Genomic DNA, 115,343 nt, shown 5'->3' on the forward strand with positions numbered 1-115,343 from the left:
TTCATCCAGACAGCTTAAAATGGCTAACGCGACAGCCTGCAGTAACTGGTCACCAAACATATGCCCGTAGGCATCGTTTACCTTCTTAAAATTATCGAGATCGAGATAAACCACCCCGACCTGAGAATCGCCGCGTTGTGAAATAGCGTCGCTGATTAATTCGTGGATCGCATTACGGTTTGGCAGGCCTGTAATGGTATCCGTATTCGCCAGAACCCGAAGTCGCTCCTGCGCCCGGCGTTCTTCCGTGATATCGGTGCCCGAGCAGATCAGGAAAATTTCATTTTTACCGCTGCCGCTGTGCACAAATTTATTTCGGAACAGAAACAACCGCTGGCCTTTGCGCGTTTTGATCCAGCGCTCCACTTCATAGGAGCTGCCGTTACGGAAAAAACCTGAGATATTGCGCTTAGAGGCGGCTGCTTCGCTGCGGCTCATAAACAGTTTAAAGACGTTTTGTCCGATAACCTCCTGTTCTTTTAGGCCCGTATATTCTTCGCTTAGGCGATTGAAGCGCTGAATATTGCCGTGCTGATCCAGGATAACAATAACGGAGTTCGCTTCAGAAACCACCTGTTCAGCGAAGGACAGGCTCTGCACCAGATCGCGCGCCACAGAAGGGGTGTCATTCCACGCCGAAGCGGTGCCTGCCCACTCTTTTTTATTAATTTTGCGGCCGACGAGATGCACCGGGACGTCAGTACCATACAAAGAGAGGGTCATGGTGACGCTGGAGGTAATTACCGTCAGCTGACGAACAATGTCGGCCTGCTCGTCACTGAGAGGGATCACTTGCGTGATATCCGCATTTTCGCTTGCGGCCATATGTAGAGCATTGCTGTCTACTGCCAACCGCCACCAGGGACTGTGGGTGCCCATGTAACGAAACAGCAAATTTTGCTCCATATCGTCAATCATGCTTTCTCCAGTACCTGCTTAATAGCGCAAAATTATGCATTTGCATTCGACTTTTCCGTAGTAATGCAGCGGCACAACCGAAGTGAACTTATTGTTTTTTCCCTGAATTCTTATAGTAAAACGAGAAAGGCTAAAAAGGATACATATGGATAAAAATTCCGCTCACCAAAGATGATGGTTTTCTTTTACTGTAGATAATTGTGATAGTTTTTGCGGGGTTCAGGAGGAAAATATTAAGAAATAGTGATGAGTGCGTAATTTAGGGGGGAAATAAAAATATCGGCGATCCCAAAAGGGGAACCGCCGACATTTCAAAGGTTATCAGACGACAGGGCGCGCGATAATGCTGCGGGTTTCCATACGGACTTCCGCAATGTTCACATCAATCACATCGGTGACCTTATAAACCGTTTCACCTTTAATCTGCACAGAACCGTTTTCCTGGCTACACACCAGTTCATCACGGACAGCATGCAGGAAAGGCGCAGGGATAAAGGCAACGGCACCATTATCCACCAGCCGTACGCGCATACCGCCACGGCTGACGTCGATGATTTCAGCCGCAAAACGGGTATCCGTGCCGGCTTTGTCACTCAGGAAGCGCGCATACAGCCAGTCACCGACATCACGTTCAGCCATGCGATTCAGGCGACGGCGCTCAGCCATCTGTACAGTGGCTTCATCCTGCGGACGCGCAATAGTTTCGCCTTTCACGATCGCTTTCAGCAGACGATGGTTAACCATGTCGCCATATTTACGGATCGGAGAAGTCCAAGTCGCGTATGCTTCAAGGCCTAAACCAAAGTGCGGGCCCGGCTCGGTGCTGATTTCAGCATACGACTGGAAGCGACGAATGCGGCTATCGAGGAAACCTGACGGTTGCGCGTCAAGTTCGCGACGAAGTTTGCAGAATCCTTCCAGGGTCAGCACTTCCTGCGGATCAACGTGCACATCGTGAGTTTTGAGCAAGGCAGCCAACGCTTCGGTGTTGGCGGGGTCAAAACCGGTATGCACGTTATAAATGCCGAAGCCTAATTTGTCGCGCAGAACGCGGGCGGCACAAATATTGGCAGCAATCATCGATTCTTCAACAATGCGATTGGCGATGCGGCGAGGTTCGGCAACGATGTCCAGCACTTCACCTTTTTCGCCAAGCACGAAGCGATAATCAGGGCGATCCTTGAAGACCAGCGCATGGGTTTTACGCCATTCGCCACGACTCAGACAGACGCGTTGCAGCAGCGTGATCTGTTGTGCAATGGCTTCGCTCTCTGGTTTCCAGTTGCCTGCGCCTTCCAGCCAGTCAGAAACGTCGTCGTAAGCCAGTTTGGCCTTTGACTCGATAGTCGCGGCGAAAAATTCAATGTCATCTTCAATCGTGCCATCGGCTGCGATAGTCATACGACAGGCGAGGACCGGGCGAACCTGATTTGCACGGAGCGAACAGAGATCGTCGGACAGCTCGCGGGGCAACATTGGGATATTAAAGCCCGGCAGATAGTTCGTAAACGCGCGGACTTTGGCCGAATCGTCCAGTTTGCTGCCTTCTGCAATCCACGCGGTCGGATCGGCAATCGCCACGGTCAAATGCAGTTTGCCGTTATCGCCTTCCTCAACGTACAGCGCATCATCCATATCCTGGGTGCTGGCGCTGTCGATGGTGACAAAGTGCAGGGCCGTCAGATCGCGACGTTCCAGACCTTCATCCAGCATTTCGGTCGCCACGCCGTTCGGCGCTTCTTTTTCCAGGTTATGACGCGCAAGCGTCACCCACCACGGGACGAAATGGTCGTCGCCGTAGGTAATAAAATGGGTCAGATCGGCATAGAAACCGCGATCGCCTTTCAGGGGATGGCGTCGCATCTGGGCAACGGCCCAGTCACCTTCTTTGAAATCGTGCTCGCAGTTACGATCCGCACGGCAAGGGATCGCATCTTTCAGCAGCGGATGGTCTGGAACAATAGAAAGACGGTCGTCTTTTTTGTGCACTTTCCCAACAAAACGGGTCAGGAAAGGCTCGATAAGTTCTTCTGGCTCGGCAGTTTCACGATCCTTTTGGGTGTGAATCACCGCCGTCACACGATCGCCGTGCATCACTTTCTTCATCTGCGGAGGCGGGATGAAGTAGCTTTTCTGCGCGTCGACTTCCAGGAAGCCAAAGCCTTTTTCCGTGGCTTTTACGACCCCTTCTGCACGCGGCGTCTGGGAATGCAGTTGCTGTTTAAGCTGCGCTAGCAGCGGGTTGTCCTGAAGCATAGTGTTCTATTTTCGTGGCCATTGAGCGGCTGACAGTTTTACGCGATTCTGCCTGGTACAGCAAGCGCTCTTTAGGTAATCAGTAAGGTTATTCGCCCGCGCGCAACGCGATTTTCAGGCGGTTAAGCCACCCGCAAAAAGCGGACCAGGTCAGCAAATTAATGGCATCAGCAGCCGGAATCCCATCGTCAATGAGAGGTGTCAGTTGCGCGGCGCTGAAGCGGTCGGGCGAGCGTGTAAGTAAATCCACAGCAGCCGGAAGTGACGGGTGGTTTGCGTAGTACGCCGGTAAATTGTGAATGCCGCTTGTCAAAATCTCACCCAGGCAATCCAGTAATGCGGGCTCATGGCATAGTACCGGCGTGAGATCGCCGAGACAGGTTTCTGATTGCCAGCGAGCAAGCGATTCCAGCTGCTGCGCGCTCGCGTAGCGTAACTCTACGCCTGGGATAATCGATGTCCATTCGCTCATGTTAATGTCGTCGATCGGAGCATGAGGGGGAATGTGATGACCTGGCAACCAACGCACCGGGTGCCCTAGCAACGCCTGAAACGTAGCTACCACGCGAGCCTGAAAGCCGATAAAACCGATAATTTGATTGATCAGAATAACGTCGTAGTTCGTCAGACCCACTTCATCTAGCTGCTGCTGTGCCTTTGCATCGATAACGTCAGGTGAACAGGCAAGCTGGCGAGCATACTGAGTAATTTGGGCGAGACGTTGATTGCTTTCACGCGAAGAATCCGGACCCGGAAGCGGAGCCAGCAGGGCGGCATAATGATTACATAAGCGCTGGACGCCGCACGCCTGAGCGACCGTCAGCGCGGTACTTAAGCGGTCATAAACGCTGAGCGTATGAAGACGACTCAGCGGAGCCTGCCGTGGAAAAAGCCGCTCGCGTAATACCCGCGAAGGCGCTAACCAGCGTTCACAGTGCGTCACAATCTCATTCGGTAACGCTAAATCGAGCAAAAAACGGTCGGCGACATTAGCGGCCTCGGGAACCAACGGGAGAACGTCATCCGGACAGTGATTCGTCTGGGTTTCGTGATACCAGTGGCCTTTGCCGGAAAAACGGCGTTGTTCCATGTGCGTTCCTTGATCTCAAATGGCGATCAATATCCTGGCGCATGGCTAACGAGCGGAAAAATATTGTTAGGTGATAACAAATAGCAGAACGGAATAACGAAAGGCAAAACCGAGAATTGACAGGCACACAGCAGGGGAAAACTCTCTTCCCGTGAGGGAAGAGAGTAAAAACTTATTTAATTTCCAGCTCGTTCATCGCAGCGATATTGAAACCGCCGTCAACGTGAACCACTTCGCCGGAGATGCCAGCAGAAAGGTCAGAGCACAGGAATGCCGCGGAGTTACCCACGTCTTCGATGGTGACGGTACGACGAATTGGCGTAACCGCTTCGCAATGCGCCAGCATTTTACGGAAATCTTTGATACCGGAAGCTGCCAGAGTACGGATTGGACCGGCAGAAATACCGTTAACACGCACGCCTTCTGGACCCATTGCGTTCGCCATGTAGCGCACGTTAGCTTCCAGTGACGCTTTAGCCAGACCCATAACGTTGTAGTTAGGGATAGCACGCTCAGCGCCCAGGTAGGACAGGGTCAGCAGAGCAGAGCCTGGATTCAGCATGGTACGGCAGGCTTTTGCCATGGCCACGAAGCTGTAAGAGCTGATGTCGTGAGCGATTTTGAAGCCTTCACGGGTTACCGCATTCACATAGTCGCCGTCCAGCTGATCGCCCGGTGCGAAACCGATTGAGTGAACGAAACCGTCGAATTTTGGCCATACTTTTGCCAGTTCAGCGAACATACCGTCAATGCTTTCGTCTTGAGCAACGTCGCATTCCAGAATGATGCTTGAACCTAGCTGCGCGGCGAACTCTTCAACGCGGCCTTTCAGCTTGTCGTTCTGGTAGGTGAACGCCAGTTCAGCGCCTTCGCGGTGCATAGCCTGTGCGATGCCGTAGGCGATGGACAGTTTGCTGGCGACGCCAGTTACCAGAATGCGCTTACCGGAAAGAAAACCCATAGCTTTGATCCTTATAGTCATTGCTTACTTTGGCTTTGTATTCATATAGTTAGAAATCACATCGCCAGAATAAATAAATAGCAGGGCAGAATTATAGCCCACTATGCAGATGAAATGTCACCTGAATTTCAAAAGAGCCGTCAGGTTTCAGCTTTTAAGATAACGACATAACACGGCAGGATGATACCAGTAGAAAGGATCTGAACTGATCCAACCTCCCGCGACGCGGTCAGTATTTTGCCGGAAGATGCTTAATCTCGCATAACCGCCCGTCCTTAATGACGATATATCCGCCCGTTTTTAACTCCGACAAGATTTTCATTATGCTGCTTCGGGAGAGATGCGTTTTATCGCGGATGTAGCGTTCAATCGTGACGTTTTCACGAAGGTGTGCGGGTTCGTGACTCAGTTCACGTAGCTGGTTACGAATCACTTCATACGCAGTGGGCGCACTCATTTGTTTGCTGTAGGAATAAAGTTTATTCGTGACAACAATCATATGCTGGGCCGCTATCTCCCAAAGACCATTATCAGAAATGTGCTGCTGCATGTCTGCAACGGTCAGCGTAGAGACTTTGCACGTTTCAGCCGTCACAAGAAAGGCGTCATGTACACCCAGACCAATGATTCCGGGTGCGGGCAGCGTGACAACGAGTAGGCCATCTGAAGAACGATGTACTTCAATTGATCCTGAATGAATCAAACGACATACCGGTACATCGTTCTCAATGAGCCCCAGGCGGATCCCTTTGCGATAGGATTTTATTGGCGCAAAAGGCGTTAAGGATTCGACCAATTGTTTGGCCCACGGAAATGGCTGGTTTAATGCAGGGGTTTCCAAAGGTTTTCCATCCTTAATATTAAACCTAATAAACATGTAATGATAAGAGTAGATAAATAGTTTGGAATTTACAACGTTTAAAAATAGGAAGAGTAGTTGATTTAACTCATATTTTTTCAGGCAGATAATTGATTTTTGCGAGCTTACCATTCTCTAGCTCAATGTGTCCGCCAGCACGAAGTGAAGAAAGTATCGACATAATTCCGCTGCGGGAAAGTAAGCACCTGTTTTGAATGTAATTGTAGGTTGATTCAGCATGACGGATTTTGGGTGACTCATTAATGAGCTCAATTAAAAGCGAGCGAACCGTTTCATACATTCCTGATTGTGACAGTCTTGTACAGTGCCTAAACAGACGTGCTGAGATGAAAATAAGCAACTGAGTCAACGGTTCCCAGAGTGACTCTTTTTCAACAAAATGCATGGCACTTTCGAGCGAAAGCCTGCGAAGCACAGCGTCGGGTGACGGCCGGATACACAAGCGTGGATGCAGATTGCTGTTTAAGGTAAATCCAAAGACGAAAGGGGCTGATTCGGTGTTGAGGGTAATGCCATCATCTCTGCGATTGATGATCACATGACCCTCTTCCAGCAAATAGCACTGTTTAGTATTGGTTCTGACAAAATCGAGCGTGGAGAGTTTGTCGCCGGGAACAACCTTAGCGTGCGGGGACAACGTCTTGATTAAACGTAAAATATGATCCTGTGGTTTTTCCAAAGAAGATGAAAATAATGTGGGGTGGAGTCGAGATGAATTCATTTTTGTTCGCAATTAATAAAGTTAGGCAACTTATTAATTATCTCTAAAAATATTCATGTAGCATCATTATTATGAATCCGAAAATACACAGCGAACCTGTTGAATGCGTTAATTGTGCTGTTACGGAGGTGCAACATAAACATCCCCAGAGGAGCGGGAGGGGATTAAATTCACTCTTCTTGTTATTTTGTTATCACCAGCCATCATCTTCATGATGGCACCTGGAGATAACAAAAAGGCGTTGTAATCCGCCTTTTATTATTTATCTTTCCGCCACGCGTCTGCCGTTAATGCTTCGCCAAAATGTCCGGCAATCAATCGTTTCGTCAGATCGTGAAGCGGGGAGGCCAACACATCCGCAGTACTTCCACGCTCAACCACTTCGCCGTGGTGCATCACCAGAACCTGATCGCTGATATGTTTCATCATTCCTAAATGCTGTGTCACATAGATATAGGAGATACCCTGTTTTTCCTGTAACTCCAGCATCAGGTTGATCAGTTGCGAACGCATCGACATATCCAGCGAGGCCAGCGCTTCATCGGCGATAATCACCTTCGGACGCAGGATAAGCGCACGCGCCAGCCCGAGACGCTGCTTCTGCCCTGGAGCCAGCATGTGTGGATAATAACTAACATGATCGGGCAACAAACCCACCATTCGCAGCGTTTCAATGATTCGCTTGCGGCGTGCCTCGGGTTCCAGATCCGTATTCAGGCGCAACGGGAAATCGAGAATTTGCGAAATGCGCTGCCGCGGATTCAGTGATGTCGACGGATCCTGGAAAATCATACGAATGCGCTGACTGCGGAATGAATAGTCACCAAACGACAAAAAATGATCGTCAATGAGCACATCGCCTGCGCTCGGTTCCACCATTCCTGCAAGCATTTTCGCCAGCGTCGATTTACCGGAACCGTTCTCGCCGATAATAGCCAGCGTCTGTTTTTCGCGCAGGGTAAAGCTGAGCGGTTTTACTGCCTCGACCGTCTGGCGATGAAACAGGCCAGTGCGATAGCGAAAGGTCTTACTGAGATTGCGTACTTCAAGCAATGTTTCGACCATTTCACTCTCTCTCCATGTTCAGCGGGAAATGACAGGCAAAAAGATGCGTTTTAGCGCCCGTCAACCGAGGCGTCTCAATGCATTTGCGCTGCGCATAAGGGCAGCGAGGACCCAGTCGACAGCCAATCGGCAGCGACTCCAGCAACGGAATCGCCCCCGGTAAAGTATTCAGACGGCTTTTATGCGGCATCGCGCTGCCAAAATCAGGAATAGCGCGGATCAGGGCCTGGGTATACGGATGGTGCGGCGCAGACACCAGATCTTCGCTGACGGCGGTCTCTACCGTCTGTCCGCAATACATCACGTCAATTTTATCCGCCCATTTACTCAGCATCTGCAGGTCGTGGCTGATCAGCAAAATGGTGGTGTTATTGTTCTGATTAAGGCGCGTCAGCAGGCGGAAAATTTGCGCCTGGGTGGTCGGCTCCATGGCGTTTGTCGGTTCATCGGCAATCAACATGCGTGGCTGATTGGCCAGCGCAATGGCGATCATCACCTTCTGACATTCGCCGTCGGTCAATTCATACGGGAAGCTGCGCATCGCGTCTTTATGATCTTTAATCCCGACGCGGTGCAACAGCTCAATAGCGCGGCGTTTACGCCAGCCCACGCGCTGCCACCAGCGGCCTTTATAGGTCCAGCCGGGAATATTCTGCATCAACTGTTTGCCGACACGTTCTGAAGGATCGAGACAGGATTGTGGCTCCTGGAAGATCATCGACACGTTATGACCCACCAGCTTGCGGCGCTCGCGTGGTGACAACCGTAGCAAATCGATATCGTCAAACCGCATGCGGTCGGCTGTCACGCGCCAGTTGTCCTTCGCGACGCCGCAAATGGCTTTGGCTATAAGACTTTTACCCGAGCCAGATTCGCCCACCAGTCCGCGGATTTCGCCTTCAGCCAGCGTAATACTCACGCGGTCTACGGCTTTCACCCAGCCCTCGGAGGTTTTGAATTCGATAGTGAGATTGCGGATATCCAGTAACGGCATTATTGCACCCCCGCATTAATCGCGTGGCGGATACCATCGCCCAGCAGGTTAATCAGCAGAACACTCACCATAATTGCAGCACCTGGCAGCATCACCGTCCACGGCGCAACATAAATTAATTCCAGCGCGTCGCCAAGCATTGCGCCCCATTCCGGGGAGGGGAGTTGTGCCCCAAGATCGAGAAAACCGAGCGCGGCGATATCCAGAATCGCCATTGAGAGCGCGCGCGTAATTTCCGTCACCAGGCCAGATGCAATGTTCGGCATCACCGCAAACCACAAAATATTCATGGTCGTTGCCCCGTCGAGGCGTGCCGCGACCACATACTCTTTCTCCAGCTCATCATGAACCAGACTGTAAACTGAGCGAACCATGCGCGGGAGCAGCGCCAGCCAGACGGCGAACATCGCGTGAGAAAGATGCGGTCCAGCGAAGGCAACCACAATAATGGCCAGCAGCAGCGACGGGATCGACAGCAGCGTATCCAGAATATGATTCAGAACAGCCGACCGCAGGCCGTGCGTCGCACCGGCAAAAATCCCGAGCGCCAGACCAAAAATGGTGGCGGCAAACGTCACAACAAATGCGCCGCCGACCGTCGGGGCCGCGCCGCTTAACAGGCGGCTCAACACATCTCGGCCTAAATCGTCGGTGCCGAGAAAGAAGGAAACCTCGCCATAGCGAGACCATGAAGGCGGCAGCAGCTGGTAGCCAAGGAACTGCTGATCGAGTCCGTAAGGCGCAAACCACGAACCAAAAATGCACAGTAATGCCAGACCACCGCAGCCGTAAAGGCCGATCATCGCGGTGGTGTCGCCATAGAATTTGCGCCACACGGTGCGCAGAACACCGGGAGCGCGTTTTTCCCTGTATACGCTATCGTAAGGCATACCATTCCTTATGTTTCAGCGGGTTAGCCATAGCGCCCAGAATGTCGGAAATCACGTTGACGATGATCACCAGCGAACCGATGATCATCACCCCGGCAGAAATCGCCGCGTAGTCCTGCTGGCGGATCGCATTAATCATCCAGCGCCCCAGACCAGGCCAGCTAAAGACCATCTCGGTAATCATCGCCAGCGTCAGCATGGTAGAAAATTGCAGCCCCAGTTTTGGAATCACCGGCGGGAGTGCATTATGGAGAACGTGGCGACGCAAAATAGTGAGTCGTGATAAACCGCGCGTGGCGGCCGCTTTTACATAGTTTTGATCGAAGACGTCTATTGTGCTGGTACGCATCAGGCGGATGACTTCCGTCGTAGGCGCAACGGCCAGCGTCAACACCGGTAATACCATGTGTCGCAGCGTGCTGATGATCATTTCATGACGCCAGATGGAGTCCGAAAGCCAGGCATCAATAATGGCGAAGCCCGTGATGGTTTTCACGTTATAAAGCAGATCAAAGCGTCCGGAGACCGGCAGCCAGCCTAGCGTGAGCGAGAAGAACAGAGTGAGAAGAAGCGCCAGCCAAAATACAGGAATCGAAAAGCCGAGCAGGGCGATTGCGCTGATCAATTTGTCCTGCCATTTATTGCGCGTGATCCCCGCGAGCATGCCGACTGGTATCCCCACCATCAGGGCAAAACCAAATGCCAGAATGCACAGCTCCATCGTCGCCGGGAAAACCTCTTTGAGCTGATCAGAGATAAGCTGACCGTTAATGCTGGAGACGCCAAAGTCCCAGTGCAACACGCCGTTAAACCAGAACAGCCAACCATCCCATAGCGACGAACCCTGAAGCGGTGCATGTGGCGTAAAATAGCTCAGACTGAAACCGACAAATGTCAGAAGGAACAGCGTAATCGCCAGAAGCAACAAACGACGTAAGGTAAAAATAATCATGGTTTTTTCACCTCTTCCTTTTTCTCACGCGATACGCCCGCAAACGAAGCGTTGCCGAAGGGGCTAAGCACCAGGCCTTTAATATCGTAGCGATAGGCCTGCAGGCGCAGCGAAGAGGCTAACGGCAGCACCGGTAACTCTTTGGCCAGGATATTCTGTGCTTCATCGTAAGCTTCTATTCGCGATGCCAGTTGCTGAGACGACAGCGCTTTTTGCAGAACTGCGTCAAACTCCCGGTTACACCAGTGCGCGAAGTTGGTTTGTGACCGAATTGCCGCGCAGCTCAAAAGTGGGCGGAAGAAACTGTCGGGATCGTTACTGTCCGTAGACCAGCCAGATAACGTCAGGTCATGATTCATGTCCATTAACCGCGCTTCCTGGAAACGACCTTCGACGGGAACGATCACCACTTTAACGCCCACTTGTGCCATATCCGCCTGAATCAGTTCTGCGGTTTTTAAGGGGCTAGGGTTCCATGCCTGCGAACTGGTCGGGACCCAAAGCTGCAGCGTAAGATTCTCGGCACCCAGCGCTTTGAGCTGTTCGCGTGCTTTTGCGGGATCGTACTCAGTCACTTTTGCGTCACTATCATAGGCCCAGGAGGCGCGTGGCAAAATAGACGCCGCAGTCTCCGCTGTGCCGTAATAGATCGACTGCATCAGACGCTGATTATTGATAGCGAGCGCAAGAGCGTGACGAACCGCGGGATTATTCATCGGCGGTTTATCGGTATTAAATGCCAGATAGGCGATATTCATCCCCGGTCGCAAGGTTAAACGCAGACGCGGATCGTCGCGCAGGCTGGTCAACTGGCTAGCGGCTGGCCAGGCGAGGACATCACATTCGCCGGTAAGCAGTTTAGACAGTCGACCCGTCCCACCAGACCCCAGATCAACCACCACTTGCGGCATCAACGGCGTACCGCGCCAGAAATGTTCATGGCGCTGCAGGCGGATGTATTGACCGGCACGATATTCTGCCAACTGGAAGGGACCTGTACCGACCGGCTGGCGGTCCAGTAATTCCTGATGATCCTGCTTCGTCAATTGCGCCGCATATTCAGCCGACATCACAGACGCGTAGTGCGTAGCCAGATGCCACAAAAAAGAGGCGTCAGGGCGCGTGAGGTTAAATTCAACCGTGTGATTATCCAGTTTGCGCACGCTTTTGACCGTGTCAGCAAACTGCAAACTGTCAAAGTAGGGGAAGCTTCCGCCGTTAACGTTATGCCACGGATGATTGCGATTAAAAATGCGCTGGAAGGTAAACACCACGTCATCGGCGTTCAATTTACGCGTGGGTTTAAACCAGGGTGTTGATTGAAATGCGACGTCATTGCGCAGATGGAAACGGTAAGTCGCGCCGTTATCCAGCACCTCCCAGCTGTCGGCCAGCTCAGAAACCAGACGATACGTATAGGGATCGACATCAAGCAGACGATCGTAAAGTTGTGCGGCAAGCGTATCGACGATCAGGCCGCTACCGGCTTTTTGCGGGTTGAACGTGTCGACTTGCCCGTTGACACAATAGACAAAACCACTGTCGCGAATATCAGGAGGCGTAGTCGGTTCAGGCGCAGCAAAGACCAGGCGGCTAAACAGACCGAGTGCAATCAGGGACGATGAAACCAGACGCATAATTTTCAAGATTTTTAGATTCGATCTGCAAAGTGTATCGCACTTACCCTAGCTACGTAAAAATGTCTGCGGGTAAGTGCTGATAATGTCAGCGCATTTGATGCTTTTTGAGCAATGCCCTTAATTGATGGTAGGTCAGGCCCAGCAGTTCAGCTGCCTGTTTCTGGTTATATTTTGCCGTTTTCAGGCTGTGTTCCAGCAACTGCTGTTCCTGAACATGCTGGAACTGGCGCAAATCGAGCGGCAAAGCTGGTGCATCCGTATTATGCGCAGGTTTAGGATTCACGGGAGCGTTGCGATGGAAGGGGTCGATAATAATAGTGTCCAGCTCAGTTTCGCTGCTGGCATGGCGGTAAACAGAGCGTTCAACCACGTTTTTCAGTTCACGAATATTCCCAGGCCAGGCGTAACTGAGCAGCGTTTCACGCGCGTAGTCGCTAAAACCGGCGAAAAGCGGCAGGCCTAATTCGCGGCACATCTGAATCGCAAACTGCTCTGCCAGGAGCATGATATCGCCGCTTCGCTCGCGTAGCGGCGGTAGCTGAACAACATCAAAGGCCAGCCTGTCCAGCAGGTCAGCGCGAAATTTCTCCTCCGCCACCATTTCCGGCAGGTTGGCGTTTGTCGCACAGACCAGGCGGACGTTCACCTGCAGAGGCTGGCTTCCGCCCACACGCTCCAGCTCACCGTACTCAATCACTCGCAGCAATTTTTCCTGCACCAGCATTGGGGCCGTGGCCAGTTCATCGAGGAACAGCGTCCCGCCATCCGCCCGCTCAAAACGCCCCGGATGGCGCTTTTGCGCACCTGTAAAAGCCCCCGCTTCATGGCCGAACAGTTCGGAATCCAGCAAGTTCTCGTTGAGCGCGGCGCAGTTGAGCGAAATAAACGGACCGTCCCACCGCCCAGACAGGAAGTGCAGGCGGTTGGCGATCAGCTCTTTCCCGGTCCCGCGCTCACCAATGATCAGTACCGGCTTATTGAGCGGTGCGAGCCGGGACACCTGTTCCAGCATCTCCAGAAAACTGTTGGCCTCACCAAGCAAATTATCTTTATATTCAGTCATGATGAAATTAACCACTCGTTAGCGATATTCACCAGGTGAGAGTAGGTTCTCGTTGCATTAAAATCAACCACAATCTTATAAATCAATAAGATATAAAGTTGGCATGGCATTTGTATTATCTGTTCAGCAGGGCATCGCCCGAGAACAGAAATATGAAATGTGAGGATTCGAATTATGGGTATTTTTTCTCGTTTTGCCGACATCGTGAACGCCAACATCAACTCACTGCTTGAAAAAGCAGAAGACCCGCAAAAGCTGGTGCGTTTGATGATTCAGGAAATGGAAGACACGCTGGTTGAAGTGCGCTCTACATCAGCCCGTGCGCTGGCCGAAAAGAAACAGCTGTCACGCCGTATTGAGCAGGCCACCACGCAGCAAAGTGAATGGCAAGAAAAGGCCGAGCTGGCACTGCGTAAAGAGAAAGACGATCTGGCGCGTTCGGCCCTGATCGAAAAGCAAAAGCTCACCGATATTGTTGCTACGCTTGAGCAAGAAATCACGCTGGTGGATGAAACATTGACCCGCATGAAGAAAGAGATCGCGGAGCTGGAAAACAAACTCAGCGAAACGCGCGCTCGTCAGCAGGCGCTCACGCTGCGTCATCAGGCGGCTAGCTCGTCTCGTGATGTTCGTCGTCAACTTGATAGCGGTAAAATTGATGAAGCGATGGCGCGTTTTGAATCCTTCGAACGCCGTATCGATCACATGGAAGCGGAAGCCGAAAGCCACAGCTTTGGCAAACAGAAAACGCTGGATCAGGAGTTTGCAGAACTGAAAGCGGATGACGCCATTGGCGAACAACTGGCCGCGCTCAAAGCAAAAATGAAGCAAGACAACCAATAATAATTGAAGCGGCACCCTGGCGTGCCGCAACGCATCGTAAGACAAGGAGTACATATGAGTGCGCTATTTCTGGCTATTCCCCTGACCATTTTCGTGCTTTTCGTCCTGCCGATCTGGTTATGGCTGCATTACAGCAACCGTTCAGCCCGGGGCGATCTGTCACAAAGTGAACAGCAACGCCTGATGCAGCTCACCGACGAGGCGAAAAAAATGCGTGAACGTATCCAGACACTGGAAGACATTCTCGACGCAGAGCATCCGAACTGGAGGAATGGTTAATGGCCGGACTTAATCTGAACAAAAAATTATGGCGTATTCCCCAGCAGGGGATGGTTCGCGGTGTTTGCGCAGGCCTGGCGCATTATCTGGATGTGCCGGTAAAGCTGGTTCGCGTCGTGACAGTGCTGTCGATTTTCTTTGGGCTGGCCTTCATTACCTTAGTGGCTTACATCATTTTGTCCTTTGTTTTAGATCCGATCCCGGATGGCGCGCTTTATTCAGATGAAGCGCCCACAAGCAGCGATCTGCTGGACACCGTGGATACGGAACTGGCTGCCGGGGAGAAACGCCTGCGCGAAATGGAGCGTTATGTCACTTCTGATACCTTTACGCTCAGAAGCCGTTTTCGTCAGCTCTAACTGAGAGAAATAACATGAAATCAAACTGGCAACAGGCCGGTCAGAAAATGAAGCCCGGCCTGAAATTCGCAGGGAAATTCGTTTTACTGACAGCATTACGTTATGGCCCGGCAGGCGTAGCGGGCTGGGCGGTAAAAACGGTCGCCCGTAAACCCGTCAGAATGCTGCTGGCCGTTGCGCTGGAGCCATTGTTGAAGAAAGTCGCTAATCGTTTTTCACGTCGCTATTTTTCCTGATCCCACATTTTAATTGCTGCTTTCTTTTGCGAGAGAGCAGCAATTTCGTTATGTACGGTTCAACATGAGTTTCATCCTTTCTTTGCAACAGCTCACATTATTCGTTGACGCTCTATTTTTGATCTCTTTTAACCCCTTCGATTGCATTGACATAAAAATTCCATAAGCGTAAATTGCCTTCCGTGGGACCGCTACCATGGGAATCTTAATGGACGAAAAAATAGAGCATCTTATTAAACTGGTTTATGGAGAATCATTTTCTTTAGGACACTATGACATTCTTTATGAAAAGATTCGGAACGCCAGGGGTCTTATTACTGATAACCGTAAATCGACGTGGGATGAGCAGGACGTCATATTAATAACGTATGCCGATCAGTTTCAAAAAAATGATCACAACGCATTGCCGATATTGACGCGATTCTATAATCGCTGGCTGTCATCTTACTTTTCTCATGTCCATTTATTGCCGTTTTACCCCTGGTCTTCAGATGATGGTTTTTCTGTTGTGGATTATCACCGTGTCGCGCCAAAAACAGGTGAGTGGGGAGATGTAGCCGAACTCAAAAAATCAACCCATCTCATGTTTGATTTTGTCTGCAATCATATGTCGGCAAAAAGTCAGTGGTTTGAAAACTATTTAAATCAAAAGCCGGGATTTGAGGACTTTTTTATTGCTGTCGATCCCGATACCGATTTATCCGCCGTCACTCGCCCTCGAGCCTTGCCGCTTTTAACGCCGTTTACGCTGGCGGATGGCTCAATCCGCCATTTATGGACGACGTTCAGTGATGACCAGATAGATTTGAACTTTGCCAGTCCGCAGGTCCTCATCGCGATGGTTGATGTCCTGCTGCACTATCTCATTGAAGGGGCAGATTACATCCGGCTTGATGCGGTGGGCTTTATGTGGAAAGTGCCGGGCACGACCTGTCTTCATCTGGAAAACACACACCGACTCATCCAGTTATTCCGTGCCATTACTGACATGGTCGCGCCAGGTACGGTCATCATCACGGAAACGAACGTTCCGCATAAAGACAACATTTCCTATTTTGGTGATGGGTCAAATGAAGCGCAAATGGTGTATCAGTTCTCATTGCCACCACTCGTGCTCCACAGCATTCACAGTGAAAATGTTCAGGCACTTTGCCAGTGGGCACAAACGCTTGAGTTGCCTTCGACTGAGACGACCTGGTTTAACTTTCTTGCTTCCCACGACGGTATTGGGTTAAACCCATTACGCGGTATTCTACCGGAAAAAGAGATTCTGACGCTGGTCGAAAAGCTGCAAAATGAAGGTGCGAAAGTCAACTGGAAAAATAATCCGGATGGCACACGAAGCCCCTATGAAATTAACGTCACTTATTTGGATGCGTTAAGCCCTCAACGTATTGGCGATGATGAACGTATTGCCCGGTTCGTGCTCGCTCATGCGCTGTTATTAAGTTTTCCCGGCGTACCGGCTATTTATGTTCAAAGTATTTTGGGCTCACGCAATGATTATGATGGCGTTGAAAGGTTAGGCTACAACCGCGCGATAAATCGGCGCAAGTTTCAGGAGGGCGAAATTGATGCAGAGCTGGAAGATGCATCTCAATTACGCACTAAGATCTATAACGCGTTAACCAGGATGATTGCTTTTCGACGCCAGCAAGGTGTTTTTCATCCAGACAGTAACGCTATATTCTCCATGCCAAATGAACACGTTCTTAAATTAGTGCGAACCTCCGCAGTGGGTGAGGAAATAACAGCATTTTTTAATTTTCAGAATAGGGTGCAAACTCTTTTTGACGATATACCTTCTGGAGTGGAACTCTTAACAGATTCCAATATTACTAACAGCGTATTGACGCTCAATCCATGGCAGGTGATGTGGATTAAACACCGTTAAAGGAATAATGAAAACATGAAAATCCCTAATATTGTGCTGATGTTGGCGCTGGTTTCGTGCGGCTTGTTATCCGGCTGCCGGGATGAAAATAACACCGTTGTGACCATCGAATTTATGCACTCTTCTGTTGAGCAGGAGAGGCAAGCCGTTATTTCACAATTAATAGAACGATTCGAGAAAGAGAACCCTTTAATCAGGATCAAACAGGTTCCCGTTGAAGAGGATGCGTATAACACCAAAGTCATTACGCTTGCCCGTACGGGCGCGCTGCCCGAAGTTATTGAGGTGAGTCATGACTATGCCAAAGTCATGGATAAAGAGCAGCTTCTCGATCGCGATGCTATTGCTGAAACGGTCAAAACGGTCAAAGAAAATACCTTCTACGACGGCATTCTGCGGGTGGTTCGCACTGAGGATGGTAAAGCGTGGACGGGAGTCCCTGTCAGCGCCTGGTTATCGGGTGTCTGGTATCACAAAGATGCGTTGGCTGCGGCGGGCATCCAGGAACCCCATACATGGGCAGAATTGCTGAAGGCGAGCCAGTCGCTGACTGACCCGGCAAAAAAACATTATGGAATCGCGCTCCCGACGGCAGAAAGTGTGATGACCGAGCAGGCATTTTCTCAGTTCGCACTTTCGGGTGGGGCAAACGTCTTTGACGCGAGCGGCGCAGTCGTTCTTGATACGCCGGAAATGACAAAGGCGCTGACGTTTTATCGAGCACTAGCAGCGACAACTATGCCTGGCTCAAACGATGTTATGGAAATCAAAGACGCCTTTATGAACGGCTCTGCGCCGATGGCGATCTACTCCACCTACATTCTTCCTGCGGTATACAAAGAAGGCACACCCGCCAATCTGGGGTTTGTCGTGCCGACGGAGAAATCATCGGCGGTGTACGGCATGGTGACATCGCTCACCATTACCAATGGTCAAACCGAAGATGAAACCAAAGCGGCGGAGACCTTCGTCGCCTGGATGGAACAGGCTCAAAACGCGGCAGATTGGGTCATGATGTCACCCGGTGCAGCCTTACCTGTTAATAGGCTCGTGGTGGAAACAGCGACCTGGAAGAATAATGAAGTAATAAAGGCCTTCGGTCAGTTGCCTTATGAATTGATCGCCCAGTTCCCGAATGTTCAGGTATTTGGGGCGGTAGGGGATAAAAACTTCACCCGCATGGGGGATGTGACGGGGTCAGGGATCATCAGCTCGATGGTGCATGACGTGACGGTCGGTAATAAAGATCTCACGTCAACATTGAGTGGTAGCCAGCAGCGCCTGGTCGATCTTATCTCGCAACGTTAGGCACATCGCGAAGGAAATGATGAAAATGACGTTATCTGGCCGTTCAGATATGCCTTTCGCCATGCTGCTGTTGGCTCCCAGCCTGATTTTGCTGGGGGGCCTGGTAGCCTGGCCGATGATCTCTAATATCGAAATCAGCTTTTTGCGATTACCGCTTAATCCGCGTGTCAGCGCAACGTTTGTGGGTATCAATAACTACATTCGCATACTGGGCGATCCTGCATTCTGGCATTCATTATGGATGACCGTCTGGTATACGGCGTGGGTGGTGATAGGAAGTACGGGACTCGGACTTGCCGTTGCGATTTTCTTTAACCGCGAGTTTCGGTTGCGTAAAACCGCGCGTTCGCTGGTGCTTCTTTCATACGTGACGCCGTCGATATCGCTGGTTTTTGCGTGGAAGTACATGTTCAACAATGGCTACGGCATCGTGAATTATCTCGGTGTTGACCTGTTGCATTTGTACGACCATGCCCCGTTATGGTTTGACAATCCGGGCAGCAGTTTTGTGTTGGTGGTGCTGTTCGCGATATGGCGTTATTTCCCGTACGCATTCATCTCCTTCCTGGCGATTTTGCAGACCATCGATAAGTCACTTTATGAAGCGGCAGAAATGGATGGTGCGAGCGCATGGCAGCGATTTCGGATTGTTACGCTGCCCGCCATTATGCCGGTACTGGCAACGGTGATAACGCTACGCACTATCTGGATGTTCTACATGTTTGCGGATGTCTATCTCCTGACAACCCGCGTCGATATTTTGGGTGTGTATCTCTACAAAACGGCTTTTGCCTTCAACGACCTTGGAAAAGCCGCTGCGATTTCGGTGGTGCTATTTGTGATTATCTTCGCCGTCATTCTGATGACCAGAAAAAGGGTAAATCTCCATGGCAACAAATAAACGCTTATTAAACCGTACCGGGTTTTATGTCGGGCTGGTGATCTTTCTGGTTGTGACGTTATTCCCCTTTTTCGTCATGTTGATGACGTCGTTCAAGAGCGCGAAAGAGGCTATCTCGCTACACCCGACCATTCTGCCGCAGGCATGGACCCTGCAGCATTACGTCGACATCTTTAATCCCCTTATTTTCCCCTTTGTGGATTATTTCAGAAACAGTTTAGTGGTTTCGTTGAGTTCATCAGTCATCGCCGTTTTTTTGGGCACGTTGGGTGCTTACGCACTTTCAAAGCTTCGCTTCAAAGGACGTATGACCATTAATGCCAGTTTTTATACCGTGTACATGTTCTCGGGTATTTTACTGGTTGTACCGCTGTTCAAAATCATTACCGCACTGGGTATTTACGACACGGAAATGGCGTTGATGATTACAATGGTCACGCAGACGTTACCCACTGCGGTATTCATGCTCAAAAGCTACTTCGACACCATTCCGGATGAGATCGAAGAAGCCGCGATGATGGACGGTTTAAACCGTTTCCAGATCATCTTCCGTATTACGGTTCCACTCGCCATCTCCGGGCTAGTTTCGGTGTTTGTGTACTGCTTCATGGTGGCGTGGAACGATTATCTCTTTGCATCCATTTTCCTCTCAAGTGCCAGCAACTTTACGTTGCCGGTAGGGCTTAACACGCTCTTCAGCACCCCAGACTATATCTGGGGACGGATGATGGCAGCATCGCTGGTGACGGCACTGCCGGTTGTCATCATGTATGCGCTTTCCGAACGTTTCATTAAAAGTGGTTTGACCGCCGGTGGCGTAAAGGGCTAAGGACGGTCATTTTTAACAAGGAGTCAGTGATGAAAAAGTTAGTCGCAACAGCGCCACGCGTGGCAATGCTCATGCCCTATGAGGATCGTCCAGTCGCAGCGAATGAAGTTAAAATTCGTGCTCGTTTTGGTGCGCCAAAACACGGCACGGAAGTGGTCGATTTCCGCGCTGCAAGCCCGTTTATCGATGAAGAATTTAATACCGAATGGCAAATGTTTACGCCTCGTGCTGAGGGGGCCGCTCGCGGAATAGAGTTTGGTAAATTCCAGTTGGGCAACATGATCGTCGGTGAAATCATTGAGTGCGGCGAAGAGGTCACTGAGTATCAACGCGGTGATTCAGTCTGCTGCTATGGCCCATTGCAGGAGACGGTGATTGTCAATGCCGTCAACAATTACAAATTGCGCAAAATGCCGGAAGGGGCCTCGTGGAAAAATGCGGTCTGCTACGACCCGGCACAATTCGCGATGAGCGGTGTTCGCGATGCCAATGTGCGCGTCGGTGATTTTGTCGTGGTGGTAGGATTAGGGGCGATAGGCCAAATAGCGATCCAACTGGCAAAAAGGGCCGGTGCCTCAATTGTGATTGGCGTCGATCCTATCGAACACCGTTGCTTCATTGCCCGCCGTCATGGTGCTGACTTCTGCATCAATCCCATTGGCAGAGATGTGGGGCAGGAGATTAAAGAACTGACCGGTAAGCAGGGTGCTGATGTCATTATCGAAACCAGCGGTTTCGCCGATGCGCTGCAATCGGCATTACGCGGACTCGCCTATGGTGGAACAATCTCTTATGTCGCCTTCGCAAAACCCTTCTCAGAAGGTTTCAACCTCGGGCGTGAAGCCCATTTCAACAACGCGAAAATCGTTTTTTCTCGCGCCTGTAGCGAGCCAAATCCTGACTATCCGCGTTGGAGTCGCAAGCGCATCGAAGAAACATGTTGGGAATTGCTGATGAACGGCTATCTCAACTGCGAAGAGATTATCGATCCGGTGGTCAGTTTTGAAACCAGTGCAGAAAGCTACATGAAATATGTCGATCAACACCCCGAGCTGAGCATCAAAATGGGCGTTACTTTTTAAGCTATGGAGAGCTGAAAATGAAAATTGCAACACAAAACCAGGCATTTTTTCCGACGACGATTCTTGAGAAATTCAAATACATCAAGGCCATGGGTTTTGACGGATATGAGATTGACGGCAAATTGCTGGTGGAAAATCTGGCTGAGGTGAAAGCCGCAATAAAAGCAACCGGCCTGCCGGTGACAACGGCATGTGGCGGTTACGAGGGGTGGATCGGTGATTTCATCGAAGAACGTCGCCTGAATGGCTTGCAGCAAATCGAGCAGATTCTGCAAGCGCTGAGTGAAGTTGGCGGTAAGGGGATTGTTGTCCCTGCGGCCTGGGGGATGTTTACGTTCCGATTACCTCCGATGACTTCCCCGCGCAGTCTTGAAGGCGATCGTAAAGCGGTGAGCGCTTCACTGCGTTGGCTGGATGCGGTGGCGGCTCGTACTGGAACAACCGTTTACCTTGAGCCACTTAACCGCTATCAGGATCACATGATCAATACCCTGGCGGATGCGCGCCGTTACATCGAAGAGAATGACCTTAAGCACGTTGAAATCATCGGTGATTTCTATCATATGAATATCGAAGAAGACTCATTGACCGGGGCGCTACATACCCACAGGGATCTTCTTGGACATGTGCATATTGCCGACAATCATCGTTATCAGCCAGGCAGTGGAGCCCTCGATTTCGCAGCCTTATTCGCCCAGTTACGTGCGGATAATTATCAGGGCGTCGTGGTCTATGAGTGTCGCGTTCGCGCCGAAAACCCGGCGCAGGCGTATCAAGCGTCACTGAACTATTTACGCGACTGCTAAGGATGGCGAGCGTGATGAGTGCTTTAACACCTTCGCCTCTGCGTGTCGCCATTATCGGCGCCGGGCAAGTTGCCGATAAAGTGCATGCCTCGTATTACGCCACGCGAAACGATCTGCAAATGGTGGCTGTCATGGACAGCCACCTGGATCACGCGAAGGCGTTTGCGAATCGGCACGGAATAACAAAGGCATATGAAGATCTGCATACCCTGTTACGTGAGGCGAAACCAGACATCGTCAGCGTTTGCTCACCGAATCGCTTTCATTTTGAACACGTCATGGCAGCCCTGGCGGCGGGTTGCCATGTGATGTGTGAAAAACCACCCGCCATGAGTCCACAACACGCTGACGAAATGCGCCTGGCAGCGCGAAAAGCGGGAAAAGTGCTGGCGTATGATTTTCATCATCGTTTCGCACAGGATACGCAATTACTGCGTGACGCAGTACAGAGCGGCACATTCGGTGAGATTTACGTCACCAATGCTCTGGCATTGAGACGCTGCGGTGTTCCCGGCTGGGGTGTTTTCACGAATAAAGCCTTACAGGGTGGTGGGCCGCTCATTGATATCGGTATTCACATGCTGGATGCCGCGATGTATGTCCTTGGTTTTCCGAAGGTGAAATACGTCACGGCACACAGCTTTCAACGGTTGGGAACAACTAAGAGCAGCGGTCAGTTTGGGGAATGGGATCCCAAAACCTATACCGTAGAGGATGCACTTTTCGGCACGATTGAGTTCTGCAACGGCGGGATTCTGCGCCTCGAGACCTCGTTTGCACTCAATATTCGCGAGCAATCGATCATGAATGTCTCTTTTTGTGGTGAGAAAGCGGGTGCAACGCTTTTCCCGGCACATATCTATAACGATGTTGGCGGAGAGTTGTGCACGCTTCTCCAGCGTGATGAAGCTGACGATCGGCGGCATATTCGTAGCATGGATGCGTTTGCCCGTCATGTTCAGGGGGAGCCCGTCATGATTGCCGATGCGGAGCAGGGACTGGTTATTCAACAACTTGTCGCTGCATTGTATGAATCATCGGAAAATGGGGAGCGGGTCGCATTATGCTAAATCTCTCCGTTCTTACTGAATCTTCATTTGATCCAGAAAGGCTCAACAAATACGCCTCAATTATGTGCTGCAGCAATGGGTATCTCGGTATTCGCGCCACCCATGAAGAGCATTACACGCAGCAAACGCGCGGTATGTATCTGGCGGGTTTATACCATCGTGCGGGGCGTAATGAGACCAATGAACTGGTGAATTTGCCCGATATTTTAGGTGTTGAACTCTATCTCGACGGCGAGAATTTTTCGCTGGTCAGCGGAACGATTTTGCGATGGGAGCGGGAGCTGGCATTTGCCAATGGTGAACTCCGTCGCTGCGTGATCTGGCGCTCATCGAAAGGAAAACGATATCGGATTAGCAGTCGCCGCTTTGTCTCAATGGATCAGCTGTCACTCGTTGCTTTGCAATTTTCCGTCACACCGCTTGATGGTTCTGCGCAGATGAGTCTTACGACAGGAATTGACGCGACGTAAACGAACAGTGGCAGACAGCATCTTGATGAGGTCTCGGTTCGGGTGTTCGATCAGCAATATATTCAGGGCGTATATGAAACCCAGGATCGCGCATCGGAAGTGGTCATATCGGCAAGCTGTCAGTTGGATAACCAAAGTGAAAGCTGGTTCACAGCGAAAAACAGGCGGTTAAATTGCCATCACTCGTTTGAGGCAGAAGAGGGGCAAAAGGTTACATTTGAGAAAATAGTATGGGTCACGCATCGCAGCGATAAAACGCTCTCGCAAGCGTCATTTGCGCGAAACAATCTGCGCGATCTGACTGTTTATGCGGCGAAAGGATATGACGCATTATTGGAAATGACGACCTGTGCCTGGGAAAATATCTGGCAAGTCAGTCGTGTCACGGTGCGCTCTGAGCATACAGAGGATCAGCTCGCACTGGATTACGCGGTGTGGCACCTGAATACCATGATGCCAGCGCAGGATGAACGTAGCAGCATCGGGGCTAAGGGACTCACAGGGGAAGGGTACAAAGGTCATGTTTTCTGGGACACCGAGATATTCCTGCTACCGTTCTATCTTTTTACCTCTCCACAACACGCGCGTCATTTACTGCGATACCGTTGGCTCAATCTACCCGGAGCGCGTGAAAAAGCGCGTCGTAATGGCTGGTCCGGCGCACTGTTCCCCTGGGAAAGCGCCAGCAACGGCCAGGAAGAGACACCTGAGTTTGCGGCGATCAATATCAGAACGGGTGTCAGGCAGAAAGTGGCCTCTGCTCTGGCGGAACACCACATCGCGGCGGATATTGCCTGGGCGGTAGTGGCTTACTGGCAGGCCACTCACGACAGTGCTTTCATGCGCAACGAAGGACTCACGCTTCTTATCGAAACCGCGACCTTCTGGATTGCCCGCGCGACTGAGATTAACGGTCGTCTGGAAATTCACGATGTTATTGGGCCTGATGAATATACCGAGCATGTGAATAACAATGCCTATACCAATTATTTGGCATGGCACAACGTCGCACATGCGCTGCAATTTCTGCGTCATTTTGAACGCAAAGACGAACGATTCACGCAGGCCGCACAACACTTCCTGAAAAGATTGTGGCTGCCTGAGCCAAATCAAGCCGGTGTCATTCCTCAGGACGATACGTTCATGAGCAAGCCCGCAATCGATTTGAGTCGCTATAAAAATGCGGCTGGCAAGCAAACCATTTTGCTCGATTTTTCCCGCTCGGAAGTCAATGAGATGCAAATCCTTAAACAGGCAGATGTTGTCATGCTCACCTATCTGCTGCCGGAGACGTTTACGCGTCCACAGTGTTTGGCAAACCTGACTTATTACGAGCCCCTGACTATTCACGATTCTTCACTCAGCCGATCGGTCCATGGCATTGTGGCCGCGCGTTGCGGGGAAATCGCCAGCGCTTATCAGTTCTGGCGAGAGGGCGCGGCCATTGATTTGGGCGACGAACCGCATAGCTCTGATGACGGAATACATGCTGCGGCAACAGGCGCTATCTGGTCCGGCGTTATTCAGGGGTTCGCTGGCGTAACAATCGTTGATGGAGAGCTACACCTTTCACCGCGGTTGCCAGACCCATGGCAACGGCTGCAATTTCCCCTTAAATGGCGGACGGCCACTCTGAATATCATTGTTGAAAATCAAACCCTGCTGGTTAACACAACCGAACCCATCACGCTCACCGTGTGGGGTAAAACATTGACGATTGTAGATAGCCAAACGTTCTCGATTAATAATTTTTCTTTACTTGATTATGGGACCGCTACCATAAGTGGAGAGGCATGATGCTTAAGGCAATCATTTTTGATTTGGACGGGGTGATAACCGATACGGCTTATCTTCACTTCCTCGCGTGGCGCGCGGTGGCTGCAAAAATAGGTATCACGATTGATGAAGGCTTTAACGCTGGGCTGAAGGGCATTAGCCGTATGGATTCATTAAAGCGAATTTTGCGACACGGCGGACTGGAAAATGCCTTTAGCCAGGAAGAGCGCCATCGGCTGGCGCTGGAAAAAAATGAGCGGTATGTGCAGTCGCTGCGCGGGCTAAACAGCCATTCTCTTTTGCCTGGAATTGCACAACTCCTTGCCGAGCTCCGTGCCGCCAACGTGCGCATTGGACTGGCATCCGTGTCGCTCAATGCCCCGGCGATTCTTGCATCGCTTGGCATTACCCATGCTTTTGATTTTTGTGCGGATGCTTCACTCATTCAACACTCAAAACCCCATCCAGAGATCTTTCTCGCGGCCTGTCGGGGTTTAGGTTTCAGCCCTGAGCAGGCTATGGGTATTGAAGACGCGCAGGCGGGCGTTGAGGCGATCAATGCAGCTGGAATGCTCTCTGTCGGCATTGGGGACGATCTCACCGATGCCGATTTAAAACTCTCTTCAACGGATGAATTGACCTGGCAGCGTTTGTCCGATTTCTGGGACGCGAAACGTGGCCCGCATGTGTGCTTATAAGGGGATTAAATGGCTCAGCTATCGCTAAAAAATATCCACAAAATCTATGATAACCAGGTTCATGTGGTGAAGGATTTTTGCCTCGAAATCGCGGATAAAGAATTTATCGTTTTTGTCGGGCCATCAGGCTGCGGTAAATCCACCACGCTACGCATGATTGCCGGTCTCGAAGAGATTAGCGCAGGTGAACTGGCGATCGGGGATGTGGTGATGAATGATGTTCCCGCCAAGGCGCGGGATATCGCCATGGTTTTTCAGAACTATGCGCTATACCCGCACATGACGGTTTACGACAACATGGCGTTTGGCCTCAAAATGCAAAAGATCGCGCCGAAGGTGATTGAGGAGCGGGTCAGCTGGGCCGCGCAGATACTGGGTTTACGTGACTATCTCAAGCGCAAACCGGGGGCGCTTTCTGGTGGCCAGCGCCAGCGTGTGGCACTGGGTCGCGCCATCGTGCGAGAGGCGGGTGTATTTCTGATGGATGAGCCGCTGTCAAACCTCGACGCAAAGCTACGCGTGCAGATGCGGGCTGAAATCAGCAAGCTTCATCAGAAATTGAATACCACCATGATTTACGTGACGCACGATCAGACCGAAGCCATGACAATGGCGACACGTATCGTGATTATGAAGGAGGGGATCATTCAGCAGGTAGGTGCACCAAAGGAGGTGTATAACGAACCGGCCAACATCTTTGTCGCTGGGTTTATTGGTTCACCCGCCATGAACTTTATTCGTGGTGCAATAGATGGCGGCTATTTTGTCACCGAAACGTTGCGCCTCGAAATACCAGCAGAAAAACTCGCGATACTTAATAAAAAAAATTATCAGCGTAAAGCCGTCATATTGGGTATTCGCCCTGAAAATATAATAACCGCGCAAGAGTGCACAACAGCAATAAATGCGACGGTGTGCGTGGCCGAGCTGACGGGTGCTGAGTTTATGCTGTATGTCAATGTAGGCGGTCACGAATTAGTGCTTCGGGCAGGAACAATACATGATTATCATTCTGGGGATAATCTGGCAATTCAGTTCGAAATGGATAAAAGCCATTTCTTCGATGCTGATACAGAAATTGCCATAAGATAAAAATAGTCAGTGACTGGAAAGCATTTTCCAGATTTTGTTGTTCTTATTTTATAAAGGAATATATTAATGAGTACTCTACTAAAAAGTGCTGCGCTTTTACTATGTGCGGGAGTAACGAACGTCCAGGCATCAGAGGAAGTTAAAAAATGGGATTTTAACATTGGTGCGATGTATGAAATCGAAAATGTCGAAGGACAGGGTGATGATAAAGATGGTTTATATGAACCTTCCGTATGGTTTAATGCCACCTACGATGCATGGACGGTTTCACTGGCGATGTATCAGGAAGGACCCGTTGATTACAGTAGCATGACTCGAGGGACCTATTTTGATCGCCCTGAATTCGAGTTACGTTATCGTGTTATTGGCAGTGACGACTTTACGCTGGGCTTGACGGGGGGATTTCGCAATTATGGTTATCATTTTAAAGATGAGCATGGTGCGAAAGACGGTAGTGCAAATATGCAACGCTACAAAATCCAACCAGACTGGGATCTCAAATTGAGTGATGACTGGCGCTTTAACGGCTGGTTCGCGATGTATCAATTTGCAAACGATCTCGAAAAGACAGGTTATTCCGATAGCCGTGTCGAGACTGAAACCGGTTTTACCTGGACTATTAATAAGACCTTTTCTATTAAAACAAACTACTATTTAGAACGCGGCTTTAATATTGATGGTGGTCGCAATAATGGGGAGTTCTCAACTCAGGAAATTCGTGCTTATCTGCCTATTGCGATGGGGCAAACCACATTGACGCCCTATACCCGCCTTGGGTTAGATCGCTGGTCAAATTGGGACTGGCAGGACGATCCCGAACGTGAAGGTCATGATTTCAATCGCCTGGGCATGCTGTATGCGTATGATTTCGCCAACGGTCTCTCTATGACACTGGAATACGCGTACGAATGGCAAAACCATGATGAAGGTAAAAACGATCGATTCCACTATGCTGGCGTCGGCGTGAACTACGCATTTTAGTTGTGCTATTCCAGGGGCAATATGCCCCTAGTTTCAGGCAACAGAGGCAGTTTGGTTGAAATGGGTTTCTACGATGACGCGCTGTGGCGCGGATTTGCCAGCGATCCGTTTAAATAACACATCGCAGCTTTCTTCACCAAGCTTTCGTGTAGGGATATCGAAACCACTTGGCGCGGGTGTCAAAATCAGTGACAGCATAGGATCGGTGTATCCGGCAACAACGAGCTGTTCAGGTATCATTAGATTTAACTCATCCGCTGCGCGATATAGCGCCAGTAATTTCATGCTATCTGTGGCAAAAACAGCGCGGGGGGGATGCGATGCGGAAAGTAATTTACACGCGGCGTCCAGCGCACTTTCATGCGTATAACCGCCGTCAACAACCCAATCACAATTAAGTGCAATATTATTATTTTCGAGACAGGTTTTATAACCCGACAGCCGATCAATTGAGACGAGATAGTCAAGCGGAGCATGTAGGCAGGCGATATCGCGATAGCCTTGTTTAATAAATTGCTCGGTTAACATCATGCTATCATGGAAATTATCCGTATCGACCGAGAAAATATTCGTGAAGTCACCTTCGACTTTGCCAATAACGACAACCGGAATTCCATATGCATCAAGTCTTGGGAAAAAGCCTTCATTGGCGGGTGAACTCAACATAATAATGCCTTTCACCATTTTCTGTTTAATTTTGCTTTCACATTTCTGTAAATCATCTTCACTGTTTTTGGATGTCTGTAAAATAACGTCAAAGCCTTCTTGTTCTGCTTTTGCGGTTATCGCGTGAAGAACATCTGAGAAGAATGGATTACCAGCGGTGGTCTTGGTTGAACGGGTGGAAATAACCATGATCGCATCGAAACCCGATGTCGTTAGGGCGCGGGCGAGTTTGTTAGGTTGATAATTTAATTCATCGATCGCTTTCAGCACTTTCTCTTGTGCTTCAGGAGAGATATTCGTTTGTTTGTTCAGAACGCGGGACACGGTTGATTTTGATACACCGGCAACACGTGCAATATCATAAATTGTGGGTGACATACACCTGACAACTCCATCTTAGCGGCAATTTTATTATATTACGGCAGAAAAAAGGGGAATGACAGTCAGATTGAATTGAAAATCAACGATCTGCCCCAATTTATTGTATTCTGAAGTCAATATCGACAGTCTTCGGGGCAAAACAGGATGGCGATGAAGAGATTTAAAAATGAATTGAATTCACTGGTCAACAGAGGCGTTGATCGCCATTTGCGTCTGGCGGTCACGGGCCTGAGTCGCAGCGGTAAAACCGCGTTTATTACGGCGATGGTTAATCAGTTACTCAATCTACATACCGGCGCTCGTCTGCCCTTGCTGAGTGCTGCACGCGAGGAGCGTTTACTCGGGGTAAAACGTGTCCCACAGCGCGATTTTGGCATCCCGCGTTTCACCTATGATGAAGGGCTGGCGCAGCTTTACGGCACACCGCCCTCATGGCCGACACCCACGCGTGGCGTTAGCGAGATACGTCTGGCGCTGCGGTTTCGCTCGAATGATTCTTTGCTCCGGCATTTCAAGGATACCTCGACGCTGTATCTTGAAATCGTCGATTATCCTGGCGAATGGCTGCTTGATTTACCGATGCTGGCACAGGATTACCTGAGCTGGTCTCGCCAGATGACGGGGTTGCTGCAAGGCCAACGTGCGGAATGGTCTCTAAAATGGCAGGAATTGTGCGCCGGTCTGGACCCGTTGGCTCCCGCAGATGAGAATCGGCTGGCTGCGATTGCGCAAGCCTGGACCGACTATCTCCATCAGTGCAAAAAAGAGGGTTTGCATTTCATCCAACCGGGTCGTTTTGTTCTGCCGGGTGAGATGGCAGGGGCGCCTGCGCTGCAGTTTTTCCCCTGGCCAGATGTCGATGCCTGGGGAGAATCGAAGCTGGCGATGGCCGATAAAAATACCAACGTCGGTATGCTTCGCGAGCGTTTCAACTATTACTGCGAGAAAGTAGTGAAGGGGTTTTATAAAAATCACTTCCTGAAATTTGATCGCCAGATTGTGTTAGTGGATTGCCTGCAACCGCTTAACAGCGGGCCACATGCCTTTAACGATATGCGCCTGGCTCTCACGCAGTTGATGCAAAGCTTCCACTACGGACAACGCACGTTGTTTCGCCGACTGTTTTCTCCGGTCATCGATAAGCTCCTGTTCGCTGCCACCAAGGCCGACCATGTGACTGTCGATCAACATGCCAATATGGTTTCGCTGCTGCAACAGTTGGTTCAGGACGCCTGGCAAAATGCGGCGTTTGAGGGAATCAGCATGGATTGTCTCGGTCTGGCCTCCGTTCAGGCGACGCAAAGCGGCCTGATTGACGTCAATGGCGAAAAGATCCCGGCGCTGCGCGGCAACCGTCTGAGTGACGGTGAACCGTTGACGGTTTATCCCGGTGAAGTCCCTGCGCGTTTGCCTGGGCAGGCCTTCTGGCATAATCAGGGATTTCAGTTCGAAGCGTTTCGCCCACAAACAATGAATGTTGACCAGCCGTTGCCGCACATTCGGCTGGATGCGGCGCTGGAGTTTTTGATTGGAGATAAATTGCGATGACGGAACCCTTAAAGCCACGTATTGATTTTCCCGGCACGCTGGAGCAGGAGCGTGCCGAAGCCTTTAAAGCGGCTCAGGCATTTAGCGGGCCGGAAGCCGATAATTTTGCGCCCGCCGTGACGGAAGAGTTGCTGTCTGATGAAGGGCCAGCGGAGGCCGTCGTGGAAGCAGCGCTGCGACCGAAACGCAGCTTATGGCGAAAAATGGTCACGGCAGGGCTGACGTTATTCGGTATCAGCGTTGTCGGCCAGGGCGTTCAGTGGACCATGAATGCGTGGCAAACGCAGGACTGGGTGGCGTTGGGGGGTTGTGCTGCCGGGGCGCTCATTATCGGTGCGGGTGTCGGTTCTGTCGCGACAGAATGGCGTCGCCTGTGGCGTTTACGCCAGCGAGCGCATGAGCGTGATGAGGCGCGTGATTTATTACACAGCCATGCCACCGGAAAAGGGCGCGCCTTTTGCGAAAAATTGGCGAGCCAGGCGGGCATTGATCAGTCGCACCCCGCGCTTCAGCGCTGGTATGCCGCGATCCATGAAACGCAGAGCGATCGCGAAATCGTCTCGCTGTATGCCTCTATCGTCCAGCCTGTGCTTGATTCCCAGGCGCGTCGGGAGATCAGCCGGTCTGCGGCGGAGTCCACGCTGATGATCGCCGTTAGCCCTCTGGCGCTGGTGGATATGGCTTTTATCGCGTGGCGAAATCTGCGACTGATTAACCGTATTGCCACCCTCTATGGCATTGAGCTCGGATATTACAGCCGCTTGCGCCTGTTCCGTCTGGTGCTGTTGAACATGGCTTTTGCTGGCGCCAGTGAACTGGTGCGCGAAGTCGGGATGGACTGGATGTCTCAGGATCTGGCCGCAAGGTTATCCACCCGAGCGGCGCAGGGAATTGGCGCGGGGCTGCTGACGGCGCGATTAGGCATCAAAGCGATGGAGTTGTGCCGTCCGTTACCCTGGCTAGATGATGATAAACCGCGGCTTGGGGATTTCCGCCGTGAATTGATCGGTCAGCTGAAAGAGACATTGAGCAAAAAGCCGCAGTAAACGCCTAAAAAAGCACCTCGCTGTCAATATTTGTTGACAGCGAGCTTCCAGCCAGACGATATCTGACTTATTATTTAAAGCTACTGGCTTAGAGAGTGAATTTCCCATGCGTCTGGAAGTGTTCTGTCAGGACCGTATCGGTCTGACCCGCGAGTTACTCGATCTCCTTGTTTTGCGTGACATTGATTTACGCGGCATCGACATCGATCCCATTGGACGAATTTATCTCAATTTTGCCGAAATCGAATTCAATACCTTTAGCAGCCTGATGGCGGAAATCCGCCGTATCGCTGGCGTTACGGATGTGCGTACCGTGCCGTGGATGCCATCAGAGCGCGAACATTTGGCGCTGAGCGCGCTGCTCGAAGCGATGCCAGAGCCCTTTTTATCATTGGATTTGAAAGGCAAAGTAGAGCGAACCAACCTCGCGAGTTGCCAGCTGTTTGGCCAAAGCCAGGAAAAACTCAGCAACCATCTTGCTTCACAGCTGATCGTGGGATTCAATTTTCAGCGGTGGCTCGACAGCAATCCGCAGAGCACGCTTAGCGAACATGTTGTCATTAACGGCCAAAATTTCCTGATGGAAATCACGCCGGTTCATTTGCAGGGCGAGAACGACGCGGCGGTACTCACGGGGGCGGTGATCATGCTGCGCTCCACCATTCGTATGGGCCGACAGTTGCAGAATCTTTCCAATCAGGATGTGGGTGCATTTAGCCAGATGATTGCGGTCAGTCCGAAGATGCGACACGTGGTCGATCAGGCGCGTAAACTGGCGAATCTCACCGCACCGCTGCTCATTACTGGCGAGACAGGCACCGGCAAGGATCTGCTGGCCCATGCCGTTCACACGGCCAGCCCGCGAGCGGCGAAACCCTATCTGGCGCTAAACTGCGCATCCATTCCTGAAGACGCTGTTGAAAGTGAACTGTTTGGACATGCGCCAGAGGGCAAAAAAGGTTTCTTCGAGCAGGCCAACGGCGGTTCCGTTCTTCTGGATGAAATTGGCGAAATGTCACCGCGTATGCAGGCTAAACTGCTGCGCTTCCTCAATGACGGCACGTTCCGCCGGGTGGGGGAAGATCATGAGGTACACGTTGATGTCCGTGTGATTTGCGCCACGCAGAAAAATCTTGTTGAACTGGTTCAGAAAGGGGTGTTCCGCGAAGATCTCTATTATCGCCTGAACGTGCTGACGCTGAACATTCCGCCGCTACGCGATTGTCCACAAGACGTTATGCCGCTTACTGAACTGTTCGTGGCGCGTTTCGCAGACGAACAGGGCGTACCGCGTCCGAAGCTCTCTGCCGATCTGGGTACAATGCTGACGCGCTATAACTGGCCGGGGAATATCAGGCAGCTGAAGAATGCGGTATATCGCGCACTGACCCAGCTTGAAGGGTATGAATTACGTCCTCAGGACGTCCTGCTGCCAGATTATGATGCCGGAACCCTGGCGGTTGGCGAAGAAGCGATGGAAGGATCGCTGGACGATATCACCAGCCGTTTTGAGCGCTCTGTCCTGACCCAGCTTTATCGCAACTATCCCAGCACGCGTAAACTGGCGAAACGGTTAGGTGTTTCGCATACGGCGATCGCCAATAAGCTGCGTGAATACGGTTTGAATCAGAAGAAAACAGAAGAGTCATAAAAGTAGAAAGCCTCCAGATGGAGGCTTTTTTTTCACTTACGCTTTTAACACGTCCAGCGCAGCGGCGTAATCCGGTTCGTTGGTGATTTCGTTAACCAGTTCACTGAAAACAACGGTGTCGTTTTCATCGATGACCAGTACGGCACGCGCGGTCAGGCCTTTCAGAGCGCCTTCTGCGATCCCTACGCCGTAGTTTTCGAGGAAATCCGGGCTACGCAGGGTGGAAAGGGTGATGACGTTGCTCAGACCTTCTGCACCGCAGAAACGGGACTGGGCGAACGGCAGGTCAGCGGAAATGCACAGCACCACGGTGTTGTCCATTTCAGTCGCCAGCTGGTTAAATTTGCGCACGGAGGCTGCACAAACGCCGGTATCAATGCTTGGGAAAATATTCAGAACTTTGCGTTTGCCAGCAAACTGGCCCAACGTTACATCAGACAGGTCTTTCGCTACGAGGGTAAAAGCCTGCGCTTTGCTGCCAGCCTGGGGAATAGAGCCTGCAACAGAAACTGGGTTGCCCTGAAAATGAACGAGTTGTGTCATAGATATCTTCCTGTTTACAAATAGTTAACGTCGTAGGTAGTGTATGACATCAGCAGATAACACGGCAAACCAAATTTGCCTTACAGGAGCGAGTGATGAGAAACGTCAAGGTCTATGAAGAAGCATGGCCATTGCATACCCCGTTTGTGATCTCTCGTGGCAGTCGCAGTGAAGCGAGCGTCGTGGTTGTTGAAATTGAAGAAGATGACATAAAGGGCGTCGGGGAATGCACACCCTATCCGCGCTATGGTGAGAGTCTCGCATCGGTTATGGCACAGATCATGACAATTCTGCCCGACCTCGAAAGAGGCTTGACGCGTGAGGCTTTGCAACGTCTTTTGCCCGCAGGCGCAGCGCGTAACGCCGTGGATTGCGCACTGTGGTCGCTTGAGGCGCAGAAAAATCACCAGACTATTTCCGGCGCGGTAGGTGTGGTGTTACCGCAAACCATTGTCACGGCCCAAACCGTCGTTATTGGTGAGCCCGAACAGATGGCCGCCAGTGCGAAAGCACTGTACGAGGCTGGCGCGCGTTTGCTGAAGGTGAAAATAGACGATCATTTAATCAGCGAACGCATGGTGGCGATTCGTGGTGCGGTACCCGATGCGACGCTGATTGTTGATGCCAATGAATCCTGGAAAAGTGAAGGATTGGCTGCTCGCTGCCAGCTGCTCGCGGATCTGGGGGTGGCGATGCTTGAGCAGCCATTACCGGCGCAGGATGATGCGACGCTGGCGAATTTCATTCATCCGCTGCCCATTTGCGCGGATGAAAGTTGCCATACTCGTGAAAATCTGACGAGCCTGAAAGGGCGTTATGAAATGGTTAACATCAAGCTGGATAAGACGGGCGGCTTAACCGAAGCGTTGGCGCTGGCAAAGCAGGCTCGCGCAGAGGGCTTTGCACTCATGCTGGGCTGTATGCTTTGCACCTCACGCGCCATTACGGCTGCGCTTCCGCTGGCGGAGCAGGTCAGCTTTGCCGATCTCGATGGACCCACCTGGCTCGCGGTGGATGTTTCACCGGCGTTGAATTTCACCACCGGTACGCTTCATCTCTGAGATTGCCAGCGCAGTAGGCCCGTCATAGCCTCCATGTATTTCTCGCTCGCGTCGTCAGAGGAGACGGGCGGGAATTCCGCTGTGATGCAATGGAGGCCGAGATCCGCGCACCAGCTGCCAAATGAGCCGGGCGTTTCGTATCCCACGCTCGTTACCAGCGGTAGCGAAAATGCGTCCGCCAGCCACTCGCCTAACGCCGTGTGACGCGGATCTTCAATGCAGGCTAAAGGATCGTGAAACGAAACGACCCATGCGGGATGAAGATGATGAATGAGCTGACACAACGCTTGAGTTTCCGGTTCTGAGCCGGGCTTATCGCCGGTCAACAGCACCACGTCTCGTTCTTCAGCGGCACTGTTCCAGCGGTATACCGTTTCGCCTGCTCGCCAGTTGGCCGCAGGGAAATTACGATTGAGATCGACGCCGCGCGCGTTAGCGCGCAATCCCAACTGGCAGCCATCTGGGTTGACCGTCAGCACCACATGATGACGACGTCGCTCAGGGGCCAGCGTTCGTAGCGCGCAGGAGAGCGTCACGATCGATGAATTTTCATCCCCGTGCGTACCCGCAATAATTAATCCACTGTGACGATCGGCCTGTGGGGCGGGGAACCAAATCAGTGGCGCGCCCAAAAACGAGCGGCCATAGTGTTCGGTCCCACGTGGAAATACGCCACGTTCCGTTCTGGGGCGGTTGGGTGACATAGGAAATCCTGATAAAGGGCTTATAACTGCCAGTGTTGTGTAAAACTCACGGTTAATCAAATAGTTTCAGCGTGAGGAGAATTTAGCCAGATATCACCTTTACGCGGTAAGAAGTTTGCATTTCTCTGTTTTGAAACAAATAATTACGCATCTGCTCGTCACCGATCATTTTAAAGGGGATCTTATGAAGCATCCTGTCTCGCTGCTCTGTACTGCACTTTGGTTGTGCGGACTCTCATCTTTTTCTTATGCGGCTGATGTTCCTTCGGGAACCGTGCTGGCACAAAAACAGGAGCTGGTGCGTCATATCAAAGATGAGCCAGCATCGCTCGACCCAGCAAAGGCCGTAGGTTTGCCCGAAATTCAGGTTATCCGGGATCTGTTTGAAGGCCTGGTGAATCAGAATGAAAAGGGCGCGTTGATTCCTGGGGTGGCGTCAAAATGGCAAAGTAATGACAACCGCACCTGGACGTTTACTTTGCGCGATAACGCTAAGTGGTCTGATGGCACCCCGGTGACGGCAGAAGATTTCGTTTATAGCTGGCAGCGCCTCGTCGACCCTAAAACGACCTCACCGTTCGCATGGTTTGCGGCGCTGGCGGGGATCACGAATGCGCAGAACATTATCGATGGTAAAGCACTGCCGAATTCACTGGGCGTGACGGCTGTTGATGCCAAAACGCTACGCGTACAGCTGGATAAACCGTTGCCGTGGTTTGCCAATCTGACGGCGAGTTTTGCTTTTTATCCGGTTCAGAAAGCCAACGTTGAGGGCAATAAAGACTGGACCCGACCTGGTTCGCTGGTCGGTAACGGGACATATGTTTTAAAAGACCGCGTGGTGAACGAAAAACTGGTTGTTGAGCCGAATACCCATTACTGGGACAACGGCAAGACGGTGCTGCAAAAAGTGACGTTTGTGCCGCTCAATCAGGAATCATCAGCCACGAAACGTTATCTGGCAGGGGATATTGATATCACCGAATCGTTCCCCAAAAATCTTTATCAGAAGCTGCTGAAAGACATTCCGGGGCAGGTTTATACACCGCCACAGCTTGGCACATATTATTATGCGTTTAATACCCAAAAAGGACCGACTGCGGACTCGCGCGTGCGTCTGGCGTTGAGTATGACGATTGACCGGCGGATCATGGCAGAGAAAGTCCTGGGAACCGGTGAGAAACCGGCCTGGCATTTTACCCCTGACGTGACGGCAGGTTTTACGGCTGAACTGTCACCGTTTGAGCAGATGTCACAGGCAGAGCTGAACGCGCAGGCAAAAATGCTGCTGCAGGCCGCAGGTTATGGTCCGCAGCGCCCGCTTAAACTCACGCTGCTGTACAACACGTCTGAAAACCATCAAAAAATCGCGATTGCGGTGGCCTCGATGTGGAAGAAAAATCTGGGCGTAGACGTGAAGTTGCAAAACCAGGAGTGGAAAACGTATATCGACAGCCGCAATACCGGTAATTTCGACGTGATTCGCGCCTCCTGGGTCGGCGATTACAATGAGCCTTCAACGTTCCTGTCGCTGCTCACCTCAACGCACACAGGTAACATCTCACGCTTTAACGATCCGGCTTACGATAAAATCATCAATCAGGCGACGCTGGAAACGACGGTAAAAGCACGGAATGCGGATTACAATTCAGCAGAGAAAATCCTTGCTGAAAAAGCGCCTATTGCACCCATTTATCAATATACCAACGGGCGTTTGATTAAGCCTTGGGTGAAAGGTTATCCGATAAATAATGCGGAAGATGTTGCTTATAGCCGGACGATGTATATCGAAAAGCACTAATTTATCAGCCCGAACAAATAAAAAAGCCCGTCAGAGAACGGGCAACACAAGCCAATGATTAATGCTGTGTTAACCCATCACGGAGGGTAACCATTGCTATATTATGCGGTGTTTTCTCGTGGCGGAAGCTCACAATTACACTAGTTGAAACAACGGGTTATACGTGCATCATGGCGCATCGATCGCAGGGTAAAGCCAGTTTTCCAGAAACGCTGCTAAATGCCACATCTGGCCGCTAAAAATAAACCACAAGCCAAATATAATAATCAGTAAAATAATTAGGATGAGTATGACTTCTGTTTTTTCCATAGCAAAAGCTACCCACCTGAAATCCGTTAATTTAGCGGGGCATTGTAACGAGGCTTTAATCAATACTCCAGTTCTTAGGCCGCCAAAACTTTATTGCGTCCGTCATTTTTAGCGCGATACAGCGCGTCATCAACCCGTTTAAAAAGCTCATCAATGCTTTCATCAGAATTGTGGCGCGCCACGCCAATACTCACGGTAAAGCGGGGCAGACCGGGAATCGCGATGCGTGCAACCGCCGCGCGAATGGTTTCGGCAACCTGCATTGCGACATCCAGTGGCGTGCGCGGTAACAGAATGACAAACTCTTCTCCGCCCCAGCGGAACACATAATCGTCCTTCCGGCTGCATGCTTCGAGCGTACGCGAAAGCGAAATCAAGACTTCATCGCCTTTCAGATGCCCGAAAACATCATTGATGTTTTTAAAATGGTCGGTATCAACCAACAATAAGCTGAACTGGTTCTGAACAGGTAAAAACGACGGGTTGGTTTGCTCGGTGATGCGGTAAAATTGTCGACGATTAAGCAGACCTGTCATCGAATCTCGCATCGCGGCGTGTTCCAGCTCCTGCTCTAACCGCTTCTGTTCGGTGATATCATGTACGATACACAGCATCAATTTATCGCCATAGATTTCAATCGGGCCGGCGTAAGTTTGAACATGGCGGGTTGAACCATCTGCGAGGCGGTGAACAAAATTAAGCGGTTTATGCCCGCCGGGAAGGCGCGCAACCTCATTCATGATCGGTAAAATGTCGCGGCCTAGCGTGTTTATTTCCCAGGTGTGTTTGCTGCATATCACATCATGGGTGTAGCCGTAAAAATTCAGGGCTGCCAAATTGGCGTCCACAATTTGACCATCACGCGCGGTATCAATCAGCAACATTGGGGCGCTGTTTGTCAGAAAAAAACGGGCATAAAAACCCTGTTTTTTGCGCTGATAATTCGCCGACCGGCTGGCTTTAAGTCCCGACGATATTTGAGACGCAATGCCCTCAAATATAATCACATCACCCATGTTTTCGTCATGAGCAAGTGACAGGCGACAGCTTAGCGTCGTTTCTTGCTGGTCGCGCCAGACGGTCCAGACTTCGATGATATCCAGGTCAGATTTAAGGTCCGGGACATACATAGAAAGCTGATGCTGCGCATTTGCTGAAAAAACCCCGTTACGCATATCGTTGAGCGTTTTATTCATCATCAAGGCAGTCGCCGTGACGTTGGCGAATATAACCTGCTCAGAAACGGATGAGACTATCCAAACGGGTATTTTGATAAAATTGAGTGCTTCATAGCTGGGTAGCGACATAGATTGTTCCCATTCATCAGTACCGCTGCCTGATGTCCACGACGGAATGTTCACGCGTGGGCTTATTTAAAACATACTCTACTTCATCACATCAGGCATGGTTTTTTTGTGAATTGTGGGGGAGTTCCATGTGATTTTTACCAATGGGTATAATTTGTTTATCGGACTTGTTTTGTAATACCAGCCAGGGAACTTGTTCAGCAGGAAGAGGACGAGAAAAATAATATCCTTGCAGATAATCACACCCCAGATTCGCCAGTATCTGCTGCTGTTCTGCAGTTTCAATACCTTCCGCAACCACGACCATATCCATGGTGCGGGCCACGTTAATTATTGTTTCGACAATTTTCTGGCTTTTATTGTTATCCAGCATGCTATCGATAAACGTTTTATCAATTTTCAACTCTTTAGCAGGAAGGACGTTTAACATGAGCAGGTTAGAATACCCCGTGCCGAAATCGTCGATAGAGACTGTAACGCCAGCATGACTAAAGGCATTTAACAATTCGACGCTACGTTCAAGATTTTTAAGCGCGGTACTTTCGGTGACTTCAAGGATCAGCCGTGAAGGTTCAAGATTATATTTTTGAATGGTCCCCGTGATTATCTCAAATATATCCTGTTGCTCAAATTGAACAGGGGACAAATTAAATGAAAGCGTCCACTGACCGAAGCCTTGCTCGGACCAGAATCGCAGTTGCCTGCAGGCCTGTTCTATCGCCCAAACGCCAACGGGAATGATTAAACCTGTTTTTTCTAGCGAGGATAAAAAAACCGCAGGCAGAAGCACACCTTGTTCAGGATGATGCCAGCGAATCAGGGCTTCAAAACCGTGAATCTCGTTAGCGTCGGCAAGATAGGTGGGTTGATACCAAAGCTCAAACTGTTCGCGTTCAAGCGCCTGGGTAAGATCCTGCAGGAATGCGGGTTCCGCCGTGATACTTTTCGACATCTCCGGACGGTAAACTGCCCAACCGTTACGTCCCCCTTGTTTGATGTGGTACATCGCTGCATCGGCTGTAAATTTGAGTTCATGAAGCGTTTCGCCGTGCTGAGGGTAGAGGCTGACGCCGACACTTAAGGTGACATTGATTGCATGACCACCGATCGCAAAGGGGCGTCGAATCTCATCCAGAAGTGTCATTGAAAGCGTCGTTATCTTTTCGTCATCACAGTCGGGTACAAGCAGGATGAACTCATCACCGCCCAGCCTGGCGAGGGTCATACCCGTTCCCAGCCGGGCAGTAATGCGCTGAGCAACGTTGATTAACAGCTCATCGCCCACCTGATGGCCCCAGGCGTCATTGATCAGCTTGAAATGGTCGATATCAAGAAACATAACGGCAAACTGTTTTTTATTCAGCAACGAGGTGTGAAGGCAGTCCTGGAGGCTGATATCCATTTGATGGCGATTGGCAAGCCCCGTCAGAACATCGAACCGTGCCTGCAGCGCCAGCTGCGTATTCAACTGACGCAAATTATCGGTCAGGCGCTGAGTGCGGAAATGAGAGTCCACCAGTGAAATGATGAGCATAATCCCCAGCAAAACCAACGTGGTGGACGACACCCAGATTGACAGATCCAGTTCGCCTACACCGCCTGACATGGTGTGTACGTCATGCTGAAAGTCGGCCGCGCTCATTCCGGTGTAATGCATTGCGCAGATGGCCATCCCCATCACGATAGCGGCCGCGATACGGTTGATAAACACACCTTTATGTCTGTGGCGTAAGTGGAAAGCGAGCCAGAGTGCGGCACCTGAAGCCACGATCGCAATCAACACCGAAATCAGGACGATGGTCATATTCCAGATAATTTGATCGTGGAACATTAACGCGGCCATCCCGATATAGTGCATAGCAACGACGCCTGCACTCAGTATCAGAGTGGAAAAAAACCATCGTAAAAGAGAAAGGGCATTACCGGGTACCGCAATATGGATAGCGCAGGTGGCGGCCAGTATAGCGACGCCAAGCGAGGCCGCGGTGAGCCAAAAATCATAGCTCATGGCCATCGGCATTTTCATCGACAGCATTCCGATGAAATGCATGGACCAAACGCCAATTCCCAGGGTGATACCGCCAGCCATCTGCCACCAGAACGCCGCTTTCCGGCTTGCACCCGAGATTTTCCCTGCACTGTCTAATGCCACAAATGACGCGATAAAGGCCACCAGAAAAGAGATGGCGATAAGGACAGGGTCCCAGGACACATCCAGCATTATGTCATCCCACGCAAAAAAAACGGTATGAGTTCATTCGGTGCATGAGTCAACACCGCCATGCTTACTTTAACTAATTCCAAGATTAGTTGCTTATCTAAAATCAACAACAAACAGGTTAATATTTTGCACCATTAAAAACCTGCAGAATATATCCTTCTATTTTCATTTTAGCGATGCTACATGATGTTAATGATTAGTTTCATCTGCTCTTAATAAAGCGCTTTTGATTATGAGGGAGTCTGGCTGAAGAATCTTTCGTTATCATCCTAAATAATGCTTCGGCAGCATATTTAGTTTTGATGGGGTTATTGCAAAGGTCATTATATCGACTTAACGCAAATCAATGACTTCAGCATGCAAATAACAAAAGCCACTAAAAATAGGTGGAAAAAGAAAGGGCGAATGCTATAAACATAATACCTCTCCAAAACGCTGCGTGGGATCAATTATGCTGAGAAATATTAGCGTAAGGACTTTTATTATTTACTTTTTGATGGTTGTGCTTTTAATGATTGACGGGTTGGTTTTGGTTTTATCAAAAAGCACAACACTTTTTATTGCAGTTAATATTGTTAATGTTCTTGCGGTTTTGTTGCTTTGGTCGTATATGACAAAATATCTTGTGACTCCCATCAATACGGTGAAAAAAAGTATTGAAGAAGTCACGTCAGGTAACCTCTCTGTTTCCATTCCTGAATTTGGTAATAACTGTGCCGGACGATTAATTCCGGGTATCAATAGTTTATCCAGCAATATCGCCACACTTGTTCGCGAGATCAGGGCATCGTCGCATACCGCGATGACCTTATCTGAGCAGTTGTCAGCCCGTAGCGCCCAACTCTCAGTTAAAACGGAGCAGCAGTCCGCATCACTGATCCAGACCGCCGCCAGCATGGAGCAAATGGCCGCGAGCACCCGCAACAATGCAGACAATACCCGGCTGGCCAGCGAGCGCGCCAATCTCGCGACAGTCCAGGCGCGTAAAGGCGGGGAGTTAATGGGGCAAGTTGCCCACAATATGCAATCCATCACCGAATGTGCTCAGCAAATGACGGAAATCATCACGCTGATTGACGGCATCGCTTTCCAGACGAATATTCTGGCGCTGAACGCGGCGGTAGAAGCCGCCAGAGCGGGCGATCATGGCAAAGGTTTTTCAGTGGTGGCCGGAGAGGTGCGTAATCTTGCTCACCTTAGCGCCGAAGCGGCAAAAAGCATTAAATCGCTGATTGATGTCACCAGCAATAATGTTACTCAGGGTGTGACGGTCGTGTCGGAAGCGGAAAAGAACATGCACGAAATTGTTAACGGTTCCGGGCACGTCAGCAAACTGATGGATGAGATTTCGGCGACGACCGCCGAGCAAGAAAAAGGGATCACGCAAATTACCCAGGCGCTTTCGGAGCTTGAGCGCGTTACACAGAGCAACGTGGCGATGGTCGATGAGCTATCGGGTTCATCAGATGTGCTGAAAAACCAGGTCATCGAGCTACAGACGCGCACCCGGAACTTCAGACTGGAAGAAAAAGATGAATTTACAGGCCAGGTACGGCAACGTTCTCCCTCAGCGATCTTCCCTCGACGAGCTGAACAAGTGTATTAATTAAGAAAAGCCTGGTTCGCCGGGCTTTTTTACGTTTTGAGAAACAATTTATCAGTAGATTCAGCGCTCTGGCGCGCTTAAATGTTGAATAACATTTTGTGACCGCTAGACTGACAACCATGATTGCGAAATGGTGGAGGCGCTGTGGAAGGCATTAAAGGATCCGAAGTTAACGTTCCCGACGCGGTGTTCGCGTGGCTGCTTGACGGTAAGGGTGGGGCGCGACACCTCGAAGATAACGATGTTATCGACAGTGAACATCCTTGCTGGTTACATCTGAACTATACCCATCCTGACAGTGCGCAATGGCTGGCTTCCACGCCGTTGCTTCCCAATAACGTACGTGATGCTCTGGCGGGCGATAGCGTGCGTCCTCGGGTGAGTCGTCTTGGCGAGGGCACCCTTATTACCCTGCGCTGTATTAATGGCAGTACCGACGAACGCCCCGATCAGTTGGTGGCCATGCGCCTCTATATGGACGAACGCCTGATTGTGTCTACGCGTCAGCGTAAAGTGCTTGCGCTGGATGACGTGGTCAATGATCTGAAAGAAGGTACCGGGCCTGCCGACTGCGGTGGCTGGTTGGTCGATGTGTGCGATGCGCTGACCGATCATGCGAGTGAATTTATCGAAGAGCTGCACGATAAAATTATCGATCTCGAAGATAATTTGCTCGATCAACATATTCCTCCGCGTGGATCTCTGGCGTTGCTGAGAAAACAGCTGATTGTGATGCGTCGCTATATGACGCCGCAGCGCGATGTTTATGCTCGCCTGGCCAGCGAACGTCTGAACTGGATGACCGACGATCAGCGCCGCAGAATGCAGGATATCGCCGATCGCCTGGGCCGAGGTCTGGATGAAATTGACTCCTGTATTGCCCGTACGGCGGTGATGAGCGATGAAATCGCACAGGTGATGCAAGAGTCATTGTCGCGCCGCACTTACACCATGTCGTTAATGGCAATGGTCTTTTTACCCAGCACATTTTTGACCGGACTCTTTGGCGTCAACTTAGGCGGCATTCCAGGCGGTGGTTATCAGTTCGGCTTTTCGGCTTTTTGCATCATGTTAGTTGTTTTGATCGGGGGTGTTGCGTGGTGGTTGCATCGTAGTAAATGGCTGTAAATTTACGTTTTTTTCACGCCGGGCATGCTTCAAAACGCTATTTTATTTGAGCAAAGTCAAAAAACGTTTACCCCTTTCGGTGCACTATTACTCCCGCAGGTGAATGCAACGTCAAGCGATGGGCGTTGCGCTCCATATTGTCTTACTTCCTTTTTTGAATTACTGCATAGCACAATTGATTCGTACAATGCCGACTAAATTAGTCGGCTTTTTTTTGCCTGAAGGATCTCAGCGTCTACCCTAAAAGAGTCAAGCCGATAAACTGGAGGGTAACATGAGTGCATTATTAGCCTTGCTCCACGGGCAAACGCCGCCATCCGATTCCATCCCCACTGAACCGGTGCCAATCCCCGATCCTATTCCTCGTCCGCAACCCATGCCGGACCCACCGCCAGATGAAGAACCGATTAAATTGTCGCATCGGTCACGGAGATCTGCGAGGATACGCGCCAAATGACTGTGACTTTTTACCTCGAGACTACATTGTGACCGCTTTTTCTACTCTGAACGTTCTGCCTGCCGCCCAACTCGATAATCTTAACGAGTTGGGTTACCTCGCGATGACCCCTGTACAAGCAGCCGCTCTTCCGGCGATCCTGGAAGGACGTGACGTTCGCGTGCAGGCCAAAACCGGCAGTGGGAAAACGGCCGCATTTGGTCTTGGGCTTTTACAGCAAATTGATGCGGGTTTATTCCAGACTCAATCGCTTGTGCTATGCCCGACGCGTGAGCTAGCCGATCAGGTGGCCGGTGAATTACGTCGTCTGGCGCGTTTTCTGCCGAACACTAAAATTCTGACGCTGTGCGGCGGTCAACCGTTTGGCGCTCAGCGCGATTCGCTCCAGCATCCGCCGCACATTATTGTCGCCACACCAGGGCGTTTACTCGATCATCTGCAAAAAGGCACGGTTTCGTTAGATGCGCTGCAAACGCTGGTGATGGACGAAGCCGATCGCATGCTGGATATGGGCTTTAGCGACGCGATTGACGAAGTGATCCGTTTTGCCCCGGCCACGCGCCAGACGCTGCTTTTTTCTGCCACGTGGCCAGAGGCGATTGCCGCCATCAGCGGACGCGTTCAGCAAAATCCGGTCACTATCGAAATTGATTCGGTTGATGCCTTGCCATCCATTGAACAACAATTCTATGAGACGTCGCAAAAAGGCAAAATTCCGCTGCTGCAAAAGCTGCTGAGTCAGCATCAGCCGGCATCTTGCGTCGTTTTCTGCAATACCAAAAAAGATTGTCAGGCCGTCTGTGAAGCGCTTGAAGAGGCAGGGCAGAGTGCACTGGCATTGCACGGAGACCTGGAACAGCGCGATCGCGATCAGACGTTGATTCGTTTCGCCAACGGCAGCGCGCGAGTATTGGTTGCGACGGATGTTGCCGCGCGTGGTCTGGACATCAAATCACTGGAGCTGGTGGTTAACTTCGAGCTGGCGTGGGATCCGGAAGTGCATGTTCACCGCATAGGGCGTACCGCGCGTGCGGGAAACAGCGGTCTGGCGATCAGCCTCTGCGCACCAGAAGAAGCCCAGCGTGCCAACATTCTGTCAGAAATGCTACAGCTGAAACTGAACTGGATGAGCGCGCCGAATAACGTGGGTATTGTCCCCCTCAAGGCAGAGATGGCGACGCTGTGTATCGATGGCGGCAAAAAAGCCAAAATGCGTCCAGGTGATGTATTAGGCGCGTTGACCGGGGATATGGGCTTTGATGGCGCGGATATCGGCAAAATCGCTGTGCATCCCGCGCATGTCTATGTCGCGGTGCGTCAGTCTGTGGCGAATAAAGTCTGGAAGCAGTTGCAGAACGGTAAAATCAAAGGCAAAACCTGCCGGGTTCGCTTGCTGAAATAAGCCTTAAAAAAGCGTCTCAGATGCGCTATCTGAGACGCCATATGTTACTTCACTTCTACGATATTCAGTCTCATCTCATCAAGCTGTGAATCATCTTCTTCCGGCTGCCAGCCAGCAGGCTGCATCGGGATATCTTCACGGTCAAATGCCAAATCGCCACCCGCTACAACTTCCGAGCCGTGCTGAATGCCTTTGAAATCGAACAGTTCGACATCACTAAGATGTGAAGGGACAACGTTTTGCATCGCGCTGAACATGGTCTCGATGCGTCCAGGATAACGCTTATCCCAGTCGCGAAGCATATCGCCGATCACCTGGCGCTGTAGATTTGGCTGCGAACCGCACAGGTTACAAGGAATGATCGGATACTCACGCGCTTCGGCAAAACGCTCAATATCTTTCTCACGGCAATACGCCAACGGGCGGATAACAATGTGCTTTCCATCATCGCTCATCAGCTTCGGTGGCATTCCTTTCATCTTGCCGCCGTAGAACATGTTCAGGAACAATGTCTGCAGGATATCGTCGCGGTGATGGCCCAGTGCAATTTTGGTCGCACCCAGTTCTGTCGCAGTACGATAAAGAATGCCGCGGCGCAGGCGGGAGCAGAGTGAACAGGTCGTCTTGCCTTCCGGGATTTTATCTTTGACTATCCCGTAGGTATTCTCTTCGACGATTTTATATTCCACGCCCTGTTGCTCAAGGTATTCCGGCAGAATGTGCTCAGGGAAGCCTGGCTGTTTCTGGTCCAGATTAACGGCCACCAGAGAAAATTTCACCGGTGCGCTTTGCTGCAGATTGCGCAAAATCTCCAGCATCGTGTAACTGTCTTTACCCCCTGAAAGGCAAACCATGATGCGGTCACCTTCTTCAATCATATTGAAGTCAGCAATCGCCTGGCCCACGTTGCGGCGCAGACGCTTCTGTAACTTATTCAGGTTGTACTGCTCTTTTTTTGTAATTTCTTGATTCTGTGACATTTATTCTTTACTCAAATATCAAATGGGGCACCAGTGGGACAATCCATTTTAAGCGCAAGCTTTGGGTTAAGCATTGCCACCTGTTCACTATCCAGCGTTTCAATCCTTGTAGCATAGATTTCATACACCCTCTGCGCATTTTCGTGCCCCATCGGATTGGCAATAAAAGACGGGTTAGCGCCTGCGGATAACAACCAGCATGCGAAAGTGTGCCGTGTATGGTACGGATTGCGACGACGAATGCCAGCACGTTTTACAGCAGAGTTCCACAGTGCGCCAATACTGCTCAGTGAGTAGAAAGGTTTCTAGGTATCATTTTTCATTCGTTGCATAAAACCACGTATACGCGTTGGTGTTCGGTCAGCCCTATTCGCGACGGTGATGAGCGATCTGTGGCTTTTGGACGTTTCCATAAACTTTTACTGATCGATAGGTTTCGCCATGAACACATTTGCCACCGGTCGCAGGATCAAGAGCCTCATCTGCGGGGATGACTTCATGAAAGAATGCCTGACGGTCACTGATGTCGTCGGGATTTCATGCGTGCATTCCACGCGTATGCTGAATCACATCACACTGTCTCAAAGCTACCTGTCTACGATAAGAACTGACCAGAGGCCGGAGCTAACCTGCAGAGCACTTGTACAGGGGGCCTATGAGCGAAGCTGCGGCTTATCCAGCCCAACAAGCCGACCCAGAACGGATTTATTGGGAGAGTTAGCTGACACTTCTGCGATGAGCGCCTGGATGAACACTGATTGAGCGACGTCAGTCATGCCATTAAAACCATCAGTGAATGACGCCAGGGTTATAACGAGTGCCTCCTGCACCCACGCTGAATTATTAGACTCTGTCTGAAATTGCGCGGGGTTGGAGGACCGATAATTCTGATAGTGAAGGATCCGACATGTCTAACTGAGCGTTGGATCTGATCCCGGGGCAGGTCAAGTACGTGGTACTTCTCACGCAAGTAATCCACCCGTCCTTTACAAGCTATTTTAGTAAGTAAGGAATTAACTCATATACTTTTTTATGGACATTATTGATTCATAAATCTCTCCAGTCTAATTCTGGAACGAATTTAACTGTGATAACGCCAGGCGGGTCTTTATAATTAAATCCTTTCGCTATATCAAAGAGATATCAATATATAACTTGCCCATCATTTTTTATCATGGCAAATAAATAAGTGAGTCTCTTTTTAAAATGCGAGAAAAAACACTTATGAAAAAAACATTTTTGATAAATGACCACTTGTTAAAATTAGGATTTGTATTATTTTATGCGTGAAACCAAAAAACTCAACCATCACCCGTTCAAATTAAAGAAGTTAAATAATCTGCAACTCATTTTCCCTTCATTGTTACTCGGAACAACATTATCGGTTCATGCTGAAACAATCATCCCGGACAGTTCTTCAGAAGTGAGTTATAAGGACGATAGCTCATATCTGATTGCAGCCGGAACAGAACTAACTACCTCCAATGGTACTGTAAGTGCTCTCACCATCCAGGGGCTTGCAGGTGCTGAACTTATCAATCACGGTTCAATTTATTCGCCGATTGGAGCGACAGCTGCTGGCCTCACTTTCTCAACGACAGGTTCGATTTTGAATGAAAGTGAAGGGACAATATTAGGTTCGGACATAGGACTTTACGTCGACAGCAATGGCGCCGGTGCAGTCAATCTTACTAATAAAGGTGATATCAGTGCAGCTGGCGGACTGCATTCTATCTATTATGTTGGCACAGGCGGTACCATTGATAACTATGGGACTATCGGCAAAAACAGTCCAACGAATGCAGACGGTATTTATGTGACAGGTACGGATAGCACTAAGAAATTAACTATTATTAATGAAAAAGGTGCACTGATTACCACTGGAGCCACCACTGATAACACGACCACGGCGATTGAAATTGGTGCCGGGGCATATGTCGACGTCACCAATAAGGGCGATATCTCAAGTTCTCAATGTGGAATTAGTGCTTTTAGTGGAACGGGTGCTGTAGTGAATATTGTGAATGAATCAACTGGCGTTGTAAGCAGTGGTTCAGAGAACGGTACAGGATTTAGTAATTCAGCTGTTTATTTACAGAGCGATAGCTCATTAAATAATGTTGGAAAAATAAGTAGTGCAACGGCTTCTGCTATCGACATTGAAAACTCAAATAACACTATTATTAACACGGGTACAATTTTAGGTGGCGATGATAACCATACCGCTATTTATTTGAAGGGTGACAATAATACCGTTACGCTTGGGACTGGATCGCATTTGTCGTCTGACAACGTTAAATCAGCAGCGATACAATCCACTGGAAATAACAATACATTAACGTTAACCGGCGAAGGTTCAGAGGCCGGCAGTATCAACGGCGTATCCAGGATAACGTCCGATGCCGGAAGTAAATGGTCCTGGAATGGCGATGTTGTATTGAATGGTTCAACTACTGATGCCTTAACCGTCAATGGAGAGTTAACACTCAATGGTGCACTGGACCAAACGTCTCTTGGTGGAACCGAAGTTAATAACGGTGGGACATTAATTGTTGGGGACGGCACCACGGATTCTGCTTCTCTGAAGGGTGGAGATATTGCTATATCGCAGGGGGGGACATTGAGCGGTGTTGGCAATATTGAAGGCGATATTCAAAACGCAGGCACTGTCGCTGTTCTTGATGCATTTAACACAATGTCATCTTCTTCTGTTTCGTCTAATGGAAATATCAACGCGCTGACGTTAAATGGCTCCGTGACAAATAATGGGACGCTCCAAATTGGAGGCTCTGCGCCAGGGAATACCATGACCATTACAGGTGATTATATTGGCAATGGCGGAACAGTTAATATTAACACAGTGTTAGATAACGATGATTCCTCCACAGACAAATTAATTATCCAGGGGAATTCTACCGGTAATTCTAGCGTTAAAGTTACTAATATGGGTGGCCACGGCGCTGCCACAGTTAATGGTATTGAGGTTATCAATGTCCAGGGGGATGACTCCAGCGGAGTATTCTCATTACAGGGCCGTGCTGTGGCTGGCGCATATGAATATAATCTCGTTCAGGATGCTACAGGCAATTGGTATTTGAATTCGGCGAAAAATCCAGAGCCCGTCCCTGACCCAACGCCTGAACCGACACCTGACCCGACGCCTGACCCAACACCTGATCCGACGCCTGATCCGACGCCTGACCCGAGCCCAGTGCCAGCTGAACTGCAGATCCGTCCTGAAGTAGGTTCATATCTGGCAAACCAACAGGCGGCGCAGTCCATGTTTTTGGGTACGCTCTTTGACCGTATGGGCGATCGTTTCCAAAATGGTAAAAAAGCTCCTGAGGCATCCTGGGGACACATCATCGGTAAGCACACTCACACTAAAGGAGCAAATGGCGCCCTGGATTCAGATGGAGACGGTTTTACTATGGAGCTTGGGAGCGATCTCCTGACTGGCCATTTCTCCGGTGCTGACCAGTGGACAATGGGTTTCATGGCCGGAATCGGTCAATCGACATCCTCTTCACATGCTGATGGGGTGAAGGCTGGCTCGCATTCAAGCGTTGATGGTTACAATCTTGGTGTTTATGGGACATGGTTTGCTGATGAGCAATCCCGCCTGGGAATGTATATTGACAGTTGGTATCAGTATGCCTGGTTTAATAATAAAATTAACGGCGATGATTTACCTGAAGAAAAGTATGACAGTTATAATCATACATTATCCCTGGAAGCGGGTTATGGCGCAAACCTTGGTCAATACTGGGGGCATAACTGGATAATTGAACCTCAAGCGCAGGGTATTTATATGCATTATGAACAGGATACTCATATCGAAAGTAATGGTACACGTGTTACCAATAATGGAGGTGATGGTTTTATAGGTCGTCTGGGGGCAAGGATTACGCTGACATCGCTGAAGGATGATGGTTTTGGTATACATCCTTATATTGAAACGAATCTGTGGAGTGGCAAACCTGTAGCTAATAGCGTTACTCTTGATGGCGCAACCTTCAGTAGCGATTCGCCTGATAGCCGTTATGAATTCAAGACCGGTATGCAAGGTAACCTAAACTCAAACCTCAAGGTTTGGGCTAGCCTCAACGGCTCGGTAGCCCAGAATGATTATTATGATTACGGTGGAATGGCAGGTCTCACTTATCAGTTTAAATAGCGGGTATGTTTTAATTAGATAATTATCACCTAAAACTGCATGCTGGATATGCCTTCAGCATGCAGATATCCCGTTTTATTTTAAAATCATTAATTCTTATTGAAAGCAAATAAAAACTCCGCAATAGGAATGCAGTATTTTGACACTGCTAATATTATCAATCCCTCGCATTTATTTTTTTACTGGCCTAACAGGGGGAATCATCTTGCCCTGTAGCTGTCTGGTGGGATTTCCTTCTCGCCGGGTCATCCTCTAAAAACCAGTTAACTTAGTCATATACCATCAAAGATAAAATACAGAATAATGTGAGTAATGAGATAAGATTAAAAACAAAAATGTATCTACTTTACAATATTTTAGTGGTTTTCAGACATAACGATGGTTGCGTCATAGGTCGAAGCGAAAGCGGCTCGAATAGCCTTGAGAGAGCCGTTTTTTAAACATAAGTCACTGTTCCGGTGCGCTGGTGATGTTTGTTTCACCTGCAACGACGAGTTGTACGCTACATATAATGACCACGCAGGGAGAAATGCTCCCTCGCATCGAAATTTACAGCCTTAAACAGGCCTTTTGCGATCTTACCGGAGTACGCAATTGCCACGATCGGGTTACTTCGGCAAAGAGAGTCGCGTCAAGCGATGGGGCAGCATCCTTATCGGCTAGATATGTCAAATACTCGTTATCTCATTAAGTTAGTACAAAACAACCATAAAAAACTCCACTTAGTCATACTGAAAGTATAGACCCTGCTTATCTGCAGGGCTTGCTCCGTCAGGAGCGTTAAGGCGGCAATAATGAGCTCAAAAATTGCAAAATGGATGCCGGGAAAGTCAGCACCTTTACCATGACGGCGACGTTGCACTCCGTTTGCAGACGATATATCCCTTCTACGTGTAAATTTGCGTTATGGTGGTTGCTCAATTCACTTGATTGGAGGGGATATCCCCAACATTCACTTTCAGTGCCCGGTTTGTTCGAGCAAAAAATTCTTCTTTACCTGTTTTAGCGCTGAACAGAACCAACCTCACGGAGCCGTGTGTTCATTATGCGGAACCAGAATGACATCGTCGTCTTGTATTCAGAAACTCAAGCGCAGACGATGGCCAAAACCCGTAGCGTAACCTGAGGCCTTATTGGCCTCAGGTTTTATTTATCGTAAAGAGGGCTGATGATGTCACAAAATCTGAATGCACAATGCCATTGCGGTGGGGTGAAATTTACGGTTGAACTGGCGGATGGTTTTAATACCGTTCGGCGATGTAACTGCTCTTTTTGTCGAATGCGTGGCGCGGTGGTGGTTACAGCGTCTTTATCGGGAATCAAGATTATTCAAGGCGAAGACCAACTAACGGAGTATCGTTTTAACACGCAAGAGGCCCGACACTTTTTTTGCGCGGTCTGCGGAATTTATACTTTTCATCAACGCCGTTCGAATCCCGATCAATATGGCGTGAATGTCGCCTGTATTGAAGGAGTTAGCCCTTTTGATTTTACAGAAATAGACGTAACGGATGGCGTGAATCATCCAAATGATGGGGCCAGTGATGGCATTGTGGGTGTTCTTTCGTTTCGGGCAGTGAAAAGTCCTCCTCAGCAATAAAAGCTGTCACTACACGTTAACTTCGGTAAATTTTCCTTTAACCACACCGTCGTAGAATCGCCCTTTGGACACCACCTGCAAAAAATCGTTATAGATTCGGGCTGGCACACGCTGATATTGAAGCGTCCGGCGATCGATAAAGCGAATCTCAAGCGTGGCGCTACGCTCATCGTAGGCAATAGAGGCAATACGTGACGATCTAACCGGGTGATGGACCATGATGCGTTCTCCCTTACCGCTCAAAACAGGAGATTTATCATCTATCAGGTAGGCGTATCAGCGCAAGGGTAAATTATGATCCTGAATCATTGAGCGCAGCAATAAGACAGAGTGCTCGGGCTGACTTATCGTGTTTGGCTGACATATTAATACCCGCGATTTTTTCACATTCATCCCGTATTTCATTCTGACCAGATATGAAGGACTTCTGTTTTTTATAAAGTAAATTTATAATGATTTATATATCTATTATGAATTTCTTATGCTGTTAGTCGTTTGCTATTATCTGGCGTGCGATAAATGCCGTGAATGGGTTATGCCAATGAATAATAAATAAAAATTATTCATTCGTGGCTGAGGGCGGTAGACTTCGCCTCGTTATATGCCTTTAAGATTCTTTATCCGTTTACAGGTGAGTGTGTTTTTTTTAAATACAAACACTCACTTTATTATTTGGATAAGCCCGGAGTTGATACTCCGGGCTTTTTTTATTACTCGCTTGCGGATTTTTCTGTTTTTCCGGCCATCTGTGCCAGGAAGTCGTAGCGTTTTTGCAGATCCGCCGCCGCATCTTTCCAAAGCTGCTCGGCCACCTCAGGTTGCTGAGCATTCAGTCGACGGAAACGCTGCTCCTGGAGCAAGGTTTCGGCAAGTGCATCTGATGGCGGACGTGAGTCCAGCGCCAGCGGCAGTTTGCCTTCATCCGCACGGCGCGGGTCGAAGCGATACAGCGGCCAGAAGCCTGTGGCGGTGAGCTGTCGCATCTGATCGTGGCTGAGCGCCAGATCGTAGCCGTGCTCTTCGCAAGGACTGTAGGCAATAATCAGAGAAGGGCCTGGATACGCTTCCGCTTCCTGAATGGCTTTCACGGTCTGATTAAGCTGCGCGCCCAGTGAAATCTGCGCGACATAGACATGGCCGTACATCATCATGCTTACACCCAAATCTTTGCGCGCTTTGCGTTTGCCGTGTTCGCCAAATTTGGTCACTGCGCCCAGCGGCGTTGCTTTGGACGCTTGTCCGCCCGTATTGGAATAACACTGCGTATCAAGCACCAGAATATTGACGTTTTCGGTCAGACTCAGAACATGATCCAGACCACCGAAGCCGATATCGTAGGCCCAGCCATCACCGCCAATCAGCCAGATTGATTTCTCCACCAGCGCGTCGGCGTCGGTTAAGAGCTGTTCAGCGCCCTCAACGCCAGCCAGATGTTGCCGCAGTTCGGTGACTTGCTCACGACGGACTTCTGGCGTGGCGTCGCTGTGCAGCGCGGCGTTCAGCGCCTCTGGGATCTTATCGGCAAACTGCTCCAGCAAACGCATGACGCGAGCGCGATGCTGATCGACCGTCAGACGAAAGCCTAAACCAAACTCTGCGTTATCTTCAAACAGCGAGTTCGCCCATGCCGGACCACGGCCATTGGCATCGGTGGTATATGGCGTAGAAGGTAAATTGCCGCCGTAAATAGAGGAACAGCCGGTGGCGTTAGCAATCAACATGCGGTCGCCATACAGTTGGGTGAGCAACTTAATATAAGGTGTTTCACCGCAGCCCGAGCAGGCTCCGGAATATTCAAATAACGGCGTAATGAGCTGCGACGTGCGGATATCAATACGTTCCAGCTTGCTACGATCAATTTCGGGCAGGTCGAGGAAGAAATCGTAATTCACTTTTTCTTCCTCCACATGTTCCAGGCGCGACATCATATTGATGGCTTTAATCTCTGGATTTTGACGATCTTTGGCCGGGCACACTTCGACACACAAATTACAGCCTGTGCAGTCTTCCGGTGCGACCTGCAGGACGTATTTTTGTCCACGCATATCACGAGATTTCACATCGAGTGAATGCAGGCTGGAAGGGGCGTTTTCCATCTCGTCTGGCGAAACAACTTTGGCGCGAATAGCTGAGTGCGGGCAGGCCGCAACGCAGTGGTTACACTGGGTGCAAAGTTCCTCTTTCCAGATGGGGATCGCTTCAGCGATATTGCGTTTTTCCCAGCGCGTCGTTCCAACCGGCCAGGTGCCATCTGGTGGCAGCGCAGAAACGGGCAGGGCATCGCCCAGTCCCGCCAGCATCGCCGCTGTCACCGTCTTCACAAAATCAGGTGCGGCATCGGACACGACCGGCGGTCGATTTGGACTTTCGTCATTGACTGGCTGCAGTGGGATCTCAGAAATGGATTCACGCGCCAGCGCCAGGGCTTGCCAGTTGCGCTCGACCAGGTCCTGGCCCTTACTGCTATAGCTTTTGGCAATCGCGCCCTGCAATGCCGCCAGTGCGCTATCACCCGGCAGAATATGGGTCAGATGGAAAAACGCCATCTGCATAACGGTATTAATACGTGCTGCCAGGCCACATTCGCGGGCAATTTTTGCCGCATTGATGGTGTAAAGGCGGGCTTTTTTCTGATTCAGTACCGCCTGCACTTCGCGCGGTAAACGTGACCAGACTTCATCGGCGTTGTACGGGGTGTTGATCAGGAAAATACCGCCAGGTTTCAGACGCTCTGCCATCTGGTATTTATCAATAAATTGCAGCTGATGGCAGCCGACAAAATCGGCTTGCGAAACCAGATAGGCCGAACGGATCGGCTGCTCGCTGACGCGCAGATGCGAAACGGTCAGACCGCCTGCTTTTTTGGAGTCATAAACGAAATACCCCTGCGCATACCACGGCGTCGAGTTACCAATAATCTTGATGTTGTTCTTCGTTGCCGAGACGCTACCGTCGCTACCCAGACCATAAAATAGCGCTTCGAGCTTCGCTTTCGATGGCAACGCATCTTCAGGGAGCGGCAGCGAAAGGTTTGTGACGTCGTCATAAATGCCGACGGTAAAGCGCGGTTTTGGCTTCGCGGCGTTTAGCTCGTTGAATACGGCCATCACGCAGTCGGGACCAAATTCTTTTGAGGACAGGCCATAGCGGCCGCCAATCACGCGCGGCAGCATTTCGCGTTCACCGCTGTTGAATGCCTCGGCCAGCGCCGTCATGACGTCCAGATACAGCGGTTCCGCATGCGCGCCGGGCTCTTTGGTGCGGTCAAGTACGGCAACAAAACGCACGCTTTCTGGCAAAACGGACAGCAAATGCTTCGCCGAGAATGGGCGATACAGGCGCACTTTCAACACGCCGACTTTTTCGCCGCGAGAAAGCAGTTCATCGACCACTTCTTCACACGTGCCGATCGCGGAGCCCATGAGAACGATAACGCGCTCAGCCTGCGGATGTCCGTAATACTCAAAGGGTTTGTAGTCACGTCCCGTCGCGGCGGAGAAATCATCCATCGCCTGCTCGACGTGGTCGTAAACCGCGTTATACCAGGGATTTGTTGCCTCGCGGGACTGGAAATAGGTATCCGGATTAGCTGACGTGCCGCGAATCACCGGATGCTCTGGATTGAGCGCCCGTGCGCGATGGGCATCAATTTCTGCCTGCGGCATCAGCTCAAGAATCGTGCTGTCAGCCAGCGGCACGATTTTATTGATTTCGTGCGAGGTACGGAAACCGTCAAAGAAATGAATAAACGGCACGCGGCTTTTGAGCGTTGCCACGTGAGAAATCAACGCAAAGTCCTGCGCTTCCTGCACGTTGCTGGCGCAAAGCATCGCACAGCCCGTCTGACGGATGGCCATCACATCAGAGTGATCGCCAAAAATCGACAGGGCATGGGTCGCCACGGTACGTGCGGCGACGTGCAAAACAAACGGGGTTAACTGTCCAGCCAGCTTATACAGCGTGGGGATCATCAACAGCAAACCCTGGGAAGAGGTAAACGACGTAGACAGCGCGCCGGTTTGCAACGCGCCGTGTACAGCGCCGATAGCGCCGGCTTCCGATTGCATTTCCACGACCCGAGGGACATCACCCCAGACGTTTTTAAGCCCGTTGCCCGCCCAGGCATCTGCCTGTTCCGCCATCGTCGAACTCGGTGTAATAGGGTAAATGGCGATAACTTCACTGGTGCGAAACGCGACGGACGCGGCCGCGCCATTACCGTCAATAGTGATCATGTGACACCCTTACATTGCGCAAAAAAGAGGGACCCGTGAAACGGCGATGAGTCCTGATAATTATTCCCTTATTTTAGCAAAGGTCAGCATTTGCGATTTTCGCTTTTGTGTCCTTGTTATTCACCGCAGCAATGAGCAGATCAAACTTAGGTCATAAAAAGTGACAGAAAATGTTTCAGGAGTGCATAAATGCACGCTGTTGCTCTCGACGGCGCGGCGTGTGATGCCTATGATGCATAGGTTTCGCAATTTAAATGGGGAAGAGAGAATGCGCGCAGCGTTTTGGGTTGGGTGTGCGGCGTTGTTGCTGTCAGCATGCAGCAATGAGCCGGTTCAGCAGGCGACAGCAGCACATGTTACGCCAGGAATGAAAGCAGCGATGTCCAGTTCCGGACAGGCTAATTGTGCCATGGTGGGCGGTTCGCTATCTGCCGCACGTCAGCTTGATGGTTCAGCCATTGGCATGTGCGCGCTACCCAACGGCAAACGCTGCAGTGAACAATCGCTTGCCGTAGGCACGTGTGGGGCTTACTGATTAATCAGCACGTTTGAACATCAACGTCTGTTCTGCGGTTGCCAGCGTTAACTGATCTTCTGTCAGATCAACCTGCGCGCCTTTGCGCAGCATATCGCCGATCGTACTGTCCAGTTCATTGAGTGCAGGGTCGGCGCAAAGCTTACGCGTCATCGCTAACGTTTTGACTTTGAGTTCGCCTTCCGACAATTTCCCTTCACCGGTAAAGCGGTTGCACATCACACCTGAAATCGCCATTTTATCGCCAATGCTCAATTCTGGCGGTACCGCGCTGGGCTTCACTGCAACACCGTTGACACTCTCCAGCACAAATCGGTGACCCTGAAGTTGATCCGGCTGAACGGAGGCTTTACCGGGATTCACGCAGCCAGACAGTGCCAGCGAAAACAGACCTACTGCAACGAACTTTTTCATGTTTCTTCTCAAACTATCATTACTGTGAATATTTTTTACGATAGCGCGCGGGTTGTCTTCGGTGTTTATCTGAAAGTGCGAGGAGGGTGCCGGGCAGACGTTAGGCTACCCGGTTTAGTGGAGATTAATGCGATTTAAAACCTGCGGCAGTCATCAGCACGCGGAAGATCATACCCACCGCAGCCAGAGCCAGCACGCTGCCGCCCCAGAGAATGACCAGCCACATCAGGCGTTTCCAGACAGGTTGTTGCATCAGTGATAACCCTCCCCATGTTGAACTTTGCCGCGGAACACGTAATAGCTCCAGAATGTATAGACCAGGATGATAGGAATAATCAGTAGCGCCCCGACCAACATAAAGCCCTGACTTTGCGGGGGTGCAGCGGCTTGCCACAGTGTTATCGACGGCGGAATGATATACGGCCAAATGCTGATTCCCAGCCCGCTGAACCCGAGGAAAATCAGCCCTAACGTGAGTACAAACGGTGTATTGTGGCTGTTCGCGTTGTTCAGGGTTTTCCATAATCCGCCGCTCAGAACGAGCACCAGCAGTGGAACCGGCATCAAGAAGTACAGGTTCGGCACGCTAAACCAGCGATCGGCGATACTCTGATGGGCCATCGGCGTCCACAGGCTGATGACCGCGATGATCCCTAGAAGCGCCAGCAGGAGCTGTTTTGACACTCGACGCATTCTGGCCTGCAGCGGGTTTTCACTTTTCATCACCAGCCAGGTGGCACCCAATAGGGCGTAAGCGACCGTCAATCCCACGCCGCAGAACAGGTTGAATAGCGTAAACCAGTCAAATGGCCCGCCGCTGTAAGCGCGTCCCGTGACGGAAAAACCATTAATGACTGCACCGACAACCACGCCCTGGCTAAATGTGGCGAGAATCGAGCCGCCAATAAACGCTTTATCCCAGAAGGGCCGATGCGCGGGTGTTGCCTTAAAGCGAAACTCGAAGGCGACGCCGCGGAATATCAGGCCGATCAGCATCAGGGTCAGCGGAATGGTGAGGGCGTCGATAATCACCGCATAGGCCAGCGGAAATGCGCCGAACAACGCTGCGCCGCCCAGCACCAGCCAGGTTTCGTTTCCGTCCCAGACGGGGGCGACGCTGTTGACCATCACGTCGCGATCATCCGCGTCCTGCGTAGTAGGGAACAAAATACCGATCCCTAAATCGAAACCGTCCATCACGATATACATCAGCGTGGCGAATACGATGATCACGAACCAAATAACGGAAAGGTCGATCCCCATTATGGTTTCTCCTTAGTTACAAATTCTGTACTGGCGGCAGACAGCGGACGCGCGGGACGGCCATCATGCTCAGTGGCAAACGTTTCGTCTTCCTGGGGGCCTTTCTTGATAAGACGCACCATATAGCTGTAACCCACGCCAAACACCGAGGTGTACACCACGAAAAAGGCCAGCAGGCTCACGCTCATATGCAAATCACCATGCGCAGAGACCGCGTCTTTAGTGCGTTGTAGTCCGTAAACCACCCACGGTTGGCGGCCCACTTCGGTCGTTACCCAGCCGGCCAGAATCGCGATAAGCCCAGAAGGACCCATCAGCAGGGCAAACCACAGGAACGGACGAGAGGTATAAACACGCTGTTTATAACGCAGCCATAATGCGACGGCACCCAGCAACAGCATCAACATCCCGAGCCCCGCCATGATGCGGAACGACCAGAAAACGATAGTGGAATTGGGGCGATCTTCTTTTGGGAAATCCTTGAGCGCCGGAACCTGCTTGTCCAGACTGTGCGTCAGAATCAGGCTACCAAGCGCGGGGATTTCCAGGCCATAGCGAGTGCGTTCCTGTTCCATATCAGGCCAGCCAAACAGCAGCAGCGGCGTGGGTTCGCCAGGGGGATTTTCCCAGTGGCCTTCGATAGCTGCAATTTTGGCCGGCTGGTGTTTTAAGGTATTCAGGCCGTGCATATCGCCGACCATCGCCTGAATGGGCGCGACAATCAGCGTCATCCACAAAGCCATCGAAAACATATGCCGAATGGCGGGTGTGTTGTTACCGCGTAACAAATGCCAGGCCGCCGATGCGCCAACAAACAGCGCGCTACTCAAGAACGCAGCAATGGACATGTGCAGCAGTCGATAGGGGAATGAGGGGTTGAACACCACGGCAAACCAGTCCACCGGTACCACGACACCGTTAACGATTTCATAGCCCTGCGGGGTTTGCATCCAGCTATTCGACGCCAGGATCCAGAAGGTAGAAATAATCGTTCCCAGCGCCACCATGCAGGTCGAGAAGAAATGCAGTCCCGGACCGACTTTGTTCCAGCCGAAGAGCATCACGCCCAGGAATCCTGCTTCGAGGAAGAATGCGGTTAACACTTCATAGGTAAGCAGCGGGCCGGTAATACTGCCCGCGAACTGTGAAAATCCGCTCCAGTTGGTACCGAACTGATAGGCCATCACCAGCCCGGAAACTACGCCCATCCCAAAGTTGACGGCGAAAACTTTGGACCAGAAATGGTAGAGCGATCGCCATACCGGATTTTTGGTTTTTAGCCAAAGACCTTCCAGTACGGCCAGATAGCTGGCAAGACCAATAGTGATCGCCGGGAAAATAATGTGAAACGATACGGTAAACGCAAACTGTATTCGCGCTAAATGAAAAGCATCTAAACCAAACATGCACAGCCTCAATGTCAATCGGTGTGCTGTTATGGTATAGGGCGGAAAAGGGAACTATCAGAGTCAGAAAAGCGATATTTAGGTATAACAGTTTGCGAAAGTGAGAATCTTTACTAATCTGATATAGTCGCCAGGTGGCACATAGCGAGCAGGGGAAGTGACTCATGAATTATAAAAAAAATCCTTTTTATGACGTTTATGCATAAAATGGCTTGCGTTCTTTTCTGCAACGTGCGTTAATGATTCTTCGGTTTGAATTCCAAAAAAATATCTGACGTAGCATCTAAGCATTTCTCATCACGTTGTGCCTCTCCGCAGCCTCTTGGGTCTTTCTCCTACACTCTGATTAGTTTTGTCTCAGACCTCTATTGCCATAAAGGCCCATTAGCTATTTACGTTTTTACGTACAGGAGAATCATATGATTTCTTATATCCATTTCCGTTGTCCGTGCTGTCACGGCTCGCAATACCGCACCTCAATTTTTGACGTGTCAGAAAAAAATCCACATGGCGCGAAATGCATTTTCTGCAAATCGTCTATGGTGACGCTGGATCATTTAGCTGCGGCGATGCATACCCAACAGGCGTCACTGGATTATCGCAAGTAATAAACGCTTAACGTATTCGATCATCAAGTCGTTTCAGAACCGTCTGTAGATAACTATAACAGTTCATAAAATCTGCCTTTTTTCTCCTGCTGATATACTATGGTGTGCAGCGAGGAGAGACCGATGAAAAAATACCAGCGCCTGGCGCAGCAAATCATTTCGCAAATCGAACTTGGCGTGTGGTTGCCAGGAGATAAACTACCGTCGTTGCGTGAGCAAGTTGCCAGCAGCGGCATGAGTTTCATGACCGTGGGTCATGCGTATCAAACGCTGGAAAGCCAGGGGCGAATCGTTGCTCGCCCACAGTCGGGGTACTATGTTGCCCCGCGGCCCGTTAAGCAGCAGCCTGCGCCTCCGGCGCAGGTGATGCGCGATGAAGTCGTTGACATCAACACCTATATTTTTGATGTTCTTCAGGCCAGTCGCGACCCTTCCGTCATTCCCTTTGCTTCTGCTTTTCCCGATCCGCGCCTTTTCCCGCTTCAGCAGCTTAATCGATCGCTTGCCAACGTCAGCAAAACCGCGACGGCAATGAGCGTGATTGAAAATCTGCCGCCGGGCAATGTCGATCTGCGCCATGCCATTGCGCGCCGTTACGCCCAGCAGGGCATGAACATTTCCCCGGAAGAGATCGTCATCACCGCCGGCGCACTGGAAGCGCTCAATCTGAGTTTGCAAGCGGTGACTGAGCCAGGCGACTGGGTGATCGTTGAAAACCCCTGTTTCTATGGCGCGCTTCAGGCGCTTGAACGCCTCAAGCTGAAAGCGTTGTCGATTGCCACTGACGTGCGTGAGGGGATTGATCTGAACGCCCTTGAACAGGCGCTAAACGATTATCCCGTAAAGGCCTGCTGGCTGATGACAAACTGTCAAAATCCGCTCGGTTTCACGCTCAGTGCGCAGAAAAAATCTCAGCTTGTCGCGTTGCTGACGAAGCACAACGTCACGCTTATTGAGGATGACGTCTACAGCGAACTCTACTTTGGTCGCGAAAAACCGCTTCCCGCGAAAGCGTGGGATCGCCATGACATGACGCTGCACTGCTCGTCGTTCTCCAAATGCCTGGTGGCGGGATTTCGCATTGGCTGGGTAGCAGCCGGGAAACATGCGCGTCGCATTCAGCAGTTACAGCTGATGAGCACGCTCTCGACCAGTTCACCGATGCAGCTTGCGCTGGTGGATTATCTTGCCACCAAGCGTTACGACGCCCATCTCCGTCGCTTGCGGCGCACGCTTGCCGAGCGCAAACAACAGGCGTGGCAATCGCTTTTGCGCCATATGCCTGCCGACGTCAAAATTCATCACAGCGACAGCGGCTATTTTTTGTGGCTGGAATTGCCCGCGCCGTTAGACGCCGGGAAATTAAGCGAGCAGGCGCTGGCGCACCATATCAGCATTGCGCCGGGCAAAATGTTTTCAACCTCAGATGCCTGGACACCCTTTTTCCGTTTTAATACGTCCTGGGAATGGGGCGAGCGTGAAGAACACGCCGTCATCCAGCTGGCACACTTAATTAACGGTATGCTGAAATAAATCTCGGATCGTATTTTCAAACCTCCCCGCTGAAATAAACAATTCTTATTCTGTGGCAGGCGTTGGGTTTATTCCCAAACGTCTGTCATAGGAAATCTGCATATCGCCACCCGCCGCTAACTCCTTGTCTATAATCCAGTTAACAGGGAATGCGCCCTCGGTCACAACCTGATGAAATTTCCCCAGGCCAGCAGGTGCAGCGCATTTGCGCGGTCTACGTTTATGAAGGGAGATAATTTTACGGCACGGCTGCCGCCAAATTTTCATTGCGACAGGAGTACTACGAATGAGCATAAAATTTGCCCGCAGCAGCCTGTGTGCGCTCGGCATGACGATCATGACCGTGCAAGCCGCAGAGCCACCGAAAGAGATCGGTAAAGGCGAGGGAAGACTGGATATCATCGCCTGGCCGGGATACATCGAACGTGGCCAGACGGATAAAAACTACGACTGGGTCACGCAGTTTGAAAAAGAGACCGGTTGTGCGGTGAATGTGAAAACGGCCGCGACCTCCGATGAAATGGTCAGCCTGATGGCAAAAGGCGGTTATGACCTGGTCACGGCCTCCGGCGATGCCTCATTGCGCCTGATTATGGGTAAACGCGTTCAGCCCATTAACCCCGATTTGATCCCCAACTGGAAAACGCTCGATCCCCGCCTCGTCAAAGGCGAGTGGTTTAACGTCGACGGAAAAGTCTACGGAACGCCTTATCAGTGGGGCCCGAATCTGCTGATGTACAACACCAAAACCTTCCCGACACCGCCTGATAGCTGGGCCGTTGTTTTTAAAGAGCAAAATCTTCCGGACGGAAAATCCAATAAAGGGCGCGTTCAGGCATATGACGGGCCGATTTACATCGCCGATGCCGCGCTATTTGTGAAAGCCACGCAGCCAGAATTAGGCATTACCGACCCGTACCAGCTCACTGAAGCGCAATACGCGGCGGTACTGAAAGTACTGCGCGATCAGCACGCGCTGATTCACCGCTACTGGCACGACACCACCGTGCAGATGAGCGACTTCAAAAATGAGGGTGTGGTGGCATCAAGCGCGTGGCCCTATCAGGCCAATGCCCTGAAGGCGGACAATCAGCCCGTGGCGACCGTTTTTCCGAAAGAGGGCGTAACCGGCTGGGCAGACACCACCATGCTGCATGCAGAGGCCAAACATCCGATGTGCGCTTATAAGTGGATGAACTGGTCGCTCACGCCAAAACTTCAGGGCGATCTGGCCGCCTGGTTTGGCTCTCTGCCAGTTGTGGCCGAAGGCTGCAAAGCCAGCACATTGCTGGGTGATAAAGGCTGCGAAACCAACGGCTATAACTATTTCGACAAAATCATGTTCTGGAAAACGCCGATCGCGGAAGGCGGAAAATTCGTGCCGTACAGCCGCTGGACGCAAGATTACATCGCCATTATGGGTGGACGTTAATCGCCCTGGAGCAGAACATGACGTACGCAGTAGAGTTTAGCGATGTGTCCCGTTTTTACGGTGATGTGCGGGCGGTGGATGGTGTCACCATCGGCATTCGTGACGGCGAGTTCTTCTCCATGCTGGGGCCTTCGGGCTCCGGCAAAACCACCTGTTTGCGGCTGATTGCCGGTTTTGAACAGCTCAGTGGCGGGGCGATCAAAATCTTTGGCAAAGAGGCAAGCGAGCTCCCGCCGTGGGAGCGCGACGTTAACACGGTGTTTCAGGATTACGCGCTGTTCCCGCATATGTCGATAATCGAAAACGTGGCCTACGGCTTGATGGTGAAAGGCGTCGATAAAAAGCAGCGTCAGATTCAGGCTCGCGAGGCGCTTGAAAAGGTCGGTTTAGGGTTTGCCGAAAAACGCAAACCCTCTCAGCTCTCGGGTGGTCAGCGTCAGCGCGTCGCGATTGCGCGTGCGCTGGTGAATGAACCCCGGGTGCTTTTGCTTGATGAGCCGCTTGGCGCGTTGGATCTGAAACTGCGCGAGCAAATGCAGTTTGAGCTGAAAAAGCTCCAGCAGGAGCTGGGCATCACGTTTATTTTCGTCACCCACGATCAGGGTGAAGCGCTGTCGATGTCCGATCGCGTCGCCGTGTTCAATAACGGCCGCATTGAACAGGTCGATACCCCGCGTGAACTGTATATGCGCCCGCGCACGCCCTTTGTCGCCAGTTTTGTCGGCACCTCTAACGTTTTTGATAGCGCTGTTGCGCACCAGATTTGCGGCATGGAAGGCATGTATTCGCTGCGCCCTGAACATATTCGTCTCAATGAGAGCGGTGAAGTCCAGGTACAGGGCATCGTGCAGGCGGTGCAGTACCAGGGGGCAGCAACCCGTTTTGAGCTGCGCCTGACGGATGGCGCAAAACTGCTGGTGAGTCAGGCCAACTTGAGCGGCGCTGATTTACCGGCTGGTGTTGAGCCTGGGCAACAGGTGCAGGCATCCTGGTCGCGTCAGGCGATGGTGCCGCTGCAAGAGGAACGGTGAGATGGAAATGAGCGCCTCGCACATCCGCTCCTCTCGCGGTCCAGTTAGCCGCATGACCGCGCTGCTGTGGCGCAAACCGTCGCTCGGCCTGTTTTTATTGCTGCTTGGTCCGCTAATGTGGTTCGGCATCGTGTATATGGGATCGTTGCTGACGCTGTTGTGGCAAGGATTTTATACTTTCGACGACTTCACCATGTCGGTGACGCCCGATCTCACCTTTGCGAACATCCTGGCACTTTTTAACCCTGCCAATTACGACATCATTCTGCGCACCTTGCTGATGGCGATTGCCGTCACGATTGCCAGCGCGATTCTGGCGTTCCCGATGGCGTGGTACATGGCGCGTTACACCCGTGGGAAATGGAAAGCGTTCTTTTATATCGCGGTCATGCTGCCGATGTGGGCGAGCTATATCGTTAAAGCCTACGCGTGGACATTGCTGCTGGCGAAAGATGGCGTCGCGCAGTGGTTTCTTGGCTATATGGGGCTGGAGGCGGTGCTGATGTCGGTACTGACGCTGCCGGCGATTGGTGGAAACACGCTTTCGACATCCGGTCTTGGGCGGTTTCTGGTGTTCGTCTATATCTGGCTGCCCTTTATGATCCTGCCTGTACAAGCGGCGCTGGAGCGTTTACCGCCCTCGCTCTTGCAGGCCTCCGCCGATCTGGGCGCACGGCCCCGTCAGACTTTCCGCTATGTGGTTTTGCCTCTCGCAATTCCGGGGATTGCGGCGGGCTCCATTTTTACCTTCTCGCTGACGTTGGGGGATTTTATCGTTCCGCAGCTGGTTGGCCCACCGGGGTATTTTATCGGCAACATGGTCTATTCCCAGCAGGGCGCGATTGGCAACATGCCGATGGCGGCGGCGTTCACCTTAGTGCCTATTGTGCTTATCTCACTTTATCTGGCGTTCGTGAAACGTCTGGGAGCATTCGATGCACTCTGAACGCGCGCCGTTGTTCCTGAAAATAGCCACCTGGGGCGGGGTGATATTTCTGCACTTCCCGCTGCTGATTATTGCCATCTATGCCTTTAATACCGAAGACGCCGCATTCAGTTTTCCACCGAAAGGGCTCACGCTGAAGTGGTTTAGCGTGGCGGCGTCGCGTGAAGATATCATTGAATCTGTGACGTTGTCACTTCAAATTGCGGCGTTATCCACTGCAATTGCGCTGGTGCTGGGTACGCTGGCGGCAGCAGCGCTGTGGCGCAGTGAGTTTTTTGGCAAAAACGCCATCTCGCTGCTGCTGTTATTGCCGATTGCGCTGCCGGGGATTATCACCGGGCTGGCGTTGTTGACGGCATTTAAAACCATCAATCTGGAGCCGGGATTTTTCACCATTGTCACCGGTCATGCCACCTTCTGTGTGGTCGTGGTATTCAACAACGTGATTGCACGTTTCCGGCGTACCTCCTGGAGCCTGGTGGAAGCGTCAATGGATCTGGGCGCAGACGGCTGGCAAACCTTTCGCTACGTGGTGATGCCCAATCTGCGCTCGGCGCTGCTGGCAGGAGGAATGCTGGCATTTGCGCTGTCGTTCGATGAAATCATCGTCACGACGTTTACGGCGGGACACGAACGCACGCTGCCGCTGTGGCTGCTGAATCAACTCAGCCGCCCGCGCGATGTGCCCGTCACCAATGTGGTTGCGCTTTTGGTCATGCTGGTGACAACCATTCCCATTCTGGGAGCCTGGTGGCTAACCCGCGACGGCGAAAATGTCGCCGAGAGCGGGAAATAACTTCGATTTCAACAGGACAAGACTATGCAAAATCAACTGCTGATTAATGGTGAACTGGTCAACGGAGAAGGTGAAAAACAGCCTGTCTATAATCCTGCGACGGGCGAAGTGCTACTGGAGATTGCCGAGGCGTCTGCGGCTCAGGTGGATGCCGCCGTCAGGGCTGCCGATCGTGCCTTTTACGAATGGGGGCACACAACGCCCAAGGCGCGAGCTGAATGCCTGCTGAAGCTGGCTGACGTGATTGAAGAAAATGCCGAAACCTTTGCACGTCTGGAGTCGAAAAACTGCGGCAAGCCGTTGCACTGCGTCATCAGCGACGAAATCCCGGCCGTCGTGGATGTATTCCGATTCTTTGCGGGCGCGGCGCGTTGTCTGAACGGGCTGGCGGCGGGAGAGTATCTGGAAGGGCACACCTCCATGATTCGTCGCGATCCGGTGGGGGTGGTGGCCTCTATTGCCCCCTGGAACTATCCACTGATGATGGCCGCGTGGAAACTAGCGCCCGCGCTTGCGGCGGGCAACTGTGTGGTCATTAAACCCTCTGAAATCACGCCGCTGACGGCGTTGAAGCTGGCAGAACTGGCCAAAGACATTTTCCCGGCAGGTGTGTTAAACGTGCTTTTTGGACGCGGGAAAACCGTCGGCGATCCGCTCACGGGACATGAAAAAGTGCGCATGGTTTCTCTGACCGGTTCGATCGCCACCGGTGAACACATCATTAGTCATACCGCCTCTTCCATCAAACGCACGCATATGGAGCTGGGTGGCAAAGCGCCGGTCATCGTGTTTGATGATGCCGACCTCGATGCCGTTGTCGAAGGGGTGCGTACGTTTGGGTTTTACAATGCGGGTCAGGATTGCACCGCCGCATGCCGCATTTACGCGCAAAAAGGCATTTATCCGCAGTTAGTCGAAAAACTGGGCGCAGCGGTCGCCACGCTGAAAACCGGTGCACCGGATGACGAGTCGACCGAACTGGGGCCGTTAAGCTCAGCGGCGCATCTTGAGCGCGTCTGTAAAGCCGTTGACGACGCGAAAGCGCTCGGCCATGTCAACGTGGTGACGGGCGGCAATAAAGTCGAGGGGGGGGGGTATTTCTTCGAGCCAACGCTGCTGGCCGGGGCGAAACAGGAAGATGCGATTGTCCAGCGTGAAGTGTTTGGTCCCGTTGTCAGCATGACCGAGTTCGACGATGAAGAGCAGGTCCTGGCCTGGGCGAATGACTCGCACTATGGGCTGGCGTCGTCAGTCTGGACTAAGGATGTGGGGCGCGCGCATCGCATGAGTGCTCGTCTGCAATACGGCTGCACCTGGGTGAATACCCACTTTATGTTGGTCAGCGAAATGCCGCACGGCGGGATGAAACTCTCGGGTTACGGCAAGGATATGTCGGTGTACGGCCTTGAAGATTATACCGTCGTCAGGCATGTAATGATCAAGCACTGATCCTGATGCCCGGTGGCATAGTGTCTACCGGGCATCAAAATGACGCGTCTACCAACCGCACACATCGTGCTCGTTTTCAGTATCATAGCCGCGAACGGTATTCACCAGATCCTTCACCACGTCTGCTGCGACATCCGGAATCAAAAGCTCCATCGGGGCTTGCGTCTCATAATCCACCGATACACCGTTGCTGTTATTGGTCACGGTGACGGTATACGTTGCTTTGCCCATTCTATTACCCCTTATGTGTGTTAACGACTTTGCCCAGCCCCGCGCCTTCGAGGTTTGCCTGTGGATCGGCGAAGAAATCAATACTGAAGTAGGTATCGTCGGTCAGCAGCTCAATGCGGTGCCATTTTTCGGGTGGCGAAATGCCAAATGAACCCGCTTCAATGACGAGTTCCAGATCGGGCTCCGTTGCGTCGGCATCCGGAAAGCCAAAGTATTTCACCGCACCCTGCATGACAGAGAGGCGGCCATAGACGCCCGCCTTCGTGTTGTGGTGAGTGAAAAGGGCCTTTGGCGCATAATCTTTATTCCAGAATGGCGTCGCGCGGGTGTGAACATAATTTTCAGGAATACGAAGCATAGGTGTTTCCTTATAAACGTTCAGAAGTTCAAAGAGATTTCAAAACCTCGGGTTCGACAAAGAAATCGACGCTGAAGACGGTATCGTCACTCATCATTTCAATGTGATGCCATTTTTCGGGGGGAAATACACCGAAGTGACCGGCCTCAATGATGAGTTCACTGTCAGGGTGCGGGGTGACGTTGTCAGCATAGCCCAAATAACGCACCGCGCCCTTGCTTACCGATAAGCGGGGATAAACGCCCGGACGGGTACCTTGATCAAGATGGCGCTGGAAAATGCCAGCAGGGGCGGTGTCTTTGTTCCAGAAAGGGGTGGAACGGGTATGAATACAACTCTGCGGAATGCGTAGCATATTAACTCCCTCTAAATCCTGGGACTAGTAAAGCACGACCCTGACGGCATCATTTTGCAAAAGATGCACTTATTATGCAACTTTAAGGGGGTAGAAAAAGGGGTAGTAACCCCCTCTTTATTGACGATACAAACTACCTTGACCGTTACGTGCCCGACTCCAAAGTTCGTCATCGCTAAGTTCTGTTTGTATCAGTTCCACCGGTGCACCGTTATCATTGATCACTGCCACCTGATAACCATCGATTGGTTCATAAGGGCCGAGAATAATCTCTTCACCTTCAATGGCGCGTGCCAGATTATCCACTTTCAATGCAACATGTGGCACGGTTTTGAGTAACGGATGAATCGGGGAATCGTCGGTGAAACGGTGCCATTGAATGCGGAACTTACCGGGATTATCAACGGTGTACATTCCAGCTTTCTCACTGTAAACACCCTCCGTCTTTCCATCCTGTAAAGGAATACCAACGTGGTGAAACTCATATTTAACGTCAGCTTTCATGATTATCAGACTCGCTTAAAAGTTTTTTGGTCCGGGTGAATGTGGGGAATAAACACCCTGAAGATGTAGCGCTGATTACTCTATTGTTATTATCCATAAAGTTATAGTGGATAACCCGTAACATTAAAACTTGATCTGTATCAACATATGACGCATATTGCGCGCGGTTATTTTTAGATTAGGTGCACAAAATGACGTTGTATCAAAAAATGTTGGTCTTTTACGCAGTCATGGCGGCACTGTGCGCGCTCATCACCTGGTTTTTGTCCAAAGACCGTAAGCGGATTCGCTTTCTTAGCGCCGTCCTGGTCGGTTCGACCTGGCCTATGAGTTTCCCCGTCGCGTTGCTCATCTCCCTTTTCTAAACACGCTTTCACGGTTTTGCGCCGACACTACAGCTCGACGAACGCTGGCCGGCGCAGTGTAGCGTTGCCTTGCACATGAAAAGCCGTCCAGACGATAATATATCTAATACTCTCTATCTTTAGCGATCTCTTCGAATGAACCCTTCAAGCTTGCGTTAAAATCCTTTTGCCCATGCGCAAGCCAGAGATATTAGCTCTGATCCCTCTACGTTCATTTTGTTAATTTCAGCCGTTTTTGATTTAGCGCTGAAGAAAAATCTATTTTCTCCGATATTAACGTAAGGCTTTCTAATGATTGATCGGCATTAAGCGTACCTCTTAATTTCCATGATGATCATTGGAGTTATTATAAAAGGGAGAGTTATGAAAATTAGCAACATGCGTGTTGGAACCCGCCTGAGTGTAGGTTTTTTTCTTGTACTATTTATGATGTTTATCATGGGGATGATGTCATGGCAATTAACGCAGTCTAACAGTACTAGCGTTAATGCTATGATCTATCAGGATTTACAGAAGGAAAGGCTGGTACAAGAATGGATTACCCTGGTTGACCGAAATAGCGGAAATACCATTGCCGCAATGGCAACACAGGACCCGAAATTACGAGAGCAAATTCTCAACAATATTAAAAATGACACGGCGAGAACCTCGGAAGTGCAATCCACTCTCCAGCCGCTTTTGCGATTTGAAAAGGGGAAAGCGTTTTTCCGTGCCATTCAGGAAACGCGAGGGAAATATCTTGTCTTGCGGAAAGAGGGGCTCGAGATGGCTGAGCAGGGAAAATATGAAAACATGAGTGAATTCATATCCACCCGGTTTATGCCTGTCACGCAGGAATATAATAAAACCCTGCACTCTCTTCTTGAACTGCAAAACGAGATCATCAACGACACCCACGCCAGCATAAAAAAAGCGTCGCATCTCACTGAGCTGGTGATTGTGCTGTCTGTGCTCTTCGGCATTGTGTTGGGATCGTTAATTGCCTGGTATATCACTCGCAGTATTACGCGCCCGCTGAAAGAAGCCGTGACGGTAGCCACCCGGGCAGCGCAAGGTGATCTGACGACAGACGTTAACGTCCACTCGACGGATGAGCTGGGTCAGCTGATGAGTGCGTTGAAAGAGATGGTGTCTGAGCTGGGGTCAACGGTACTTAAGGTGAGACATGGCGCGGAAAGTATCTCTGTTGCCGCGGATCAAATTGACGCAGGTAACCAGGATCTGGCTTCTCGTACGGAAGAACAGGCGGCTGGCGTGGTCGAAACGGCTGCGACGCTGGAGCAGCTAACGTCCACCATCAAAAGTACCGCTGATAACGTCCGTCGCGTAAATGAGTTGTTCACGGAAACCGGTCAGGTTGTCAAAATCAACAGCGATCGTATGCATGAAGTTTCAGCGGCCATGGAAGCGATTCATAAAGGCGCTGAAAAGATGGGCGATATTATTGCCGTTATTGAAGGTATCGCCTTCCAGACCAATATTCTGGCGTTGAATGCTGCCGTTGAGGCCGCCAGGGCCGGGGAGCAGGGGCGTGGATTTGCCGTTGTGGCCGGAGAGGTCAGAACGCTGGCCCAGAGAAGTTCGGCCTCAGCCAAAGAGATCCGCGACATTATCAGCGCCTCGGTCAGCAAAATTGCCGACGGTCGCGGGCTGGTCTCACAGGCTGATAACGGTATGCAGGAGATCGTCGATACCGTCTCGAGCGTCCATACGTTAGTGGATGAAATTGCACGCGCCAGCCACGAACAAAGCGAAGGTATCACCCAGATCAACATTACGATGGGCCAGATTGACACTACGACGCAGCAGAATGCCTCTTTGGTTGAAGAATCCTCGGCCGCCAGTGGCTCACTAAAAGAGCAGGCGCGCATCCTGATCGAGAGTATTCGCGTCTTTGTGTTGCGGGATTCAGAAATGAACACCCCACCTCTGCGTCCTCAGGTTTCGTCCGCTGTGATACAAGGCAAATCTATAGAGCCGCGCGGTTCCGAAAAGGACTGGCAGGCGTTCTAACTCAGTTGCCGTAAGTGTTAAAAAGAGTATCAGTTAGCCTGCCAATGAACTGCGGCAGGCTATTTCTTTCTACGTTATACCGTTTTGAAATGATCCAGGCTTGGACGCTACCCATTTTCCAATCGGCAGAGAAATAGCGTAGTCACAGAACCCTCCTTCATACATACGCCCAAAATTGTATCACTATTTTCAGGCAAATTAACAACATGCCGTAAACCGTGATCGTCACACTCAATAAAAAGAAACGCCGGTGCTATTTTTACAAAACTATAAACCAAAATGATGAAAGGATATCGTTATGTCCACTCGTACTCTACCTCTGTGGGTCGCGGCGGCCGCTGTCGGCATGTTACCTTTTCACCTCGCGCAGGCGGCGAGTTCAGTGAAGTTTCCAGATAAAGTTTGTAATATCACTCAATACGGTGCCGAAGGCCATCGGCTGCAAATTGCGCTGAACACCGACGCCATTCAAAAAGGCATTGATGATTGCGCTGCTGCGGGTGGGGGCACAGTTCTGGTGCCGAAGGGCAATTTCTTAACCAATCCGCTGTTTTTGAAAAATAACATTCAGCTAAAACTGGAAAAGGACGCCACGCTGGTGGCTTCAACCGAGGTCGCTGCGTATCGTGCAGATGAGAAAACCAAATATGCCGAAGCGGAAAACGGCTGGCTGCCATTCATCAGCGTCGCAGACGCGCAAAACGTCGCTATTGTCGGAGAAGGGACTATCGACGGTCAGGGCGCAGTGTGGTGGGAGCGCTGGAGAGAAAACATCCGCGCGACCGGTAAAAAAGGCGGTACCGATCGTCCGCGGCTGATTTACATTACGCGCTCACATAACGTCCTGATCGATGGCGTCACCTTAACCCATTCACCCAGCTTCCACGTCGTGACTCGCTATGCGCACGATGTTGATATTAACGGTACGCGAATTCTTTCTCCGTGGCATGCGCCAAATACGGACGCTATCGATCCTATCGACAGCCAGAATATTCGTATCACCAATAACTATATCGATTGCAATGACGATCATATCGCCATTAAAGCTGAAAAAGCCGATCCGCGCTTCCCTGATGGGGTGGTAGACAACATCTATATTGCCAATAATACCCTGAAGCAGGGGCGCGGAATTTCCATTGGCAGTGAAAGTGCGGGTGGCGTGAATAACGTACTGGTCGAAAATAATACTTTTGAAGGATCGATGTACGGTATTCGAATCAAAAGTCCGCGCGGGAAGGGCGGCGAGGTAAAAAATATTATTTACCGGAACACCAAAATGCACAACGTCGAAGTGCCGCTTGTATTTTCCGCCTATTATAAAGCCGCGCCTATTGTTGAGGCTGAGGTCGATAAATTGCTCCAGGAGGGCGGTTTTACGCTCGGCGAGCAAATTTATCCGCCGGACAGCGATCCCAAACAGCCCTTCGACAAATATAAAACGCCGCACTTCAGTAATATCACCGTGGAAAATTTAACTTCCACCGGCGATAGCAAAGCGGCCGCCTATATTATTGGAACGCCGGAAGCACCGCTCAGCGGTTTCCACTTTACGAATGTGAATATTGAGGCCGCCCAGGGTCTGCGTATTCGTCATGCCGAACTCGAGACCAAAGGACTTAATCTGACTGTAAAAGAAGAACCGAAAATTAAGAAAGATGCTGGCGCCATCGTTCAAGAATAACGTGACGTTGACGGAAGACTGCACCAATGAGACCTGCTATTGCGTGCAGTCTGTCCTGCTTAAAACCGCACCCTCACATCGTGTCAGGGCGCTGTTCCATGTCCAGTGCGCTTGCACTGGCGGGATCAAACAGTGAAAGGCTTTCAATCTGATCCAGCATTATTACCCTGCGAAACGCCATTGCGCTCCTGGGCTCTGAATCAAGCGTTATGTCATGTTCGGCGTACCACTTGCTGTAGTTGTGCTCAATGCGCATATCCATTTTCTTGCCATCACGATAGCCGCTGAGCATCGGGATCAGCACGATATTCGCCGTCTTTTCATATTCCAGCGTCGCGGTATGTATCATCCCGATGTAAATCCGGCGCGATTTAAGCGTCACCATCGCCAGCTCGCCTTCTTCCATACACTGATAAAGCAACTGTTCGATACCGCTCGAACGCGCCAGACGTTTATAGAGTTGCTTCCTGCCTTCACCGTCCAGCCTGGCGCTGCCAGCCCAGTTTGAACGATAGAGACAAAAAATGATCGCAAAGGCCAACATGAGGATCACCGGGGCCTGAATACCCAGAAAGCTCCAGTTCATAAAATCGATTTGCCAGTTGGCATAGTGTTGCGAAGTAAAATGGAACCGATTATCGGCCAACGAGAGTCCAAGCAGCAGTAACCAGAGCAGCCCGGTGGCGATCACGCCCTGCAACACGAAAATACAGCCATACAGCGCGACAAGAAAATAGACATCCCAACCGAAGGAACGCTTGATTTTAAAACGGGTCGAGAGATCGCGACTGGTGTACCAGTACCCACACACCATCAGCACCATAAATATTGCCGTGCCCATATTATGCCCTCTTCAGCGCATTCACGTGGCGCAGAAAGTCTTGCCGCACCTCATTGCTCTTGAAGTTGACCGAGGCATTACCGTCCTGGTCAATAATAATACGGTCACCGTCCTCAACGGCCTCAATTATTTCCTGCTGACTCATCACCTGCAGTAACGACTCTGGGCTGGAGAAAACCGACATGAATATGCGTTTCATCGTCTGACATCCTTATAAACAAAAAGGATAAGCCTGGTAGACTCATGTCGGTGTCGCCATAAGGTAATCCTGAAAATGCATATTTTATTGGGATATAAAGAGATATTTTTTGGTTGGTTGGTTGGTTGGAGGAGGGGAATTGTCCGCTTTTGCTTATGGTCGATAGTATTCGACACATGAACTGACAGCAAAAGCGGCCATAATTTAACGATACTGTCTCAGACGTTATTTCGTCGCCAGTTCTCTGCGGATAATTTCAGCACCGGCACTCAGTGCATTGAGCTTGCCGTTGGCAACCTGACGAGAAAGGGGCGCCATGCCGCAGTTGGTCGACGGAAAAAGTTTGTCGGCGTCAACAAACTGAAGGGCTTTTCGTAACGTGCTCGCCACTTCTTCTGGTGTCTCAATGGTATTGGTCGCCACGTCGATGGCACCGACCATCACTTTTTTACCACGAATCAGCTCAAGCAGATCCATCGGAACGTGTGAGTTATGACATTCCAGTGAAATGATATCGATAGAAGAGGTTTGCAGTTTTGGGAAGGCCTCTTCGTACTGTCGCCACTCAGACCCCAGCGTCTTTTTCCAGTCAGTATTGGCCTTAATGCCGTATCCGTAGCAGATATGGACAGCCGTTTCGCACTTGAGGCCTTCGATGGCGCGTTCTAACGCCGCAATTCCCCAGTCATTCACCTCGTCAAAGAACACGTTAAAGGCGGGTTCGTCAAACTGAATAATATCCACACCCGCGGCCTCTAACTCTCTGGCTTCCTGGTTGAGAATTTTGGCAAATTCCCAGGCCAGTTTCTCGCGACTTTTATAGTGATTATCATACAGGGTATCGATCATTGTCATCGGCCCAGGCAGCGCCCATTTAATCGGCTGCGTGGTGAGCTGACGTAAATATTTGGCATCATCAACAAACACGGGCTTTTGGCGTGCGACGGCACCGACGACCGTTGGAACGCTGGCATCATAACGATTGCGGATTTTAACGACCTCGCGTTTCTCAAAATCCACGCCGCTGAGGTGCTCGATAAAGGTCGTGACAAAATGCTGGCGGGTTTGCTCGCCATCACTGACGATATCAATCCCGGCGCGCAGCTGATCGTCCAGCGATAAACGCAAAGCATCCTGTTTGCCTGTGATTAATTCTTCATTTTGCAGTTTCCACGGAGACCACAGGGTCTCCGGTTGAGCAAGCCAGGACGGTTTGGGTAAACTGCCAGCCGTCGATGTTGGGAGCAATGTTTTCATAACAGGTGACCTTTTTATTTTTTAATAAATCAAAGCGCGCAAGGAGCAGTAAATTTCTCAAGGATATTTTTATAGGGTTTGATGAAATGTGTTTCAGTAAATTTCCCCTGCTCAATCGCTAACTGGCTGCGTTCTTCTCGATCGTAAACAATTTTAGTCAATGAATGATCCTGGTTATTCAGGTTAGGCTGATAATATTGCCCAGCGACCGAGTTAGCATTGTAAATTTCAGGGCGATAGATTTTCTGGAATGTCTCCATGGTACTGATGGTGCCAATCAGTTCAATAAACGTGTAATCATTCAGCAGATCGCCGGAGAAAAAGAAGGCCAACGGCGCGGCGCTGTTTGGCGGCATAAAATAGCGAACCTGCAGCCCCATCTTTTTGAAATACTCTTCCGTCAGCGAAGCGCCATTTTGCGTGTATTCAAAGCCCAAAACAGGATGCTCATTTCCGGTACGCTGATAGCTGTTTTTATTCGAAACACTCAGGCAGATCACCGGCGGCTTGCTGAAGTTATCTCTGTATTCACTTGAATTTGCGAAATATTTAAAGATATTGCCGTGCAAATCACCAAAGTTATCGGGGATGGTAAACTCAGCCCGATCTTTATTGTGATCTAACAGCACCACGCTAAAGTCATAATCACGCACGTAGGAGGAGAAGTTATTACCGACAATTCCTTCGATACGCTGCTGCGTTTTCTTATCCAGAATAGTGGTTTTCAGTATTTCAATCGCAGGGAAGCGGGTGTGATTACCCTCTGCATCAATATTCATCTCAACGGTGATGATGTCGAGTTCGACAGAATAACGATCGCCCCGAGGATTATCCCAATGCGCTAACGTATTAAAGCGATTATCGATCATCACCAGCGTATTGCGTAAGTTCTCCTGACGGTTTTCGCCTCGCGCCAGATTTGCAAAGTTCGTCGTAATACGCGTATTTTCTGAGGGATTATAATTCTCATCGAAGCGGCTGTGCTTAATTGTGAAGGTGAAATTTTTATTCATAGTCATCTCGCTTCCTGAGTGCTGACGTAAAAACTGACTTTATCGCTGGATGTTCCAGTATTTGGAGAATCCGTTTTCATGTTGCCAATTCGTTAACATTGCATCTTTTATGCCAGAGCCAATCAGTGAGGGGAAGCGACTAAATTTCACGACAACATGAGCTATCTTCATGATCGTGGCCATGCTCAAATTTTGTCATGTTAAAGCGATTTAAAACCACGCGGCGTACAGCGGGAATCAGTGGGCAGGCCTGTAATAAGCGGTGAAACTGAGCGCCAGAAAATTCATCCACTATCAAGATGAAAAAGTGACACACCAGACAGCAAAGAGGGGCGATGAACAAACGGAAGGAATGAGGCCCCTTACAGAGCCTCAGTCAAAGCAATTTTCGAGGGTGATCACTGCCTGACGGCAACAACCATCTCCAGCTCAATGGGCGCGCCGCGCGGCAGCTCGGCGACGCCAACGGAGGTGCGGGCATGTTGCCCCCGCGCGCCAAGCCGTTCAACAAGCCGATCGGACGCGCCATTCATCACCTGCGACTGCTGAATAAATCCAGGCGCTGACGCGATGTATCCCACCACTTTCAGTACCTGGACGATGTGTGCATCGCCCCCCACGGCCTGTGAGACCGCGTCAAGGCATAAGTCTGCGCAAAATGCGGCTGCTGCCTGAGCACTGGCGAGATCGACTTCTGCGCCGACCTTACCGGTGTACAGCAGCATTTCTCCCCGCCGCGGCAGCTGACCGCTCACGTACGCAAGACCCTCATGAATCATGACAGGGACGTAATTCCCCCCTGGCGTATTTAGCGTATCTGTCATCATTCCCCCTGCGTCAGGCGCTATTTTACAATCGCCTGTAACGCTTTACGCGCGGCAGGCGTGATGTCGTGTGGATGCTGATACCCAATATTTTCAATTGCACGCGTGTAAAGTGCGACCAGCCAGTCATAGACATAAATCGTCGCAGCATGAACCGGCTGCTCTCCCAGGCGGGTGAGTCTTGGCGTTGTGTTGCTTACCACGGGCGTCACGAAAATGGCCTGACCTTTACGCACGCGACTGGCCGGACGAGACGACTCAGGCGTTTGCGCGTAACCGAGCCAGCCGATGAAATTCCCTATAGATGCATGCAGCTGAGCGGCGCTGCTTTTGTCCGCTTCGACAATCGCCTGCAGCATCTTCGGAAGATCCAGTCGGTAGCTGCTCAGCACCAGCGTATCCGCTATCTGTGGCAGCACGTTGATCTCCAGGCCCAGTCTGCTGGCCGCTGCGTCGTTGCGACTCCACTGACGCAGGTGATTAACCCATACGCGATGCGCCAGACGCGCTTTATCTTTGGTCTGATAAACATCACCGCCTTCGCTGGCATTATCGGCAAACAGGTCGATAACGTCGGTGAACAGGCCATTAACCTGTTCTTCACGCGGCTGTTGAACAGCCAGCAGCGTTTCGAATGCTTTAAGCGGGGGCAGCAAGCCCTCCAGCAGTTCGCCATGACGTGCTGCGCTGTTCTGCAAGGCTCTCACCATCGCTTCAGCCTGGGTGCGCTGCGCTTCCGGTTTCACTGTTGAAGGCGTGAGATAGCTTTGCATCAACGCACGACGTTCACGCTGTTGTGCCGTTTTCAATGCCTGAAGCCGCGACTGACGCTGTGCAGGGAGCGTCGCCTGTGACAGCCATTCCACGACGCGCTGCATGCTGTGTGCGTCCAGAGCCTGCAAGGTCCCCCAGCGCTGGCCCGGTTTACCGAGCAGTTGCTGTACAGCTTCATCCAGATTTTGTTTAGTGGTAAAGCGCGCATCATGCGGAGTGATCGCCCAGACCAGCCCCGGCAGCGCAGACTCTTCACCCGCTTGTGTATCTTTGACCCAGTTCAGCAGGGCTTTTGCCGTTTTGGCGGTCTGCTCGTGCTGCGCAGTCGCGTTGCAAATCACCAGCACATCCGGCTGCATTTGCTGGCGATAATGCTCCAGCAGCCAGACATATTTTGCCTGCGTCAGCGGCGACAATTCGGTATCGGAAGGGGCTGGAATATCAATGATATCGACATTTTCCAGCACGCCATTTTCAGCCGGGAGGACCAGTTCACGGGTCAAAAACGCCAGGACGTCGACGGGAATACTGATGGCATTCAACATCTCGCCATCGTTGAGCGGATGCAACACCGCCTCCTGCGCTTCAGGAGAGGTGAACTCACCGCGCGTCAGGAATCCTTCGCTCGGCAGGCCAAAATTATCAACCAAAAGACTCAGCGGCGCGGCCAGTTCGCTGGCATGACCGGTTTGATGCAGAACGTGCGCCAGCTTCAGCCACTGCTGCGTCAGTTCCTGCTGCTCGCCCCATAACAGCGACCAGATGCTGGCGCGCGTGCTCAAATCGAGCGACGGAATGAGCTGTGCAAACTGGTGCCACAGGGCATCATCCATTTGCTGTTCCGATCCCGGCACAGTGCTTCGCCAGAATCGCGCAATGGCTCCCACTTCCTGCGCCGTCATTCCCGGCACAGCCTGCGGCTGGCGCAATGCGCGCCATTTTTCCACGCGCGCTTCAATGACCGCTTTCTCAACCGGACGAATCAAGCCCTGTAGGGTGGTGCGCGCAATGAAAAGTTGAACCAGCTCGGCTTCGGTGACCAGACTCAGACGGAGAGGGAAAGCGTCGTCGGTCACCGCAGGTGAGAACGGGGTAAAGCGCACGGCCATATTGGTCAGCGCATGGCCGGGATTCAGGTGTGAAAAATAGTCAAAGGTACGCAAACCGGGCGCGACATCCAGCCGTCCGCTGCCGCTTCCGCACAGCGCCACCAGAAGGTGCGCTTTGGCGGCCTGCGAGTGGCCATACAATCCGATACTGCTGTGCGCGTCGATGGCGCGGTCAAGCGCCTGTTCACGTGCTTGCACCGAGGTCAGTCGGGCCAGCAACGCGTCGGCGTCATTATCCAGCATCGGGGCGTGCAGGCGCGTCTCATTGATCCACCCGATCAAGGCCTGAGTGGTGGCAGTCTTCGCTGTCATTTCAGATATACGCTCCCGCTGTCGATCCAGTAATGACTTCCGCTATGACGGCGGTCAGCCAGGGTATTCAGTTTAAAGGTTAATGCATCAGGCGGAACCGGTGTACCGTCCTGTAACCAGGCATCGCTCAGCTCAAAGGCTTCCGGGCCTTCCTGTTTGGTTCCACCGGTCAATTTAAGACGCACGTTCAATACCCCGTCTCCTGCGATGGCTTTCGCCAGTTCCGCAGAGTTAATGCTCAGGGTATACAGCGGCGTAGCTGGCCAGCGCGCGTTTTCCAGCTGACGGAATCCCAGCGTTACGTTGCCGCGCAGCGGGAAGTGCAGTTTGGTGTCAAGTTTCGCGCCAGGTTTGTCCAGATCGATATTTTGATACCAGACGTTTTCCTCACGCAGCGTATTGACCGTATTGTCCAGCACGCCCAGATAACGCACGGTGGAGTAAGCGCCAATATCGGCCGCTTTAAAATTAAAGCGCGGCAAGCGCAGGTCGAGCGCAAGGCTGCACAGCATCGCCCCAACCGCCGCCGTTGATTTTGGATTTCCAATTCGGCCCTGCTGGCTGAACGGATACCACTCATGGACGCGGTATTTATCCAGCCAGACGATGCGGTTCACCGGCACCGGTTGCAGGTGGCGAATTAACGCCTGCACGCCAGGCAGACAGCCAGGGCGTCCGGTAATCAGCAAAATATCGCAGGTATAATGTGAAATCGCTTCGCAAACGGCGTGCAGCGGGGCGGCCAGCGTAAACTGACCCGCCAGCATCGCATCCTGCATTTCGTGGAAATTCACGTGCAGCGGGACGGCAAACAGATCAAAGGCGGCAGAGCCCGCAGGCAGCGCATGATCAATCGCCTGTTGCAGGTAATTCATGACGTTGCGCGTCGGTTTTTGCGACAGCAGATCGCCAAAGGTGGCGTGTAAACCCGCCAGCGGATTGTCGATATCGCTGCTTTCCCACGCCGCCAGAATGGCGTGGCCAATCGGCATAAACAGCTGCAACGCCGTTTGCTGGCGTAATACCGCCTGCGTATCAATGCGTCCGGAATCGCCAAACAGCGATGCCATCAGCAGGGACGCGTCCGCAATTCCGGATTTTTGTAACTGGGTTTGCAGCGCAGGCAAGACGTAGCGCTGAATGACATCCAGCAGCGTGTCATCGCCCGCCACTTTAAAGCCTTCGCGGAACAATAGCTGTGGGGTGATTTTGACGTTATTGCCGGAGCCATCATCAAGCTGATAATGGGTAATCGCCATATCGGTCGTGCCGCCGCCAATGTCAATCGAGGCAACGCGCAGCGCGCGGCCTGGCGATGAATTCGGTTCGGCCGCGCGATCCGGGCGAGCGAGGGAGGCAAAGAACGCTTCCGTCTGGCCGCCAAAATGGGAAATGGCTTCGTTATAGAGCCACACCAGCTGTCCGCAGCTCGCTTCGTCCCATTCCATCTGGATTTCCGGAACGGGAATGACGCTTTTATCCTGCTGTTTGCGGCTGGCAAAGTCTTCATCCTGCGGGTGCCAGCCCATCGCTTTCCAGACAATCGCGATAGCTTCAAACATACGGCGGCGGAATATTTCACGCTCTTGCTTTGGCATGGCTGACGGCAGGGTGAGGATCAGCGTGCGGAGCTGTCGCGGTGAGGCCGGGAAGCCCAGACGCAGGCGCGTGGCGACGCTGTTGATCTGGCCCAGCGCCTGCGCGAGTAATTCACACAGCATATGCGTCATCAGCGTGCTGCGGCTGTATTGCGGTGAAAAGACCGGTAAGCGCTCATCCTGAGGCAGGGTAAACAGCGGTTGCCCGTCATCGTTCATTAAGTTCATCAGCGGGAAGGCGGTCGCCAGCGGCTCGCGCTGGGTTTTGCTGTTCATCTGACTAAAGCGCCAGTCCTGAACCACCGGCGTTTCATCCCACAGATAGCGGCGTGGGCTGGAAATTCCGCTGTTGCCTTCCGTTCCCAGGCGTTGCATCGCCAGCTTGCGCGCTTCATCGCCCACTCGGACGATAGACGGCCAGACGAACGCATCTTCACGTCCGCTTTCGACCGAGAAATGCTGTTTGCCAAAACGCGCTTCAGAAAATTCAAGACGACTGGTAAACAGGGGCTCATTCAGGAACTGAGGTTCGCTTAACGAGCGCACCTGCAGCTCGGCTGTCTGGCGTAAACCGTCGTTGGCATCGCCATGATCTTCAATGATCACGCCGCAGGTGTGGGTGTTACCCACATCCAGAATCAAATCGACGGGGATCGCCGGTGTGCTGAGCGTGTGCGTAACAAATTTGACTTCCGGGACGGTGATTTGCTCGCCCAGCATGGTCATCAGGTTGAGCCAGTGTGCCTGGTACTCAAAGCCGCGCATGGCCTGTTGCAGATCGCGATCTGAGCGGTTTTCTACGCCCGTGGCATAGCCGGTGAACGCTTCGCGCAACCAGCCGTCAATCCAGGTCTGATCGAGGAAATTGAGCACTTCCTCATCACGCCACGCCAGCGCAAAGCGGGTGCCGTTGAGAATATCGTTCTCAACAGGCGACAATCCGTGGGTGGCGTGCTCGGCGATTTGACTGTCGAGCGCAAAGGTCACACGGTGGGTATTGCCTGCGCCGTCAGGGGTTTCCAGCTTGCGCACCTGAACGCGCGCCCAGTTGTCCGGGCCGTCCACAAAGGTACGCGGCGGGTTAAAGCGTAAAAAAGGCACCGGCAACCAGACGCCGTCGAGCACCGTCAGTGACTGGTGCAGCAGGATTGTGTTTTCCGGTTTTACGACTTCAGGATGACCGCCGCCCGCGCCTGGCAGGGTATAGCGGCCATTGACCAGATCGTAATTCAGGCGCAGCAGGGGACCGTTGGCGGTTTTACGCACAAAACGACCGTGGCTGGCCGAGTCCTGCGGCGTCAGGCCGAAATCGAGAAACTGTACGCCGCTGTTCGCAATCAGCGTGACGCTTTGTTTGTAGTCGCAAAGATTTACCAGCATAGAATCAGGCACCTGCTTTCTTGAACGTCAGCGGAACGACGGTTTTGGCATCATAACGGGCAGTACACTCTGCCACATCGTTAGTCCCTGCTTTACAGGCAATCTCTGGCATCGGGTAGCGTGAACCATCCGAGCAACGGGCGTTGCCGCGACTTTTTATCATCAGCTCGCCGTTGCTGTGCAGACCCGAGAAAATGTCCGTTCGGCAAACAACATTATCGCCGTGAACCACACGCGCCGTACCTTTATTGTTCTGAATCTGATAGCGCATTGACGGTGGTTTGCCGGTAATCGGGTCCTTCACGTCAAGCAGTGCGCGCCAGGTCCCGTTCAGGAATTTGGTCGAACCGGTTTTCACCTGCATGGCGTCCATCACCAGCGCATCTTTAGGAATGGCTGAGATGATGACTGCTTCTTCTGCTGGCGCTGGCGTCACGACAACGGGTAAAATTTCGGCCTGGTGGAGCGGCAGGTTCATGGCGATGTCGGCCACTGGCTGCACCGGTTTTGGCGCGATCGCTACGGGCGCAGGCGCAGGTGTTGGGGCAGGTTCTGCTGACGGTGCCGCTTTCGGCCACAGCAGTGGTGCCGCGACGGCGGCAACAATCACCGCTGCAACAGGCAATGTCCAGAGTGGAACGCGGCGCTTTTTGGTTACGGCTGCCGGTTCAGGCTGAGCGGGCGCAGTCGGTTCACTTGGGGCTAATTTGGCAGGCTGCGCAACGTACAAATCGTCTTCGGTGACACGAAGTACCGCCGTGGTCACTGGTGCAGGCACAACGGCTGGCGCAGGCGTTGGAGCAATCAGCGGCGCATCGGCCTCTTCAAAGGTCACTACCGGAAGCTGTTCCGGCTCTGACTCTTCTTCGACCGGAGAAGGCATCGGCTCAGGCGCGAGCGATTCGCGCAGGCAATCCAGAACATCCTCGCGCGCGTTCTCATTAAGGTTTACAAATCCCCAAAAGGCGATAACCGGCTTGCCCTCGATCAGGTAAATGAAATTTTCGCCGGGGAACTGGAACGCTTTGGAAAGCAAAGAGCCAAAGAGCTGCTGCGCCGTTTTAGGCGACTGAAGGCTCTTTTTACTCAGCGACTCGACGCTGGAGAGGGTGTTTTCCAGATAGCGCAGGGCGCGGAAACGGGCGTCTTCGTCGGCGGCGTTCCAGCCTGTGACACTACCATCCACGGGAGAGTACCAGTCAACGCGATCGCCACCGTCGTTAACTTGCGGAATAGCCAGGCAATCGACTATTGCCTGTTGTTTGCGCAGGCGAAGCGCCTCGCGGATTTGCAATGCTGATTCAAATACGGCCTGACCGCCGCCGCCAACGGCCTGAAAATCATCCAGATTGCCGCTGCGTAAAAGTGTTTTTGCCACGATTTGGTCCTGTAGACTTTTTCACGCCTCTACTTTAACGAAACTGGATGGCAAGCAAACGGGCGAAGAGACGCCAAAAGGGGCGATTTCTTCGCGCATAGAAAATGACGGTAGTGCTTGACGAACAATGGCACTTAAGGCAAATCAATCCGCGGGGGCTGGTGACAAAATCAGCGAAATTATCTGCTTTAGAATAACCTGATAGTGTTTCGTTATTTGCCACTGTTACTTCCCTGTGCTGTTATTAACCCTCTATATAATAAAATTGAAAAGGCTTATAACCATGTCTACAGGGAAAACACTGCTCGCATTAGCGTTGAGCACATTGTTACCGGCAAGTGCCGCGTGGGCGGCGACAAGCGACACCCTTATTTATTGCTCTGAAGCCTCACCGGAGTCGTTTAACCCGCAAATTGCCAGTTCAGGCCCGTCATTCGTCGCCAGCTCGCAGGTGCTTTATAACCGCTTGATTAACTTTGACCCGGTGAAAAATACGCCGGTGCCTTCTCTGGCTGAATCCTGGACAATTTCACCTGACGGTAAAACCTATACTTTTGCTCTGCGCAAAGGGGTGAAATTCAATAGCAATAAATTCTTCAAACCAACGCGTGATTTTAACGCCGATGACGTTATTTTCTCGGTGATGCGTCAGAAAGACCCTAAGCATCCGTATCATAATGTGTCGAAGGGCAACTACGAATACTTTAACGACGTCGGCCTGGATAAACTGATTCAGGAAGTGAAAAAGGTCGATGATTATCACGTTCAGTTTGTCTTAACCGAACCGAATGCGGCGTTCCTGGCGGACTGGGGAATGGACTTTGCCTCGATTCTGTCTGCGGAGTATGCGGATGTGATGCTGAAAAAAGGCACGCCGGACAACGTGGACACCTGGCCTATCGGGACCGGTCCATATGTGCTGCAACAGTATAAAGTCGATTCACTGATCCGCTATATCGCGAACCCAAATTACTGGGATGGCGACGTGCCGACTAAGCACCTGATTTTCTCCATCACGCCAAATGTCGAAACCCGTCTGGCGAAGCTGCAAACCAACGAGTGCCAGATCATTCCTGCGCCGTCACCGGTGCAATTTGATGTGATCAAGAAGAATAAAGATCTGGCGCTGCACTCTGTCGATGCGCTGAACGTCGGCTATCTGGCGTTTAACACCGAGAAAAAACCGTTCGACAACGTGCTGGTGCGGCAGGCGCTGAACTATGCCACGGACAAAAAAGCGATCGTTAATGCTGTCTTTATGGGCTCCGGTACGGTGGCGAAGTCGCCGATTCCGCCAAATATGATGGGCTATGACAAAGAGTTGAAGGACTACAGCTACGATCCAGAGAAAGCGAAAGCGCTGCTGAAGCAGGCCGGGCTGGAGCAGGGCGCGGAAGTGACGCTGTGGTCAATGCCGGTTCAGCGTCCCTATAACCCGAACTCGCGTCGTATCGCGGAGATGATCCAAAACGACTGGGCAAAAGTGGGCGTGAAAGCGAAAATTGTTTCCTATGAATGGGGAGAATATTTGTCCGGTATGCGTAAAGGCGAGCACGATTCTGCGCTGTTTGGCTGGATGTCCGACAACGGCGATCCGGATAACTTTGCGGATGTGCTGCTGGGCTGTAACAGCATCAAAACCGGTTCTAATGCCGCACGCTGGTGCGATAAGGGATACAATGACCTCGTGCAAAAAGCGAAGCTGACCAGCGATCCAGCCGCACGCGCCAAGCTCTACGGCCAGGCGCAGGAGATTTTCTATCAGCAAGCGCCGTGGATTGCGCTGGCGAACGGCAAAACGTTCTTCGCCACCCGCAGCAACGTGACGGGTTATAGCGTCAGCCTGATGGGCAGCGATTTCTCGAAAGCGAAGCTGAATTAATGTAAAAATCCTCTCCCGCAAGGGAGAGGAATGAGACAAAAGGAGTGACAATGTCACATCTGGATGAAGTGACGGCGCGTGTGGATGCCGCTGTGGAAGAAAGTGTTATTACGCATATGAATGAACTGTTGGTCGAGTTGAGCGAGGACGCGGAACTGAGCCGCGAAGATCGTTACGCGCAGCAGCAGCGCCTGCGTAACGCCATTGCTCATCACGGCAAGCATTACAAAGAAGATGCCGAAGCGCGACAGGAGCAGCTCACCAAAGGTGGCACGATCCTGTAAGGTTTAAAACTGGCGTCGGGCAACCAGCCAGGCGCCAATCACCAGCAATACCGCACCGCAAATCGGGCCGATCAGCGCACGCAGGGGGATCCCCTGGCTTTTCAATACGTCCATTACCAGCCCGCCAATCAACTGACTGGCGACCAGCACCGCAATCGTCGTGGCTGCCCCAACGTACTGGTAACCGCTGATACTGGCAAAGACAAAAAACGATCCCAACAAACCGGGAATTAGCGTCCACCAGCGAATCGTCGACACCAGTTCGCTGAATCCCGCCACGCCATTTTTAATCAACAAAATACTCACGAACAGCACAATGCCGACCAGCGAGTTCAGCAGCATCGCGATCAAAATGGTGGAGGATGACTGGGTGATGCGCACCATCAATGTGTTTTGTACCACCAGACCGATCCCGGCAGCGACCAGAAAGACCAGCGTCAGGGATTGATTCATCAGATAGCGTCCGGGTCGTTGCGCTCATCAAGCTGGAGCTGCATAAAGGTAAGATCCAGCCAGCGGCCAAATTTGGTCCCGACCTGCGGCATTTGTCCGGTAATCACAAATCCGAGCGTTTTGTGAAGGTGAATTGAGCCGTGATTTTGTGCCTCAATTCCCGCCACCATAACGTGTTTGCCGATGTTGCGTGCTTCACCGATCAGCGCTTTCATCAGCTCACGACCAATCCCTTTGCCCTGATGCTCGGGGTGAACGTAAACCGAATGTTCAACCGTATGTCGGAATCCGTCAAATGCCCGCCAGTCGCCAAATGAGGCATAGCCCGAGATGACACCCTTTTCTTCGCTCACCAGTACCGGATAGCCCATCAGCGTCCGCGCTTCAAACCACGCAATGCGGTTCTCGGTATCAACGGTAGTGTCATTCCAGATTGCGGCAGTGTGCACAACGGCATGGTTATAAATCTCGCCGATTGCGGCGCAGTCTTCTTTATTGGCGTGGCGGATGATCATGAGGACCTCGGAATAGAGTGTTTACTATAGTGGTACAGTTTTATCACAATATTATACAAACCGCGCCGTGAAACACGACGGCATAAGCCATATTTTTTTGTTATGAAAGGGGGCGTTGAAATCGATTTCATACACTATAGTATGACGTCATGAATACTATGCCAGACGATATGAATCAACGGATCAGCGCGCGCATTCGCCTTGAACGCGAATCGCGAGGCTGGTCACTTAGCGAACTCGCCGAGCGGGCGGGCGTCTCACGCGCCATGATCCACAAGATTGAACGCAGTGATAGCAGCCCGACGGCCACGCTTCTGGCCCGTCTTTCCGGCGCATTCGGGATCAGCATGTCGACGTTAATTGCCCGCGCTGAAATGCAAGAGGGCAAACTGTTACGCTTCGCCAATCAACCGGTCTGGCGCGATCCGCAAAGCCATTACCTGCGACGTCATGTTTCTCCGCGTACTGATTTGCCTATCGATCTGGTCCAGGTTGAGCTCCCGGCGGGCAGCGATGTGCCCATGCCGGCTTCTTCGTATGCGCTGGCGCGGCAGTTGATCTGGCTGCAATTGGGCGAACTGGTCTTTCAGGAGGGTGATACCCGCCATGAAATGCAGGCGGGGGATTGTCTGGAACTGGGCCCGCCTAACGACTGCCGGTTCATAAACGAAAGCCAGCAGCCGTGCGTGTATCTGGTGGTTCGGCTGAATCAATCTGGCTCGTAATGTTAAGGCAGTCGCCGCAAACAGGGTCTAGTCTTAAAGGTCATTTGTATAAGAAGGAGCGAACCATGAGTCAATCTGCAAAAACAAACCGTCGCCTTGTGTTAGCGTCACGCCCGCACGGTGCACCGGTAGCTGACAATTTTCGCTTAGAAGAACATCCAGTCCCTGCGCCTGCTGAAGGGCAACTGTTGCTGCGCACCATCTGGCTGTCACTTGATCCCTACATGCGTGGTCGTATGAGCGACGCGCCGTCTTATTCTCCACCAGTGGATATCGGCGCGGTGATGGTGGGCGGTACGGTCAGCCGCGTGGAACAGTCCAGACACCCCGATTATAAAGAAGGTGAATGGGTGCTGAGTTATAGCGGCTGGCAGGAGTTTGATCTGTCCGACGGCAAAGGGCTTGTTAAGCTTGGCGAGAATCTGGCGCATCCCTCGTGGGCGCTTGGGATTCTGGGTATGCCGGGCTTTACAGCCTATATGGGGCTGCTGGATATCGGTCAGCCTAAATCTGGCGAGACGCTGGTGGTCGCCGCAGCAACCGGGCCGGTCGGCGCAACCGTCGGGCAAATCGGCAAAATTAAAGGCTGTCACGTGGTCGGCGTTGCAGGCGGCGCGGAGAAATGCCGTCATGCCGTTGAGGTGCTTGGATTCGATCGCTGTCTCGACCATCACGCGGATGATTTTGCGCAACAGCTGGCGCAAGCCTGTCCTGACGGTATTGACGTCTATTACGAAAACGTCGGCGGCAAAGTCTTTGATGCGGTTCTGCCGTTGCTGAACACCTCTGCGCGCGTGCCCGTGTGTGGTCTTGTCAGCGGCTATAACGCCACAGAACTGCCCGCTGGACCGGATCGTTTACCGTTGCTGATGGGGACAATTCTGAAAAAACGCCTCCGGGTGCAAGGGTTTATCATCGCTCAGGACTACGGTGATCGCATTGATGAATTCCAGACCGAGATGGGGCGCTGGATTCAGGAAGGCAAAATTCACTACCGCGAGCAGGTGACAGAAGGGCTGGAAAATGCACCTGAGGCATTTATCGGGCTACTCGAAGGCAAAAACTTCGGCAAAGTGGTCATACGCGTCGCGAACGATAATTAACGATTTTGTTTGATGCTTATATGGCGGAAATATCCGCCATAATATATTCTTAATTTTTGTCTATAATGTCTTTAATAATACAAGCATAGCCATCCACTCTCTCGATAGAGTGAGCTGAGCCATGTGAATTAACATCATAATTAGTTCTTGCTTTTTTTGCGATATTCCCAACACCAGGCATGAAAATACAGGATATATCTGGCAAGCACCGTTAGGGGCAAACGGGGCGGTGAATAGCGCTTATTTTAAGCAAAAGGAAAAATACATGCTTGATTTGGAAAACCTTGAAAAAGCACAACGTCTGAGCCTCACTATGCAAGTGGAGGTCAGTCTTAAGGGAGCGCTGATAGCTGGCGCACTTAAACCCGGTGCGAGACTCATTACTAAAGAAATTGCTGATAAATTAGGAACCAGTATCACTCCGGTGCGTGAGGCGCTGTTGCGACTGGTCTCTGCAGGCGCGTTACACGCGACCCCCGCGCAGGCGTTTTTGGTGCCAGAAATCACCCTCGAACGCTATAACGAAATCAACGTCATTCGTAAACAGCTTGAAACCATGGCGGTGACGGCAGCGTGTGAGAATATGTCTGCCAGCCAGGTACAAGAGTTACGCGATCTGGCGGAGCGATTCCATGAAGCGATGCGTAACGGCAACGCGCAGCGTGCGTTGCATGCTAATCGCGTATTTCGCTTCAGGCTATACGAGTTTGCCCATATGCCGACGTTGACGTCGATGATTGAGCAACTTTGGGTGCGTATTGGTCCATGCTTTAACTATCTTCATGAAGATGAACACGACATTGCGAAATACCCTTATCGTTACGATCAGCTGCTGGACCATCTCGAACGCGGGGATGTTGTGGCCAGTCAAAAAGCGATAGATAAACTGATTGATGAGTCAACAGCGCTCTTATTACAACAATATTTTAGTTAGGGAATCATTTAATGCAGTTTTAGTTTTATATATAAATCATCTCCCCTCTTCATTATTTGCCCGGTGACGAATGTTTACCGGGAACGCTATTTCATTTCTGTGACAGATAAGACCAGATGACTATGCACTAACCGAAAATCCTGCCGATAAAGGATCAGGCACATTTGCCTTTTGAGGAGCAGGAAGATGAGTTTCAGCCAACGATTACGTAATATAAAAATGAGCAGAAAGCTCGCGGCGGGTTTTGGTCTGGTATTGCTGCTGGTGGCGGTATCCACCATCATGAGCGTATTACGCTTTAAAGAAATTCGCGATGTCTATCAACAAACCAATCTTATTTATAACATTAATATCGAAGTTTTTCAGGCCAAGATTAATCGTCTCAAATTTCTGTATAACGGAGACGAAAAATCGGGTCAATTACTGGCGAACTATGTCCAACACGCGGCGGAAATAACGGCAGAAGCGAAGAAACTAAAATGGACGCCTCAGGAAGGGGTCATTATTAACGCTATCGCCGATAATCTGGCACGTTTTGAAAGCAGCGTTGCCGAAATGAAAACCGCAATGGCCGGTCTTAAAGCGAATAAAGACGATCCCACAGTGCAGCAAGCGCTAAAAGTTGCTGAAGATAAAGTTAAAACGGCAGGTGATGACAGCAGCGCGTCTATTCGCGAAATTATCGCGCTGGTCAAAATCCATAACGATTCGCTCGCCAACAGTTCAAGCACGATTACTGCCATTGTCGGTGTCGTTGCCGTGCTGTTTGGCATCCTGGTTTCATGGTGGGTGACGCGTCAGATTACTCATCCAGTGAGACACAATTTGCAGCTGGCGGAACTGATTGCCAGTGGCGATCTGAGTTCGGATATTCGTGCTCAGGGTGATGATGAACTCGGCAAATTGACGGGTGCGATGGGGCGCATGAACGACACGCTCCGCGCAATGATTGGCGAAGTACGCACCAGCGTCGCGCAAGTATCGCTGGCCGCCAGTGAAATAGCCGAGGGAAATACCGATCTTTCGTCACGCACTGAGCAACAGGCCGCCGCCGTCGTGGAAACGGCTGCCAGTATGGAAGAGTTAACGGCAACGGTGAAAAACAATGCTGATAATGCGCGCCATGCCAGCAAACTGGCGGCGGAAGCGTCGCAAACGGCCACCCAGGGTGGACGCGTGATGCGCGATGTCGTCAGCACCATGAGTGATATCAACACCAGCTCGAAGAAAATCGCCGACATTACCGCCGTGATTAACAGCATTGCCTTCCAGACCAATATTCTGGCGCTGAACGCCGCCGTCGAAGCCGCGCGTGCCGGGGAACAGGGCCGTGGATTTGCCGTGGTGGCGAGTGAAGTTCGCAGTCTTTCCCAGCGCAGTTCGCAGGCCGCGAAAGATATCGAATTGCTTATTAGCGAATCTGTATCGCGTATTACGACGGGCAGCGATCTGGTGACAAAAGCCGGGCAAACCATGGAACAGGTGGTGCATTCTGTCACGCGCGTGAACGATATTATGGGCGAAATTTCGTCGGCGTCTGAGGAGCAGAGCCGAGGCATTGAGCAGATATCCCGGGCCGTAATGGAACTGGATAGCACGACGCAACAGAACGCCTCGTTGGTGGGGGCATCATCTTCAGCCGCGGGCGCGCTGGAAGATCAGGCGCGTTTGCTGGAATCACTGGTGGCAGCGTTCCGTTTAGAACAGAACGCCAGAGCCGCTTAATCTCTACCCGGCAACGCTGTGTTGCCGGGGTTTTATCACTCGAAGCGGTATGAAACAGACAACCCTACGCCGTAGTTTCGTCCCGGAGCCGGTTCGTAGTAGCGCCCATTAGACTCATTGACGATGACCGATCCGACATATTCTTTATCGAACAGATTATCGACCCGTCCAAAGAGGTCCATTCCCCAGTTGCCGTAATTGAATTTATACCCGGTGTTCAGGCCCACAAGAGTATAAGAGGGGGCTTTGGCGCTGTTTTCGTCATCCGCCATAATGTCACTCATATAACGGATGTCGGAACCTGCATACCAGCCTTCTTGCGGCTGCCAGCCAAATGACGCATAGCCCATATTGCGCGCGATCCCCGGCATGCGGTTACCGTTGCAATCTGCATCAGAGCAGACGTTGGTGCGATAGGTGGCATCCAGCCAGGTCCACGCCATTTTCAGCTTCCAGTTCTCGGCAAACTGCTGATCGAGAGACACTTCTACACCCTGACGTCGCGTTTTTCCGGCGTTCTTATAGCTGGTGCGCCCGCCAGAACTGGCATCAACCACGATTTCATCGTCGGTATCGGTACGGAATAAGGCTGCCGTCAGCAGACCGTTCCCCACCCGCGTTTTACTGCCCACTTCGAAGGTATTATTGGTTGACGGTTTAAGACCAAAATTCAGGCCGCTCTGGTTACCAGAACGATATGACAGTTCATTGATCGTGGGCGTTTCAAACCCGCGTCCCGCCGCGGCGTAAAGATTCCACGCGTCGGTCACCGAGTATTTTAGCGATCCCGCTGGCAACCATTTGTGATAACTCGCTTCACCGCTGTCATCACCGTTTGCGCCCTGCACGTAGCGATCGTTGGAATCGAACCACACCGAGCTGTAGCGTACGCCCGCATCAAGGGACAGTTTCTGCGTCAACTGCCAGCTCGTTTGCAGATACGGATCCACGTTCCACATCAGATTACGTTCGTCACGGCGTTTGTCGCCCTTCACGCCGTAATCCGGTACGCCATTGTTCATAACAAAGTTTTCGTATCCGCGACGATCTTCGCTCATGTTTTCGTAATTAAGACCGGTCGTGACCGTCACAGGAACGCCCAGTTCACCGCGATGCGTCCAGCGAGTATCGATACCCTGATAGTGACGCTGCATGTCGATTACGCCGCCGGAGTGGGTAGGGCGCAGCTGCGGCTGATAGGGAATCGACTGGTACTGCGTCATCTCGCGCTCGCCCGCATAGGCCATGATGCTGAGATCGTCCTGCTCGCTTAACTGCCGGTCATAGCGCAAACCCGCCTGCGTCTGTTTGATGGTTTTGCGCGTATTGTACTGATCTCCGCGCGGCGACTGACGCGGATTGTCGCGCCACTCCTGATAATCCAGACCGCCCGGATCGTTGGCTTTCATGTCCACGCTGTTGAAGATCAGCGTCAGCTTGCTGGCGTCATCAATGCGTACGCCGAGTTTTGCGTTGGCGAGATTTTTGCGCGCGCCGCTGTGGTCGCGATAGCCCTGGGTGGTGAAACGCGTTGTCGACACCGTGTAATCTACGTCGCCGGCGTGGGTGCCGTCACCCATTGCGCCCGTTGCTTTCATCCCATAACGCCAGGTGCCGTAGCTGCCGTAATAGCTGCTGGCTTCGACTGTAGGTGGTTGCTGACCCGTCTGAGTGGCGATGTTAATCACGCCGCCCGAGGCGTTTCCGTAAAGTGCCGAAAACGGACCGCGCAAGACTTCGACGCTCTCAATACTGGAAAGATCGATATTAGACGTCTGCCCCTGGCCGTCAGGCATAGTGGCCGGAATGCCGTCGACATACATGCGGATGCCGCGCACGCCAAAGGTCGAGCGCGCGCCAAACCCACGCATTGAAAGCTGTAAATCCTGGGCGTAATTCTGACGATTTTGAATTTGTAAGCCGGGCACGCTACCGAGAGATTCCGAAAGATTAATGCGCGGCGCGGCCTGGCGCATGTCGTCCCCGTTGACCACGCTAATGGCGGCCGGGGTATCCAGCTCAGAAACGGTCTGCGGAGTGGCGCTAACGATCATCGTTTGTTCTTGTGCGGCGAGCGCGACTGCGGGTGCCAGGACGATCGGAGCCCACAAAAGGGAGAGCGTTGCCTGCCGGGCGGAAATGATTTTCATGGATAAAAGCCAGTTAAGAGAGTGACGAACCAAATGGAACACATGCGCGTATGGTAAATCTTTTGTAAACATTATGAAAACTTTAACAGCACATTGCGTTAATGGGAGTGTGGATAAAAAGAGAGCGGCGTGCGAAACAGGAAACAATTACTCCACATTCAAGGGAATAATGATTACTATTCTCAACAATAAACATGACGAAGCGATGACTTCGTCTCAAGGAAGCATTGTCGGCATTACACATTTTTTATCAAAGGGAGTCGTCATGTCATTACGTCATCTGTGCTCGCCGCGTCTGCGTGGTTCACTGCTGTTAGGTTCTTTACTGATCGCGGGTTCGTTCAATGTGCATGCTGCAGAGGAGATACTACGCAAAGCGGTGGGCAAGGGCGCATACGAAATGGCCGTGAGCCAGCAGGAAAATGCCCTGTGGGTGGCCACCACGCAGAGCCGCAAAATGGACAAAGGTGGCGTGGTGTATCGTCTCGATCCCGTCACGCTCGACGTGACGCAGGCGATCCATAACGATCTGAAGCCTTTTGGTGCGACCATCAACAGCAAAACCCAAACTCTCTGGTTTGGCAATACCACCAACAGCGCCGTCACGGCGATTGATGCAAAAACGGGTGAACTGAAAGGCCGTCTGGTGCTGGACGATCGTCAGCGTACCGAAACCGTTAAACCTCTGCAGCCACGCGAGCTGGTGGCGGATGACACCAGCAATACCGTGTATATCACCGGAATCGGCAAAGAGAGCGTGATTTGGGTGGTTGATGGTGAAACGTTGACACTCAAAAACACCATCACCAATACCGGAACGTACAGTACCGGTCTGGCGCTGGATCCGCAGGCAAAACGTTTGTATACCACCAACGCCGACGGCGAACTGGTAACGATCGACACCGCCACTCACAAGGTGTTGAGCCGTAAAAAAGTACAGGACGATGGGAAAGAGCATTTCTACCTGAACCTGAGCCTGGACACGGCGGGGCAACGTGCGTTCCTCACGGATTCCAAACAGCCGGAAGTGCTGGTGGTTAACCTGAAAGATGGCAGCGTACTGGAGAAAATCGCAGCGCCAGAATCGTTGGCCGTGCTGTTTAACCCGACGCGTAACGAAGCGTACGTGACGCACCGTGAGGCGGGTAAAGTGAGCATCATCGACACCAAAACCTATAAAGTCATCAAAACGATTGATACGCCCGTATTCCCGAACAGCCTGGCGCTGTCGCCGGACGGCAAAACGCTGTACGTGACGGTGAAGCAGAAATCGACCCGTCAGCAAGAAGCCACTCAGCCTGACGAGGTGATTCGCATCGTGCTCTAATCGCGCTGTAGCGGTAAAAGAAAAGGGAAGGCATCTGCCTTCCCTTTTTTATTGGTCGTCTAACGCTTAACGCGACGTCTCTTCAACCAGTGGGCCGCCGTGTTGGTCATTTTCGGCCAAGACGGGCGCAGTACTGTGGATCTCATTCACGCGCTTACGCACGCCAAACCAGCCAATGATCAGCAGAACCGCCAGCAGCGGAATAGTCGCAATGGTGTAGGTGCCGTTGGGATAGTCAAAGGCCATCAGCACCAGAACACTGAACAGGAACAGCAGCGTCAGCCAGGACGTGACTGGCGCACCCGGCATCCTGAAGGCCACGTCAGCCGCTTTGCCTTCTTTAATGGCTTTGCGCAGACGCATCTGGCACACCACGATAAAGGCCCAGGAGGCGATAATACCGATGGCCGCCACGTTCAGGACGATTTCAAACACCTGAGAGGGAACCAGATAGTTCAGGAACACGCCGAAAACGTAAACGACCAGCGTCGCCAGAATGCCCGCGTAAGGCACCTGCTGCTTACTCATTTTCGACATAAATTTAGGCGCTGAGCCCCCCATCGACATGGAGCGCAAAATACGCCCTGTGGAATAGAGACCCGAGTTCAGGCTCGACAGCGCGGCGGTCAGCACAACAATGTTCATAATGCTGCCGACGTAGGGCACGCCAAGTTTGGAGAAGAACGTCACGAACGGGCTTTGTCCCGCCTGATAGGCATTCCACGGCAGCAGCAGAACCAGCAGCACCACGGAGCCAACGTAGAACAGGCCGATACGCCAGATCACGCTGTTGATCGCTTTTGGCACCATGGTCTGCGGATCTTTACATTCTCCCGCAGCGGTACCGACCAGTTCGATGGACGCAAAGGCAAAGACCACGCCCTGAACCAGCACCAGCGCCGGCAGCAGACCATGGGGGAAGAATCCGCCGTTATCGGTGATCAAATGGAAGCCCGTCGCATTGCCGTCGAGCGGCTTGCCGCTGCCAAGAAACACCGTACCGACCACCAGGAAAATGACAATCGCCAGCACTTTTACCAGCGCAAACCAGAACTCCATTTCGGCGAACCACTTCACGCCGATCATGTTCATGGTGCCGACAATCGCCAGCGCGCCAAGGGCAAAGACCCATTGCGGTACGTCACCAAACGCGCCCCAGTAGTGCATATAAAGGGCAACCGCCGTGATATCGACAATCCCGGTCATCGCCCAGTTGACGAAATACATCCAGCCCGCGACGTAAGCGGCTTTTTCGCCCAAAAACTCACGCGCATAGGAGACAAAACTGCCGCTGGAAGGGCGGTGTAATACCAGCTCGCCAAGCGCTCGCAGAATGAAGAAAGAGAAAATCCCGCACACCAGATAGACCAGTGCAAGAGCAGGCCCCGCCATCTGCAGACGCGCGCCTGCACCTAAAAACAACCCTGTACCGATAGCACCGCCGATGGCAATCATCTGTACCTGACGGTTGCCCATGGCTTTGTGATATCCCTCTTCGTGAGAGTTCAACCAGCGACGTTTCGCAGCGTGATGATCGGCTGCGTTTTTATTGCTTGTTTTCATTGAGTTACCTGTTTACCTGTCTGAATCATCTTAGGGATGTCCGTACCCGGCAGTGAGCGAACCAAACGATTGCTTCTGCACGGGCACATGCCGCCTTTCCAGTCATTCTGCGTATGGATAAGGCAAAACATGGCGAAGCATCCTACCCGCAATCAATAAGCGAGGCAAAATATTACCAGGCTGAAAGTGATGCAAGTCGAAGGAAATCGTGTGGTCAGAGCAGAAGAGGTAAACAACGTACTGAATTGTGAGTATTTTTTAGACGAAGCATCCGCCTGAGGGGAAATTCATTCATCAGTTGTGCTTAATAGTTGACCACTGACCATTTTGGTTACGCAGGGCTTCAACCAGCAAAGTAAACGCGGTTGTGTGCTGGCGACGGCTGGGATAGTAGAGATGATAACCCTCAAATGACGGGCACCATGATTCGAGCACACGCGTCAGTCGTCCATCGGCCAATTGAGCGGCGGCGCTCTCTTCCGGGACGTATGCCAGACCTAGCCCCGCCACGGCAGCATCGAGGCGTTGCGGCAGACTGTTTAACGTCAACTGACCGTCCACGCGCACGCGAATCTCTCGCCCGTCGTGTGTAAATTCCCATGCGTACAATCCGCCCAGGGTCGGCAAACGCATATTGATGCAGCGATGGTGTTCGAGCTGCTCGGGTGTCTCCGGCACGCCGTTTTTGGCGAAATAGGCTGCAGACCCGACGACAGCCATCTGCATATCCGGGGCGATACGTACCGCAACCATATCTTTGGCGATCTGTTCCCCTAAACGCACGCCAGCATCAAAACGGCCGTCGACGATATCCGTCAGGCCGTTATCCACCGTCACTTCGATATTGATGTCGGGATAGTGCGCCATAAAAGATTTCAGCACGGGCCACAGAACGGCAGACATCGCGTGCTCGCCAGCGCTGAGACGAATATTTCCGGCGGGGCGGTCACGTCTGTCTCGCAGCGCCGTCAGTTCCTGTTCGATTTCCAGTAAGTGCGGAGTTAAGCGCATAAGGAGCTGCTCGCCCGCCTCGGTAGGCGCGACGCTGCGGGTGGTACGCGTAAGCAACCGCACGTCCAGACGGGCTTCAAGATTACGCATAGCGTGGCTGAGCGCAGACTGCGAAACGCCAAGCTGTGCGGCGGCGCGGGTGAAACTGCGCTCCCGGGCGACCACTATAAACGACAGCAAATCGTTGAAATTGTCTTTAAGCATGTTGCCACTCCATTTATGAATTCAATTCATGTTTCCTTTCTGATTATGCTCTCTAATCCTGCGCCTGTCTTTGCGCTACTGTTAATGCACTATCCAGACAGGAGGCAGCATGAAAATTATACGTAGCGGTTCATTACCGTCAGTTCGCGGGCCCGAGGCCTGGTTTAGCGGAACGGTGCGTATCGACGCGCCTTTTCAGGCCACGGAGCCTGCGGCTGTTGGCGGAGCGACGGTGACGTTTGAGCCGGGCGCGCGCACGGCGTGGCATACCCATCCGCTGGGACAAACGCTGATCGTGACGCAAGGGCGCGGCTGGTTACAGGAATGGGGAGAAGAGGCGCAGGCGCTGAATCAGGGCGATATCGCGTGGATACCGCCTGGAGTGAAACACTGGCACGGCGCCAGTTCACAGACCGCGATGACGCACATTGCCATCGCCGAATCCGTCAACGGAAGCCCAGTGGACTGGCTGGAAAAAGTGACTGACGAGCAGTATCAGGGGCGTTAACCGCCGAAGACCGCAATCGCCTGCTGCAGACGCGTGGTGCGCTGCGTCAGGTGATTCGCTGCGTTTGTCACATTATCCACCATGCCCGTATTGTTATGGGTCATCGTGCCAATACGGGAAATCGACTCGTTAATCAGCGTCAACGCCAGCGTCTGTTCCTGCGTAGCGTGCCCGATCTCTTTAATCAGCGACGTCACTTGCAGCACGTTGCCAATCATCGCCGTGAGATGCGTTTCAGTTTGTTCCACCATGCTTACACCCGCGTTCACGCTGGCGACGTTTTTCTCGATGAGCGTCTTGATCTCTTTGGCCGCGGAGGCGGAATGCTGCGCCAGATTACGCACTTCGGCGGCGACGACGGCAAAGCCGCGCCCGGCTTCCCCAGCGCGCGCGGCTTCCACGGCCGCATTGAGGGCCAGGATATTGGTCTGGAAGGCGATACGATCAATCACCCCGATGATGTCGACAATCTGGCTGTTGTCTTTTGACACCGACTGCATCATGCCGATGGTTTGCTTCATGGCCGTTTCGCCGCTGTGCGCGCTGGCGCTGGTGCGATCCGCCATTAAAATGGCTTCACCCGCGGTTTGGGCAGTTTGCTCAACGGCGCTGGCAATCTCTTCGACGGCGGCTGCCGTCTGTTGCAGGTCATCCGCCGTCTCTTCTGAACGCGCCTGTAAAGATGCACCTTCTTTTGCGACCTGCTGACTGATCGTACTTATCCCGGCGATTTGTGTACCGACGTCATCGACAAGTGAGCGTAAATTTAAACCTGATTGATTCACCAGACGCATCATCATGCCAATTTCATCGACGCGATCAAAATGGTAATAATCAGCTTTACGCCCGGAAACGACATGTTGCATTTGCCGAACTATCGTTTTGACAGGACGACTGATCTGGGTATTAAGATAAACCCCAAGCAATATAAAGAGTGCAATAAGTCCGCCGCTTTGCATTATCCTTTCGGGGGATATAAAAATGACAAGTAACGACAAAAGGGCGGTAACCCCAATCCCAGCGTTCACTCTTTTTGCCGTGCTCAGTTTTTTAAAGAGTGAAAGGAATGAAAATAAACCCCGGCGAACAACCAACCCTTTATAGAAACGATGACCGTTTAATTCATTATTCCGTACGCGTTCGTAAAGACGTTCGCTGGCTTCTATCTCTGAACGCGGCGGGATATTTCGCACCGAAATGTATCCGGTGAGTGTTTCGTCCTGATACACCGGCGTAACGTTGGCACGAACCCAATAATGGTCGCCGTTACCCCGACGGTTCTTCACAAGCCCTGTCCAGCTCTGGCCCTGCTGCAAGGTAAACCACATGTCACCAAATGCCTCAGGCGGCATATCGGGATGGCGAATCACATTGTGCGGTTCACCAATAAGATGTTCTTCTTTATAACCGCTGGCTTCAATAAAGGCAGAATTAGCGTAGGTAATATGACTTTGTGTATTGGTAGTCGACATAAGCGTCGACTCTTCGTTAAGCAAATACTCGCTTTGTGTAACAGGAGTGTTATTTCTCATGAAAAACTCCATGGTGATGTCAAGAATATAAAAAAGCCGCCCGAAAAATGTTCAGGCAAGACAAAGGTTATTGTTGTGTTTATTACAGCCTGCGCATTCTTCCACAGAATGGGGTGAACAAGAAAGAACCTAAATTAAATATTTTTTATCTATTAAAGTTCTCTTATGTAATAAAAATGCAAACAACGGAATAACCTATTTTAAATGGCAAATGAAATACTCCACTTAAGCCAAATAAGCAGGGGTTTATGGATGCTCGCGACAAAATGGGATATCGACGTGACGTTTCATTAACATTCATAAAACGCTATGATAGTTCAGTACATTTTCTGAACACCCTCGGTCATTCTTGTGAAAATCAATCTTATCGGTACCAGCGGCAGCGGAAAAACGACGTTAGCCAGGCGGCTCGCCGCTGAATTATCACTTCCCTATATCGAAATGGACACCTTGTATTGGCGGCCAGACTGGCAGGGCACACCGGACGATCGGTTTATGATTAAACTGGAAACCGCGTTAAACGCCTCGTCCGGCTGGGTACTGGATGGCAACTATAATCGCACGCGAACCATAAAGTGGCGCGAAGTTGACCTCATTGTGTGGGTGGATTACGGTTTTGCGCGCACGCTATGGCAGGCTGTGAGCCGCGCCGCAAAACGCGCCATGACACAACAGGAGCTGTGGCCTGATACCGGTAATCGTGAAAGTTTCCGCCGCGCGTTCTTTAGCCGCGAGTCGGTGCTGCTGTGGACGATCAAAACCTGGCGCAGCAATCGCGTGCGTTATATCGCGGACATGGAAAATCCAAAGTACGCGCACATCCGTTTTGTGCGCATAACATCGCGTCAGGACGCCGAAAATCTCATCACAGAACTGAAGTCATCCCTCTAGCAGGGCGTTGTATTTCTGATTTTTGGCAAACCAAATGTAAATTAATTGTTTCTCAGAGGTGAAATCGCTCCTTAATAATGACGACATGTTAAGTCAAACGAGAACACAACATGTCCTGGCGAATCAGCATTCTGGATAAAAGCCCCGTCGCGGTGAACGAAACGCCTGCCGATGCGCTGGCGCGCACGTTAAGTCTGGCGAAACAGGCAGAGGCGCTCGGATTTCACCGCTTCTGGATTGCCGAACACCATAACACCGCCCAACTCGCCAGCCCGTCCCCTGAGCTGCTGATTGCCTGGATCCTTGGGCAAACAAAACGTATCCGCGTCGGTTCCGGCGGGGTGATGCTTCAGCACTACAGCCCGTATAAAGTCGCCGAAAATTTCAACGTGCTGGCCTCAATTGCGCCGGGACGCGTGGATTTGGGCGTTGGTAAAGCTCCCGGTGGACTGCCGCTTTCAACGCGCGCGTTGCAGCAGGGCCTTAATCAACAAGAAAAGGGCACATTTGCCGAACAACTGACGCAGCTGAATCACTGGCTTTCACCGGCTGGCGACGCGCAACAGGACGCCGTGCAGGCGACTCCGCTTCCCGCCGTCCCGGCAGAACGATTCCTGCTGGGCGCAAGTGTCGAAAGCGCGCGTCTGGCTGCTCAGCTCGACTGGGATTTTGTCTTCGCCGCGCATCTCAATGGCGATGTGAATCTTCTGCGCGATGTGCTTAAAACCTGGCGTGAAAACAGCGCTCGTCACGCGATGGTGGCTGTTCAGGCGATTGTCGCACCGTCTCAGGCGCAGGCCGATGCCCTGGCCGAAAAAGTCGAAGTGTGGGGTGTGGAGCTGGCCAATGGACAGCGCGTCACCGTCGCCAGTGAGGAGCAGGCCTATGCCTTTGCCCGCCAGGCTGGAAGTGAGCCGTTACGCATTGCCCGTCGTGCGCAATCGTTGATCAAAGGCACAGCCGATTCGGTGCTGGAGCAACTGGACGCGCTGCACCAGACCTATGGAATCGATGAGTTCATTATTGATACGCCTGTCGCAGATGGCAGCGCCCGCACGCAATCCCTGCGTTTGCTGGCGCAGGCAAAATTTGCCGGGGAGGTGTTGGTATGAGCCTCGGAAAACAGCTGATCGACTGGCGACGTGAACTGCATCGCCATCCGGAGCTTTCCGGACAAGAGGTCGACACCACCGCCCGTCTGCGCCAGTGGCTCTCGGCTGCTGATATTAAAATTCTGCCCTACGATTTGCCCACCGGAATTGTCGCTGAAATTGGCAAGGGGAATAAGCAGATTGCCCTGCGTGCGGATATCGATGCGCTCCCCATTGAGGAACGCAGCGGCGTGGCATTTAGCTCGCAAAATCCCGGCGTGATGCACGCTTGCGGGCACGACGTGCACACCAGCGTGATTCTGGGTGCCGCATTACAGCTCAAAGCCCGCGAAGCGGATCTTCAGGGACGAGTTCGGATACTTTTCCAGCCTGCTGAGGAGAACTTTGGCGGCGCGAAAAGCCTAGTGCGCGCGGGGGCGTTGCAGGATGTCAGCGCCATATTTGGGATGCACAACGAGCCCGGTTTACCGGTTGGTGCCTTTGCCACGCGCGGCGGGCCGTTCTACGCCAACGTCGACAGATTCGTTTTCCGCGTCACCGGTAAAGGTGCACATGCGGCGCGACCGCACGAAGGGTCGGACGCCATCGTGCTCGCCAGCCAGCTGGTGACGGCGCTGCAAAGCGTGGCAAGCCGTAACATCAACACCCTGGATTCGGTGGTGCTGAGCGTCACGCGTATCGAGGGCGGAAACACCTGGAACGTCCTGCCAGAAAGCGTTGAGCTGGAAGGCACATTACGCACCCATCGCACTGAAGTTCAACAGAATGTTAAAGCGCGCGTGGGCGAAATCGCCGCCGGGTTTGCCAGCGCCTTTAATGCCCAAATTGATATCACCTGGTATGCCGGGCCAACGGCGCTGGTGAATGACGAACGCTGGGCAGATTTTGCCACCTCAATTGCGCGGGAAACGGGTTACGAAACGCAGCACGCGGACCTGCACATGGGCGGCGAAGATTTTGCCGTCTATTTACAGCATATTCCCGGGGCGTTTGTCAGCATCGGCAGCGCAAGTCCTTTTGGTCTGCATCACCCGGCATTTAATCCTGACGAAGCGTTAATTGAACCCGCGGCACATTATTTCTCGCAGCTTGCAGAAAAAGCGCTACATCACATTTAATTATTAAGAGGTGAATATGTCTGCAACACGACAATTGCGGCTGGGGACCATTTTACATGGGGCGTCCGGAAATATGTCTGCCTGGCGTCATCCCGCTGCGACGGCGGATGCCAGTATTAATTTTAATTTCGTTAAAGATACGGCGTTAAAAGCTGAAGAGGGCAAGCTTGATTTCTTATTTGTCGCTGATGGCCTTTATATTAATGAAAAATCCATTCCGCATTTTCTTAATCGCTTCGAGCCGCTAACCGTATTATCTGCGCTGGCGAGTTTAACGTCGCGTCTGGGATTAGTCGGTACGTTATCGACGTCCTACAGCGAACCCTTTACCGTCGCACGTCAGTTCGCCAGCCTCGATCATTTAAGCAATGGCCGTGCGGGCTGGAACGTGGTGACGTCGCCGCTGGAGGGCTCAGCAAAGAACTTCTCACGCGACAAACATCCCGAGCACGCCCTGCGTTATCGCATTGCCGATGAGTATCTTGATGTGGTGAAGGGCCTGTGGGATTCCTGGGAAGACGACGCTTTTGTGCGTAATAAAGACAGCGGGCAGTTCTTCCACCCTGAAAAATTACATACGCTCGACCATCACGGTGATTTCTTCCAGGTGGCCGGCCCCTTAAATATTGGCCGCACGCCACAGGGACGTCCGATTGTTTTTCAGGCAGGCGCATCCGATGACGGTAAAAAATTAGCGGCGAAACACGCTGATGCCATATTTACCCATCACGAAACGTTAGACGAAGCCAAAGTATTTTATCGCGACGTGAAACAACAGCTTGAATTACACGGACGTCGTGCCGATGAATTACATATATTTCAGGGCGTCAGCGTTATTGTCGGAAAAGATGCTGACGACGTCGAGCAGCAATATCAAACCACGGCTGCGCTGGTGTCCATAAATGATGCGTTGAATTATTTAGGGCGTTATTTCGAACACCATGATTTTAGCCAGTATCCGCTGGATGAACCGTTCCCGGATATCGGAGATTTAGGGCAAAACAGTTTCCGCAGCACTACCGATGAAATCAAACGTAACGCGCGGGAGCGTAACTTAACGCTGCGACAGGTCGCGCTCGAGGCCGCTTCTCCGCGCCCGCGTTTTTCCGGTACGCCGGAAGAGGTGGCCGACGGTTTGCAGCAGTGGTTTGAAGAGTACGCCTCTGACGGGTTCATCATCCAGGGCGGAACGCCAGACACATTCCCGCGCTTTGTCGACCAGGTGGTTCCGGTATTGCAGGCGCGTGGCCTGTTTCGCACAGAATATCCCGGCACAACGCTGCGAGAGAGCCTGGGCTTAGACCAACCGAAAAATCAGTTCACACAACAATAAGAGACACCCGCTATGCAAAAATCATCGCTCGTTCTGGCGCTCGCGCTGGCCTTTACTCCTGCCGTCTGGGCAGAAAATGTGAATATTAACGGCACAGGCGTGAGTCTCGATGCCAATAAAACGCCTGTCAATACGGTGAAAAATCCCCAGGCCATCGCGCAGTTACCCGCCGGTTTACACCTTGCCGTGCCGGGCAAATTTACGGTGGCCATCGCGGGATTAAGTCAGCCGCCATTAACTGTTTTTGCCGATGACAACAAAACGTTAATCGGCAGCGAAGCCGACATCGCGCGTCTGGTGGCCGACAGCCTCGGGCTGGAACTGAATATCGTCCCAACGTCCTGGGAAGACTGGCCGCTGGGGGTAGCGTCCGGAAAATACGATGCCGCGATCAGCAATATTACTGTCACCAAAGAGCGCAAAGAGAAGTTCGACTTCGCCACTTATCGCAAAGATTCGCTCGGTTTTTACGTGAAATCGACCAGCCCGATCAAGCACCTTGAAAAGGCCGAAGACATCGCCGGTCTACGCATCATCGTCGGGTCCGGCACAAACCAGGAGGCGATCCTGCTGGCATGGGACGCCGAAAACCAGAAAAAAGGCCTCAAGCCTTTTACCCCGGTTTATACCAAAGATGATGCCGCCCAAACGCTGGCGCTGCAGTCCGGTCGCGCCGATGCGTTTTTTGGCCCGAACGTCATCGGTGCATGGAAAGCTGCGCTGACGGGTAAAACTAAGCTGGTCGGCAGCGTGGACGGCGGCTGGCCAAAAGCGGCGCATATTGCGGTGACGCTGAAAAAAGGCAGCGGGTTGGCTGAGCCAGTGCAAACGGCGCTCAATGGCGTGATCAAAAATGGTGATTACGACAAAGTGCTGAACCGCTGGGGCGAAGGTGTGGAGCGCATCCCGAGCTCAGAAGTGAACCCGGCGGGATTAGGTGATTAAGGAGTCTTTATGAACGAACTTTTTCGCGACGTTTCACCGGAGGATGGCGATCTTCAGCCCATTATTGACGGGTTATTCGGCGAGTACTCCGCCCGCTACGGCGACTATTTTTCGAAAGATGCAGAAGTGGAACTGACCGAGTGGTATCTGCCACCGCAGGGGCTCTTTATCGTCCTGGAGCGGGACGGCGAGATCGTTGCGATGGGCGCATACAAACCTTTCGATGAGCATACGGCCGAAATCAAACGCATCTAGACCGATAAATCCCTGCGTCAGCAGGGATTGGCTGCGCGAATAGTTCAGGAACTGGAGCGCAGGGCGGTGCTGGCGGGCTACAGCCAGATCTACCTCACCACCGGTTTTCGGCAGCCAGAAGCCGTGAAGCTGTATCTGAGTCAAGGTTATGCGGCCCAGTTTGATCTGAATCGCGATCCGGAAGAGTACAGCCAGCCGCCGTTTGACGGGCGGTTGCGCTTCACGAAAACACTGGTACGCGAAGCGTTCAGTAAAACCGCATGAGGAACGACGATGAACAACGTTGAAACCATCAAAGTGGTCCCGGCGCGCTATCCGTGGCGCACCGTTGGGGCAATCGCTGCGCTGTTTGTGCTGGCGATCGTCGTCCAGTCGGTGGCGTTTAATCCACGCTGGGAGTGGGGCGTGTTCGCACGCTGGTTCTTCAATCCGGTGATCCTTGAAGGCGTCGGTCAGACACTTTTACTCACGCTTATCGGCACCGCGCTGAGCGTGGTGATCGGCGGCATGCTGGCGTTGGCGAGGCTCTCGTCGTCGTGGTTGCTCAGTAGTCTGGCATGGGGATACATCTGGCTGTTTCGTTCGCTGCCGCTGATTGTGGTGCTGATTATTCTTTATAACTTCTCCTATCTGTACGACACGCTGTCGCTCGGCGTGCCGTTCACCGGGATCACCTGGGGGCGTTTCGAAACCATTAATGTTCTGGGGCAATTTTCCACGGCCGTTGTGGGACTGACGCTGGTGCAAAGTGCCTACACCGCCGAAATTATTCGCGGCGGTTTTTTAGGCGTCGACCACGGTCAGTACGAAGCCGCGGCTGCGCTGGGTTTACCCGCATGGCGTCGCACTTTGCGCATCATTCTCCCGCAGGCGCTGCGCACCATTTTACCTGCCGGATTCAACGAAATTATCAGCCTCGCGAAAGGCACGGCGATGGTTTACGTCCTGGCAATGCCGGAACTTTTCTACACCATTCAGATGATCTACAACCGCACTCAGGAGGTGATCCCGCTGCTGATGGTCGGCGCGGTCTGGTATCTGGTTATCACCACCGTGTTGTCGGCCATTCAACACATTGTTGAACGTGGGCTGGCGCGCAGCGAGCGCCGCTCGGCGGTGAATCAATCTCGTACGTCCGGCCGCACCCGTTCCGTCACCACCACACAGGAGCCTATCCATGCCAGCCTCTCCTGAAGGTCATATTTCGATAACAGGCGTCAGTAAATTCTTTGGGCGTCATAAAGCGCTCGATAACGTGTCACTCGAGATCCCACCGGGTTCAGTGACCGTCATTCTGGGGCCGTCAGGTTCCGGTAAATCGACGCTTTTACGCACCATTAACCACCTGGAACGTGTCGATGAAGGGTTTATCCAGATCGACGGTGACTACATTGGCTATCGCCGTCAGGGCGACAAGCTTTACGAGCTGAAAGAGAAAGAGATCCTCAAACAGCGCGTCAACGTCGGGTATGTATTCCAGAATTTCAACCTGTTCCCGCATCTGACGGTGCTGGAGAACCTGATTGAAGCGCCGATTGCGCATAAGCAGCTGAGTCGTAAAGCCGCCGTCGACAGGGCTTACAGCCTGTTGGATGTGGTGGGTCTACGGGATAAAGCCGATGCGTGGTCGCGTCATTTATCCGGTGGGCAACAGCAGCGAATCGCCATTGCCCGTGCGCTGGCCCTGCGACCGCGCGTCATGCTGTTTGATGAACCGACGTCTGCGCTCGATCCGGAACTGGTGGGCGAAGTTCTGGATGTGATCAAAAAACTGGCGCGTTCTGGAACCACGCTGGTCGTCGTAACGCACGAGATCGGGTTTGCGCGCGAAGTGGCAGATCAAATTGTGTTTATGGTGGATGGCAAAATCGTGGAACAGGGCAGCAGCGACGAAGTATTGAATCGACCGTCGCATGCGCGAACGCGTCAGTTCCTGTCAAAAGTGCTGTAAGGAGGGAAAATGAAATATGGATTTCTGGCGCTTTTAGGCGTTGTTTCGGTGAGCCATGCGGGCATTGATTTACAGGCAAACGAACAACCGTTGCCCGTCACCGTCGATCAACAGGCGCTATCTAAGATCCCACACAACTACAAATTTGTGGAGCCAGGGACGCTAACGGTGGCGATTTCAGCCCTCAATTCACCGCCGTTGGCGCTGCTGGCCAGCGACAACCGGACGCGCATCGGCAGCGATCCGGACATTGCGCGTCTGCTGGCGGGGAGTCTCGGCTTAAGGCTTAAGCTGGTGCCCACGGCGTGGGAAGACTGGCCGCTGGGGATCAGCTCCGGTCGGTACGATGTTGCGCTGGTGAATATTGCCGTGACCGAACAGCGTAAGCAAAAGTTTGATTTTGCGACGTATCGCGTCGATTCTCTTGCGTTTTCGGTTAAGTCGACCAGTGGCGTGAAGTCAATCAAAAGCGCCGCCGACCTGGCCGGTAAAAAAGTGATTGTCGGTTCCGGGACGAATCAGGAACGCATTCTGCTGGGCTGGAATGCAGAGAACCAAAAGGCGGGGCTAGAGCCTGCGCTTCCGGTCTATCTGACCGATGATGCCTCGGGTAATTTGTACATTCAGTCCGGCAGGGCGGATGTGTTTTTTGGCCCGCAGTCGGTATCCGCTTATAAAGCGGCGCTCACCGGTAAAACGCGGGTGGTGGGACTGGGGCCGAAAAAAGCCTATGTTGCGACGACCACCAAAAAAGGTAACGAGCTGGTGTATGCCTTGCAGGCCGCGCTTGATGGTGCAATTCAGCGAGGGGAATACCAGAAAGTATTGGCACGCTGGGGTGAACAGGGCGAAGCGGTGGAAAAATCGGAGATCAATCCGCCAGGGATCACCTATTGACGCTGCGCACTTAGTCGATGCGATGACGTACAGACTCTCGTTCGAAACTGCACAAGGTGTTAAAGGCTGATGAAATAATCTGATAACCTGGAATACTACTCATAAAGGAGCCTGAAAATGCCACATGTTGATATCAAATGTTTCCCTCGTGATCTGAATGACGAACAAAAAACGGCGTTGGCGGCGGATATTGCCGAGGTGATTATTCGCCATTTCAACAGCAAAGATGGCTCGGTGTCGGTTGCTTTACAGCAGATTCAGCAGGAAGACTGGAAAGCGAAGGTCTGGGATACGGAGATTGGCCCGAAGCTTGACGAGCTGATTAAGAAGCCGGGTTATTCGATGTAATGCTGGTGTCCTGAAGCCGCCGCCCGGCGGCTTTGTTAATTTGCGAGGCGGCTTCCAGCCATTCTTACTCCCCCTTATTGTTATCACGCGACTTAGCCATCAAACTGACTGTGTTGATGAGGGAATGCCTCCCGACTTTTCAGCGCATCATGTCATTGAGAGTGGTCTAGATATGGTCTATATTAAAACTTCGGAACGCAACAAGGTTGATCTTATGAAAGTTGAAACCATTAGCTTCGTGAAGAAGAATGCCGCGACATTAGAACTCTCAGAACCTATTTTGGTCACGCAAAATGGCGTCCCTGCGTATGTGATTGAATCTTATGAGCAACATCAGGAACGTCAAAACGCTATCGCATTGTTGAAACTGCTCACGCTGTCAGAAAAAGACAATGCCGCAGGAAACGTCTTTTCGAAAGATCAGTTACTGGATGGGCTGATTGACTGAACATCGTGTCAACCAGACAGGGAAGGGTTATGAACGGTAGCGATTTGGTTTTTGAATACACCCTCACGGCGAAATACTGCATTGAGGATATCATTGTTTTTTTGCGACGGATTGATGTCGAACCACGGCCTGCTATTGCCGATCTTCTGGAACAATTTGAAAAAACGGTAAGACAAATTCCGCACGGTTCTCAACTCTGCCCAGAGTTGTTGAAGATCGGATGCACAAAATACCGTGAATTTAACAGTCGGAGCGGTTATCGCGTTCTGTATTCTGTAGAAGGAATGACCATCACGGCGCACGCTATCTTGTCGCAGCGACAGGATATCCAACAGTTACTCTTTAGGCGTCTGGTTCAGGCCTGATTAAGACCTGTCCCTGCAACTCTGACTCCTTTTCCATCACCTTTAGCAACGTGTTCAGCAGTCCAGGAAAACGGGCGTCCAAATCCTCTTTGCGTAATGAAATCATGTTCTCGCGTCCCTGAGGGCGCTGCCAGATCACGCCGCTATCGCGCAATACACGCCAGTGATGCGTCATGGTGGATTTCGCCACTTCCTGCGGGCGTAAGGCATTGCAGCTTAACTCGCTGCCATCGGCTATCAGGCGCAAAATGGTCAGCCGTAACGGGTTGCCGAGGGCAAAAAGGACGTTTTCCAGCTGAATTTGTTCCGGTTCGGGGTGGTTCGGGATCATGGTGCTCCTGGGCGTAATGATCAGGTTGAGCTATACCAATGATAGCTCCTCCCTTAAAAAAATAGTTCGTATATACTCGTACAATAGGACTATTATAGCAAACGAACACTAAGGCGACCATCCCGGTCGTCAATCTCACGTCAAACTGACTAAGGACGCATCATGCCCCGACCCATCCCCCTCGAACGTTATCGCAACATCGGTATCTCCGCGCATATCGATGCCGGTAAAACGACCACCACCGAGCGCATCCTGTTTTACACCGGAATGAGCCACAAATTGGGTGAAGTCCACGATGGCGCGGCAACAACTGACTGGATGGCGCAGGAGCAAGAGCGCGGAATTACGATTACCTCCGCCGCCGTGAGCTGCTTCTGGCCTGGCATGGACAGAGGTTATGAGCCGCACCGGATCAATATTATCGACACCCCGGGCCACGTCGATTTCACCATCGAGGTGGAGCGATCCATGCGCGTTCTGGATGGCGCGGTCATGGTCTATGACTCTGTGGGCGGCGTACAGCCGCAGTCGGAAACCGTCTGGCGGCAGGCGAATAAATACCATGTGCCGCGCCTGGCCTTCGTCAACAAAATGGACCGTCAGGGCGCAGATTTCTTCCGCGTGGTGCAGATGATGCGCGACCGTCTGAAAGCCAATCCCGTGCCGATTGTGATTCCAGTTGGTGCGGAAGAACACTTCACCGGCGTGGTGGATCTCATCAAAATGCGCGCCATTTTGTGGGATGACGCGACTCAGGGAATGACGTTCAGCTATGCGCCTGTACCGGATGAACTACTGGCGACAGCGCAGGAGTGGCGAGAAAAAATGGTCTCTGCGGCAGCTGAAGCCAGCGACGCGCTGATGGACAAATATCTGGAAACCGGCGATCTCGATGAAGCCGAAATCATCAGCGGGCTGCGCATCCGTACCATTGCCGGGGAAATCCAGCCAATGCTGTGCGGCAGCGCGTTCAAGAATAAAGGCGTGCAGCGCATGCTCGACGCGGTGATTGAGCTGATGCCGTCACCACTCGACATTCCGGCTATTGATGGCGTGGATGAAAAAGGCGAACACGCGGAACGTCATCCAAGTGACGACGAACCGTTCTCGGCGCTGGCGTTCAAGCTGATGACGGACCCCTACGTCGGCCAGTTGACCTTTATCCGCGTCTACTCCGGCGTGCTGAAAAAAGGCGACGCGGTGTACAACCCGGTGAAAGGGAAGAAAGAGCGGATCGGTCGTATTGTGCAGATGCACGCCAACGACCGTCATGAAGTGGACGAGCTGCGTGCGGGCGATATTGCCGCCTGCGTGGGGCTGAAAGACGTTACGACGGGCGATACCCTAAGCGATCTCACGGCGGTGATTACCCTTGAACGCATGGAATTCCCGGAACCGGTGATTTCACTCGCGATCGAGCCAAAAACCAAGGCGGATCAGGAAAAAATGGGCATCGCGTTGCAGCGTCTGGCGGCAGAAGATCCGTCGTTCCGGTTGCACACGGACGAGGAGTCCGGCCAGACGATCATTTCCGGCATGGGTGAGTTGCATCTGGAAATTATCGTTGATCGTATGAAACGCGAGTTTGGCGTTGAGGCGAATATTGGCCGTCCACAGGTGACCTATCGCGAAACACTGCGCAAAGCAGTGAGCGATATTGAAGGTAAATTTGTGCGTCAGTCCGGCGGTAAAGGCCAGTATGGCCATGTGGTGCTGAGCCTCGAGCCGCTGGAACCCGGCAGTGGTTTTGTCTTTGCTGATGCCACGAAAGGGGGCGTGGTGCCGCGCGAGTATATTCCCTCGGTTGAAAAAGGGCTGCGCGAAGCCATTAACAGCGGCGTGCTGGCGGGTTATCCGGTGGTCGATGTTAAAGCAACGCTGACGTTCGGTTCTTATCATGAGGTGGACTCCTCAGAAATGGCCTTCCGCATGGCAGCCATCTTTGGCTTTAAAGAGGGCGCACGCCGGGCGGATCCGACGATTCTGGAGCCGGTGATGCATGTGGAAGTTGAAACGCCGGAAGAGTACGCCGGAAACATCATGGGCGATCTCTCGTCTCGTCGCGGGATGGTGCAGGGCATGGATGAACGTTTTGGCAGCCAAATTATTCGCGCCGACGTTCCGCTGGCAGAGATGTTCGGGTACGCCACGACATTACGTTCGATGTCGCAAGGCCGCGCCACCTATAGCATGGAGTTCCACCATTACGCCGAGGCACCACGTAACGTGGCAGACGATATTATCGCCAGCCGCGCAAAAAGTTAGAGCGATTAATCTGACCTGAATAAAACCCCACTTCGGTGGGGTTTTTCGTTTCTTACATCACAACGTCTACGTTTCACATGTAGGAACGCATGGTCTGCTGAAGGGGACTGGCGCGGAGCAGGGGAATAGCAGGCGCACACCGCATAAATTACAGGGTAAAACCGCCTTCACCCACCTGCGTCTGACAGTACCATCTCATCAGTTCAGCTGTTCCTGGCTCGCCTTCAGCGGGAGCTCATGCTGCAGAATCTTGCTCTGTGACAGGCTGATACCCCCCGTGTTTCACCTCAAAGATGACGCCACCTTTATCCATAGACAGTACGGCATGCCAGGTGCCTGCATCCATCTCCAGCACCTTGCACTCCTCGCCTAACACGACGCGATGGGTCACGGTACCGTTGTCATCAAAATTCAACACCAAAAAGCGACCGCTAAGGGGTGTCAGCAGTTCAAAAGTGTGCGGATGGCGGTGGGGGCGAACGTATGTTCCCGGTTCCATTGCAATAGCCAGGCGCTGTACCGGGTCGCTCAATTCAGGGTGGATATTACGATGAGCGCGCAAGCGCGGAGAGTTTGCAGCCTGTTCGCTTTGCTGCTGTAAGTCATTAAACGTTATCTGCTTCATATCTACCTTTATGGTTTCGGGCATCTTGCGGTCATTCTCAACTGCAAATTTACCGCGGTATTCGTCGCGTAACGCATCGGTATGAGGGTGTTACCTGATTAAACGCGCAAGAATGATGACTAAAAAATCCTGATAAACCGGATGCAAACAGCCACGGTAATATATTGCGGAATGCCCAAATTGAATTACATATTATCTTCGAGAGTTATTCACAACGAACCTTAACTTAACCTTAAGATTGGTCCCTTACAACGTTAAATATTCTCTAAGTGACAGGGATGTGACAAAAAAGAATATATTACGATTTGTCATCCTTAGACATAATTGATCGTGAATTTCTCTTTAGCGTTTTTTATGTCACGTCACGCCTCTTAATATTGCGCTAAGAAACTTCTGTTAGACTCTCTTTGATTTAATAACTGTTTAGGTTGCTGCGCCACGAATCATTCGCGTTGTCGTTCCATTTAATTTTCGTGCTTCATGATAAAACCTGTGCACATTTTATGAATGGAAAAAACATAATGTGGACGAACGTAATACGTTGCTGGTTAATTATGGGATTATTCAATGAATGAATTTCTTCCTTTCTCGCGCCCCGCTATGGGGCCGGAAGAACTCGCTGCGGTGAGTGAGGTTTTGCAGTCTGGTTGGATAACAACGGGGCCAAAAAATCAGGCACTCGAGCAGGCATTTTGCGCGTTAACGGGCAATCAGCATGCTATTGCCGTCAGCTCTGCGACGGCAGGCATGCATGTTGCGTTGATGGCGCTGGGCATTCAGGCGGGTGATGAGGTGATTACGCCCTCGCTCACCTGGGTATCTACGCTGAATATGATTGTGTTATTGGGCGCAGAGCCCGTCATGATCGATGTCGACCGCGACACGCTGATGGTGACGCCACACGCGATTGAAGCCGCTATCACGCCGCGAACGAAAGCGATTATCCCAGTCCATTACGCGGGTGCTCCCGTCGATATTGATGCCATCCGCGCGGTTGCAGACCGCCACGGGATTCCGGTAATAGAAGATGCCGCTCATGCTGCCGGCACGTACTATAAAGGCAATCATGTCGGCCATCGCGGCACAGCCATTTTTTCATTCCACGCCATTAAAAACATGACCTGCGCCGAAGGTGGGTTAATCGTGACGGATGATGAGCAACTGGCTAATCGGATGCGGAGCCTGAAGTTTCATGGGCTGGGCGTTGATGCATTTGACCGGCAAACGCACGGGCGTGCACCGCAGGCGGAAGTCATTTCCCCGGGATATAAATATAATCTCCCCGATATTAATGCCGCGATTGCGTTGGTTCAGTTGAAAAAACTTGAGCAACATAATGCGCGTCGTGCAGAAATTGCCGAGCGTTACCGCACAGAATTAGAAAATACGCCGTTTTTACCGCTGAGCCAGCCGCCGTGGGCACATAAACACGCCTGGCACCTGTTTATTCTGCGGGTAGATGAGGCTTCTTGTGGTATTTCCCGAAATGACCTTATGGAGGCTTTAAAAGCAAAAGGAATAGGCACGGGGTTGCATTTCAGAGCCGCGCACACCCAGAAATATTATCGTGAGCGCTACCCGGCGCTTGTATTACCGAATACAGAATGGAACAGCGATCGTATTTGTTCTATTCCGCTATTCCCGACGATGACGGATGACGATGTTACCCGCGTGATCGCCGCCTTGCGTGAAGTTGCAGGATATTAAAATGACCAAAGTAGAAGCCATCCACAAAGTGTCCGTGGTGATCCCGGTTTATAACGAGCAGGAAAGTTTGCCTGAGCTTATCCGGCGCACGACTGCCGCATGTGAAATGCTCGGCAAAGATTACGAAATTCTGTTGGTCGATGATGGGAGCAGCGACGAATCCGCCAGCATGCTCAGCGATGCCGCAGAAGAACCCGGTAGCCATATTGTCGCCGTGTTGCTTAACCGAAATTACGGACAACACAACGCAATTATGGCCGGTTTTAGCCACGTCACCGGGGACCTAATTGTCACGCTGGACGCCGATTTACAAAACCCGCCAGAAGAGATCCCGCGTCTGGTCGCGAAAGCCGA

Annotated in this window: 100 protein-coding genes and 6 pseudogenes (2 of these 106 cut by a window edge); 60 read left to right on the forward strand and 46 right to left on the reverse strand. The window is 51.8% G+C overall.

The window, feature by feature from the left end:
• From pdeR to pspF, 12 genes are all read right to left on the reverse strand, one after another.
• On the reverse strand, positions 1 to 918 hold the 5' portion of the coding sequence (pdeR, locus tag AC0LWE_RS01825) for a cyclic di-GMP phosphodiesterase (protein ID WP_202693326.1). Its footprint begins 1,074 nt before the window's first position; the window shows 918 of its 1,992 coding nt (coding positions 1-918); the start codon lies at positions 916 to 918; its stop codon lies off the left edge, out of view.
• Positions 919 to 1,239: 321 nt separating this feature from the next.
• Complete coding sequence (locus tag AC0LWE_RS01830; protein WP_219346498.1) at positions 1,240 to 3,174, reverse strand: exoribonuclease II; 1,935 nt, start codon at positions 3,172 to 3,174, stop codon at positions 1,240 to 1,242.
• 88 nt (positions 3,175 to 3,262) lie between these two features.
• Positions 3,263 to 4,264, reverse strand: a complete 1,002-nt coding sequence (locus tag AC0LWE_RS01835) for a CMD domain-containing protein (RefSeq protein ID WP_219346499.1) — start codon at positions 4,262 to 4,264, stop codon at positions 3,263 to 3,265.
• Between the two features lie 172 nt (positions 4,265 to 4,436).
• The gene (fabI, locus tag AC0LWE_RS01840) at positions 4,437 to 5,225 is read right to left on the reverse strand and encodes an enoyl-ACP reductase FabI (protein WP_012017568.1); all 789 of its coding nucleotides are present in this window, start codon (positions 5,223 to 5,225) and stop codon (positions 4,437 to 4,439) included.
• 229 nt (positions 5,226 to 5,454) lie between these two features.
• Complete coding sequence (locus AC0LWE_RS01845; RefSeq protein WP_219346500.1) at positions 5,455 to 6,216, reverse strand: winged helix-turn-helix transcriptional regulator; 762 nt, start codon at positions 6,214 to 6,216, stop codon at positions 5,455 to 5,457.
• Positions 6,173 to 6,826: a helix-turn-helix domain-containing protein gene (locus tag AC0LWE_RS01850; protein ID WP_202667925.1), complete on the reverse strand. Its 654-nt coding sequence runs from the start codon at positions 6,824 to 6,826 to the stop codon at positions 6,173 to 6,175. The genes AC0LWE_RS01845 and AC0LWE_RS01850 overlap by 44 nt, the downstream gene beginning before the upstream one ends.
• A 258-nt stretch (positions 6,827 to 7,084) precedes the next feature.
• The gene (gene sapF, locus AC0LWE_RS01855; protein ID WP_059179106.1) at positions 7,085 to 7,891 is read right to left on the reverse strand and encodes a putrescine export ABC transporter ATP-binding protein SapF; all 807 of its coding nucleotides are present in this window, start codon (positions 7,889 to 7,891) and stop codon (positions 7,085 to 7,087) included.
• A gap of 1 nt (position 7,892) precedes the next feature.
• Positions 7,893 to 8,885, reverse strand: a complete 993-nt coding sequence (gene sapD, locus AC0LWE_RS01860) for a putrescine export ABC transporter ATP-binding protein SapD (RefSeq protein ID WP_059179105.1) — start codon at positions 8,883 to 8,885, stop codon at positions 7,893 to 7,895.
• Positions 8,885 to 9,775 (reverse strand): putrescine export ABC transporter permease SapC, encoded by an 891-nt coding sequence (gene sapC / locus AC0LWE_RS01865; RefSeq protein WP_202667926.1) that lies wholly within the window; start codon positions 9,773 to 9,775, stop codon positions 8,885 to 8,887. The genes sapD and sapC overlap by 1 nt, the downstream gene beginning before the upstream one ends.
• Positions 9,762 to 10,727 carry a putrescine export ABC transporter permease SapB gene (gene sapB, locus AC0LWE_RS01870; protein WP_059179103.1) on the reverse strand — a complete coding sequence of 322 codons (966 nt, stop codon included), beginning with the start codon at positions 10,725 to 10,727 and terminating at the stop codon, positions 9,762 to 9,764. Before sapB ends, sapC begins: the two co-directional genes overlap by 14 nt.
• Complete coding sequence (gene sapA, locus AC0LWE_RS01875) at positions 10,724 to 12,364, reverse strand: ABC transporter substrate-binding protein SapA (protein WP_202667927.1); 1,641 nt, start codon at positions 12,362 to 12,364, stop codon at positions 10,724 to 10,726. The genes sapB and sapA overlap by 4 nt, the downstream gene beginning before the upstream one ends.
• Before the next feature lie 88 nt (positions 12,365 to 12,452).
• Positions 12,453 to 13,430, reverse strand: a complete 978-nt coding sequence (gene pspF, locus AC0LWE_RS01880; protein WP_202693331.1) for a phage shock protein operon transcriptional activator — start codon at positions 13,428 to 13,430, stop codon at positions 12,453 to 12,455.
• A 174-nt stretch (positions 13,431 to 13,604) separates the two neighbouring features.
• On the opposite strand from pspF, the gene pspA reads away from it, so the two are divergent.
• The 15 genes and pseudogenes from pspA (at position 13,605) to AC0LWE_RS01955 (ending at position 28,054) form a co-directional block, all read left to right on the forward strand.
• A complete protein-coding gene (gene pspA / locus AC0LWE_RS01885) occupies positions 13,605 to 14,273 on the forward strand; it encodes a phage shock protein PspA (protein ID WP_219346502.1) in 669 nt (222 codons plus the stop codon).
• A 54-nt stretch (positions 14,274 to 14,327) separates the two neighbouring features.
• The gene (pspB, locus tag AC0LWE_RS01890) at positions 14,328 to 14,552 is read left to right on the forward strand and encodes an envelope stress response membrane protein PspB (protein WP_012017558.1); all 225 of its coding nucleotides are present in this window, start codon (positions 14,328 to 14,330) and stop codon (positions 14,550 to 14,552) included.
• Positions 14,552 to 14,911 carry an envelope stress response membrane protein PspC gene (gene pspC, locus AC0LWE_RS01895; RefSeq protein WP_131488012.1) on the forward strand — a complete coding sequence of 120 codons (360 nt, stop codon included), beginning with the start codon at positions 14,552 to 14,554 and terminating at the stop codon, positions 14,909 to 14,911. Before pspB ends, pspC begins: the two co-directional genes overlap by 1 nt.
• A gap of 14 nt (positions 14,912 to 14,925) precedes the next feature.
• Positions 14,926 to 15,147: a phage shock protein PspD gene (pspD, locus tag AC0LWE_RS01900; protein ID WP_059179098.1), complete on the forward strand. Its 222-nt coding sequence runs from the start codon at positions 14,926 to 14,928 to the stop codon at positions 15,145 to 15,147.
• A gap of 208 nt (positions 15,148 to 15,355) precedes the next feature.
• A complete protein-coding gene (locus AC0LWE_RS01905; protein WP_219346503.1) occupies positions 15,356 to 17,041 on the forward strand; it encodes a sugar phosphorylase in 1,686 nt (561 codons plus the stop codon).
• A 15-nt stretch (positions 17,042 to 17,056) separates the two neighbouring features.
• Positions 17,057 to 18,349 (forward strand): ABC transporter substrate-binding protein, encoded by a 1,293-nt coding sequence (locus AC0LWE_RS01910; RefSeq protein WP_219346504.1) that lies wholly within the window; start codon positions 17,057 to 17,059, stop codon positions 18,347 to 18,349.
• A 19-nt stretch (positions 18,350 to 18,368) separates the two neighbouring features.
• Entirely contained in the window at positions 18,369 to 19,250 is an 882-nt protein-coding gene (locus AC0LWE_RS01915) for a carbohydrate ABC transporter permease (RefSeq protein WP_219347691.1), read from the forward strand.
• Entirely contained in the window at positions 19,237 to 20,079 is an 843-nt protein-coding gene (locus AC0LWE_RS01920) for a carbohydrate ABC transporter permease (RefSeq protein WP_219346505.1), read from the forward strand. The genes AC0LWE_RS01915 and AC0LWE_RS01920 overlap by 14 nt, the downstream gene beginning before the upstream one ends.
• A gap of 29 nt (positions 20,080 to 20,108) precedes the next feature.
• Entirely contained in the window at positions 20,109 to 21,161 is a 1,053-nt protein-coding gene (locus AC0LWE_RS01925; RefSeq protein ID WP_219346506.1) for a zinc-dependent alcohol dehydrogenase, read from the forward strand.
• A 17-nt stretch (positions 21,162 to 21,178) separates the two neighbouring features.
• Positions 21,179 to 21,967, forward strand: coding sequence for a sugar phosphate isomerase/epimerase family protein (locus tag AC0LWE_RS01930; RefSeq protein WP_202667934.1), 789 nt, complete (start codon positions 21,179 to 21,181; stop codon positions 21,965 to 21,967).
• Positions 21,968 to 21,978: 11 nt separating this feature from the next.
• Positions 21,979 to 23,037, forward strand: coding sequence for a Gfo/Idh/MocA family protein (locus AC0LWE_RS01935; RefSeq protein WP_216981318.1), 1,059 nt, complete (start codon positions 21,979 to 21,981; stop codon positions 23,035 to 23,037).
• Positions 23,031 to 25,311: pseudogene (locus AC0LWE_RS01940) on the forward strand (glycoside hydrolase family 65 protein). Before AC0LWE_RS01935 ends, AC0LWE_RS01940 begins: the two are co-directional and overlap by 7 nt.
• On the forward strand, positions 25,301 to 25,981 hold the full coding sequence (gene pgmB / locus AC0LWE_RS01945) for a beta-phosphoglucomutase (protein WP_202667937.1): 681 nt from the start codon (positions 25,301 to 25,303) through the stop codon (positions 25,979 to 25,981). The pseudogene AC0LWE_RS01940 and the gene pgmB overlap by 11 nt, the downstream one beginning before the upstream one ends.
• A 9-nt stretch (positions 25,982 to 25,990) precedes the next feature.
• On the forward strand, positions 25,991 to 27,073 hold the full coding sequence (locus tag AC0LWE_RS01950; RefSeq protein WP_219346509.1) for an ABC transporter ATP-binding protein: 1,083 nt from the start codon (positions 25,991 to 25,993) through the stop codon (positions 27,071 to 27,073).
• Between the two features lie 66 nt (positions 27,074 to 27,139).
• Positions 27,140 to 28,054, forward strand: coding sequence for an OmpG family monomeric porin (locus AC0LWE_RS01955; RefSeq protein ID WP_059179089.1), 915 nt, complete (start codon positions 27,140 to 27,142; stop codon positions 28,052 to 28,054).
• A 33-nt stretch (positions 28,055 to 28,087) separates the two neighbouring features.
• Here AC0LWE_RS01955 and AC0LWE_RS01960 read toward each other — a convergent pair whose 3' ends face one another.
• The gene (locus AC0LWE_RS01960) at positions 28,088 to 29,098 is read right to left on the reverse strand and encodes a LacI family DNA-binding transcriptional regulator (protein WP_219346510.1); all 1,011 of its coding nucleotides are present in this window, start codon (positions 29,096 to 29,098) and stop codon (positions 28,088 to 28,090) included.
• Positions 29,099 to 29,251: 153 nt separating this feature from the next.
• On the opposite strand from AC0LWE_RS01960, the gene AC0LWE_RS01965 reads away from it, so the two are divergent.
• The 3 genes from AC0LWE_RS01965 (at position 29,252) to tyrR (ending at position 33,346) form a co-directional block, all read left to right on the forward strand.
• Positions 29,252 to 30,649, forward strand: coding sequence for a YcjX family GTP-binding protein (locus AC0LWE_RS01965; protein ID WP_219346511.1), 1,398 nt, complete (start codon positions 29,252 to 29,254; stop codon positions 30,647 to 30,649).
• Positions 30,646 to 31,695: a YcjF family protein gene (locus AC0LWE_RS01970; protein WP_174343231.1), complete on the forward strand. Its 1,050-nt coding sequence runs from the start codon at positions 30,646 to 30,648 to the stop codon at positions 31,693 to 31,695. The genes AC0LWE_RS01965 and AC0LWE_RS01970 overlap by 4 nt, the downstream gene beginning before the upstream one ends.
• Positions 31,696 to 31,801: 106 nt before the next feature.
• Entirely contained in the window at positions 31,802 to 33,346 is a 1,545-nt protein-coding gene (gene tyrR / locus AC0LWE_RS01975) for a transcriptional regulator TyrR (protein WP_131488039.1), read from the forward strand.
• A 36-nt stretch (positions 33,347 to 33,382) separates the two neighbouring features.
• Here tyrR and tpx read toward each other — a convergent pair whose 3' ends face one another.
• Positions 33,383 to 33,889, reverse strand: a complete 507-nt coding sequence (tpx, locus tag AC0LWE_RS01980) for a thiol peroxidase (RefSeq protein WP_216981322.1) — start codon at positions 33,887 to 33,889, stop codon at positions 33,383 to 33,385.
• Positions 33,890 to 33,984: 95 nt separating this feature from the next.
• On the opposite strand from tpx, the gene ycjG reads away from it, so the two are divergent.
• Entirely contained in the window at positions 33,985 to 34,950 is a 966-nt protein-coding gene (gene ycjG / locus AC0LWE_RS01985; RefSeq protein WP_202713183.1) for an L-Ala-D/L-Glu epimerase, read from the forward strand.
• Here the strand turns inward: ycjG and mpaA are convergent.
• On the reverse strand, positions 34,941 to 35,654 hold the full coding sequence (mpaA, locus tag AC0LWE_RS01990) for a murein tripeptide amidase MpaA (protein WP_219346513.1): 714 nt from the start codon (positions 35,652 to 35,654) through the stop codon (positions 34,941 to 34,943). The genes ycjG and mpaA overlap by 10 nt on opposite strands.
• A gap of 184 nt (positions 35,655 to 35,838) precedes the next feature.
• Here mpaA and AC0LWE_RS01995 point away from each other — a divergent pair, with 184 nt between their 5' ends.
• Positions 35,839 to 37,455, forward strand: a complete 1,617-nt coding sequence (locus tag AC0LWE_RS01995; RefSeq protein WP_219346514.1) for a peptide ABC transporter substrate-binding protein — start codon at positions 35,839 to 35,841, stop codon at positions 37,453 to 37,455.
• Positions 37,456 to 37,623: 168 nt separating this feature from the next.
• Here the strand turns inward: AC0LWE_RS01995 and AC0LWE_RS02000 are convergent, their stop codons facing one another.
• From AC0LWE_RS02000 to AC0LWE_RS02010, 3 genes are all read right to left on the reverse strand, one after another.
• The gene (locus tag AC0LWE_RS02000) at positions 37,624 to 37,764 is read right to left on the reverse strand and encodes an Ecr family regulatory small membrane protein (protein WP_202713180.1); all 141 of its coding nucleotides are present in this window, start codon (positions 37,762 to 37,764) and stop codon (positions 37,624 to 37,626) included.
• A 74-nt stretch (positions 37,765 to 37,838) separates the two neighbouring features.
• The gene (locus tag AC0LWE_RS02005; protein WP_219346515.1) at positions 37,839 to 39,071 is read right to left on the reverse strand and encodes a GGDEF domain-containing protein; all 1,233 of its coding nucleotides are present in this window, start codon (positions 39,069 to 39,071) and stop codon (positions 37,839 to 37,841) included.
• 91 nt (positions 39,072 to 39,162) lie between these two features.
• Positions 39,163 to 41,292 carry a putative bifunctional diguanylate cyclase/phosphodiesterase gene (locus AC0LWE_RS02010; protein WP_219346516.1) on the reverse strand — a complete coding sequence of 710 codons (2,130 nt, stop codon included), beginning with the start codon at positions 41,290 to 41,292 and terminating at the stop codon, positions 39,163 to 39,165.
• Between the two features lie 451 nt (positions 41,293 to 41,743).
• Between AC0LWE_RS02010 and AC0LWE_RS02015 the strand changes: the two genes are divergently transcribed.
• The 4 genes from AC0LWE_RS02015 (at position 41,744) to dbpA (ending at position 45,885) form a co-directional block, all read left to right on the forward strand.
• Positions 41,744 to 42,898, forward strand: a complete 1,155-nt coding sequence (locus AC0LWE_RS02015) for a methyl-accepting chemotaxis protein (RefSeq protein WP_219346517.1) — start codon at positions 41,744 to 41,746, stop codon at positions 42,896 to 42,898.
• A 144-nt stretch (positions 42,899 to 43,042) separates the two neighbouring features.
• Positions 43,043 to 44,026, forward strand: coding sequence for a zinc transporter ZntB (gene zntB, locus AC0LWE_RS02020; protein ID WP_131488050.1), 984 nt, complete (start codon positions 43,043 to 43,045; stop codon positions 44,024 to 44,026).
• A gap of 274 nt (positions 44,027 to 44,300) precedes the next feature.
• Positions 44,301 to 44,483 carry a proline-rich small protein YnaL gene (gene ynaL, locus AC0LWE_RS02025; protein WP_072241849.1) on the forward strand — a complete coding sequence of 61 codons (183 nt, stop codon included), beginning with the start codon at positions 44,301 to 44,303 and terminating at the stop codon, positions 44,481 to 44,483.
• A gap of 28 nt (positions 44,484 to 44,511) precedes the next feature.
• On the forward strand, positions 44,512 to 45,885 hold the full coding sequence (gene dbpA / locus AC0LWE_RS02030; RefSeq protein WP_059179076.1) for an ATP-dependent RNA helicase DbpA: 1,374 nt from the start codon (positions 44,512 to 44,514) through the stop codon (positions 45,883 to 45,885).
• 44 nt (positions 45,886 to 45,929) lie between these two features.
• On the opposite strand, the gene ttcA is transcribed toward dbpA, so the two are convergent.
• Both ttcA and AC0LWE_RS02040 read right to left on the reverse strand, forming a co-directional pair.
• Entirely contained in the window at positions 45,930 to 46,865 is a 936-nt protein-coding gene (ttcA, locus tag AC0LWE_RS02035) for a tRNA 2-thiocytidine(32) synthetase TtcA (RefSeq protein WP_202693345.1), read from the reverse strand.
• An 11-nt stretch (positions 46,866 to 46,876) separates the two neighbouring features.
• Positions 46,877 to 47,170, reverse strand: a pseudogene (locus AC0LWE_RS02040) (tyrosine-type recombinase/integrase); the annotation flags it as partial.
• Positions 47,171 to 47,291: 121 nt separating this feature from the next.
• Between AC0LWE_RS02040 and AC0LWE_RS02045 the strand changes: the two are divergent.
• From AC0LWE_RS02045 to AC0LWE_RS02055, 3 genes and pseudogenes are all read left to right on the forward strand, one after another.
• Positions 47,292 to 47,784 (forward strand): annotated as a pseudogene (locus AC0LWE_RS02045) (integrase core domain-containing protein); the annotation flags it as partial.
• A gap of 363 nt (positions 47,785 to 48,147) precedes the next feature.
• Entirely contained in the window at positions 48,148 to 51,042 is a 2,895-nt protein-coding gene (locus tag AC0LWE_RS02050; protein WP_474264748.1) for an autotransporter family protein, read from the forward strand.
• Between the two features lie 1,171 nt (positions 51,043 to 52,213).
• Positions 52,214 to 52,642, forward strand: coding sequence for a GFA family protein (locus tag AC0LWE_RS02055; RefSeq protein WP_216981847.1), 429 nt, complete (start codon positions 52,214 to 52,216; stop codon positions 52,640 to 52,642).
• Between the two features lie 9 nt (positions 52,643 to 52,651).
• Here AC0LWE_RS02055 and AC0LWE_RS02060 read toward each other — a convergent pair whose 3' ends face one another.
• The gene (locus tag AC0LWE_RS02060) at positions 52,652 to 52,861 is read right to left on the reverse strand and encodes a KTSC domain-containing protein (protein WP_059179051.1); all 210 of its coding nucleotides are present in this window, start codon (positions 52,859 to 52,861) and stop codon (positions 52,652 to 52,654) included.
• A 491-nt stretch (positions 52,862 to 53,352) separates the two neighbouring features.
• A complete protein-coding gene (gene nifJ, locus AC0LWE_RS02065; protein WP_219346518.1) occupies positions 53,353 to 56,877 on the reverse strand; it encodes a pyruvate:ferredoxin (flavodoxin) oxidoreductase in 3,525 nt (1,174 codons plus the stop codon).
• Between the two features lie 268 nt (positions 56,878 to 57,145).
• Here nifJ and AC0LWE_RS02070 point away from each other — a divergent pair, with 268 nt between their 5' ends.
• A complete protein-coding gene (locus tag AC0LWE_RS02070) occupies positions 57,146 to 57,412 on the forward strand; it encodes a putative hemolysin (RefSeq protein ID WP_131488086.1) in 267 nt (88 codons plus the stop codon).
• On the opposite strand, the gene hslJ is transcribed toward AC0LWE_RS02070, so the two are convergent.
• The 4 genes from hslJ to AC0LWE_RS02090 form a co-directional block, all read right to left on the reverse strand.
• A complete protein-coding gene (gene hslJ, locus AC0LWE_RS02075) occupies positions 57,413 to 57,826 on the reverse strand; it encodes a heat shock protein HslJ (RefSeq protein ID WP_174341744.1) in 414 nt (137 codons plus the stop codon).
• A 124-nt stretch (positions 57,827 to 57,950) separates the two neighbouring features.
• A complete protein-coding gene (locus tag AC0LWE_RS02080; protein ID WP_072241843.1) occupies positions 57,951 to 58,079 on the reverse strand; it encodes a DUF2474 domain-containing protein in 129 nt (42 codons plus the stop codon).
• Positions 58,079 to 59,089, reverse strand: coding sequence for a cytochrome d ubiquinol oxidase subunit II (gene cydB, locus AC0LWE_RS02085; protein WP_131488090.1), 1,011 nt, complete (start codon positions 59,087 to 59,089; stop codon positions 58,079 to 58,081). Before cydB ends, AC0LWE_RS02080 begins: the two co-directional genes overlap by 1 nt.
• Positions 59,089 to 60,495 (reverse strand): cytochrome ubiquinol oxidase subunit I, encoded by a 1,407-nt coding sequence (locus AC0LWE_RS02090; RefSeq protein WP_059179046.1) that lies wholly within the window; start codon positions 60,493 to 60,495, stop codon positions 59,089 to 59,091. Before AC0LWE_RS02090 ends, cydB begins: the two co-directional genes overlap by 1 nt.
• A gap of 419 nt (positions 60,496 to 60,914) precedes the next feature.
• Between AC0LWE_RS02090 and ymcF the strand changes: the two genes are divergently transcribed.
• The 7 genes from ymcF to patD all read left to right on the forward strand — a co-directional run bounded on the left by ymcF (position 60,915) and on the right by patD (position 68,290).
• Positions 60,915 to 61,103: a cold shock small protein YmcF gene (gene ymcF, locus AC0LWE_RS02095; RefSeq protein WP_059179045.1), complete on the forward strand. Its 189-nt coding sequence runs from the start codon at positions 60,915 to 60,917 to the stop codon at positions 61,101 to 61,103.
• A gap of 123 nt (positions 61,104 to 61,226) precedes the next feature.
• The gene (locus AC0LWE_RS02100; protein ID WP_059179044.1) at positions 61,227 to 62,636 is read left to right on the forward strand and encodes an aminotransferase-like domain-containing protein; all 1,410 of its coding nucleotides are present in this window, start codon (positions 61,227 to 61,229) and stop codon (positions 62,634 to 62,636) included.
• A gap of 286 nt (positions 62,637 to 62,922) precedes the next feature.
• A complete protein-coding gene (ydcS, locus tag AC0LWE_RS02105; protein ID WP_059179043.1) occupies positions 62,923 to 64,068 on the forward strand; it encodes a putative ABC transporter substrate-binding protein YdcS in 1,146 nt (381 codons plus the stop codon).
• A gap of 17 nt (positions 64,069 to 64,085) precedes the next feature.
• On the forward strand, positions 64,086 to 65,099 hold the full coding sequence (locus AC0LWE_RS02110; RefSeq protein ID WP_202693368.1) for an ABC transporter ATP-binding protein: 1,014 nt from the start codon (positions 64,086 to 64,088) through the stop codon (positions 65,097 to 65,099).
• Between the two features lie 7 nt (positions 65,100 to 65,106).
• Positions 65,107 to 66,045, forward strand: coding sequence for an ABC transporter permease (locus tag AC0LWE_RS02115; protein WP_411909838.1), 939 nt, complete (start codon positions 65,107 to 65,109; stop codon positions 66,043 to 66,045).
• Positions 66,035 to 66,841, forward strand: coding sequence for an ABC transporter permease (locus AC0LWE_RS02120; RefSeq protein ID WP_219346520.1), 807 nt, complete (start codon positions 66,035 to 66,037; stop codon positions 66,839 to 66,841). The genes AC0LWE_RS02115 and AC0LWE_RS02120 overlap by 11 nt, the downstream gene beginning before the upstream one ends.
• Positions 66,842 to 66,865: 24 nt before the next feature.
• Complete coding sequence (gene patD / locus AC0LWE_RS02125) at positions 66,866 to 68,290, forward strand: aminobutyraldehyde dehydrogenase (RefSeq protein WP_234592810.1); 1,425 nt, start codon at positions 66,866 to 66,868, stop codon at positions 68,288 to 68,290.
• Between the two features lie 48 nt (positions 68,291 to 68,338).
• On the opposite strand, the gene AC0LWE_RS02130 is transcribed toward patD, so the two are convergent.
• From AC0LWE_RS02130 to AC0LWE_RS02145, 4 genes are all read right to left on the reverse strand, one after another.
• On the reverse strand, positions 68,339 to 68,521 hold the full coding sequence (locus AC0LWE_RS02130; RefSeq protein WP_012017513.1) for a DUF1869 domain-containing protein: 183 nt from the start codon (positions 68,519 to 68,521) through the stop codon (positions 68,339 to 68,341).
• Positions 68,522 to 68,525: 4 nt separating this feature from the next.
• Positions 68,526 to 68,879, reverse strand: coding sequence for a TehB family protein (locus AC0LWE_RS02135; RefSeq protein ID WP_219346522.1), 354 nt, complete (start codon positions 68,877 to 68,879; stop codon positions 68,526 to 68,528).
• A gap of 28 nt (positions 68,880 to 68,907) precedes the next feature.
• On the reverse strand, positions 68,908 to 69,234 hold the full coding sequence (locus tag AC0LWE_RS02140; protein ID WP_234592811.1) for a TehB family protein: 327 nt from the start codon (positions 69,232 to 69,234) through the stop codon (positions 68,908 to 68,910).
• Between the two features lie 117 nt (positions 69,235 to 69,351).
• A complete protein-coding gene (locus AC0LWE_RS02145; RefSeq protein ID WP_174341751.1) occupies positions 69,352 to 69,738 on the reverse strand; it encodes a VOC family protein in 387 nt (128 codons plus the stop codon).
• A 191-nt stretch (positions 69,739 to 69,929) separates the two neighbouring features.
• On the opposite strand from AC0LWE_RS02145, the gene AC0LWE_RS02150 reads away from it, so the two are divergent.
• The 3 genes from AC0LWE_RS02150 (at position 69,930) to AC0LWE_RS02160 (ending at position 73,797) form a co-directional block, all read left to right on the forward strand.
• Positions 69,930 to 70,103, forward strand: a complete 174-nt coding sequence (locus tag AC0LWE_RS02150) for a GhoT/OrtT family toxin (protein WP_072241840.1) — start codon at positions 69,930 to 69,932, stop codon at positions 70,101 to 70,103.
• A 363-nt stretch (positions 70,104 to 70,466) separates the two neighbouring features.
• A complete protein-coding gene (locus AC0LWE_RS02155) occupies positions 70,467 to 72,116 on the forward strand; it encodes a methyl-accepting chemotaxis protein (protein ID WP_219346524.1) in 1,650 nt (549 codons plus the stop codon).
• Between the two features lie 298 nt (positions 72,117 to 72,414).
• The gene (locus AC0LWE_RS02160) at positions 72,415 to 73,797 is read left to right on the forward strand and encodes a glycoside hydrolase family 28 protein (protein ID WP_474264755.1); all 1,383 of its coding nucleotides are present in this window, start codon (positions 72,415 to 72,417) and stop codon (positions 73,795 to 73,797) included.
• A 73-nt stretch (positions 73,798 to 73,870) separates the two neighbouring features.
• Here the strand turns inward: AC0LWE_RS02160 and AC0LWE_RS02165 are convergent, their stop codons facing one another.
• From AC0LWE_RS02165 to AC0LWE_RS02200, 8 genes are all read right to left on the reverse strand, one after another.
• The gene (locus AC0LWE_RS02165; RefSeq protein ID WP_202665366.1) at positions 73,871 to 74,638 is read right to left on the reverse strand and encodes a hypothetical protein; all 768 of its coding nucleotides are present in this window, start codon (positions 74,636 to 74,638) and stop codon (positions 73,871 to 73,873) included.
• A gap of 1 nt (position 74,639) precedes the next feature.
• Positions 74,640 to 74,837, reverse strand: a complete 198-nt coding sequence (locus AC0LWE_RS02170; RefSeq protein WP_059179008.1) for a hypothetical protein — start codon at positions 74,835 to 74,837, stop codon at positions 74,640 to 74,642.
• A 225-nt stretch (positions 74,838 to 75,062) separates the two neighbouring features.
• A complete protein-coding gene (locus AC0LWE_RS02175) occupies positions 75,063 to 76,094 on the reverse strand; it encodes a methionine synthase (protein WP_202693375.1) in 1,032 nt (343 codons plus the stop codon).
• 29 nt (positions 76,095 to 76,123) lie between these two features.
• Positions 76,124 to 77,107, reverse strand: coding sequence for a DUF1852 domain-containing protein (locus AC0LWE_RS02180; protein WP_202693641.1), 984 nt, complete (start codon positions 77,105 to 77,107; stop codon positions 76,124 to 76,126).
• Between the two features lie 398 nt (positions 77,108 to 77,505).
• Entirely contained in the window at positions 77,506 to 77,934 is a 429-nt protein-coding gene (locus tag AC0LWE_RS02185) for a RidA family protein (protein ID WP_234592812.1), read from the reverse strand.
• Between the two features lie 17 nt (positions 77,935 to 77,951).
• Positions 77,952 to 80,126, reverse strand: a complete 2,175-nt coding sequence (locus AC0LWE_RS02190) for a virulence factor SrfC family protein (protein WP_219346526.1) — start codon at positions 80,124 to 80,126, stop codon at positions 77,952 to 77,954.
• Positions 80,123 to 83,104, reverse strand: coding sequence for a virulence factor SrfB (locus AC0LWE_RS02195; protein WP_216981340.1), 2,982 nt, complete (start codon positions 83,102 to 83,104; stop codon positions 80,123 to 80,125). Before AC0LWE_RS02195 ends, AC0LWE_RS02190 begins: the two co-directional genes overlap by 4 nt.
• A gap of 4 nt (positions 83,105 to 83,108) precedes the next feature.
• On the reverse strand, positions 83,109 to 84,482 hold the full coding sequence (locus AC0LWE_RS02200) for an SrfA family protein (RefSeq protein ID WP_219346527.1): 1,374 nt from the start codon (positions 84,480 to 84,482) through the stop codon (positions 83,109 to 83,111).
• Between the two features lie 283 nt (positions 84,483 to 84,765).
• Between AC0LWE_RS02200 and AC0LWE_RS02205 the strand changes: the two genes are divergently transcribed.
• Together AC0LWE_RS02205 and AC0LWE_RS02210 are read left to right on the forward strand one after the other, a co-directional pair.
• Positions 84,766 to 86,364 (forward strand): ABC transporter substrate-binding protein, encoded by a 1,599-nt coding sequence (locus tag AC0LWE_RS02205; RefSeq protein ID WP_216981342.1) that lies wholly within the window; start codon positions 84,766 to 84,768, stop codon positions 86,362 to 86,364.
• Between the two features lie 50 nt (positions 86,365 to 86,414).
• A complete protein-coding gene (locus tag AC0LWE_RS02210) occupies positions 86,415 to 86,648 on the forward strand; it encodes a YdcY family protein (RefSeq protein WP_131488120.1) in 234 nt (77 codons plus the stop codon).
• 3 nt (positions 86,649 to 86,651) lie between these two features.
• Here AC0LWE_RS02210 and AC0LWE_RS02215 read toward each other — a convergent pair whose 3' ends face one another.
• Together AC0LWE_RS02215 and AC0LWE_RS02220 are read right to left on the reverse strand one after the other, a co-directional pair.
• Entirely contained in the window at positions 86,652 to 87,101 is a 450-nt protein-coding gene (locus AC0LWE_RS02215) for a DMT family transporter (protein ID WP_219346528.1), read from the reverse strand.
• Positions 87,101 to 87,616 (reverse strand): GNAT family N-acetyltransferase, encoded by a 516-nt coding sequence (locus AC0LWE_RS02220; protein WP_219346529.1) that lies wholly within the window; start codon positions 87,614 to 87,616, stop codon positions 87,101 to 87,103. Before AC0LWE_RS02220 ends, AC0LWE_RS02215 begins: the two co-directional genes overlap by 1 nt.
• A gap of 149 nt (positions 87,617 to 87,765) precedes the next feature.
• Between AC0LWE_RS02220 and AC0LWE_RS02225 the strand changes: the two genes are divergently transcribed.
• The 4 genes from AC0LWE_RS02225 (at position 87,766) to AC0LWE_RS02240 (ending at position 92,103) form a co-directional block, all read left to right on the forward strand.
• Complete coding sequence (locus AC0LWE_RS02225) at positions 87,766 to 88,341, forward strand: helix-turn-helix domain-containing protein (protein WP_219346530.1); 576 nt, start codon at positions 87,766 to 87,768, stop codon at positions 88,339 to 88,341.
• A 65-nt stretch (positions 88,342 to 88,406) separates the two neighbouring features.
• Positions 88,407 to 89,444, forward strand: coding sequence for an NADP-dependent oxidoreductase (locus AC0LWE_RS02230; protein ID WP_131488124.1), 1,038 nt, complete (start codon positions 88,407 to 88,409; stop codon positions 89,442 to 89,444).
• A 265-nt stretch (positions 89,445 to 89,709) separates the two neighbouring features.
• On the forward strand, positions 89,710 to 90,378 hold the full coding sequence (locus tag AC0LWE_RS02235) for a GntR family transcriptional regulator (protein WP_219346531.1): 669 nt from the start codon (positions 89,710 to 89,712) through the stop codon (positions 90,376 to 90,378).
• A gap of 186 nt (positions 90,379 to 90,564) precedes the next feature.
• Positions 90,565 to 92,103: a methyl-accepting chemotaxis protein gene (locus AC0LWE_RS02240; protein ID WP_219346532.1), complete on the forward strand. Its 1,539-nt coding sequence runs from the start codon at positions 90,565 to 90,567 to the stop codon at positions 92,101 to 92,103.
• Between the two features lie 35 nt (positions 92,104 to 92,138).
• Here the strand turns inward: AC0LWE_RS02240 and pqqU are convergent, their stop codons facing one another.
• A complete protein-coding gene (gene pqqU / locus AC0LWE_RS02245) occupies positions 92,139 to 94,253 on the reverse strand; it encodes a TonB-dependent receptor PqqU (RefSeq protein WP_219346533.1) in 2,115 nt (704 codons plus the stop codon).
• A gap of 265 nt (positions 94,254 to 94,518) precedes the next feature.
• Between pqqU and yncE the strand changes: the two genes are divergently transcribed.
• A complete protein-coding gene (yncE, locus tag AC0LWE_RS02250) occupies positions 94,519 to 95,580 on the forward strand; it encodes a 7-bladed beta-propeller protein YncE (RefSeq protein WP_219346534.1) in 1,062 nt (353 codons plus the stop codon).
• Positions 95,581 to 95,646: 66 nt separating this feature from the next.
• Here yncE and ansP read toward each other — a convergent pair whose 3' ends face one another.
• Positions 95,647 to 97,143 carry an L-asparagine permease gene (gene ansP / locus AC0LWE_RS02255; protein ID WP_219346535.1) on the reverse strand — a complete coding sequence of 499 codons (1,497 nt, stop codon included), beginning with the start codon at positions 97,141 to 97,143 and terminating at the stop codon, positions 95,647 to 95,649.
• Between the two features lie 294 nt (positions 97,144 to 97,437).
• Positions 97,438 to 98,358 (reverse strand): LysR family transcriptional regulator, encoded by a 921-nt coding sequence (locus AC0LWE_RS02260; protein ID WP_219346536.1) that lies wholly within the window; start codon positions 98,356 to 98,358, stop codon positions 97,438 to 97,440.
• Between the two features lie 109 nt (positions 98,359 to 98,467).
• On the opposite strand from AC0LWE_RS02260, the gene AC0LWE_RS02265 reads away from it, so the two are divergent.
• Positions 98,468 to 98,866 carry a (R)-mandelonitrile lyase gene (locus AC0LWE_RS02265; protein WP_059178990.1) on the forward strand — a complete coding sequence of 133 codons (399 nt, stop codon included), beginning with the start codon at positions 98,468 to 98,470 and terminating at the stop codon, positions 98,864 to 98,866.
• On the opposite strand, the gene AC0LWE_RS02270 is transcribed toward AC0LWE_RS02265, so the two are convergent.
• The gene (locus AC0LWE_RS02270; RefSeq protein WP_219346537.1) at positions 98,863 to 100,398 is read right to left on the reverse strand and encodes a methyl-accepting chemotaxis protein; all 1,536 of its coding nucleotides are present in this window, start codon (positions 100,396 to 100,398) and stop codon (positions 98,863 to 98,865) included. The genes AC0LWE_RS02265 and AC0LWE_RS02270 overlap by 4 nt on opposite strands.
• Positions 100,399 to 100,749: 351 nt before the next feature.
• On the opposite strand from AC0LWE_RS02270, the gene AC0LWE_RS02275 reads away from it, so the two are divergent.
• From AC0LWE_RS02275 to AC0LWE_RS02325, 11 genes and pseudogenes are all read left to right on the forward strand, one after another.
• The gene (locus AC0LWE_RS02275; RefSeq protein ID WP_219346538.1) at positions 100,750 to 101,289 is read left to right on the forward strand and encodes an AAA family ATPase; all 540 of its coding nucleotides are present in this window, start codon (positions 100,750 to 100,752) and stop codon (positions 101,287 to 101,289) included.
• Positions 101,290 to 101,399: 110 nt separating this feature from the next.
• Positions 101,400 to 102,401: an LLM class flavin-dependent oxidoreductase gene (locus AC0LWE_RS02280; RefSeq protein WP_219346539.1), complete on the forward strand. Its 1,002-nt coding sequence runs from the start codon at positions 101,400 to 101,402 to the stop codon at positions 102,399 to 102,401.
• Complete coding sequence (locus AC0LWE_RS02285; RefSeq protein WP_059178986.1) at positions 102,398 to 103,519, forward strand: amidohydrolase; 1,122 nt, start codon at positions 102,398 to 102,400, stop codon at positions 103,517 to 103,519. Before AC0LWE_RS02280 ends, AC0LWE_RS02285 begins: the two co-directional genes overlap by 4 nt.
• 16 nt (positions 103,520 to 103,535) lie before the next feature.
• Positions 103,536 to 105,797: pseudogene (locus AC0LWE_RS02290) on the forward strand (NtaA/DmoA family FMN-dependent monooxygenase).
• A gap of 9 nt (positions 105,798 to 105,806) precedes the next feature.
• Positions 105,807 to 106,316, forward strand: a pseudogene (locus AC0LWE_RS02295) (GNAT family N-acetyltransferase).
• Positions 106,317 to 106,325: 9 nt separating this feature from the next.
• Positions 106,326 to 107,246: an amino acid ABC transporter permease gene (locus AC0LWE_RS02300; RefSeq protein ID WP_202666699.1), complete on the forward strand. Its 921-nt coding sequence runs from the start codon at positions 106,326 to 106,328 to the stop codon at positions 107,244 to 107,246.
• The gene (locus AC0LWE_RS02305) at positions 107,230 to 108,003 is read left to right on the forward strand and encodes an amino acid ABC transporter ATP-binding protein (RefSeq protein WP_012017476.1); all 774 of its coding nucleotides are present in this window, start codon (positions 107,230 to 107,232) and stop codon (positions 108,001 to 108,003) included. Before AC0LWE_RS02300 ends, AC0LWE_RS02305 begins: the two co-directional genes overlap by 17 nt.
• A 9-nt stretch (positions 108,004 to 108,012) precedes the next feature.
• Positions 108,013 to 108,900 (forward strand): transporter substrate-binding domain-containing protein, encoded by an 888-nt coding sequence (locus tag AC0LWE_RS02310; RefSeq protein WP_202666700.1) that lies wholly within the window; start codon positions 108,013 to 108,015, stop codon positions 108,898 to 108,900.
• 117 nt (positions 108,901 to 109,017) lie between these two features.
• Positions 109,018 to 109,248 (forward strand): tautomerase PptA, encoded by a 231-nt coding sequence (pptA, locus tag AC0LWE_RS02315; protein ID WP_131486636.1) that lies wholly within the window; start codon positions 109,018 to 109,020, stop codon positions 109,246 to 109,248.
• 214 nt (positions 109,249 to 109,462) lie between these two features.
• Positions 109,463 to 109,696, forward strand: coding sequence for a type II toxin-antitoxin system Phd/YefM family antitoxin (locus AC0LWE_RS02320; protein ID WP_202666701.1), 234 nt, complete (start codon positions 109,463 to 109,465; stop codon positions 109,694 to 109,696).
• A 29-nt stretch (positions 109,697 to 109,725) separates the two neighbouring features.
• Positions 109,726 to 110,061: a type II toxin-antitoxin system RelE/ParE family toxin gene (locus tag AC0LWE_RS02325; protein WP_202666702.1), complete on the forward strand. Its 336-nt coding sequence runs from the start codon at positions 109,726 to 109,728 to the stop codon at positions 110,059 to 110,061.
• Here AC0LWE_RS02325 and AC0LWE_RS02330 read toward each other — a convergent pair.
• The gene (locus AC0LWE_RS02330; RefSeq protein ID WP_202666703.1) at positions 110,039 to 110,392 is read right to left on the reverse strand and encodes an ArsR/SmtB family transcription factor; all 354 of its coding nucleotides are present in this window, start codon (positions 110,390 to 110,392) and stop codon (positions 110,039 to 110,041) included. The genes AC0LWE_RS02325 and AC0LWE_RS02330 overlap by 23 nt on opposite strands.
• 162 nt (positions 110,393 to 110,554) lie before the next feature.
• Here AC0LWE_RS02330 and fusA point away from each other — a divergent pair, with 162 nt between their 5' ends.
• Positions 110,555 to 112,657 (forward strand): elongation factor G, encoded by a 2,103-nt coding sequence (fusA, locus tag AC0LWE_RS02335; protein WP_219346541.1) that lies wholly within the window; start codon positions 110,555 to 110,557, stop codon positions 112,655 to 112,657.
• Between the two features lie 148 nt (positions 112,658 to 112,805).
• Here the strand turns inward: fusA and AC0LWE_RS02340 are convergent.
• A pseudogene (locus AC0LWE_RS02340) lies at positions 112,806 to 113,282 on the reverse strand (WbuC family cupin fold metalloprotein).
• 567 nt (positions 113,283 to 113,849) lie between these two features.
• Here AC0LWE_RS02340 and arnB point away from each other — a divergent pair.
• Positions 113,850 to 114,989, forward strand: a complete 1,140-nt coding sequence (arnB, locus tag AC0LWE_RS02345; protein WP_202666704.1) for a UDP-4-amino-4-deoxy-L-arabinose aminotransferase — start codon at positions 113,850 to 113,852, stop codon at positions 114,987 to 114,989.
• 1 nt (position 114,990) lies between these two features.
• A protein-coding gene (gene arnC / locus AC0LWE_RS02350; protein WP_202666705.1) for an undecaprenyl-phosphate 4-deoxy-4-formamido-L-arabinose transferase crosses the window boundary here: on the forward strand, positions 114,991 to 115,343 show its 5' end (the start). The gene runs 631 nt beyond the window's last position; the window shows 353 of its 984 coding nt (coding positions 1-353); it begins with the start codon at positions 114,991 to 114,993; its stop codon lies beyond the right edge, outside the window.

The organism is Lelliottia sp. RD5, assembly GCF_056032945.1.

Excerpts from the sequence above, each read along its gene's own strand:
- AC0LWE_RS01830 (WP_219346498.1), bottom strand. The coding sequence starts at position 3,174 with ATGCTTCAGGACAACCCGCTGCTAGCGCAGCTTAAACAGCAACTGCAT.
- AC0LWE_RS01835 (WP_219346499.1), bottom strand. The coding sequence starts at position 4,264 with ATGGAACAACGCCGTTTTTCCGGCAAAGGCCACTGGTATCACGAAACC.
- fabI (WP_012017568.1), bottom strand. The coding sequence starts at position 5,225 with ATGGGTTTTCTTTCCGGTAAGCGCATTCTGGTAACTGGCGTCGCCAGC.
- AC0LWE_RS01845 (WP_219346500.1), bottom strand. The coding sequence starts at position 6,216 with ATGGTAAGCTCGCAAAAATCAATTATCTGCCTGAAAAAATATGAGTTA.
- AC0LWE_RS01850 (WP_202667925.1), bottom strand. The coding sequence starts at position 6,826 with ATGAATTCATCTCGACTCCACCCCACATTATTTTCATCTTCTTTGGAA.
- sapF (WP_059179106.1), bottom strand. The coding sequence starts at position 7,891 with ATGGTCGAAACATTGCTTGAAGTACGCAATCTCAGTAAGACCTTTCGC.
- sapD (WP_059179105.1), bottom strand. The coding sequence starts at position 8,885 with ATGCCGTTACTGGATATCCGCAATCTCACTATCGAATTCAAAACCTCC.
- sapC (WP_202667926.1), bottom strand. The coding sequence starts at position 9,775 with ATGCCTTACGATAGCGTATACAGGGAAAAACGCGCTCCCGGTGTTCTG.
- sapB (WP_059179103.1), bottom strand. The coding sequence starts at position 10,727 with ATGATTATTTTTACCTTACGTCGTTTGTTGCTTCTGGCGATTACGCTG.
- sapA (WP_202667927.1), bottom strand. The coding sequence starts at position 12,364 with ATGCGTCTGGTTTCATCGTCCCTGATTGCACTCGGTCTGTTTAGCCGC.
- pspF (WP_202693331.1), bottom strand. The coding sequence starts at position 13,430 with ATGACTGAATATAAAGATAATTTGCTTGGTGAGGCCAACAGTTTTCTG.
- pspA (WP_219346502.1), top strand. The coding sequence starts at position 13,605 with ATGGGTATTTTTTCTCGTTTTGCCGACATCGTGAACGCCAACATCAAC.
- pspB (WP_012017558.1), top strand. The coding sequence starts at position 14,328 with ATGAGTGCGCTATTTCTGGCTATTCCCCTGACCATTTTCGTGCTTTTC.
- pspC (WP_131488012.1), top strand. The coding sequence starts at position 14,552 with ATGGCCGGACTTAATCTGAACAAAAAATTATGGCGTATTCCCCAGCAG.
- pspD (WP_059179098.1), top strand. The coding sequence starts at position 14,926 with ATGAAATCAAACTGGCAACAGGCCGGTCAGAAAATGAAGCCCGGCCTG.
- AC0LWE_RS01905 (WP_219346503.1), top strand. The coding sequence starts at position 15,356 with ATGGACGAAAAAATAGAGCATCTTATTAAACTGGTTTATGGAGAATCA.
- AC0LWE_RS01910 (WP_219346504.1), top strand. The coding sequence starts at position 17,057 with ATGAAAATCCCTAATATTGTGCTGATGTTGGCGCTGGTTTCGTGCGGC.
- AC0LWE_RS01915 (WP_219347691.1), top strand. The coding sequence starts at position 18,369 with ATGAAAATGACGTTATCTGGCCGTTCAGATATGCCTTTCGCCATGCTG.
- AC0LWE_RS01920 (WP_219346505.1), top strand. The coding sequence starts at position 19,237 with ATGGCAACAAATAAACGCTTATTAAACCGTACCGGGTTTTATGTCGGG.
- AC0LWE_RS01925 (WP_219346506.1), top strand. The coding sequence starts at position 20,109 with ATGAAAAAGTTAGTCGCAACAGCGCCACGCGTGGCAATGCTCATGCCC.
- AC0LWE_RS01930 (WP_202667934.1), top strand. The coding sequence starts at position 21,179 with ATGAAAATTGCAACACAAAACCAGGCATTTTTTCCGACGACGATTCTT.
- pgmB (WP_202667937.1), top strand. The coding sequence starts at position 25,301 with ATGATGCTTAAGGCAATCATTTTTGATTTGGACGGGGTGATAACCGAT.
- AC0LWE_RS01950 (WP_219346509.1), top strand. The coding sequence starts at position 25,991 with ATGGCTCAGCTATCGCTAAAAAATATCCACAAAATCTATGATAACCAG.
- AC0LWE_RS01955 (WP_059179089.1), top strand. The coding sequence starts at position 27,140 with ATGAGTACTCTACTAAAAAGTGCTGCGCTTTTACTATGTGCGGGAGTA.
- AC0LWE_RS01960 (WP_219346510.1), bottom strand. The coding sequence starts at position 29,098 with ATGTCACCCACAATTTATGATATTGCACGTGTTGCCGGTGTATCAAAA.
- AC0LWE_RS01965 (WP_219346511.1), top strand. The coding sequence starts at position 29,252 with ATGAAGAGATTTAAAAATGAATTGAATTCACTGGTCAACAGAGGCGTT.
- AC0LWE_RS01970 (WP_174343231.1), top strand. The coding sequence starts at position 30,646 with ATGACGGAACCCTTAAAGCCACGTATTGATTTTCCCGGCACGCTGGAG.
- tyrR (WP_131488039.1), top strand. The coding sequence starts at position 31,802 with ATGCGTCTGGAAGTGTTCTGTCAGGACCGTATCGGTCTGACCCGCGAG.
- tpx (WP_216981322.1), bottom strand. The coding sequence starts at position 33,889 with ATGACACAACTCGTTCATTTTCAGGGCAACCCAGTTTCTGTTGCAGGC.
- ycjG (WP_202713183.1), top strand. The coding sequence starts at position 33,985 with ATGAGAAACGTCAAGGTCTATGAAGAAGCATGGCCATTGCATACCCCG.
- mpaA (WP_219346513.1), bottom strand. The coding sequence starts at position 35,654 with ATGTCACCCAACCGCCCCAGAACGGAACGTGGCGTATTTCCACGTGGG.
- AC0LWE_RS01995 (WP_219346514.1), top strand. The coding sequence starts at position 35,839 with ATGAAGCATCCTGTCTCGCTGCTCTGTACTGCACTTTGGTTGTGCGGA.
- AC0LWE_RS02000 (WP_202713180.1), bottom strand. The coding sequence starts at position 37,764 with ATGGAAAAAACAGAAGTCATACTCATCCTAATTATTTTACTGATTATT.
- AC0LWE_RS02005 (WP_219346515.1), bottom strand. The coding sequence starts at position 39,071 with ATGTCGCTACCCAGCTATGAAGCACTCAATTTTATCAAAATACCCGTT.
- AC0LWE_RS02010 (WP_219346516.1), bottom strand. The coding sequence starts at position 41,292 with ATGCTGGATGTGTCCTGGGACCCTGTCCTTATCGCCATCTCTTTTCTG.
- AC0LWE_RS02015 (WP_219346517.1), top strand. The coding sequence starts at position 41,744 with ATGCTGAGAAATATTAGCGTAAGGACTTTTATTATTTACTTTTTGATG.
- ynaL (WP_072241849.1), top strand. The coding sequence starts at position 44,301 with ATGAGTGCATTATTAGCCTTGCTCCACGGGCAAACGCCGCCATCCGAT.
- ttcA (WP_202693345.1), bottom strand. The coding sequence starts at position 46,865 with ATGTCACAGAATCAAGAAATTACAAAAAAAGAGCAGTACAACCTGAAT.
- AC0LWE_RS02050 (WP_474264748.1), top strand. The coding sequence starts at position 48,148 with ATGCGTGAAACCAAAAAACTCAACCATCACCCGTTCAAATTAAAGAAG.
- AC0LWE_RS02055 (WP_216981847.1), top strand. The coding sequence starts at position 52,214 with ATGTCACAAAATCTGAATGCACAATGCCATTGCGGTGGGGTGAAATTT.
- AC0LWE_RS02060 (WP_059179051.1), bottom strand. The coding sequence starts at position 52,861 with ATGGTCCATCACCCGGTTAGATCGTCACGTATTGCCTCTATTGCCTAC.
- nifJ (WP_219346518.1), bottom strand. The coding sequence starts at position 56,877 with ATGATCACTATTGACGGTAATGGCGCGGCCGCGTCCGTCGCGTTTCGC.
- AC0LWE_RS02070 (WP_131488086.1), top strand. The coding sequence starts at position 57,146 with ATGCGCGCAGCGTTTTGGGTTGGGTGTGCGGCGTTGTTGCTGTCAGCA.
- hslJ (WP_174341744.1), bottom strand. The coding sequence starts at position 57,826 with ATGAAAAAGTTCGTTGCAGTAGGTCTGTTTTCGCTGGCACTGTCTGGC.
- AC0LWE_RS02080 (WP_072241843.1), bottom strand. The coding sequence starts at position 58,079 with ATGCAACAACCTGTCTGGAAACGCCTGATGTGGCTGGTCATTCTCTGG.
- cydB (WP_131488090.1), bottom strand. The coding sequence starts at position 59,089 with ATGGGGATCGACCTTTCCGTTATTTGGTTCGTGATCATCGTATTCGCC.
- AC0LWE_RS02090 (WP_059179046.1), bottom strand. The coding sequence starts at position 60,495 with ATGTTTGGTTTAGATGCTTTTCATTTAGCGCGAATACAGTTTGCGTTT.
- ymcF (WP_059179045.1), top strand. The coding sequence starts at position 60,915 with ATGATTTCTTATATCCATTTCCGTTGTCCGTGCTGTCACGGCTCGCAA.
- AC0LWE_RS02100 (WP_059179044.1), top strand. The coding sequence starts at position 61,227 with ATGAAAAAATACCAGCGCCTGGCGCAGCAAATCATTTCGCAAATCGAA.
- ydcS (WP_059179043.1), top strand. The coding sequence starts at position 62,923 with ATGAGCATAAAATTTGCCCGCAGCAGCCTGTGTGCGCTCGGCATGACG.
- AC0LWE_RS02110 (WP_202693368.1), top strand. The coding sequence starts at position 64,086 with ATGACGTACGCAGTAGAGTTTAGCGATGTGTCCCGTTTTTACGGTGAT.
- AC0LWE_RS02115 (WP_411909838.1), top strand. The coding sequence starts at position 65,107 with ATGAGCGCCTCGCACATCCGCTCCTCTCGCGGTCCAGTTAGCCGCATG.
- AC0LWE_RS02120 (WP_219346520.1), top strand. The coding sequence starts at position 66,035 with ATGCACTCTGAACGCGCGCCGTTGTTCCTGAAAATAGCCACCTGGGGC.
- patD (WP_234592810.1), top strand. The coding sequence starts at position 66,866 with ATGCAAAATCAACTGCTGATTAATGGTGAACTGGTCAACGGAGAAGGT.
- AC0LWE_RS02130 (WP_012017513.1), bottom strand. The coding sequence starts at position 68,521 with ATGGGCAAAGCAACGTATACCGTCACCGTGACCAATAACAGCAACGGT.
- AC0LWE_RS02135 (WP_219346522.1), bottom strand. The coding sequence starts at position 68,879 with ATGCTTCGTATTCCTGAAAATTATGTTCACACCCGCGCGACGCCATTC.
- AC0LWE_RS02140 (WP_234592811.1), bottom strand. The coding sequence starts at position 69,234 with ATGCTACGCATTCCGCAGAGTTGTATTCATACCCGTTCCACCCCTTTC.
- AC0LWE_RS02145 (WP_174341751.1), bottom strand. The coding sequence starts at position 69,738 with ATGAAAGCTGACGTTAAATATGAGTTTCACCACGTTGGTATTCCTTTA.
- AC0LWE_RS02150 (WP_072241840.1), top strand. The coding sequence starts at position 69,930 with ATGACGTTGTATCAAAAAATGTTGGTCTTTTACGCAGTCATGGCGGCA.
- AC0LWE_RS02155 (WP_219346524.1), top strand. The coding sequence starts at position 70,467 with ATGAAAATTAGCAACATGCGTGTTGGAACCCGCCTGAGTGTAGGTTTT.
- AC0LWE_RS02160 (WP_474264755.1), top strand. The coding sequence starts at position 72,415 with ATGTCCACTCGTACTCTACCTCTGTGGGTCGCGGCGGCCGCTGTCGGC.
- AC0LWE_RS02165 (WP_202665366.1), bottom strand. The coding sequence starts at position 74,638 with ATGGGCACGGCAATATTTATGGTGCTGATGGTGTGTGGGTACTGGTAC.
- AC0LWE_RS02170 (WP_059179008.1), bottom strand. The coding sequence starts at position 74,837 with ATGAAACGCATATTCATGTCGGTTTTCTCCAGCCCAGAGTCGTTACTG.
- AC0LWE_RS02175 (WP_202693375.1), bottom strand. The coding sequence starts at position 76,094 with ATGAAAACATTGCTCCCAACATCGACGGCTGGCAGTTTACCCAAACCG.
- AC0LWE_RS02180 (WP_202693641.1), bottom strand. The coding sequence starts at position 77,107 with ATGAATAAAAATTTCACCTTCACAATTAAGCACAGCCGCTTCGATGAG.
- AC0LWE_RS02185 (WP_234592812.1), bottom strand. The coding sequence starts at position 77,934 with ATGATGACAGATACGCTAAATACGCCAGGGGGGAATTACGTCCCTGTC.
- AC0LWE_RS02190 (WP_219346526.1), bottom strand. The coding sequence starts at position 80,126 with ATGACAGCGAAGACTGCCACCACTCAGGCCTTGATCGGGTGGATCAAT.
- AC0LWE_RS02195 (WP_216981340.1), bottom strand. The coding sequence starts at position 83,104 with ATGCTGGTAAATCTTTGCGACTACAAACAAAGCGTCACGCTGATTGCG.
- AC0LWE_RS02205 (WP_216981342.1), top strand. The coding sequence starts at position 84,766 with ATGTCTACAGGGAAAACACTGCTCGCATTAGCGTTGAGCACATTGTTA.
- AC0LWE_RS02210 (WP_131488120.1), top strand. The coding sequence starts at position 86,415 with ATGTCACATCTGGATGAAGTGACGGCGCGTGTGGATGCCGCTGTGGAA.
- AC0LWE_RS02215 (WP_219346528.1), bottom strand. The coding sequence starts at position 87,101 with ATGAATCAATCCCTGACGCTGGTCTTTCTGGTCGCTGCCGGGATCGGT.
- AC0LWE_RS02220 (WP_219346529.1), bottom strand. The coding sequence starts at position 87,616 with ATGATCATCCGCCACGCCAATAAAGAAGACTGCGCCGCAATCGGCGAG.
- AC0LWE_RS02225 (WP_219346530.1), top strand. The coding sequence starts at position 87,766 with ATGAATACTATGCCAGACGATATGAATCAACGGATCAGCGCGCGCATT.
- AC0LWE_RS02230 (WP_131488124.1), top strand. The coding sequence starts at position 88,407 with ATGAGTCAATCTGCAAAAACAAACCGTCGCCTTGTGTTAGCGTCACGC.
- AC0LWE_RS02235 (WP_219346531.1), top strand. The coding sequence starts at position 89,710 with ATGCTTGATTTGGAAAACCTTGAAAAAGCACAACGTCTGAGCCTCACT.
- AC0LWE_RS02240 (WP_219346532.1), top strand. The coding sequence starts at position 90,565 with ATGAGTTTCAGCCAACGATTACGTAATATAAAAATGAGCAGAAAGCTC.
- pqqU (WP_219346533.1), bottom strand. The coding sequence starts at position 94,253 with ATGAAAATCATTTCCGCCCGGCAGGCAACGCTCTCCCTTTTGTGGGCT.
- yncE (WP_219346534.1), top strand. The coding sequence starts at position 94,519 with ATGTCATTACGTCATCTGTGCTCGCCGCGTCTGCGTGGTTCACTGCTG.
- ansP (WP_219346535.1), bottom strand. The coding sequence starts at position 97,143 with ATGAAAACAAGCAATAAAAACGCAGCCGATCATCACGCTGCGAAACGT.
- AC0LWE_RS02260 (WP_219346536.1), bottom strand. The coding sequence starts at position 98,358 with ATGCTTAAAGACAATTTCAACGATTTGCTGTCGTTTATAGTGGTCGCC.
- AC0LWE_RS02265 (WP_059178990.1), top strand. The coding sequence starts at position 98,468 with ATGAAAATTATACGTAGCGGTTCATTACCGTCAGTTCGCGGGCCCGAG.
- AC0LWE_RS02270 (WP_219346537.1), bottom strand. The coding sequence starts at position 100,398 with ATGAGAAATAACACTCCTGTTACACAAAGCGAGTATTTGCTTAACGAA.
- AC0LWE_RS02280 (WP_219346539.1), top strand. The coding sequence starts at position 101,400 with ATGTCCTGGCGAATCAGCATTCTGGATAAAAGCCCCGTCGCGGTGAAC.
- AC0LWE_RS02285 (WP_059178986.1), top strand. The coding sequence starts at position 102,398 with ATGAGCCTCGGAAAACAGCTGATCGACTGGCGACGTGAACTGCATCGC.
- AC0LWE_RS02300 (WP_202666699.1), top strand. The coding sequence starts at position 106,326 with ATGAACAACGTTGAAACCATCAAAGTGGTCCCGGCGCGCTATCCGTGG.
- AC0LWE_RS02305 (WP_012017476.1), top strand. The coding sequence starts at position 107,230 with ATGCCAGCCTCTCCTGAAGGTCATATTTCGATAACAGGCGTCAGTAAA.
- AC0LWE_RS02310 (WP_202666700.1), top strand. The coding sequence starts at position 108,013 with ATGAAATATGGATTTCTGGCGCTTTTAGGCGTTGTTTCGGTGAGCCAT.
- pptA (WP_131486636.1), top strand. The coding sequence starts at position 109,018 with ATGCCACATGTTGATATCAAATGTTTCCCTCGTGATCTGAATGACGAA.
- AC0LWE_RS02320 (WP_202666701.1), top strand. The coding sequence starts at position 109,463 with ATGAAAGTTGAAACCATTAGCTTCGTGAAGAAGAATGCCGCGACATTA.
- AC0LWE_RS02325 (WP_202666702.1), top strand. The coding sequence starts at position 109,726 with ATGAACGGTAGCGATTTGGTTTTTGAATACACCCTCACGGCGAAATAC.
- AC0LWE_RS02330 (WP_202666703.1), bottom strand. The coding sequence starts at position 110,392 with ATGATCCCGAACCACCCCGAACCGGAACAAATTCAGCTGGAAAACGTC.
- fusA (WP_219346541.1), top strand. The coding sequence starts at position 110,555 with ATGCCCCGACCCATCCCCCTCGAACGTTATCGCAACATCGGTATCTCC.
- arnB (WP_202666704.1), top strand. The coding sequence starts at position 113,850 with ATGAATGAATTTCTTCCTTTCTCGCGCCCCGCTATGGGGCCGGAAGAA.